Raw genomic sequence first — 112233 nt, 5'->3', positions numbered from 1 at the left:
TCCTTTTGCACTATCGTTTGGGTGCCCTCGCCCGCCAGCACGCGCGCGACGTTCCCTTTCTCTCGGATTGAGAACACCACTATCGGAATGTCGTTCTCCCGGCAAAGCGCAACAGCTGTTGCATCCATCACTTTGAGGTTCTGGGCGAGCACGTGATCGTAAGCGATTGCCTCGAACCGGGTCGCATCCGGGTTGCCTTTGGGGTCCTTGTCATAGACCCCGTCAACGCTTGTGCCTTTAAGCAGCGCGTCGCAGTTCATCTCGGCGGCGCGCAGAGCGGCGCCTGTGTCAGTGGTGAAGAACGGATTGCCTGTGCCAGCAGCGAAGATGACGATGCGGCCCTTTTCCAGATGCCGTTCCGCGCGCCTGCGGATATAGGGTTCGCACACCGATGACATCGGGATCGCCGATTGCACCCGCGTTGCCACGCCCAATTGCTCCAGCGCGTTCTGCATCGCCAGCGCGTTCATCACGGTTGCGAGCATGCCCATATAGTCGCCCGTGGTCCGATCGAGCCCCTTGGCCGCGCCTGAGATACCGCGGAAGATGTTGCCCCCGCCGATCACCAGACACACCTCAATCCCGCTATCCTTGGCCGCTTTCACCTCTTCGGCGAGGCGCGTCACATAGGCTGGATCAATCCCGTATTCCTGTTCGCCCATCAGCACTTCGCCTGACAGTTTGAGAAGGACACGTTTGATCGGCGGGATGGACATGGGGTCGGTGGCTCCTTGATGCGGTGCGTGTTGATGCTTTGCGTTATGCTCGCAGTGGCTGTTCATGCCCTTATCGAGGCCGCGCCCCCTGCCAAGAGCCAGCGCCCATCCGCCCCCTTCCTTGCAGCAGACATGGACCGGTAAGGGCCCTTTTTGCAAAATATCGCCTCCTTACCTTTTTCAATCCTTTCAACATGATAGCACGGAATTCCCGCATAAATGTGTAACCTTCGTGTTGTCACCTTGATCCTGTGCGCAAAACGGCCTGCTCCAACGGTTCGCAATTCGCGTCCGATGGCGGCCAACAAACCGCACCGAGCACTCTAGCTTTTGCCGGCAAAGTAGGAAAATCGCATGCCCCGCCCGTATCGCTTAGCCGCGATCTGAGGCACACCTGCGTGCATGATTCGAAAAGCCATCATGTTCGCGTTCATCCTTGGCGTGCTGCTCTCGATCAAGGCGTGGTATGACACCGTGCGCGATCCAGAAATCGTGCGCTTTGTGCTTGAGACGGACCAAATGCCCGCAGGCGCTGAGCCATTCACTATCGCATTCCTCACCGATATTCATGTCGCAGGGCCAGACATGCCGCCATCGCGGCTTGAGGATATCGCCGCGCAGGTCAATGCGCTCAATGCAGACCTGATCGCGATTGGCGGAGATTTGGTCAGCGAAAAGCGCGTCGCGACGCATATCTATGAGGCAGAGGAAATCGTCACGCCGCTGGGCGGATTGCAAGCGAAAAACGGGGTCGTCTTTGTGCCGGGCAATCACGATCACTGGTATGATTGGCCCGCTTTATCGGCTGAGCTGGCCAAGTATCCGCACATCACCGTTCTTGAAAACGAAGCGGCGCAAATCGGCCCGCTCGCCATTGGCGGGGTGGATGATGATTTTGTCGGATACGCCGATATCTTCGCGACAACCGAGGCGATGCAGCCCCTCACCGGCCCGCGCATCATGCTTAGCCACACGCCCGATGTGTTCCCCAGCCTGCCCGTCAATATCGAGCTGACCCTCGCAGGCCACACCCATTGCGGCCAGATCGCCTATCCCTGGGGCGGATCGCCTGTCACCATGTCAAAGTTCGGCACGCTGTATTCATGCGGCGTGGCGCGCGAAAACGGCAAGACACTGATAACGAGCGCCGGATTGGGGACGAGCCTGCTGCCCGTGCGCTTGTTCACGCATCCGGAAGTGTGGCTGATTGAGGTGCGCGGGACCGGGAGGTGATGGCGGAATGGCTGCACAACCACGCTACGGGCGGAAAGCGGACTGACGGTTTACGACCCAGTTGCGGACATTTAATCGAGAAGCGTCAATTCTCAATCCGGTTTTGCCGTCTGATTGACGCGATTCTTGCACATTTGGATAAGCTCGTGCGACATAGATTCAATTTGATCGATCGAGATATCCGCACGGGTGAGCGACCACAATCCTTGGGTGGAGATAGCTATGAAAGAGGCGAATACTTCAAATTGGGCGGACTGTTTGACCCCAGACGCCCTGCATAAAGCCAGTTGGAAGCCTGCTTTTAGCCGCTCCTGATGAGCCATTACGATCGCTTGGACCTCCATATCATGAGGAGCAATCTCGGTCATACTGTTCGCGAAGAGGCAGCCATTGCCTGGCAATCCAGTCTCCTTCAACCGTTTGATTTGAAAATTGAAATATCCTTGGATTGCGTCAAGGCCAGCATCGGGCGCCTCTAGAATCTCAAGTGCAGGCGAAACAATCTGATCAGAATATTCTCCCAGACAAGCTCGGAACAGATCCCGCTTCCCTCCAAAATCAGAATAGATGCTGCTGCGGCTAACGCCTGTCGCCTTGACCAGATCATCCATTGATACAGCGGCAAAGCCGTAGGTCCAGAAACGATGCATGGCGTTCTCCACGAGCATTTTGCGCGACTGTGATTTTTCTCTTGGCATACGCTCTTTATAATGGAATGATCGTTCCAATACAAGTTGATTCGACAAGGACCTCGTTATGAAATCAGACCGAAGCGCCACTCGTTACGATAAGAAATTCAAGACCGTACACGGCAAAAAAATGGCATATATCGAGCATGGTAGCGGGGATCCGATTGTTTTCTTGCACGGCAATCCGACATCTTCGTACCTATGGCGCAACGTTATGCCGCATCTTGAGGGCAAAGGCCGCCTGATCGCACCCGACCTTATCGGTATGGGCGATTCACAAAAACTCGATGAGAGCGGGCCTGACAGCTATACTTTTGCCGAGCACTGCAAGTATCTCTTTGCCCTGCTTGAAAAGATAGGGGTAACCCAGAACGTGACTTTGGTGATCCACGATTGGGGTTCTGCGCTCGGCTTTCATTGGGCGCACTCCAATCCGGAGGCAGTCCGCGGCATCGCCTTTATGGAAGGAATTGTTGCACCGGTTCCAAGCTGGGAAGATTTCCCAGCTGGAGTGAAGGACGTCTTCCAAGGACTTCGTTCTCCGGCTGGCGAAGAGATGGTTCTTCAAGACAACGTATTTGTGGAAGCCATTCTTCCAGGCGCGATCTTGCGTGATTTGAGCGAGACCGAAATGGCTGAATATCGACGGCCCTTCCTGACCCCGGGCGAAGATCGTCGTCCTACGCTTACATGGCCGCGCCAAATCCCGATCGAAGGTTCGCCAACGAACACCGCTCAGATTGTCTCAGACTATGCCGCATGGATGGCTGGGAATGATCTTCCAAAGCTCTTTGTCAATGCCGAACCGGGCGCATTACTTGTCGGCGGCGCACGAGAATTTGTGAGAACATGGGCGAACCTGACAGAAGTCACTGTAACGGGCAGCCACTTCATCCAAGAAGATTCCCCGGATGACATTGGCAAGGCGGTGGCGAGTTGGACAAGCCAGATATGACAATAGGAACTCAGGCTTCTCCGTTAGCAATATCGCGTCAAAAGGCCGAGGAGCATTCAGAACTTAACGCATTTATCAGCCTTGCTGATGGCAGTCTTAGCTCAAAGGTCTCAGCCGGACGATTGTCCGGAATGGTTCTTGCGGTAAAAGACAATGTTCATGTCGCTGGGCTCCGCAATACGAATGGGACTCCCGCGCTCAAAGAATTCGTTCCTACTGAGGACGCACTTTTGATCACTCGCCTTAAGGCGGAAGGTGCACAGGTCCTCGGCAAGACCAACATGCATGAAAACGCGCTCGGCATTACCACCTATAATCCGCATTTTGGGATCGCCAAAAACCCCTACGATCTCAGTCGGTCGCCCGGCGGTAGCAGCGGCGGATCGGCGGCTGCGGTCGCAGCGCGCATTGTACCTGCTGCCATTGGCGGGGATACGGCTGGTTCTATCCGCATTCCATCCGCACTTAATGGAATCATCGGTTTTCGGCCGAGCCTTGGGCGGTATCCCGGTGAAGGAATCGCACCGCTTTCCCACACCCGCGATGTGCCAGGGCCAATGGCGCTAACGATGGAGCACATTACGTTGCTCGACAGCGTGATGGCCGCGCGACCACAAGTGACCAAAGCGCGTGAACTATCCACACTGCTCCTTGGTGTTGTGCGGGATCCGTTCTTCGAGGACCTTGACCCTGAGGTCGTAGCGGCAATGGACGCGGCACTCGAGGCACTACGGATACACGGGGTAACCTTGGTCGAGGCCAGTAATCCAGAGATCTCAAGTCTAATTGAGCAGACCAGCAGTCAAATTATCGGTTACGAGGCGGTCGTCCATCTCAGCGATTATCTCGAGCATTATGAAACCGGGATCGACTTTTTTGATGTCGCTCGCGATATTTCAAGCTCGGAATTGAAGTCGCTTTATGAGGCGATGGCGCAGGACCAGAATGGGGATGGTAAACCAGACGGCTTTGTTCCTAAGACAGTCTATGATGCTGCGATCAATGTGCATCGTCCGGCACTAATCGACAGCTACAAGGCCTGCTTCGCCAAGCACCGATTAGATGCAGTCATTTTTCCGACCACCATCCTTCCTGCAGCTCCCGTCGAAGGAAGTATCGAGACCGTCATGCACAATGGCCGAGAGGCGCCAACCACTGCGACTTATATCCGCAACACTGACCCTGGCAGTGTCGCTGGCCTCCCCGGGATTAGCATTCCGATGGGCGTCACTCAAACCGGTCTTCCAATGGGCTTGGAGTTAGATGGATTGCCCGGTGACGACGAGGGTCTCTTGTCTGTTGCGATTGCGGTTGAACGGTTGCTTGGTCCAATTGCCCCGCCGCAAATGCGTTGACTTTCCGAGCAATTCTGTAGGTCCGCTTTCACCCCCAAATTGAGACATCGGATAACGGCTAGATGTGAGCCGATTGCAGACTGGCAGCAATTGAACGACTTCGAACTAAGAACGGACAATCAGCTCACGGCTCAGGTTCGGACATCCAAACATATCAACAGTGTGTCATGGGCATGAGGCTTGCACCAAGCATGAAGAGAAACGATCCGGTTTTTGAATTCTCGTTGGACCTTGCATACCAATGCCGCATCGCGGCACATGATAGCGGCGCTGCCTGTTGCTGGGCGGAATGCAATGTCCGCCCGTGATTTATTCGACGGTCGTGCGCATCAACACCAGATTGTCCAACACCAAATTTGAAGACCAGATAAACTGCGCGTCTGCATCGGCGGCATCAAACGTCGATGCAAAATTTGTGTAGCCGGGCTTGTTATCAACGCCGACTGTCTCATTGGTGTACGTGACCGCATCTGGCCAGTCACTGTCGTCAAAATCGGCATTCATCCATGTTGCTGGCACGTCCCAGAATGCGGCGGACATTCTTGGTCCTTCGTCGCTTGCCTTTGCTGCACAGGCGGAGCTGTCACGGACATTGCCTTTGTCCACCAAACAGGCGCGATCGTTCAACGGCGAAACATAGAAGGTCTGAGCTTTCCAGCTTGCATCCGTAATACCGGCCGTATTTCCGTCTGCGTCCTGTAATAGTCCAACAAATCCGGCATCGCCGGGGTGATACGAACTGTTCCTATTCGCCTCAGAGCCGATCCCGAGATTTTCTTCCCAATCGACACCCATAACGCCAATGGTCAGCGGGCGCGACGCTTTGAACCGAACCACTGACGAATTGAACGGGGTGAAGGGCACAGCATCGACCGCGAGCAATTGTCCGTTGACGTAAAGCTCAAAGTAGTTGTCGGCAAAGATGAAAAAGGTGAATTCCTCATCACCGCCCGCATCAATGACCGGCACCGTATCAAGATCAACCTCGTCAAGGCCTGCAGGCGTAACTCCGCTGCATTCATTGTAGAGGTCGCTCGCCTTTGTCGCCGTTTCGAAATTTGTGCTGGCGGGCACGGTCCAAGTCTTACCGTCATCGCTGGAGATTTCTCCAACGGCGCTAATGCGTGATCCTTCGCCGCAATCGATCAAACCCGACTGGATTTCTGTCGCAAGGCCAGTCGAATAGCTTGCTCCAGCAGCTGTTCCCTCGCCATCGCCAATGATGACGTTTTCCTCGGTGGCTTGGCAGGCAGCCAATGAAATCAAGGCGATCAGTGCTATTGAGTTTCCAGGCTTCATAGAGATTCCGTATTTCGAGGCGCAGGCCCTAGGCGTACTGTCATAGAGATTGGGGCGCAAGGTCACACTTTCTTCGGCCAGGTGGTGCCGGCAGTCTGCCTTCACTCCAGTTTCAGCTGTTAGAGGCAATAGGCAACATGGCTGAAAGCGGACGCTTGCAAACCGCAAAACAAACGCCGCCGCAGCATAATCGCTGCGGCGGCGTGTTCAAATTTGCAGATCCCAGCGAAGGCTGGGACCTTTCTCAAAATCGCACAAGGTCCCAGCATTCGCTGGGACTCAAGCGTTGCCTTTACCCGCCAACAGCGGCGGCAACCTCTGCGGCGAAATCGCTTTCTTCGACTTCGATGCCTTCGCCCAGCTGATAGCGGACATAATCGACAAGTTTGATCGACGCGCCCGCTTCTTTTGCGGTGCGTGCGACATATTCCTCGACCGTGGCTTTGCCGTCTTTCACGAAAATCTGGCTGAGCAGCGCGTTTTCTTTCGCATATTTGCGGATCGCGCCTTCGACCATTTTTTCCTGCACGTTTTCGGGCTTGCCGCTTTCCGAGGCTTTTTCCTGTGCAATCGCGCGCTCACGCTCAATCACGGCAGCATCGAGGCCATCGGCATCAAGCGCTTGCGGGAACATGGCTGCTGCGTGCTGGGCCACATCTTTGCCAAGCGCCGCCAGCACATCCGCGCTCGCATCGCCTTCAAGCGCGACCAGAACACCGATCTTGCCAAGGCCTTCTGCAGCGGCATTGTGGACATAGGAGACCACCGCGCCTTGCGAGACAGAGACGGTTTTCATCCGGCGGATCTGCTGATTTTCGCCAATGGTTGCGACATTGTCGGTGAGCTTGTCTGAAACACTGCCGCCATCGGGGTAATCGGCCGCTTTCAATGCATCAACATCGTCATTCTCAAGCGTCAGGGCAACGGCGGTTACCTTGGTAACAAAGTCCTGGAATTTGTCGTTCTTGGCAACAAAGTCGGTTTCCGAGTTAACCTCAACAGCAACGCCGCGCGTCCCTTCGACAGAGACGCCGACAAGACCTTCGGCTGCGGTGCGGCTGGATTTCTTCTGAGCAGTCGCAAGACCTTTGGCGCGCAGCGCGTCAACCGCTGCTTCGATATCGCCGCCAGCTGCGCTCAGCGCTTTTTTCGCATCCATCATGCCTGCGCCGGTTTTTTCGCGCAGTTTCTTCACATCGGCGACGGTAAAATCGGCCATGGGAATATTCCTTTTTGTGTGTTTGTAAGACGCCGGGCACTCCGGTTGGTAAGGAGTGCCCAGCGCGCTAGATTGCTTGTGTTACGCCCTGATTATGAGGACGCTTACCCGTTCAGGCCGTTTCCGCCGGAGCTTCTGGTGCTGCTTCCGGCGCTGCTTCGGCAGGTGCCTCGGCTGGCGGTTCTGCCATGGCGCCGACATCCGCGCCGCTGTCATGCGCCGCGCCGCCTTTGCCTGCCATCGCCGCATCGCCAATGGCCTGGCAATACATGCGCACCGCACGGCTCGCATCGTCATTGCCGGGAACGGGGAAAGCGATGTTGCTGGGATCGACGTTGGAATCGAGCACCGCAATCACCGGAATGCCAAGCACTGCGGCTTCCTTGATGGCGAGGTCTTCCTTGTTCGCATCGATCACGAACATCACGTCGGGAATGCCGCCCATATCGCGGATGCCGCCCAGCGAAAGCTCCAGCTTGTCACGCTCTCGCGTCAATTGCAGAACTTCTTTCTTGGTGAGCCCGCTGGTGTCGCCCGACAATTGCTCTTCGAGCGTTTTGAGGCGTTTGATCGACTGGCTGATCGTCTTCCAGTTGGTGAGCATGCCGCCCAGCCAGCGGTGATTCACAAAATGCTGACCCGAAGCGCGTGCGGCTTCTGCAATCGGCTCTTGCGCCTGACGCTTTGTGCCAACGAACAGCACTTTGCCCCCGGCCCGCACAGTTTGCTCAACAAAATCGAGCGCGCGTGCAAACAGCGGAACAGTTTGTGACAGGTCGATAATGTGGACCCCATTGCGCGCGCCGAAGATATACGGCTTCATACGGGGGTTCCAGCGGTGGGTCTGGTGGCCGAAATGGGCGCCAGCCTCGATCAATTGCTGCATTGTGACGGTAACTGCCGCCATAGATATTTCCTTTCCGGTTGTTCCTCTGGATGGCTGGAACTGCGTTTGCGGTTGTCCCGCATACAGCACCGGTGATGTGCGCCATCCATGTGAATTTCGCCGCGTTCTAGCCCGAAGTGATTCGGCCCGAGAATGGGACGAGGCCGGGCCATTACCCTTCCCTTGCCACAAAATCTAGTGCCAAAAGCCCCTTGCGGAACACAAGTGGAACATTTTGCTTGACGGAGTGGAACGTTTGAGGAACAAAGGCTGCAGAACAAACGCTGAACACGACACTCCGTATCACTACGGACCTGCTGGTAAGGAACCGACCCATGATCGTTTTAACCATCACCGCATTGCTCATCATTGTTGCTGTGGCAACGGGCCTTGCGCTGGCGGATAACTGGATCAGGGGCCGCGCTGTCTTCGCACAATTGGTGCACGAACGCGCTCTTGCCCGTGCGGGATTTGTCCCTGTCGTCGAAGCCACCGAATTGCGCCAGCGCACTGTCCCTGCATCTGATGCCTCCCCGGCTTACAGGACCCGCCTTCCCCGAGGCCGCGCTGGCGCATACCCGGCCTTCGCCAAGCGAGCACGTGAAAGGGCACCCCGGCCCGCTATTGCTCCGCTTGGCGAAGCGCTCGGCGCCGCTTGACGCTGCCATATTTAAACATCGCATAAGGCATCAGCGCGAGATACCCGGCGCTTAAAGTAATCAGCAGCCACCACGGCTCGATCAAGGCTGCCGCAAAAGCAACGCCCGCCATCGCAATCAGCGGCAGACGCACATCGCGCCGGGGACGGATCGCCGTCCAGCTGAGCGTTGCCATGTTCGAGATAACCAGCAGCGCAATCAGCCCCAGCCAAAGTGTATTGGCCAGCGGATCGCGGAACATTTCAAGGCCCGTTTCAAACCACAAGAAACACGGCAAGAACGCCAGCCCCGCCCCGACAGGCGCGGGCACTCCGGTTAAGAACCCTGCAAGCTTATGCGGCTGGTTTTCGACATCAATACGCGCGTTGAACCGCGCGAGGCGCAATGCCATGCAGATCGCAAATCCCAGGGCGGCAAACCAGCCAAAGCTGGGCAGATCCTGCAAGGCCCAAACAAACAAAATGAGCGCAGGCGCGATGCCAAAGGACACGCAATCCGCCAGGCTATCCAGCTCTGCGCCAAAGCGGGACTGCGCATTCAGCAGCCGCGCAATCCTGCCATCAAGCCCATCAAGGACAGCGGCCAAAATCACCGCAAGGACTGCGTATTGCCATTGCCCTTCGATCGCAAAGCTAATGCCGGTCAGCCCCGAACACAGCGCGCCGGCCGTGATCGCATTGGGCAGCATGCCTCTTAGGCTGAGGCCGCGCTTGTCGGTTTGCACGGCGAGATCTTCGTCTTCAGCCGCCTTGGGCCCTATCCGCGCAGGGATATCGGAAATGTCTTTATCAGGATCGTGCCGCGTCAACGCGCACCCGCGCTTTCAAAACCCGCAAGGGCGCGCCGGATCACTGCACAATCCCTTCGAGCAGAGCCTGCGAGCCGAGTTCGCCAAGCACCGTTTCGCCTGCCACAACGCGCTGGCCCAGTAACACTTTGGGATCGGTGCCAGCGGGCAGATAGACATCAACCCGGCTGCCAAACCGGATCAGCCCAACGCGCTGCCCTTTGGCCAAAGTGTCCCCCGGTTTCACAAATGGAACAATCCGCCGCGCGACAAGCCCCGCGATCTGGGTAAAGCCAACCATCAAGCCATCATTGCGTTCAATCAGGATATGCTGGCGCTCGTTTTCTTCGCTCGCTTTATCGAGGTCCGCCGCCATGAATTTGCCGGGAATATAGACCAGCCGCCGCACGGTGCCTGCAATGGGCGCGCGGTTGATATGAACATCGAACACGCTCATGAAAATCGACACCCGCGTGACCGGACCAGGCGGCAATCCGGGATTGCCCGAGCCATCATCCACGCGCAATTCTTCGGGCGGATCAACCTGCATGATAAGCGAGACCAGCCCATCGGCAGGCGCAATGATCGCATCGCTTGATTGCGGCACGACCCGTTCGGGATCGCGGAAAAACGCGAACACCCATGCCGAAATGCCCAGCATCACGGTAAAGCCGAACACCCAGCCGAAAAACAGCGGGATAAGGCTGATCGCCAGCGCGATGACGCCAAACTTGCGCCCTTCGGGATGGATATCGGGCCAGCTCCAACCTGCTTCGCCGCGCCCCTGATTGTCGAGAATTTCACCTGCCATGGCGCGCTATCTAGGGCGGGAACGGGTGGCTCGCAAGCAAGGATGATGCGAATGGCCGGGCAAAACCTGCGCGCGGGCCGTGGTTTAGCCCGCTTTGCGCACAAACACAGTGCCCGCAGAATAGCCCGCACCAAAGCTGCAAATCAGCCCGGTATCACCGCTCGCAAGGTCCGCCTGATTAAGGTGAAAGGCAATGATCGACCCCGCGCTTGACGTGTTGCCATAGGTATCGAGCACGGTGGGGCTTTCATCATCATTCGCCTCATGGCCCAGCACGCGCTGCGCAATCAGACGGTTCATCCCCGCATTGGCCTGATGCAGCCACAACCGGCGCAGGGCCTGCGGATCAAGGCCCAGCCGCTCTGCCTCTTCAAGGATCATTTGCGCGACCATGGGCACGACCTCTTTGAAAACCTTGCGTCCTTCCTGCACGAACAGCTTGTCAGGATCGCCCGCGCTTTCAGGATGCGCGCGGTTGAGGAAGCCGAAATTGTTGCGGATATTGTTGGAGAACACTGTCTTCAATTTTGTGCCAAGCACTTCCCAATGGTCATCAGGCGCGATGGCGGCATCTTCGACCAGCACGGCGGTGGCGACATCGCCAAAGATGAAATGGCTATCGCGGTCGCGCCAATTGAGATGGCCCGAAGTGATCTCTGGGCTGACCACCAGCACGCTTTTCGCATTGCCTGCGCGCACATAATCCGCCGCGGTTTGAATGCCAAAGGTGGCGGAAGAACACGCGACATTCATATCAAAGCCAAAACCATCAATCCCCAGCGCCTGCTGAATCTCAATCGCCATGGCGGGATAAGCGCGCTGCATATTGGAAGCCGCGCACAAAACCGCGTTCACATCCTGCGGTGAGCGCCCTGCCCGCTCCAACGCTTCACGCGCAGCGATCACGCCAATCTCGGCCATAATCGAGATTTCATCATTGGCGCGGTCTTCAAGGCGCGGCTCCATGATCTCTGGATCAATGATCGGCGCTTTGCTCATCACATGGCGCGCTTTGATCCCGCTCGCTTTCTCGATGAATTCGACAGAGGATGGGCTTAACGCTTCAACCTCGCCCGCCGCGATGGCGTCTGCGTTTTGGGTGTTGTGCAGGTCAACAAAGCGGTTGAAACTATCAACCAGCTCTTCATTGGTGATGTTGTCTGCGGGGGTGAACAGGCCGGTGGCGGAGATCACCGGGCGGCCTGTTAGAGCTTCGGTTAGAAGTGAGTTTTGCATGCCTGCGCACCTACTGCGCGCTGGAAAGGGCTGCAAGTGGCAATGGCAGGAAACGCCCGGTCTAAAAGCTTACCCCGGCGCGCAGGTTTACCTGAGGGCCTTCATCGCTGCGCTCACCCGATCCGCCTAGGGGAAAGCCGCCTTCCAGCTCCATATCAAACACGCCCCAGCGCGCGCGCATGCCGGGCCCTGCAGAAAACAGCGATCCCTCGCCAAAATCCTGCTCGATATCATTGACCACCCCGCCATCAACAAAGCCATACAGCTGCAAACGATCGAGCGGCAATTTGCCCGTGGGCACGCTGTAGCGCAGCTCTGCCAGACCATAGATCCCTTCATCGCCAAGCACTTCGCTGAAATTATAGCCGCGTGTGCGGTATGCCCCGCCCAGCGCCAGTTCTTCGCTGCCGAGCAGAGCGCGGTCGGCGATCTGCCCGCCCATGGCAAAGAACAGATCGATGCGGTCGTTCAGGGTAAACCGCGCGTCCGTCCAAAAGCTCAGCTTGGAAAACACACCGTCGCCATCGGCGCGCGATGCGAGCGGTGATCCCAGCCGGGTCGCGCCAAACAGGTCAAGCCCGCGCACATGCGAAATGCCGGCGCGCAAGCGGTTCCCCTTACCCAGCGCGATCTGCGTGCGCAGCCCGACCTCCACTGTGACAACAGTGTCATCGCGCAGCATCTGATCAATCGCGTCCTGCTCAATCGAGATGTAGCTAGCGCGCCCATCGGCCCATAGGCTTAGATTTTTGCCGCGCACAATCGGCACAGTGACTTGCGCACTGCCGCGCACGGATTCGCCGGTGATATCGGTATCGCCAAACGCGCCGCCGGGCGCGGTGGTGCCGACAGAGCCCGATGCGGAAAAAGTCACCCCGTCAGTGCCGATCTGGGTTTGATATGCGGCGCTTAGAAACAACAGCTCGCCAAGATCAACCGGATTGATCCGCACTGCGGCGCGCACCTGATCGCTGCCGGTCAAAACATCGCTGGCCGCGGCAGAACCGCGCACGCGCACCGGGCCAAATGCCGCTGATCCGTAATTGTCGCCCGATACTCTGAAACTGGCATCGCGGCGTGACAGCTTCACCACCAGCACCCCTGCCCCATCGACCCGTTTGAAATTCGCACTGCGCAACCGCACGGCGGGAATGTCCGAGACGAGCAGCAATGCGCGTTCAAGATCCGCTTTTTTGACCGGCGATCCGATTAGCTTTTCAAGCACGCTGCGGGCAGCGGTGTTGTCGTATCCATCGATCTCAACCGCCGCGATGACGCCTTCATCCAGTTTGACCTCAACAATACCCAAGCCGCCAGGATTGCTGATGATCTGGCTGCGGGCATATGCATAGCCTTCATCCTTGGCGAGCTGCGCAACTTCGTTGGAAAGTTCGGCCAGGCGTTCCTCGGTCACGTCCTCGCCAAAGAAATCGGTTAGTGCGGATTGGAAAACAGTATCATCAATTGCTTCATTGCCGCTGATGACGATGGCCGCGATCTGATCGGTGTCGCGGTCTCCGTCGCTTTGGGCATTGTTTCCGGCAGCGACGGGCTCGCCAGCCGTCTCAGGCGCAACCTTGAGCACAGGAGCAAAAGCGATCTGCGGCGCGCGCGTGTTTTGGGCAAGCGCAGGCACCGAGGCAACCATGCCCAACAACAATGCTCCAAATCCTGTCGCAACAAACCTGCGCACGCAAATCCTCCAAGTCAGAGGCAGCGCCGTAATGCGAGCTGGCTAAGAAAAGCTTACGCATGGATGCAAAGCAGAGGCACGAGGCACGAGGCATGGATACGAAGCAGGGGCACAAAGTAAGCAATCTTTCACTATCGCACTTAACGCCATTTTCAGCCGCCGGTGGCACAGGCAGATTCCATAAATTTCTCGAACACCGGAAAAACAATGATCAAAGTCGCCGTCAAATCAGCCGCCATTGCAGCGCTTCTTTCCAGCACCAGCGCTTTTGCCGCGCCATCGGGATGGATGATATCCGAAGCCAGCGGCAATGTGGTGATCGTGCGCGATGGAGCGCAGCTGAAAGGCCGCAAGGGTATCAAGCTGGACCAAGGCGATGTTGTGCAGACCGCCACCAAAAGCCGCGCGGTCATTGTGCGCGGTAAAGAATATGTCGTCGTCTCGCCCAAGGCCAAAATCAAAATTGCCGAACCGGAGAAAGCCGGTCCAGTGACCCAGATATTCCAATATCTCGGCAATGTACTGTTCAAAGTGGAGAAAAAGAGCACCAAGCATTTCGGCGTTGAAACACCCTATATGGCCGCTGTGGTGAAAGGCACGACTTTCAACGTGTCGGTGTCTGAAGAAGGCACCAGCGTGCAAGTCACCGAGGGCGCGGTTGAGGTTATCACCGCCGACGATCTGGAAGCGGCCTTGCTGACGCCGGGCAATATCGGGATTGTCGATGCCGATCAGATTGGCGACCTGATCGTTATTGTCAGCGACGATGAAAGCGCGAACCGGGAGCAGGTAATTGTGCGCGGGACGCCCAACGTGGTCTCGCGTCTGGATCGCGGAGCAAACCCATCCGACACCGCCGTCACGGTCTCACAGGAACAAAGCGATCGCAGTGGCGGCGCTTCAAGTGAAACAAGCGAGCAATCGCCTGCGGGTGCAGATCAGGGCACTGGCACAGATGACAGCGTTTCAAGTTCGGCTGATTTGACCACGCCAAACCTCGCTGCGGCTCTTACCACGCCGGAATTCAGCGCCGAGTTTAGCGATGATGCCGTAACTCAGGGCGGTGTTGTGACTGCAATTGGCGCCAGTGATGATCTGGCAAATCTCGACAATGATTTCGCAGCGGACCCCATCGCAGCACGAATAGACGAGCCTGATATCGCAGCAGTCGATCAGGATATCGCAACAGGCAGCGACGCGGCGATAGGGGACGACTCTGGCGACATCGAGGTGGATGAGACCGTTCCTGACATTGTAGCAGGCGATATTGCCGCACCAGACGATACCATCGCACCGAACATTGGCATGACACCTGACACCGGTGATGTTGGTGATGCTGGTGATGTTATCGATATGGGCATCGATGACGGCAACGATGGTTCAAATGAACTGGTCTATGCCGAAGATCAACCCGGCGGAACCTGCGCCGGCGTTGTCAATTGCTCGGGCGGTCCAAACCCGAACAATCAGGCAGATGACATCGTCGACGACGTGATCGGCGCACCTGTTGTTGGCGCAGTTGTGGATATGGGCGGATCAGGCGACCAGGACAATTCAGGCGATCCGATCATGCCGGACACTCCGGACGTAACAGACACGCCAGACACGCCCGATATTGGCGACATGGTGGATATGCCGGACACTCAAGACCTGCCCGATCAGCCGGACACACCGGACCTTCCTGAGACGCCGGACATGCCTGATCTTCCGGAGCCCGATATCGGCGATGGCGATATCGATCTGCTTGATGATCTCAATTCTGACGGCGGAGCAGGCGGTGATGGAGACGGGTCGGGAGTAGGCTCCGGAGATGGCCCCGGCGACGATAACATCACTGGGAACCAGGACAGTGGCGGCGCTCTGGGCACTGGCGACGGTGATGATGCCGAAACGCTCAATGATGGCGAAGGCGATGATGGGGGCGGTATCACCCTGGGTGATATTATCGTCGGAATCATTGGCGCAATTGCCGATAATCTCAACGGAGATGACGGCGGCGACGACAATGATGGTGACGACGACGACGATGATGATGACGACGATCAAGGCGAAGATGGCGATAATGAAGACGGTGACGGCGATTAACCCGCCACATCCAGGCACAGCGCAAAGAGGCACAGCATAAAGAGGCACGGCAACGCGATCTCAATCATTTGGCGATACCCTCACTCAGGCAAGCACAAGCTTGCTTTGTGAGGAAAGCCGAAGAACCGTGTTGCGCAAAAACCTTCCATCCTTCTCGCTCGAATTGCAGGCGTCGATTGCCGCGTTTGTAATCGCGTTGATCATCGCAATAGCCAGCTTCTCAACCGGGCTTTCTGACGCCATCGAAGCCGATATGCGTCATGGCCGCGACATCCTTCGCGCTGGGCCAACCGATAGCGATATCGTGATTGTCGAGGTCGATGGCCGCTCGCTTCAGGAAGTCGCCAAATGGCCATGGCCGCGCGAAAATTACGCGGTCGCAGTCGAGGAATTGGACCGGCTGGGCGCAAAGCAGATCGCGTTCGACATCGAATTTTCCGCCCGCTCTACGCCCGAACAGGACGCCCGCTTTGCCCAGGCGCTGCGCGATGCGAATGTTTCGGTCATCCTGCCGACATTCCGCCAGATCAATCAGGCAACGCAGGACAAATCGGTATCAGAAGCCCTGCCGCTGAATGACCTGCGCGAACACGTATTTCTCGCCTCTGTTAATGTTACGCCCGATGCCGATGGGCAGATCACTCACTACGGGTATGGCACTGTCACTGACAATGTGCCGCGCCCTTCGCTTGCAAGCATGGTTTCGGGAACGCCGGGCGATATCTCGCAAGAATTCCGCGTCGATGCGGCGATTGATCCGGCTTCGTTTGATCGCATTTCATTCGTCGATCTGTTGAACGGCAAAGTCAGCGCAGATCGAGATCGCAGACAAACGCATCATTATCGGTGCCACAGCGATTGAGCTGGGCGATCGTTACCCCACCAGCCTTTACGGGGTAAACCCCGGCGTGATCGTGCAAGCGCAAGCGGCCGAAACGCTAATTCAGGGCCGCGCTCGCACTGATGTGAACCAAGCCATTGTCCTCGCGCTCGCTGCCTTGATTGTGCTGCTGACCGTGATCAAGCCAGCCTTGCGCCGTTATTCGCTGCTCAGCATTTTCGCGAGCGCCGGGATTATTGGCACGCTGGCCCTCGCTGCTGATGCGGCGCACCTTGCCTATATTCAATTGGCAAGCGCCATGATCTTTGCCGCGACATTCGCCGTCGCTCAGCGCCTTATCCAATTGCTGCAAATGCTGACCGCAGCGCGGCTCACGGACCTGTCATCAGGCCTGCAAAACCGCCGCGCGCTCGAAGCGGCACACCGCAGCAATTCTCACCTTTCAATTGGTGCGGTGCGGATCGCAGATTATGATCAACTGGAAGCGGTCACGACCGATAAAGACGCAGGCCAGCTCGATCAGGCCATCGCCCACCGTCTGCAATTGATCGCCATGGGCAAACAGGTGTTCCGGATCGAAAATGGCGTTTTTGGCTGGCTGATCCCGGCAGAGCGCGAAGATGATCTGGAGGATTATTTTTCCTCCGCCCATGCCTTGTTCAACGCGCCGATTGATTTGCTTGGCCAACAATTGCGCGCCAAGCCTTCATTTGGGGTGTCCAAGGATAGCGTTGCGCAATCCGTGCTGGCCTGCGAATTTGCGCGCCGCCGTTCGCTGCGCTGGTCATCATCGGCCAGCACCATGACCGAACAATCGCAGTTTGAACAAACGATCCTCACCCAGCTTGATGAAGCGCTGGATACAGGCGCGATCTTCGTGGTGTTCCAGCCAAAGCTCAAATTGCCCGCTCGCACCATCACAAGCGCAGAATGTCTGGTGCGCTGGAACAGCCCGACCCTGGGGGCTATTTCTCCGGGCGAATTCATTCCCCTGCTGGAAGAAAAGCAGTCGATTGACAGGCTCACTTTGTTCGTTCTGGATGAGGCCATCGGCAAAGCCCGCCATGCCGCCACTTTGGGCCATGAATTGAACCTTGCGATCAATATCTCCGCGCAATTGCTGTCCGACGCGAACTTTGTGGATCAGGTCTCAAAAAGGCTTGCGTCAATTGCCGATCTGCCGGGCACGCCGATCACTTTGGAAGTCACCGAAAGCGCGCCTCTGGATGATCCGCAAATTGCCCAGCGCGCACTGGCGAGCCTGCGTGAAGCCGGTGCGCGGGTGTCGGTGGATGACTATGGCACCGGCCATGCAACACTCAATTACCTCAAAGATTTCCCCGCCAACGAGATCAAGCTCGACCAGAGCTTTGTCCGCGACCTTATCACCAATCAGGCAAACCGCGTCATGGTCAGCTCAACCGTAGAGCTTGCCCATGCGCTGTCTTTCGAAGTGGTCGCCGAAGGGGTGGAGGATGGCGAAACGCTCGAAGCGCTCGCCGCAATTGGCTGCGATTATCTGCAAGGCTGGCATATCGGAAAGCCAGTGCCATGGGATATATTCGAAACGCATCTAACAGGCGAAAGAGAACCACAGCGCCTGAGAGCGTAATCGCCAGTTTGGGAGAACCCGGAGGTGGGAGACCCGGTGGCGGGAGACCCGATGGTGGACAGGGCTGGATTCGAACCAGCGTACGCTTGCGCGGGCAGATTTACAGTCTGCTGCCTTTAACCACTCGGCCACCTGTCCACACAGGGCTTGCTCAAAATGCGGCCTTGCGGCCACCAAATGCATGCGCGACCCGATAAAGGTCTTGCTGCCGAGGGGATGCGCTTTGGCGAAGCGAGCCTTGCCTGTCAATGGGCCTGCTGGCAGGGGGCAGAAACATAACACTCCAATGAAAGACGCAAATGGCCAAAGGTGACAAAAAGAAAGCGCTGCGCGGGCGTGCAGGCCGGATGAAAGGCGGGCGCGGTTCGGGCAAGGGAACCGCCGGATATGTGCGCCTGTGGGGCCGGCATCCTGTCGAAGCAGCGCTCAAAAACCCCGCCCGCCAGCACCGCAAACTGTGGGCAACGCGCGATGGCATCGAAAGCCTGGATGGCGAATTGCCGCAGGATTTTCCCGTGGAATATGCCGACGTCACCGATCTGGCGCGGCTCGTTGCCAAAGATGCCCCGCATCAAGGACTGGTGCTCGAATGCGAACCGCTTGATGGCGTCTTCCTTGATGAGCTTGCCACTGGCGATCCCGCGCGCCCGGTTGTGCTGCTCGATCAGGTGACAGACCCGCACAATGTCGGCGCGATCCTGCGGTCCGCCGCTGCCTTCAATGCGGCCTGTATCGTCACGCAGGATCGCCACGCACCGCCTGAAAGCGGTGTTCTTGCAAAATCAGCCTCTGGGGCATTGGAGACGGTGCCATGGGTGCGGGTTGTCAATCTGGCGCGCGCGATGGATGATCTGGCGCAGGCGGGATATTGGCGCATCGGCCTTGCAGGCGAAGCGGAGGCGGCGCTGGAGGAAGCGTTACCCGCCGGCCCTGTTGCGCTGGTTATGGGCGCAGAGGGGCCCGGTATGCGCCACAATATCGCTCAGCACTGTGATGCTCTGGCAAAACTGCCGATATCGTCCGCAGTGGAAAGCCTGAATGTATCCAACGCGGCCGCGATTGCGCTATACGCTGCATCAACACGATCAAAGGGGTAGTGATAATGAAGATGTTTGCTTCCATGCGGGCGAAATCCGCCGCGGTTTTGGCGGGGTGTTCGCTGATGCTGACAGGCTGCCTGATCCAGCCCGGCACATTCACGTCTGAGCTGACGCTGATGGAGGATGATGCGTTCACTTTCACCTATGAAGGCGAAGTGCATTTTATCGGCCTTGCGAAGCTGGCTGAGGAGAGCAAGCGGTCTTCGATGGGGGAATTTCAGGCCTATTGTTATGGCGACGCTCCAGCCGAAGCTGTTGAAGGGGCTAGCGACGCAGCAGAGGCGGCTGCCAAGGCGGCAGAAGCGATGATTGAAGAGGCCGAAGACTATGCCGGAGACCGCGAATGCACGCCCGAAGAAGTGGCCGAGCAGCGCGCTCAGTGGGAAGAGGGCCAGCAGCGCCGCGCCGAAAACAAAAAGCGCGAAGCAGAGCAGATGTCAGAAATCTTCGGCGGGATCGACCTGTCCGCTCCCGGAGCCGAAGCGGAACTGGCAGCCCTGATGGTGCGGCAAAAAGGGTTCGACCGGGTCGAGGCCAAAGGCGATGGCATGTTCGATGTGAGCTATGCAATCAGCGGCACTTTGAGCCATGATTACATGTTCCCCGTGATCGAAGGATTTCCGACCAACAGCCCCTTCGTCCAGGTTCTAGTGCGTGATGGGGGGGCGGTTCGCGTGAATGCCCCCGGTTTTGCAGGGCAAGGCGCGGCCAATCCTTTATTGCCGATGATGATGGGCGGATCACCCTTTGGCGGTGGGGCCAGCTCTTCTGAAGAGCTTGACCTCCCCGAGATAAGCGGCACCTTTTCGATTGTCACGACCGGGGATATCCGGGCGAACAACACCGACGAAGGCCCAGTGACAGAGGCGAGCGGCCAGCGTCTGACATGGCAGATCAATTCGCGCACCGCGACAGCGCCCACCGCGCTGATCGCTTTGCCCCGCTGAGGATAAGCACGCAGCTGGGGCGCGTCGAAACAGGGCAAACAAAAACCCCGCCGGTCTTGCGATCGGCGGGGTTTTTTGTGTGATTGGCCGGGTTTCAATATGCGCTGATAAAAGCGCCCTCACCCATGCCCATCAGCGCAATCAGTTGACCGCGTCTTTCAAGCCTTTGCCCGCTTTGAACTTGGGCTGGTTTGATGCAGGAATATTCATCGGCTCGCCGGTGCGCGGGTTGCGGCCTGTGGACGCTTTACGCTTGGCGACAGAGAACGTGCCAAACCCGACAAGGCGCACTTCATCACCATTCGACAAAGCCTTGGTCACAGCATCGAACACACCTTCAACAGCGCTTGCGGCATCATTCTTTGAAAGGCCAGTGGTCTCGGCAACCGCACCGATCAGATCGTTCTTATTCATCCTGGGAACCCCCTTGTATTACCAAAAGTCTTTGAATCAATTTCGTATTCGAGGAATCATCTTCCCGAAAGAATCCAGATTGAGACTGTTTTGCAGTAGCTGTCAAAGACAAATACGGCGCAAAGCCGGGCTTTTTTCAGTTTTTTTCGTCATTTGCGGTAAAGCGAGCGCGATTGCCCTGTCTTAACATGCTTTTGATGCCGCCAATTAAGTTGCAATTTGGAACGCGATAAGTTCTCTCTTGTTGCTCATTCGCGCAGTTGGCGGCGCCATCAATGGGCCGTTGGCACATCCGATCCTGCCGTGGTTCCCGCAGCCGATGCGCCAGGCTGCGATGCCAGATCATCGGCCTCGCTCCATTCAATCGGAGTGGGCATTTCCACCAAGGCTTGTTCAAGCACCTGATCGACATGGCTCACTGGAATGATTTCAAGGCCCTCTTTCACATTGTCCGGAATTTCGGCGAGGTCTTTGACATTCTCTTCGGGGATAAGCACCGTTTTGATCCCCCCGCGAAGCGCGGCGAGCAATTTCTCTTTCAGCCCTCCAATCGGCAGCACGCGGCCGCGCAGAGTAACCTCGCCGGTCATCGCCACATCGGGGCGCACCGCGATCCCGCCAAGCGTTGAAACGATGGAGGTTACCATGCCGATCCCCGCGCTTGGCCCGTCTTTGGGCACTGCACCTTCGGGCAAGTGGATGTGGACATTGCGGCGCTGGAACAGGCTGGGCTTTATCCCATAAGTGGGCGCGCGTGATTTGACGAAGCTGAACGCGGCAGCGACGCTTTCATTCATCACTTCGCCAAGCTTGCCAGTCGTTTTGATCTCGCCCTTGCCCGGTGTCGTCACGCTTTCAATGGTCAGCAATTCGCCGCCTACACTGGTCCAGGCGAGGCCCGTGACAGTCCCGATCTGCGCTTCGTCTTCGGACATGCCGTGCTTGAATTTGCGTACCCCTGCAAATTCGCCAAGGTTGTCCGGCGTGATCGTCACGCTGGTGACATCACCTTCAAGGATTTTGCGCAAGCTCTTGCGCGCCAGCCGGGCAATCTCGCGCTCCAGTGTGCGCACCCCTGCCTCGCGGGTGTAATAGCGGATAAGATCGCGAAGGCCCTCTTCGGTCAGCTCAAATTCTTCGGGTTTCAGGCCATGATCGCTGACCTGTTTGGCCAGCAAATGCCGCGTGGCGATCTCGACCTTTTCATCCTCGGTATAGCCTTCGAGGCGGATGATCTCCATCCGATCGAGCAGCGGCTGCGGCAGATCAAGGCTGTTGGCGGTCGTCACAAACATGATGTCAGACAGGTTGAGATCGAGTTCGAGATAGTGATCCTGAAACTTGTCGTTCTGCTCAGGGTCCAAAACCTCGAGCAAGGCCGAAGCCGGATCGCCGCGGAAATCCTGACCCAGCTTGTCAATCTCATCGAGCAGAAACAGCGGATTGCTGGTGCCTGCTTTCTTCAGATTGTTGACGATTTTGCCGGGCATTGAGCCAATATAGGTCCGCCGGTGCCCGCGTATCTCCGCCTCATCGCGAACGCCGCCCAAAGATTGCCGCACAAATTCACGGCCCGTCGCTTTTGCTATGCTTTTGCCGAGAGAAGTTTTGCCGACACCGGGAGGTCCGACGAGGCACAGGATCGGGCCTTTCAGCTTGTTGGTGCGCGCCTGTACGGCAAGATATTCGATGATCCGGTCCTTGACCTTTTCGAGCCCGTAATGATCGGCGTCGAGTATTTCCTGCGCTTGTCCGATATCCTTTTTCAGGCGCGATTTCTTGCCCCATGGCAGCCCCAGCAGCACATCGAGGTAATTGCGCACCACTGTCGCCTCAGCGCTCATCGGCTGCATGCCTTTGAGCTTTTTCAGCTCGGCATTGGCCTTGGTCTTGGCCTCTTTGGAAAGCTTGGTTTTCTCGATTTTCTCGGCCAGCTCGGTCAGCTCATTGCCTTCCTCGCCATCGCCGCCGCCCAGTTCAGACTGGATCGCTTTCATCTGCTCGTTGAGGTAATATTCGCGCTGGGTCTTTTCCATCTGGCGTTTCACTCGCCCGCGAATTTTGCGCTCCACCTGAAGGACCGACAATTCGCCCTCCATAAACGCCATTACCAGTTCAAGGCGTTTGAGCGGACTGCTCTCTGTCAGCAGCGATTGCTTGTCAGAAACTTTCGCGCTGAGTGCAGCCGCAATCGTGTCAGCCAGTTCGCCCGCATCATCGACATCGGATAGGTCAATGTCGTTTTCTTCGCCCATTTTCTTGTTGAGCTTGGCATATTCGCCAAATTGCTGCGTGACCTGCCGCATCAAAGCGGTGACCTCGCTGCCGGCGACCGTTTCCGGCTCAATCAATTCCATTTCGGCCGTGATATAGCCATCATCGGGCACCAGTGTTTGCAGCCGCGCGCGCACTCCGCCTTCGACGAGAACGCGCACCGTGCCATCGGGCAATTTGAGCAATTGCAGAACCTGCGCGACAACGCCGGTATCATACAGATCATCTTGCCCCGGATCATCACAGGCCGGATCCAGCTGTGCGAGCAGGAAGATATCCTTTGACGCTTCCATCGCCGCTTCCAATGCCGCAACCGATTTATCGCGCCCCACAAACAGCGGCACAACCATGCCGGGAAAAACGACAATGTCGCGAAGGGGCAGAAGAGGAAAGGCTTGTGTCATGTTTAAATTATCCCGGTGCGCAGCCTGCGCTGCGTTGTTATCAAAGATATGGGTAATGGGCCGTAACTGCGCAATAGCAGACAAGGCGCAGGCAGGGGTAAGCCTGTGTAAACTGCCAGATAGCGCGCCTCTATGCCGCCAAACTACCGCGCCCACCCATCCAGATCGAGCGCGGCGAGGTCTTTCGCAAGATCGCCATGACGCTTGGCCAGATAGCGCGCAGCCTTGCGATGCGGGCCTTGCAGATAGGATTTAAGCGCCAGGTTCGCCTCTCCATCACAACCAAAACGCTGTTCAAAAATGGCAAGGGCCGTCGCAAGCGCGTTTTCTGACAGATATCCCGATGTGTCAGACCGCCAGCCTTGCATTGCTCCATCGGTGAACTGGCTGAAATTGCGCGCGCTGTTGGCCAGAAACACGCCAAAGCCAAGATACACCGCCGTGCAATCGGTGGCGTGCTCTTCCAGCGCTTCCCCGCCCGGCGGCATGCCGATAGAATGGACGACCAGATGCGCAAGCTCATGCGCAAATGTTGCCACCAGCGCATCAGGGTTTTTCGCCAGCGCCGGATCATAGCGGATGACCGGCGTGTTTCCCTCGACACTGAAAGTGCCAAGCGCCGAGCTTTGCGAAAAAGGCCCAGTATCAAGACCCGTCATCGGTATTTCAGGCCTGCTTTCGCCTTTTTCTAGGCGGCAGTGCCAATGGGAAAGGCCCGCCAGATGTTTGACCGCTTCAAACAGCTGGCTGGCGGTGGAAGCTGCCATGATCTGATCGTCAGAGGGCAACACCAATTGCGGAACAAAGCCATCGCTTTGATCCTGCTTACCCAAAGTCCGATCCAGCCATGCAAAGCAAGCCAGCAACCATTCAAATTCATCAGCCGCTATCGGAAGCGACGGCCCAAACAGACCCATCGCGCAAACTTCACCCCATACCCGGTAGATTAAAGCCCGGCGGCAAACCCATGCTGCCTTGCATCTCTTTCATCTGCTCTGCTGATACGCGGTCCGCTTTATCGCGGGCATCGTTGAAAGCGGCAGTGACGAGGTCTTCGACGATGTTCTTTTCTTCCAGCTTCATCAGGCTGTCATCAATGCTGACGCCCAGAATGCGGCCCTTGGCACTGGCGCGCACTTTCACCAGGCCGCCGCCTGCCGCGCCTTCAACCTCGATCGCGTCGAGTTTGACTTGCATATCGTTCATCTGGTTCTGAATGGTTTCCGCCGCCTGCTGTGCGGCCTGCATCATTTCTTCCATGCTTTTCATGGGGTTTATTCCTTCTTTTAAGAATTCAGCGCCGGTTCGCATTGCGCGCGAAAGCGGCGGTGTTGTCGTTCTGGATCAATTCGGCATCCGGGAAAGTTTCCAGCGCAGCCTTGACCAAGGGATGCGCGCGGGTGCGTTCATCGGCGGCCTTGGCATTGGCATCGGCCTGCTCGCGCAAAGATGGCTCGGCCTCGCCTTCACCGCGTTCAACCTGCCAGCGCTTGCCTGTCACCTTGAACAGAGCATCGCGGATATCGGGGATGGGATCGTCGGTGAACTGGTCGGCCTGTTCAAAGATCAAACGCTCAGGCGAAAGCTCAATCACTCGCACCCGGTCGCGCATCATCTGGGCAACGCGCAATTGGCCCGCGGCATCGATTTCCTCCACCAGATTGGCCCAATTGAGCGCGCCAGCGGCAACCGGCGCAGCAGGCGCGGCGTCTGGCGTGGCCCCGGCGACAGGAGCAGGCGGATTGCTTGCCAATTCCTCAATCCGTTTGGCCAATTTACCCGGATCGGGCATTTCAGCCGCGTGCAGCACCCGCAACAGCGCCATTTGCAGCGCGACCAATGGGTCAGGCGCAAGGCGCACCTCGTCATGGCCTTTCAGCAGCAATTGCCACAGCCGGTGCAATTGAGGAGCCGACAGGCGCGCGGCAAATTCCGCCAAAGCGGTGCGCTCCTCTTCGGAAGGCGCATCAGGCTCCCCGCCCGAAACCTGCGCCACAGTGATCCGGTGCACCAGATCCATCAGCGCTCGCATCAAAGCGAGCGGTTCAACGCCCAGCGCATATTGTTCGTCAATCCCGGCAAGCAGTCCGGGCGCATCGGCTTCCAGCACCGAACCCAGCAACGCACGCTGAGCGCCCTTATCGGCCAGACCCAGCATATCACGCACCCGCGCTGCGGTAACTTCGCCGCCCGCTTCAAGATCGGCATGAGCAATCGCCTGATCGAGTATCGAGAGGCCATCGCGCACGGACCCTTCAGCCGCAGCCGCGATAATCGCCAGCGCCTCGTCATCTGCAGCCACCCCCTCTTGCTCGCACACATGGCCGAAATGTTTGGCCAGCATATCCGCCGGGATACGCCGCAGATCGAACCGCTGTGTCCGGCTGAGCACGGTGACCGGGAGCTTTTCAACTTCGGTGGTGGCAAACAGAAACTTCACATGCGCGGGCGGTTCCTCAAGTGTCTTGAGCAAGGCATTGAAAGCATTGCGCGACAGCATGTGAACTTCGTCAATGATATAGATTTTATAGCGCGCCGAAACCGCTGCATAACGGACCTGTTCGATAATCTCGCGCACATCATCAACGCCGGTATGGCTGGCCGCATCCATTTCGATCACATCGATATGGCGGCCCTCTGCGATCGCTTGGCAATATTCGCACACGCCGCACGGATCGATGGTTGGGCCGCCCGTTCCATCTGGCCCGACGCAATTCAATGCCTTTGCAATCAGCCGCGCGGTGGAGGTTTTGCCAACCCCCTCACCCCGGTCATCAAGAACGCGTGCGCCAACCGATCCCGCTCGATCCCATTGGCAAGCGTGCGCACCATCGGTTCTTGCCCGATCAGCTGCGAAAAGGTTTGCGGACGGTATTTGCGCGCAAGCACACGGTAAGGTTGATCCGATGTGTCTGCCGCAGGCGGCAGGACATCCGGTGAAGATGTTGGCTCAGAAGAGGCCGGCGCGGAAGGTGCCGGTGTCTGAACCTTGGTTTGCGGCGGTTCATCGCCGCCCAATTCCCCGCCGCCAAACATCGTATCCTGCCCCGCCGCCTCCAATTCAGCAGCGCTGGGCGCAGTTTCTTCTTCGGTATCGGGAAGGTCAGGATCGGAATCGGTCATCGCATACCAAGCTAGGCGCTTGCGGCCCGTTTGTCATGGCGATGTTTGATGAAAAAGCAGCGGCGCTGAAGCCGCATAAATAAAGGAGCCGAGCGACCCGCCGCAATTCACCTGGGCTGCTTCCTTCCGGACCTGACCCGGTGAGCGAACGCAAACGTCCACCCGACTCCCGAGGGTGCATATGGCGAAAGCGGGTTAAAAATTCAACTCACTTAAAATTGTCGGCATAGGCCTGAATTTTGAGCGCCTTGGGAGGCGTTGAATGCACCCGCGCGGTGATGCCGTATTTTGCGGCATAGGCTTTCGCAGCGTCCTGATCGGGAAATGTCAGTTTGACCTGAGATTGGGTGTCGCCGCTGCCGGTCCAGCCCATCAGGGGATCGGGCTTGCGCGCTTCGGATTGCTCAAATTCGAGCACCCAATTGTCCGTTTTGGCTTTGCCCGATTGCATCGCGCTTTTGGGGGTTTGATAGATGATTGCGGTCATTTTTTCTTTTGATCCTCGCTCATGCGATCAAAGATCGCATCGCTGCGGGCGGCCCGTCGGCCTTGCGGTCGCTGTGCGCCCGTTCCTGCGGCTGTTCTTCGGTGCGCAATACCCAAAACTCTAGCCGCGTTCAAATCTGTTTTTGGTCTTAAGGCTAGGTTTTTCGGTCCACGGCTGCTCGGGCCAGCGATGTTTGGGATAGCGGCCTTTCATATCGCGCACCACATCGGCCCAGCTCCCGCGCCAGAAACCGGGCAGATCGCGCGTGGACTGGATCGGGCGGCCGGCGGGGCTGGTCATTTTCAGCAGCAATGGCGCGGTGCCAATCATCGGGTGGCTGTCGAGGCCAAACATCGCCTGCACTCGCACTTCGGCACAGGGCGCATCATCACCGCCATAATCGATGGCGTGGCGCGTATTGGCAGGCGAAGTGAAATGCGCAGGCGCGTCTTTTTCGAACCGCTGGCGCGTGTTCCAATCGAGCATACCAAGAGCAGCCTCGGCAAAATCGTTTGGCGGCAGGTTCAGATCGCGCCTGCCGCTGAGCAAAGGCTCCAGCCACAGGCTTGCATTTTCGCGCAAAGCGGCGGGCGACAGCGCGTCAATCTGCGCAAACTGAGCCCGCGCGAGGAAGCCTGGCGGAAACAATTCTCCCCCATCTGTGCCGGAGTTATCCAGCGGATTGTCCCCGGACTTACCCCCTATTCTATCCAGAGCCTTATCCACGAGGATATCCACACCCCCCTGCCCCTCAGGCACAGGGACAGCGGCGCGGTTGATGACTATCGCGCCCAACCGCTTTTCACGCGCGGCCTCGATCCGGCTTTTGCCTGCGTTCCAGCTTATCTTGGTGGTGTCTTCGAGCGACGCGGCAAAAATCGCTTCCAAATCGCTGAATTCTAGCGCGATCCCGCTGGTGATCCGCGCGCCTTTTGCAAGGCCCTGCGCATCGCCAATTACGATCCATTCCGCGTGCGCTAGCGGCGATGCAGGGTCCAGCCGGAAACCGCGCCCGCCTGCGCTCAGCCAATGTTCCGCCCCGTGGTCGCGCCGTTTCGCCACAAAATCCCGCCGCGCCAGCGCAAGGCATTGCACCGCGTCATAGTGCGCGCCCGATAGCTGCACGTCGCCCACCAAACTCTCCGCCTTGCGCGCCCACCCTTGCGCAATGCGCCGGGCGCTTTGCGCGCGATTGGACCGCTCCGTCTGCCAACGCGCGCGGCGCTGCGCCAAATCCTCTCCCCGCCCGCCAAGGCCGCGTTCCTGCATCAGCATCACCAGCATCGCGGTATCTTCTGCGCAGCCATTTTGCGCGCCATACAGCACCGCTGCCGCCTGATCGGGTGCCATGGGCATTGCAGCGATACTTTCGCCCCAAGGCGTAATTCGCCCGTCAGATGCCAGCGCTCCCAAAGGCTCGAGCAGCGCCTGCGCGGCGGCAATCGAAGCACCGGGCGGCGGATCAAGCCAGGCGAGGTTTGCCGGATCACTCTCACCCCATTTGGCCAGCGTCAAAAGCAGGCCTGCAAGATCAGCGGTTTCAATCTCAGGCGGCGCAAATTCCGGGCGGCCCAGATGCCCGCCTTCTTCCCACAAGCGATAGGCAATACCCGGCCCCTGCCGCGCGGCGCGCCCTGCCCTTTGCGTGGCGGCTGCCTGGCTTGCGCGTTTCGTCACCAGATGGGTGGTGCCCGCGGCCCGGTCAAATTCGGCCATCCGCGCAAGGCCGCTATCGACCACGATGGAAACTCCGTCCAAAGTCAGCGAAGTTTCAGCAATCGCGCTGGCGAGCACAATCCGGCGCCGGCCCTCGGCATCGCGGCGGATCGCGGCGCGTTGGCCTGCCGGATCAATCTGTCCGTGCAGCGGCAGGACAGGTGTACCTGGCAGGCGCGTCTCCAGCCGTTCGCGCACGCGCTCAATTTCGCGCACGCCGGGAAGAAAGGCGAGGATATCGCCGGCATCCTGTTCACGCCAAGCGGTCATCACGCCATTGGCAACCTGATCCTCCACCGCCAAAGCGGGATCGCTCCCCAGCCACCGGATTTCGAGCGGATATGCGCGGCCTTCGCTTGTCACCACCGCCGCCTCATCGCCCAGCAGTTTGGCAAAACGGGTGCCATCAATCGTTGCCGACATCACCAGCACGCGCAGATCATCGCGCAAAACCCCGCGCGTTTCCAAAGCAAGCGCCAGCCCCAGATCGCTATCGAGGTGCCGTTCATGCGCTTCATCAAACAGGATGGCGGAAACGCCGGGCAATTCCGGATCATCCACCAGCCGGTTCACCAAAATCGCCTCAGTCACCACCAGAATGCGGGTTTTGGCCGATGTTTTGCTGTCGAGCCGGGTCATATAGCCGACTGTCTCACCCGGTTTTTCGCCCAGCATTTCTGCCATGCGTTCCGCCGCTGCGCGCGCGGCAACCCGGCGCGGCGATGTGAGGATGATCTGACCGCTGCACCATTCGTCGCGGATGAGTTCGGGAGCTATTGCAGTGGTCTTGCCTGCCCCCGGCGGCGCGATCAGAACCGCCGCGCCGCGCAAAGCCATCGCCTCGCGGATCTCTGGCAAAACTGCGTGTATGGGAAGATCGGGTCTCACAGCCCGATGACTAGCGCGATCAATACCCCCGCGCGACTGCAAATTGCGCCGCTTCGCCCATGGCCGCGCGCGCTTTGCTGTCGGGGAAGATCGAGATCGCATCAATCGCGCGCTGGGCAAAATGCCGTGCCTTTTCGCGCGTATCTTCGACCGCGTTGTGCTTTTCTATAAGATCAATCGCATGCGCCAAATCATCATCGGATGATCGGTGACCAAGGATCGCCTGTTTCCAGAACTTGCGCTCTTCTTCGCTGCCGCGTGCATGGGCGAGGATGACGGGCAGCGTCATTTTGCCTTCACGAAAATCATCGCCCTGATCCTTGCCCATTTCAGCCGCATCTGAGGAATAATCAATCGCATCATCAACCAATTGGAACGCAACCCCCAGATTGCGCCCATAATCTTCGAGCGCGCGTTCCTGCTCTTCACTGCATTCGGCCACCACCGCGCTGATCTGGCTGGCAGCGGCAAACAAAGCGGCGGTTTTTGCGCCGATAATGTGGAGATAGCGCTCTTCGCTCGTTTCAATCTGGCGCTGCGCAGTCAATTGCGACACTTCGCCTTCTGCAATCACGGCGCTGGCATGGCTGAGTATTTTGAGAACTTTGAGGCTGCCATCCTCGGTCATCAGTTCAAATGCGCGGCTGAACAGGAAATCGCCCACCAAGACGGTTGCCGGATTGCCAAAAATGATATTCGCCGCCGCTTTGCCCCTGCGCAGTTCGCTGCCATCAACCACATCATCATGCAGCAAAGTTGCGGTGTGGATGAATTCAACCGCTGCGGCCAGCTTGTGATGGCGTGTGCCCTGATAGCCGACCAGTTCAGCGCCAGCCAATGTCAGCATAGGACGAAGCCGTTTGCCTCCGCCCGAAATCAAATGCCCTGCAAGGCGCGGAATAAGCGGGATTTCGCTCTGCATCCGGTCCAGAATAACCGAGTTTACACTGTTCATCCCCGTCGCCGTAAGAGACAGCATGGGTTCAAGCGTGGGGTTTTTGCGCGGCAAAGGAACGATATCTGCAGTCATCGTGAAGCATTTGGGGACAACGGCGAAGCTTGGCAAGCGCTCAATTGCTGCTAGCTTTGCAAGCTATGTCCGATCAAACGCACACGCCCGGCACCGTATCATCATTGGCGGCGCAAACCGCATTGGGGGATGATCCAGTGCTCGCCAGCTATCGCAAAAGCATCGACAATATCGATGCAGCGATCATTCACATGCTGGCAGAACGGTTTCGCATCACACAGGCGGTGGGCGAATATAAGGCGAAAGTGACGTTGCCGCCGGCTGATCCAGACCGCGAAAAGCGCCAGATCGAGCGGCTGCGCGGGTTATCCGAAGCGGCTGATTTGGACCCGGAGTTTTCGGAGAAATTCCTGCGTTTCATCATCGACGAAGTGATCCGTCACCACGAACGTGCGCGGGATAAATAGCAGAGCTAAAGCCCCCTCAAGCCCGCGGCAATTGCAGTTCCACCAGCAATCCGCCCAGATCCTCGCTTGATCCCAATACCACATCGCCGCCGTAAATTTGCACCACATCGCGCACAATTGCGAGGCCCAGGCCAGTGCCCGGCTTGTTGGTATCCAGCCGCGCGCCGCGATCGAAGATATCGGTGCGTGCCTCTTCGGGAATGCCGGTGCCGTCATCCTCTATATGGATCAGGCACACATCGTTATCGGGATGCACATCGAGCGTCACAAACACGCTGCCCCCGCCATATTTGGCCGCGTTTTCGATGAGGTTGCCGAGAATTTCGTCCAAGTCTTGCCGCTCAATCGCGACCACCGTTTCCTTGCCGCCTGCAATGTCCAGACGCCCTTCAGGATAAAGCCGCTCCACCGCGCGGCGGACCGCTTCGGCGCTGGGGCGAAGCTCTGTGCGCGATTGGCCCACTGCGCGGCGACCCACAGCGCGGGCGCGGGCAAGGTGGTGATCCACATGGCGCTGCATTGTGCGCGTTTCGCGGAACACGGCATCGGACAGATCGGGCGCGCGCGCGGTCGCAGCATTGGTCAGCACCGTCAGCGGCGTTTTCAATGCATGGGCCAGATTGCCCGCATGCATCCGCGCTTCCTCCGCCTGATTTTCGGTGTGTTCGAGCAGCGCATTCACTTCTTCGACCAAAGGCTGCACTTCGGCTGGCAGCGGATCGGTGATGCGGTTATCGCCCGTCGTGCGCAATTTCTGGATGGCCGCGCGAACCCGGCGCAGTGGCGAGAGGCCATAACGGATCTGGAACAGAGCCATCAGGAACAGGCCCAGCCCCAGCACCGCAAAGCTCCAGATCAGGATCAGCTGAACCCGCGATATCTGCGCGTCGACTTCCTGCGTCGCGCTGGCCACAGCAAAAGTCCAGCGGGTTTCATTGCCCGGCAGGATCACGGTGCGTTTGGCAATGCGCAAAGGCTCGCCGTCAAATTCATTGGAATCGTAAAACTGAACATCGCTGTCAAAGCTGTCGGCATCAGCGGGCACGCTTTCGATATCAAGCGTGCGGTCCCACAGGCTGCGCGATGGCCAGGGTTCATAACCATCGCCATTGATCTGGTAATAGAGGCCGCTATTGGGCTCGAGAAATTTCTGATCGCCCAGCCCCCGGTCAAAATAAATCTCGCCAAACGGATCAATTTCAGCCGACGCGATCATCGCAGTGAGGACGTAATCGAGCTGTTCGTCGGAATTGGAACGGACCTGTGCAGTAAGAGTGCGTTCCAGCGCGATGCCGCCGCCCAAAAGCAGGACGACAATCCACACCGCTGCGATCAAGCCCATCCGGCGTGCAAGGCTGGATCGCATGGTGGATTGCATGGCCTGTTCTTGACCAGCACCGTGCGGACCCGTGGCAGGCGCGGGAACCTGCGCGGATTGCTGGCTCGGCTTTACCCCGGCAGAAGCGGTGTCGGCTTCCTGCGCGGCAGCGCCAGCGTTGTTACGCTCTTGGCGCGTCTTTGGGGTCGTCGAGGCTGTAACCGAGGCCACGGATGGTTGTTATCACTTCTGCGCCAAGTTTTTTACGGATGCGAGTGACGAACACTTCGATTGTGTTCGAATCGCGGTCGAAATCCTGATCATAGATATGTTCGATTAACTCAGTCCGACTGACGACCTTGCCTTTGTGGTGCATCAGATAGCTGAGCAATTTGTATTCCTGCGCGGTCAGTTTGACCGGCTCACCATCCAAAGTGACCCGGCCAGAGCGCGTATCCAGCCGCACATTGCCAGCAGTGAGTTCCGATGATGTGTTCCCCGATGCACGCCGGATAAGCGCGCGCAGGCGAGCAATCAGCTCTTCGGTTTGGAAAGGTTTGGCGAGGTAATCATCCGCGCCTGCATCAAGGCCAGCGACTTTGTCAGACCAGCTGTCGCGCGCGGTCAGAACCAGCACAGGAAAATCGCGGCCTTCCTTGCGCCACATGCCGAGCACCGACAGGCCATCAATTTCCGGCAGACCCAGATCAAGGATCACCGCATCGTAATCTTCGGTGCTGCCCAGAAAGTGCCCGTCTTCCCCGTCCGTTGACAGATCGACGGCATAGCCTGTTTGTTCCAGCGTTGATTTCAATTGCTGGCCCAATGTGGGTTCATCTTCGACAATCAGGATCCGCATAGTCCACCATTTTGCTTTGAGATTTGTGAGAAGTGGTGAGCGTTTGCTGAACGCGCGTCAAGCAATCTGCCTGCGCGATCACCGCCTGTTTCGCTGTCACCTTTTATGAATTCTACCGCGAGCGCGAAATAATACGGCCCGTACGGGCATCGACATCGACATAGGTCACGCGGCCTTGCTTGATAAATTTCAGGCGATAGGCCCGCGCGGTCGAATCGTATGTGGGGCCCAGATATTCGCTGCCTTTCATCTGCGGCAGGATGCGCCGTTCAATCTGGCGCAGCGACAATTGATTGCCCGCTTTCATCTCCCGGCGCGCCTCACCCTGATCGCCGCGCTGCTGATCCTGCGCAATTTGCCGATCAAGCGCGGCAGCACCGGTGGCGATCATACCCGATCCAGCCAGCAAAACCGCAGCGCATAAGCCGAAGGCCAAAGAGAAGAAGCGTGTCATAATATTGTCATGCCTACTCGCGCAGCATTGAACAAGCAGTGAATATTGGCGTTGCTGCGCATTCAGGCTCGTTAAGAGGTGTCACTCAGCCCTAGCCTGCATCGCCGCCTGCATCACTCCTCGCCTGCATCGCCGCCGCCCATAAGCTCATATTTGATGGTCATCGAAACCCCGGTGCTGACCTGACCGGGCTGGACCGGCGCGGTCGGGGCTGCTGCAACATCAGCCGCCTCAACCCGCAAAGCCGCGCGCTGAACCGAACCTGTGGCGCGAATTGTCTCGTTGATCTCAAGCACTTTTGCGCCTTCATATCCCAGCATTTCGGCATAGGCATTGGCGCGGGCGCTGGCGCGTTCAATCGCGCGTTTGCGCGCTTCGTCTTTGGCAGCCTCGTCATCTTCGAGACCAAACGAGGGACCAGCCAGATCGGTTGCGCCTGCACTGACAAGCGCATCCAATGCCTCGCCTGTCTCTTCGATATTGCGCAGCTTTACGCTGACCCGGTTCGACACCTGATAGGCGCGAAAGATCTGGCGGCGATTTTCGCGGTTGTAATCATATTGCGCATTCAGATTGATGCCGGTGGTCTGAATATCTTTGTCAGCGACGCCCAGCGCTTTGATCCGGTCAATCACCGCGCGCATCTGAACCGAGTTTTCACGCAAAGCGGCCACCGCGCTCACCGCTTCGCTGGTGACGCCGGCGCTGATGGTGACGATATCGGGGTCCGCCGTCACGCTTTCATACACGCTCAGTTCGATCACCGGGCCTTCCGCCTCGATCTCAACCGTTGCAGCATGGGCGGCGTGCGGCGCGGATATCATGGGTGCGGCCACTATTCCGGCAGCCAACGCGATCATCAAAGTGCGGATCATATTCATCTCCTCCTGCGCGGGGCGCGATGCCGCTGTGCATGTGAGCAGATACTGAACCGACTTGTCGGCAGCCTTGCAAGCCCCTACCTGCGCTTTTCCATGGCACAACCACCGATCCTCAGCCTCGAAGGGCTTGGCCTGCAACAAGGCGGGCGCTGGCTGTTTGGCGGTCCGCAACCTGGCCAAGGCGCAGAACCGATTGATTTGCATATCGGCCCGCGTGATCGCCTTGCGCTGATCGGGCGCAATGGCGCGGGCAAAACGACTTTGCTGAAACTGATTGATGACCGCATCGAAATGGATCGCGGCACGCGCCGGGTCAAACCCAATATGCGGATTGTGTTTCTGGAGCAGGAACCCGACCTTTCCTCGTTCCCCACTCTGATGGATTTTGCGCTGTCGGGCGATAACGCTCCAGCCGCGCACGAAGTGGAAAGCATCGCCGGACAGCTTGGCATCGATATGGCGCGCGATGCGCTGTCAGCGAGCGGCGGCGAAAAACGCCGCGCTGCGATTGCGCGCGCATTGGCACAGGACCCCGATCTGCTGCTGCTGGATGAGCCGACCAACCACCTCGACCTTGGCGCGATTGACTGGCTGGAGGATTGGCTCAAACGATACAAAGGCGCGTTTATCACGATCAGTCATGACCGGACATTTCTGAAACGTCTGACCAGCGCAACCCTGTGGCTCGACCGGGGGACTTTGCGGCGCAAGGAAGTTGGCTTTGGCGGATATGAGGCGTGGGAAAACGCCGTCTATGCAGAAGAAGCGCGCGCGGCGGAAAAGCTTGATGCGAAACTGAAACTGGAAGCGCATTGGCTCGAACGCGGCGTCACCGCGCGGCGCAAGCGCAATCAGGGACGGCTGGAAAAACTGCACCAGATGCGCGCGGCGCGAGCAGCGATGATATCGGACAGCAGCTCTGCCAAACTGAAGCTGGCCAATGATGAGGATTTCAAATCGAAATCAGTCATCGTCGCCGAAGGAATTTCGAAATCCTATGATGGCCGCGCAATCATCAAACCGTTCACGCTGCGCATCCAGAAAGGTGACCGCATCGGGATTGTCGGTGCCAATGGAGCGGGCAAAACAACGCTGCTCAAAATGCTGACCGGCGAACTGGAGCCTGACAGCGGCAAAATCACTCATGCGCGCACGTTGTCAGGGGTGATGATTGACCAGCAGAGAAAGCTGCTCGAACCCGGCGCAAGCGTGCGCGATATTCTGGCAGAAGGCGGCGACTGGATTGATGTGCGCGGCGCGCGCAAACACGTGCAGGCTTATCTCAAGGATTTTCTGTTCGATCCCAAAATCGTCGACACCAAAGTCGGCATATTGTCAGGCGGGGAACGGTCTCGCCTACTGCTCGCTCGCGAATTTGCGCGAACGGCCAATCTGCTGGTGCTGGATGAACCGACCAATGACCTTGATCTGGAAACGCTTGATCTGCTTCAGGAAGTGATCGCGGATTTCGATGGCACGGTTCTGATTGTGAGCCATGATCGCGATTTTCTAGACCGCACAGTGACGGTGACTTTGGGTCTTGATGGCACGGGCCGGGTGGATATCGTCGCGGGCGGATATGAGGATTGGCAGGCGAAACGGCGCCAGCCGGTGGTCCAAAAGCAGCGCGCCGCAGCATCGCCCGCCACTGCTCAGCCCGAACCAAAAAACCCGCGTCCCCATCGGCAAAACTCTCCTTTAAGGACCAGCGCGATTACGAACAGCTCCCCACCCGGATAGAGGAACTGGAAGCCGCCATCGCCAAAGCGGAAACCATTCTGGCTGACCCTGATCTGTTTGCCTCAGACCCTCAGCGTTTTGCGACAATTTCCAAGGGGCTGGAGAACGCGCAAACGCAAAAGGATGCAGCCGAAGAACGCTGGCTGGATCTGGCTGAACAGGTCGAAGGGTGAGCGCGAGCAGCGCCGCCGCAAAGCTACACAGCGAGATTTCCGCATGCACTCTTTGCGCTGACAATCTGCCGCTTGGCCCCCGCCCGGTTGTGCAATTTTCAGCCCGCTCGCGCATTGTGATCATTGGGCAAGCGCCTGGAACCAAGGTTCATGCCAGCGGCATACCCTGGGATGATGACAGCGGTGACCGCCTGCGCGAATGGCTGGGGCTGGATAAACCGGCCTTTTACGATCCAGACAATGTGGCGCTGATCCCCATGGGGTTTTGCTATCCCGGTAAGGCGAAAGGCGGCGATGCGCCCCCTCGCCCGGAATGCGCACCCCAATGGCATGCGCGTGTTCTGGAGGTCCTGCCGCCGGGCCGGCTAACTCTGTTGGTCGGCTCTTATGCGCAGGCGCAGTACCTTCCCGAAACGCGCAAACTTTCGCTGACGCAGCGCGTCAAAAATGGCGCTGACTATGCGCCTGTCATCCCGCTGCCCCACCCATCATGGCGAGTGCGGATGTGGGCCGGCAAAAACCCGTGGTTCGAAACAGAAACCGTGCCGCGCCTGCGCAGAGCCGTTTCGAAAGCGCTCGTCTGACGCGCTGTTGCCACAATTACGCGGCACAAATGCAAAGACGCAAAAAAATCGGGAGGATCACCATGTCTATCGAACAACTTGCCAAAGATTTCACTCAAGCAGTCAAAGATGACGATGCTGAGGCGTATCAATCCTTTTGGTCAGACGACATTGTCAGCCTGGAACCTGCAGACGGAGAGATGTCCCGCGTGGAAGGACGCGAGGCTTTGCTCGCAAAACATCAATGGTGGTTTGACAACACCGAGGTGCACTCGACCACAACCGAAGGGCCCTATGTCTATGGGGACCAGTTTGCGGTCAATTTCGGTATGGACGTGACGATGTTCGGCGAACGCTCTCAGATGAAAGAAGTGGGCCTTTACACGGTCAAGGATGGCAAAATCGTGGAAGAGCGTTTTCTCTACGGCACTTCTGAGGAATGAAGATCACGTGATCCGGTAAAAATCGGCCACCCGGTCAAGCGCCAATTTGAGCACCAATTTGCCGCTGCGCACTGGCCAGCCGAGCGATTTTTCCGCCTCGGGCAATCCCTCGCCTGCGCACACGACGCGCCACAGGATATCTTCCAGCCCCTTGCCCGCTTCTGCCAAAGCCGCATCAAACCTTTGTTTGGCGACGATCTGCCGCTCGGTTTGGGTAAGCCCCTGATCGCCTGTGCTTTTGACCCGCACTGGATCCCAGCGCATCGTCACACTGGGTGACAATTGCGCATATTCGTAATCGCGCCTCAGCGCTTCGCCCGCATCGAACAACCGATCATCCAGATGCCCGCGCGAATGCAGCCAGGCAAGCGGGCTTTCGCCAAGATTGATAGTAACCGTGCGGCGTTTCCCCCGCGCGCTTGAACCGTGGCGCGGCCCCTCGCTTGTCAATTCGCGTTCGACCAGTTTGCGTGGCATTGCAAGACCCCTTATCACCGGAATGGTGAAACGGTGCCTTGCACTTTCACCACATCTGTAGGAAAGTGATTTCGTACAAATTTTGCAAAAGGAGCGCATTCGTGATCAATCGCATTCGCGATATTCGCAAAGCCAAAGGCATGACATTGGCCGAATTGGCCGAGGCATGCACCCCGCCCACCACCGCGCAAACCATTGGCCGGCTTGAAACAGGTATGCGCAATCTGTCGACCAAATGGATGGACCGAATAGGCGCGGCGCTGGATGTTGATCCGCAAAGCTTGGTCCGGTCGGAAACCGCGCCCGCCCCGCAAGTTGTGGCTGAGCTGGAAGCAGGCGGCCCTATCGCGCTTTCCGCCCCGCGCGAGGCAGTGCTCCCAACCGATTTCGGCGCAATCTCCGATACCGAAGCGCTGATGGCGATCAGCGTGACTGCCAGCATGGGCGAATACCGCCCCGGCGATACGATTTTCATGCGCCAATTGCGGCCCGAAGACGCTGGCGAGGCGATCAATCGCGATTGCCTGATCCCGCGTCCCGGTGGGCGGTTTGCCTTTGGCCGCCTGATTGACCGGCGCGGCACATTGGTAGGGGTTTTGCCGCCCGGTGCAGGCGAGAAACAGCAAGTGGTTGATAACCCGCCATGGATCGCGCTTGCCGCCATGCTGGTTCGGCCACTGTGAGGCAAAACGCAGCTGGCCAGTCAGACGCTCTTAACGTGCATCCGCTAGGCTGTCCCAACTCATTCAAGGCGCATGAAGAAGGCACACCGTGAAACACGTCCTGTCGCTCAGCACGCTTTATCCCAATCCGATTTATCCGCGATTTGGGACATTTGTTGCGCGTTCCTTGGAAGCGCTGGCAAAGCGGGGCGATTGGCGCGTGACCTGCATCAATCCCATTGGCTTGCCGCCGATTGCACTGGGCCGGTATCGCGGCCTTGCCGATCTGCCTGCCACCGCTGAGGAAAACGGCGTGGTGATCCACCGCCCGCGCTTTACTCTGATCCCCAAGATCGGCGCGCGCCGCAATGCCGCCGCCATTGCCAAGGCCGCTTTGCCGCTGATTGAAAGCATCCACAAAAACCGGCCCATTGACGTTGTCGATGCGCAGTTCTTCTTTCCCGATGGCCCTGCCGCTGCCGCCATCGCGCGCGAGCTTAGCCTGCCCTTTTCGATTAAGGCACGCGGAAGCGACATCACCTATTGGGGCGGTCAGGATTTCGCGCGTGAACAGATGGTCGAGGCAGCATCAGCGGCAAGCGGATTGCTGGCTGTCAGCGCAGATCTGGCGAAGCATATGGCGGCGATGGGCATGCCGGAAAACAAGATCACGCTGCATTACACCGGGCTGGACCGGGACCGGTTCCGCCCGCTCAATCACACGCAATTGCGCTCTCAGCTCAGCGCTCAGCTTGCATTCGACCTGCCCGACACTGCGCCTTTGCTAGTGGGCGTTGGCGCCCTGATTGATCGCAAAGGGCACCATATTACAATCGCCGCTTTGCCGCAGATATCGGGCGCGCATCTTGTGCTTGTCGGCAAAGGAGAGGACCGCGAAAAACTGGGCGATCTGGCGCGCGATCTGGGCGTTGATGACCGGGTGCATTTTGCCGGATCGCTCGATCATGACATGCTGCCGCTGATCCTGTCATCGGCGGATGCGATGGTCCTCCCCACCAGCAATGAAGGGCTCGCCAATGCCTGGGTCGAAGCGCTTGCCTGCGGCACGCCCGTTGTGACCTGCGATGTGGGCGGCGCGCGCGAACTTATCACGGGGGATGCCGCGGGCCGATTACTGGAGCAGCGCACTCCTGATGCCGTGGCAAAGGGGGTGAAAGCCGTGCTGAATGCCCCGCCGCGCAGGCAGGATGCCGCGCAATTTGCGCAAAGGTTCAGCTGGGAACAAAACGCCGCCGAACTCGCCGCGCATTTTGAGAAAGTCGCCAGCGCGCGGTAAATCCCTTTACGCTTTCCCGCGCGCGGCGGCTGCCCTTGCCTTGTTTTCCTGACGGTCCGCTTCGGTTTCCTGCGGCACGAAACTGTTCGAATCCACTCCCAACCAGATCAGGATCGGCGATGCGAGATAGACGCTTGAATAAGTGCCGAAGAACAGGCCAGCCGTGATCGCCGCCACCAGGCCGAACAAGCTGGCCGGGCCAAAGAACAGCAGCGGCAGCATCGCCACAAGCAACGTCAACGATGTCATCACCGTGCGCGCGAGCGTTTCATTCACCGACAGGTCGAGCAATTCGGGCAGCTGCATCTTGCGAAACTTCTTAAGGTTCTCGCGGATGCGGTCATAGACGACGATGGTATCGTTCAACGAATAGCCGATCAGCGCAAGGATCGCAGCGATAATCTGAAGGCTGAATTCAAGCTGGAACAGCGAGAACATCCCCAGCGTCAGCGAGACATCGTGGAACAGCGCAAACAATGCGCCCACGCCGAACTGCCATTCAAACCGCACCCAGATATACAGCGCAACCCCCAGCATTGCGAGGCCAAGCGCAAGGATCGCCTGCGTCTGAAATTCCTCAGCCACTTTGCCCGAAACCGTATCGTTGCCATCGGTGCGCACACCGGGGAATTCGGATGAGATGGTGCTGATAACCTCGTTGCCGATTTTGGTCGCGGCGCCGGCTTCATCCTCTGCTCCATCGGGCAAAGGTACGCGGATCGACACCGCATTGGGCGCGCCAAATTCCTGCACGATGGGAGAGCCATAGCCGAGGTCTGCAACCTTTGTGCGCAGGTCAGCGATAGGTGCTTCTTCCAGCTCTTCGAAAGTCAGTCGCACTTCCTGACCGCCGGCAAAATCCACGCCGTAATTGAGCCCTTGGGTGAACACCAAAGCCCAGCTTGCGATGATCAGCAGCATGCTAACCGCAAAGAACGGCACGCGCAGTTTGAGGAATTTGATATTCGTGTCAGCAGGGACGAGTTTAAGCAGTTTCATTGGTCTCCCCTCCCCTTAAATGTTGATATCTGTCGGACGGGTTTTGCGCAGCCAATCGGCCACCCACATCCGCGTCAGCATAAGGGCGGTGAACACCGATGTGACCAGCCCGATGATAAGCACAATCGCAAAGCCGCGCACGGGGCCAGAACCAAAGCTCAAGAGCAATACGCCTGCGATAAAGTTGGTGATGTTCGCATCGTAAATCGCGCGGCTGGCTTCTTTGTAACCGTTTTCGACCGCTGCGATAACCTTGCGTCCGCGCTTTCGTTCTTCGCGGATGCGTTCATTGATAAGGACGTTCGCATCCACTGCCGCGCCCACTGTTAGCACGAAACCCGCAATACCGGGCAAAGTCAGAGTGAAATTGCCAATCGCCATCAGGCCCAAAAGGCCAACCACGTTAAACACCAGCGCAATCGTCGCATAGATGCCGAACCGGCCATAGGTTGCGATCATCAAGGTGATAACCGCGAGGCTGCCGATCATCATCGCCAGCATCCCGCTGCGGATGGAATCGGCGCCCAACTCGGCAGACACGCTGCGTTCTTCGACCACGGTCAGCGGCACCGGCAGCGCGCCTGAGCGCAATTGGATCGCCAGCTCATTAGCGGTTTCTGAATTGAAACTGCCCGAAATTTGCGCCGATCCGCCAAGGATTGGTTCGTTGAACACGGGCGCTGAAATCACCTCGCCATCCAGAATGATGGCAAAGCGCTTGTTCACATTCTCGGTTGATAGCTTTGCGAATTTTTGCCCGCCCTGGCTGTCAAACTGGATCGAGACGACATCTTCGTTGTTGCGCTGGTCTACGCCTGCTCTCGCATCGGTCAGGCTATCCCCGCGAATACCGCCCAGCCTTTCAACCGCAATCAAGGTGCCTGCCTGATCAGTGTCAGCGGCAAACGGGAAAATCTGGCTTCCCGGAGGCGCGACACCTGCCTGCACCTGCGTTGGCAAAGCGCTGTCATCGACCAGTTTGAACTCGAGCTGTGCGGTCTTGCCCAGCAGATCTTTGAGTGCCTGCGGGTCTTCAAGGCCCGGCACCTGCACCACAATGCGCGTATCGCCCTGACGAATAATCGTCGGCTCGCGTGTGCCAAGCGCGTCAATGCGGCGGCGCACAACTTCGGTGGCGCTGTCCATCGCATCGTCAATCGCCTGACTGTTGCCGCCTGACGTTGGTGACAACACGACGCGCTGGGTATCAACAACACTCAATTCCCACTGGCGGGTGGCGTTGGCGGTCCCTTCCAGCATGGGCTCAAGCACGCCGCGTGCGCGGTCGATATCGGCGACATCGTTGAGCATGAAGCTGAGCCTGCCATTCGCGGTCGACACATCGCCAAACCGGATGCGCGGCTCTGCCCCGCGCAATTCGCGCCGGGCATTCTCTTCAAGGTTTTGCAGCCGCTGCGCTGCGATGTCGTCTTCTTTCGCTTCGAGCAAAAGGTGCGAACCACCGGCCAAATCCAGCCCCAGATTGATCGAAGGCGCGGACACATCATCGGGAATATTCACCCCGGCTGTGCTCAACAGCGAAGGCATCGCCGCAGCAAAAGCCGCAAGCGTAAGGCCCCACAAGGTCAGTCTTTTCCAAAGGGGAAATTCTAGCATGTCGGCTTAATCTTCTGTCTGTTTGCTGGCTGTATCAGGCTGGGTATGGGTTTGGGGCTTGGCATAGGGCCAATGCCCGTCAATCGTTGGCCGGTTTGCCGCCGGGTTCGATAATGTCGCCCAAGGTTGCCTTGACCGCTTTCACCCGGACATCCTTGGCCAGATCAATTTCGACATATTCATCAGAAACCTTGGCCACTTTGCCGACAAGCCCGCCAGCGGTCACAACCTGATCGCCTTTTTTGACACTGCCAATTTTGGTCTGATGCTCTTTCTGGCGCTTCATCTGGGGGCGGATAATCAGGAACCAGAAAATCGCGACCATCCCGATAATGGGAAGGAAGTTTATCCATGCTGGCGGTGCTTCTGCACCCGCTCCTGCTGCGGCCAAAATGTCGATAATCACGTGTGTCGCCCGTTTCTATGTAAATCTAAGCTGGGGTCAAGCGGGCGGCGAAAGCGTGATGCTCTGCCAAATCCCTCCCGTGTCCCATGGGATAAGTGGGCGCGCCTAGCAGCATTGCAAGAAGGCCGCAACGGACGCTGTTGGGCACGCCGTTGGACACGCTGTCAGGCAAGCTGGTAAGCAGCGTGCATCAAAGGTTCTTGCAAGCATCTCTCACCCGCTCTAAGGAGCGCGCCTCCACTGGAACGGGACGTAGCGCAGTCTGGTAGCGCATCACACTGGGGGTGTGGGGGTCGTAGGTTCGAATCCTATCGTCCCGACCAGTGGAGCATTCATCGATTAACACTGTTGAATTGTTTCGGGTAAGCGCAAGGAACTTTCATGCCCACCCGACCGTTCTTGTCGCCTATGCGCGCCGCTTTCCTCTCATATTCCGCCGTGATTGCAGCCCTTTGCACAGCGCCCGTTATGGCGCAGAATGCGGCTGGCGATGAAGCTTTGGCAGATGGCCCAATCGCAGACGAGGCGAATGGCCCAATCGCAGGCGAAGCCGATAGCTATGTGCAGGACAGAATCGACGCGCGCGGCGTTCACACCCGAAGATTTTGCGCGCTTTGCCCCGCGCAGCGCGCTCGATATGGCGCGGCAAGTGCCCGGCTTTTCCATTCAGGAAGGCGACGGCGCGCGCGGGCTTGGCCAGGCCGATACCAATGTCCTGATCAATGGGCGGCGCATTTCAGGCAAATCGAACGGTCCGGTTGCAGCCCTGGGCCGCATCCCTGCCGAAGAAGTTGTCCGGCTCGAACTGGTCGATGGCGCGAGCTTGGATATTGGCGGATTGTCGGGGCAGGTGCTCAATGTCATCACGGCTTCTACCGGCAAGATCACGGGCCAATGGCGGTATGCCCCGCAGTTTCGATCGCGCGGAACGCCAGCGCGTCTCTTGGAAGCCGAAGTTTCATTGGCGGGCGGCGGCAAAAAGACCGAATGGACGCTTGCGCTGGGAAACAATTCCAATCGCCGCGGCAATGACGGGCTGGAACGGGTGTTTGACGCCGCAGGCACTCTCATCGACACGCGCGAGGAGCAGGCCAATTTTTCGGGCGACCGCGTGCGCCTGTCGGGTTCCTTTGCCCGCACCGCCGATAGCGGCAATGTCCTTAATCTGACAGGCGAAGTGCAGGGCTTTTTCTTCCGCAGCAAAGAAGTCTCTGATCGCACCAGCCCCATTGATCCGGTTGACCGCACCCGGCTTTTCCAGCAGCGCGAGGATGAGTTTAACTTTGAGCTGGGCGCGGATTACGAATTTCGCTTTGGCCCCGGAAAGCTCAAACTGATCGGCTATCACCGATATGAAGACAGCCCCACCCGCGCCGATGTGTTGCTGAGTTTCGCCGATGGCAGCCCGGATGAAGGCACCGTGTTCGCGCGCGATGCCGATGAAGGCGAAACGATTGCGCGGGCAGAATACAATATCGGCGGTTTGGGTGGTGATTTGCTGTTCGCAGCTGAAGGCGCGCGCAATTTCCTCGATATTGTCTCGACCCTGGAAGAACGCGATGCGGCAGGCATTTTGCAGCCGGTAGACTTTGACGGGGCAAGCGCGCGGGTGGACGAAGACCGCGCCGATCTGGGTGTCACTTACAGCCGCCAATTGGCGAGCGGGCTGCAATTGCAGTTATCAGGCGGAGCAGAATTCTCGACCATCGCGCAAAGCGGCGAGTTTGCGCAAACCCGCGATTTCTGGCGTCCTAAGGGATTTGTCGCGATTGACTGGAACGCAGGCAGCGGCGTCAACATTTCTGGCAGGATCGAACGGCAAGTGGGTCAGCTCGATTTCTTCGACTTTATCGCCACGGTCGATCTCAATCAGGAACGCGAGGATGCGACCAATGCTGATCTTGTCCCCCCGCAAAGCTGGGTGTTCGAAGTGGAAGCGAATGTCAGCCTCGGCAAAATGGGCACGCTGAACCTGCGCCCGTTTTACGAGGATATCTCGGACATCGTCGATCAGGTCCCCACAGCCGATGGCGGGCAGGCGGTTGGCAATTTGCCAGCGGCTGAGTTTTACGGGATCGAAGGCGATCTTACGCTTTTGTCCGAAGGGTTTGGCTGGCGCGGCACGCGCTTGGATGTCGGCGTGCTGCTGACCGACAGTTCGGTGATCGATCCCCTGCTTGGCACGCCGCGCACATTATCGCGCAACACCACATTCGGGCTTGAGACCGATTTGCGCCACGATCTGCAAGGCACCAATTGGGCCTTTGGCGGCAGCCTCGAATATGAAGAACAGACACCGATTTTCCGTCTGGATGAGGTTGCGCTTGCTCTCGACAGTTTTGCTTTTGCCAGTGTTTTTGTCGAAAACAAGGATATTGCCGGGCTGACATTCCGCGCATCGGTCCGCAATGTCCTCAATCAGCAGGACAGGTTTGACCGCACCGTCTTTATCGACCGGGCCGCAGGGATTGTCGATTTTACCGAAGACCGCGACCGCAGCTTTGGCACCATTTTTAATCTCGCCATTGAAGGGTCGTTCTGACGCGCCTAATCGGGCCGTGTAATTTCTAAAGGGCGAGAGCGATGACGATCAAAATGCGCAGCTGGCTGTTTGCGCCCGGCGACAGTGACAAGAAAATGGGCAAAGCGATTGGCGGCGATGCTGATATTGCGCTGCTTGATCTGGAAGATTCGGTCAGCCCGCAAAACAAACCCACCGCGCGCAAACAGGTCGCCGCGCAATTGCAGCAGGCGGCGGACACAGCGCGGATTTGGGTGCGGATCAATCCTTTGACCACGCTCGATGCGGTGCAGGATTTGGCCGCAATCATACCCGCAGCGCCAGGTGGCGTCTTTCTGCCCAAAGCCGAAGGCAAAGCCGACATCACCCAATTGCACCACTACCTCACCGCGTTGGAAAGCGCACATGGATTGGCGCATGGCTCGACCAAAATCGCCGCTCTCATCACGGAAACCGCGGCCGCAATGTACACGACGCGCGAATATGCGGATGATTATCCGGGGCGTGAGCGGCTCGTGGGGCTAAGCTGGGGCGCAGAGGATTTGTCGAGCGCGCTGGGCGCAAGTCAGCAGCGCGGGCCCGGTGGCGAATATGCGCATGTCTATGAATTGGCGCGCAGCCTGTGCCTTTTGGCGGCGGTCAAGGCCGGCGTTACCCCGATTGAAACGGTGCAGCCCGAGTTTCGCGATTTAGAAGCGCTGGAAAAACGCGCGCGAACGGTTCGCGCATCGGGTTTTCGTGCGATGCTGGCAATCCACCCGGCGCAAATTGGCCCCATCAACACCGCTTTCACCCCCTCGGCTGAGGAAATCGAGCACGCCCGCGCAGTGGTTCAGGCCTTTGCGGAAAATCCGGGTGCAGGCGTGGTCGCGATGGATGGCGCGATGCTGGATCGCCCGCATCTGGCGCTGGCCGAACGGCTGCTGGCAGAGGCCGCTGAGATACCAACTTAAAGTTACCTCATTTTCCTACACGAACCATATTGGTTATCCGATGCGCGAATCCCACCCGCAACCGGAGCAACTCCCATGGCTATTCTCGAAACCCTAATCGGCCCGATCACATCGCTGCTCGACAAACTTATCCCTGACAAAGAGGCCCGCGCCAAGGCGCAATTGGAGCTGTTAAAGCTCGAAGGCAGTCAGGAAATGAACCTGATCGAAACCCGTCTGAAAGCCATTGTAGCCGAAGCGCAATCGCAAGACCCATGGACCAGCCGCGCCCGGCCCAGCTTTCTTTATGTGATGTATCTCATCATCCTGTGGGCGCTGCCGATGGGCATTCTGGCCGCGTTTGATCCGGCGGCTGCGCGCGATATTGGCGCGGGCATGAACGCCTATCTCAATGGCCTTCCCGAACCGCTTTATGCGCTGTTTGGCACCGGCTATCTCGGCTACACTGCAGCGCGCCAATGGGGCAAAGTCAAAGGCGTCGATAAATAAGAATTGCGATAGTCTAACCCGGCAGCTGGGGGCGTTTGCATTCAGGCGTCTCCAGCCGCTTATACTGCATCAACGCATAGACATCGGGCGAACTCGCTCGGTCGATTGAGACCAGCACAATCGGGCTTGCGCATTTTTGCGTGGGTGGCGGTTCATTCGGACAATCGAAATAGAGATGGTGCGTGATGAATGGTTCGCCGCGCGGATAGTCTGCGATCTTTTGGCACCCCTCTATCCGCTCAAGCAGATCGGTCACCGTAATCGGCATCAGATCAAACCCGGCCGCAGTAAATCGCATCGCTTTAAGCGTTCTGGCATCACCATCGGAAATCGCTCGCGCAGCCTGCGAGACGAGATCGGGTGGGCCTGCCGTCAGCTCCCCTTTATCCATTGGCGCGGTATCAATTAGCGGAGCATCAATTGGCGCACAGGCGCAAAGCCCGAATACCGCCCCAGCATAAGCGAAACCTGTAGCAATTTGGCGTTTCACAGCCTTCCTCTTCCTTCCTGGTGACCCTGACGCTATTGCGCGCTTATGGCTGATGCTTCCAAAACAATCTACGTCCTCAACGGCCCCAATCTCAACCTGCTTGGCCTGCGCGAGCCTGAGATTTACGGGCATACCACGCTCGATGAAATCGCAGGCATGCTTGAAGACCGCGCAGGCGAGCTGGGCTTCAACATCGATATGCGCCAGACCAATCACGAAGGCATGATGGTCGATTGGCTGCACGAAGCGCAGGCGGAAGGCGCGCGCGCGGTGTTGCTGAATGCGGCGGCCTATACGCACACATCCATCGCGCTGCTGGACGCGATCAAGGCGATCACGACGCCTGTCATCGAAGTGCATCTGTCCGATCCCAAACAGCGCGAGGATTTTCGCCGCACCTCCTATGTCGGCATGGCCGCCGCGCTGACCGTAGAAGGGCACGGGCCAGACAGCTACCGCCTCGCATTGGAAGCGGTGGCGGACGGCAAAGCTTAGCCCGGCGCGGCGCCTCAAAAGCCTCTCCGACAGTCACCCCTTTCACAGATTGCCCCTTGCCAGCCGCATTGCGGACGCATAATCCGCAACAGCATAACGGCCCCAAAGGCACAGGGGCGCATGAAACAAGGGGCACGCATGGCCAATGACAAGCCATCGGCTGGACGCAAAGCATCAAAATCTGCGTCTGGCATGAATGTCGATATTGAACTGGTTCGTGAGCTGGCACAGCTGCTCGCCGAAACCGGGCTGACCGAAATCGAAGTCGAAGACGATGATCGCAAGGTCCGCGTGGCGCGCGGCGCGGTTGCAGCGCCTGCCGCTGCTCCTGCCGCAATCGCGCCTGCACCTGTTGCCGCAGCGCCCAGCGCAGAAGCACCCGTCGCTGCCAGCACGGACGCGCCCGCAGCGGACCATTCCGATGCCTTGAAATCGCCAATGGTTGGCACAGCCTATCTGGCCGCCGAGCCGGGCAAGCCCAATTTCGTCAAAATTGGCGACAGCGTATCCGAAGGCGACACGCTGCTGATTGTCGAGGCGATGAAAGTGATGAACCCCATCACCGCCGACAAATCGGGCACTATCAAAGCGATCCTGATCGAAAACGCCCAGCCGGTGGAATTTGACCAGCCGCTGGTCGTTATCGGGTAATCGATCCCATGAGCATCACTCGCATCCTGATCGCCAATCGCGGCGAGATCGCCCTGCGCATTCACCGTGCAGCGCATGAAATGGGGATCGAAACGGTCGCGGTGCATTCCACTGCCGATGCCGATGCCATGCATGTGCGGCTGGCTGACCATGCCGTGTGCATCGGCCCGCCGGCAGCGGCAGAAAGTTATCTCAACCACGCGGCCATCATTTCGGCCGCTGAGGTTGCCGGATGCGACGCGATCCACCCCGGTTATGGCTTTCTGTCCGAAAACGCACAATTTGCCGAAATCGTCGAAGCGCATGAGCTGAAATGGATCGGGCCCAAACCCGAACACATCGTCACTATGGGCGACAAGGTTCAGGCCAAGAAAACCGCGGGCGATCTCGGTCTGCCGCTGGTTCCCGGTTCGGCTGGCGCGGTTTCTGATCCCGAAGAAGGCAAGAAAATCGCTGCCGAAATCGGCTATCCCGTCATCATCAAAGCGGCCAGCGGCGGCGGCGGGCGCGGCATGAAAGTGTGCGAGAGCGAAGACACGCTCGAAACCCTGATGAGCCAGGCCGGGTCAGAGGCAAAAGCCGCTTTTGGCGATGCGACCGTTTATATCGAGAAATATCTCGGCAATCCGCGCCATATCGAATTTCAGGTGTTCGGCGACGGCAATGGCAATGCAATCCATCTGGGCGAACGCGATTGCTCGCTCCAACGCCGCCACCAAAAAGTGCTCGAAGAAGCGCCCTCACCCGTCATCAGCGACGAAGAGCGCATGCGCATGGGCGAAGTGTGCTCAAAAGCGATGCGCGATATGGCCTATCGCGGAGCAGGAACGATTGAGTTTCTGTGGGAAGATGGCGAATTTTATTTCATCGAAATGAACACCCGCCTTCAGGTCGAACATCCCGTGACAGAAGCGATCACCGGGGTTGATCTGGTGCGCGAACAAATCCGCATTGCGGCAGGCAAACCCTTGTCCGTTTCGCAAGAGGATCTGGAATTCAAAGGCCATGCCATCGAATGCCGGATCAATGCCGAAGACCCGTTCAACTTCGCGCCCTCCCCCGGCAAGGTCACCTATTACCACCCGGCAGGCGGGATGCATGTGCGGGTCGATAGCGGGCTTTATGCAGGTTATTCCATCCCGCCTTATTACGACAGCATGATCGCCAAACTGATCGTCTATGGCCGCAACCGCGAAGGGTGCATTATGCGCCTGCGCCGCGCTTTGGAAGAAATGGTGGTCGAGGGGGTCAAAACAAACATCCCGCTGCATCAGGAATTGCTGCGCCAAAACGATGTGCTGCATGGCGATTATTCGATCAAATGGCTCGAAGAATGGCTTGAGGAACGCGAGGGATAGTCACCCTCATAAAGCCGTGCGGGCACTAAGATACGCGGGGTGCGTTGTCCTTTATCAGCACAAATCCCTGCGCTCCCTTGGCTCGCACCCTTTTCTGGCATAAGAGACGCGCACTTCCCAGGGATCGAAAAATGTGCTGCGCGCAAGGGCCGCTGGCTTTGGCGCATATTGTAACCGGCAGACCCGCTCTGCCAGACCCATGGATGGTGCCGATGCAAACTGCCGCTCCCAATCCTGCGCCCCAGCAAAACGCTGTGCTGCCCGATGCTGCCAATGATCCGGCAACCGACAATATCGACGGCGCGGTGGCGATGAACCCGCGCAAACGGCGCAAGACGCAGATCGTCGTTGTGGGCGGCGGTGCTGGCGGGCTGGAACTGGTGCGGCGGCTGGGTGCGCGGTTTGGCCGCAAAAACCACGACATCATCCTCGTCGATAAAAACCCCTCGCACATCTGGAAGCCCTTGCTGCACGAAGTGGCCGCCGGATCGCTCGATGCGAACCTTGATGAGGTTGGCTACCGCGGCCATTGCTATCGCTGGGGTTACCGGTTTTTTCAGGGCAGCCTTGATACGATTGACCGCGAAGCCAAGACGATCACGCTTGCATCTGTTGACGATGAGCATGGCGACGAACTGATCGGCAGCCACACCATCCGCTATGATTATCTCGCGCTTGCAGTGGGATCGGTCTCAAACGATTTTGGCGTGCCGGGCGTATCAGAGCACTGCATTTTCCTCGACAGCCGCCCCGAAGCGGACCGCTTCCGCACCAAGCTGCTCAATCACTGCCTGCGCGTCAGCCGCGCGATGAGCGCCAATCCCAAAGCCGATGCCCGCGTGAAAGTCGCGATTGTCGGCGGCGGGGCAACAGGCGTGGAACTGGGCGCAGAACTCTACAACGCGGCCAACGCCTTGGCGCATTATGGCCTCGAAGTGTTCGATGAAAGCCGGCTGGAAGTCACCTTGCTGGAGGCTGGCCCGCGCATCCTGCCCGCTTTGCCCGAAGAATTATCCGCCGCCGCCCGGTCGGAACTGACCAAGCTCGGCGTGGATGTGAAAGAAAACACGCAGGTCATTCAGGCTACGCGCGATGGCTTAACGACGCATACGGGCGAAGTGATCGAAGCGGATATGATGGTCTGGGCCGCCGGAGTAAAAGGCGATGATTTCCTCGCTGAACTGGGGCTGGAAACCAATCCGCGTAATCAAATTCTTGTGAACGACACACTGCAAACCACTGTTGATGAAGACATTTTCGCCTTTGGCGATTGCTGCTCCTTCATCCCGCCCGGCGGTCAGAACCCGATTCCCCCACGCGCGCAGGCCGCGCATCAGATGGCCGATGTGGTGTTCGATAATCTGGTGCGTAAAGTGAAAGCGCACAAGAAAGACAAACCGCCCAAGCTGAAACCGTTCGTCTATAAAGATAACGGCTCGCTGATCTCGCTCAGCCGCTTTTCAACCGTGGGCAGCCTGATGGGCAACCTTGTCGGCGGCGCGCTGGCGGTCGAAGGGCGCATGGCTCGGCTGATCTACACCTCGCTGTATCGCATGCACCTGCTGGCGATACACGGCTGGTTCAAAGGCTTTGGTCTGATGGTGATTGGCCGGGTAAACCGGATCGTTCGGCCGCGGTTGAAATTGCACTGATAGAGGCGGCGGCGGTGGCCGCAGCCTCCCCGCCTCTCAATCAAACGTAAATCCTGCCGCTTGCGCTTCGGCGATAATCTCTGCGCCGGTTTTCATCGGGCTTTGCTGCGCCAGATCGTACCAATCGGGTTTTTCATCTATAAAAATTTGCTGTTTGATCGGCAGGCCTTCGGGCAGATCAAACATCCCGGCAAGGAACGTGCGATTGCCTGTCGGCAGGAACCGGTACCACAGGCTGCTGCCGCATTTTGAGCAGAACGCGCGCTCTGCCCAATCGCTCGATTTATAGAGGGTGATGTGCGCCTCACCCGTCACGGCAGCGTCTTCGGTTTCCACCCCTGCATACATCGATCCGGTCCATTGCTGGCACATCGAACAATGGCACACGTCAATCTCGCGGTGCGCCCCTGAAAGCGTGATTGAGACCGAACCGCACAGGCAGGCGCCTGTCACTGGCTCTGCAATCCGCGCGCATTCGCTCATATCAACGTGTCCTTTTTACAGCGGTACGCCCGGTGAATATTTCGCCGTGCGGATCGTCAGCGAGGTCTTCACGCTTTCCACATTGGGTGCGGGCGTGAGTTTGCCGGTTAGGAATTCCTGAAAACTTTGAAGGTCTTGGCTCACGATCTTGAGAATAAAATCAATCTCGCCATTGAGCATGTGAACCTCGCGCACTTCGGGCAGTTCGCGCATCGCGGCTTCAAACTCGCGCAGCGAATCTTCCGCCTGGCTTTTCAAGCTGACCATCGCAAACACCGTGATGGCAAAGCCCAGCTTGGACGGGTCAAGATCAGCGTGATAGCCGCGGATCACCCCGTCTTCTTCCAATCCGCGCACCCGGCGCAAACAGGGCGGCGCGGTCAGGCCGACACGCTGGGCAAGCTCGACATTGGTCACGCGCCCTTCGGCCTGCAATTCGCTCAACAGGCGTTTGTCGATATCATCCAGATTTGCCATCGCGCTCCAGCTCCGCATCAGGCCTTGGCAGCGCGCTCAATATAGTGCGCCAGGGCAAGAAAGTGAAAGAACAGGTGCCGCATACCCTGCGGACACCTAATATTATTATGTCTGCCAGCAATTGTCCCGCTTTGCAACGCACTGTCAAACGCAACATGGGACAATGATGGCAATCGGGTAGGTAATTCGTGCGGTATTGCGTTACACGGGTGCCGCTGCCCTTTTGTTCGCCGTTTTCGGAGCCTGAATGTTCTTTGATGATCGCCTTGCGACAGTGCTGAGACAGCGCGGCGACAGCGAAGTCGGCAGGCGAACGCAGTTCCGCCAATTGCTCGATATTCTGGGCAATCGCAAATATGGCCGCGATCAAAGCTTGCTTGCGGCTGCGTGGCTGCGGCTGGAAGCTTTGGCCGATGATATTCCCTCTGCCGAACGCGCCAGCATGATCCGCGAGGCCGGCTGGCGGTTTCGCAATCCTGATCTTGCCGCGCATCTGGCGCAAAGCGAACCTGATGTGGCGTCTGCCGCGCTCAATCGGGCGGATTTGAGCGCGGAGGATTGGTCCGTTCTGATCCCGCGCCTGCCCGTGCGCGCGCGCGGGTTTTTGCGGCTGCGCGAAGATTTGCCGGTCGATATCGGGAAACTGCTCGACAAGCTGGGCGTGTATGATCGCGGTCTGCCTTCACCGGCTGCGCCTGAAACGGACGTGCCCGAAGCAGATACAGCCGAGCCGGACGTAACCGAGGCGGACGTAACCGAGCCGGAAGTGACCGAGCTTGACCAGCCCCTGCGGCTGATCCCGCCACCGATCCCCCCACCACCGCTCCCGCCGTCCCCGAGCCTATCGCGGGCGAACCCGACGAAACCGAGGTGGAGCGCAGCGAAATCTCCGCTCTGGTTGAACGCATCGCACAATTTAGGCGCACGCGCGAAGTGTCTGCGGCAGAAGCGGAGCTTTCCCCTCGCCTGCCTTTTGCCGAAGCGCGACTGTCCGACAATCGCAAACCGCGCAGTTTTGGCTTTGCTGCTGATCCATCGGGCCGGATCGGATGGGCCGAAGCAGACATTGCACCCATGGTGATCGGCATGCGGCTGGCCGGCCCCCGCCAGATGGGCGCGGTGGAGACAGAAACCGGGCTTGAGCGTGCCTTTGCCCGCCGCCAACCGCTGACAGGGGTGACCAAGACGCTGACAGGTGCCCCGCTGATCGCAGGTGACTGGATTGTTGATGCCCAGCCGCGCTTTACAGGTGATGGCGGGTTTGCAGGCTATACAGGCCGGTTTCGCAAAGTGCCTGAGCCGGGCAAAGACAATCCCACCCCTGCCCAGCGCGAGGCGGACCGTATCCGCCAATTGCTGCACGAATTGCGCACGCCTGTCACCGCGGTTCAGGGTTATGCCGAAGTGATCCAGCAGCAATTGTTCGGTCCCGCACCGCATGAATACCGCGCGCTTGCCGCTGTGATTGCCGCTGATGCCGCGCATATTCTGGCAGGTTTTGAAGAGCTTGATCGCCTGGCAAAGCTGGAAACCGGCGCCAGCGATGTCGAACAGGGCGAAACCGATATCGCTGCGATGGCGCGCGCGACAATGGATCAATTGGGCCAGGTGCTCGCGCCGCGCATGGCGGGATTTGAATGGGCCGATAAAGGCGTTTCAGGGGTTTCAGGCCCGCCGGATGAACCGCTTATTGTAACGCTCGATACCGATGATGCAGAGGCGCTATTGTGGCGTTTCCTCGCGACGTTTGCAGGGGCATGCGGCACGGGCGAAATGCTCAAAACGAGCCTTAAAATGCGCGGCCAAATGGTTGAACTTACCTGTGATTTACCAACTCAGATTGCGCGGGAAGAAGATATCTTTGCCGCTGAGGTCAAACCCATCGGCAGCGCGATCAATGCCGGGCTGTTTGGCGCTGGTTTTGCCCTGCGGCTGGCGCGGGCCGAGGCGCGCTCTGCAGGCGGAAATCTGACACGCGATAACGAGACCGTAACGCTATCTCTGCCAATGCTTAGCGATGATGAAACGGTGCACATTCAGGCATAGGCCCGATTGATGAGCCAATCGATGCCCAAATCATTGGTGAGGGGACAGCCCGATCGCAGCGCTTGCACCAAAAGCCTTTCCGGCGCATTCAGCACAGGGGCAATGAGCGATTTTTCGATGCTGGATCCGCCGGCACTTGCCGATGCGGCGCGGTTTGATGCCGGGTTTGGCCCGCGCGTCCTGCTCACGATTGACACCGAAGAAGAATTTGACTGGGACGCCCCTTTCAGCCGCGAAGGGCACGGGCTTAAGCATATCCCGCAGATTGCCCGGTTTCAGACTTTTTGCGAAGAGATCGGCGCGCATCCTGTTTATCTGGTCGATTGGCCGATTGCGAATAACCCGCAGGCGGTCGAAATTATCGGCGATGCAGTGCGGCGCGGCGCGGCTGATCTGGGGATGCAATTGCACCCATGGGTGAACCCACCCTTCGACGAGATCGGTCAATGCGTTCAATTCCTATGCGGGCAATCTTCCGCCCGAATTGGAGATCGCCAAGTTTGAAACACTGCGTGAGCAGGTGTGCGAGGCATTTGGCACGGCCCCGTTGATCTACCGCGCAGGCCGATACGGGCTGGGCAAAGGCACCGCTGCCATGCTGCGCCATGCGGGCATTCCCATCGACAGTTCGGTGCGTTCGCTGTTTGATTACAGCGCCCAACAAGGCCCCGATTACCGCAGGCACCCTGCCCACCCCTATTGGATCGGCGGGCAGCGCTCGCTCCTCGAATTGCCCGTGACGAGTGTGTATTGGGGCATGCTGCGCCAGCTTGGCCTGCCATTTCAGAAACTGGAGCGCACCACGCCATCGTTACTGGGCGCGCTGGCAAAGCTCGGCCTGCTGCAACGCATTGCGTTAACGCCCGAAGGGGTGACCGCAGCCGAAGCGATCAACGGCATTGATATTGCGCTTGATGACGGCCTTGATCTGCTGGTGCTGTCTTTCCACAGCCCAAGTCTGGAGCCGGGCTGCACCCCTTATGCCAAAACGCAGGCCCAGGTTGAGGGGATGTATGACTGGTTTCGCACCATCTACGCCTATTTCGGCCAACGCGGCGTCAAAAGCGCCAGCATCGGTGAAATTCTGGAGGCAGCGCAAACTAAATGACGAAAGCCGCCGCTGGGGCGCTTTGTTTGCTTGTTTCTGCTCACATCGTCTTGTAGGGGGCGAGCGCGATGGATGCGCCGCAACGCGCCATCGGGCCTGTAGCTCAGTTGGTTAGAGCTGGCCGCTCATAACGGCTAGGTCGCGGGTTCGAGTCCTGCCGGGCCCACCATTGCGGCAAATACCAGTGGAACATATGGGGCCAAATGCTCATATGGGACAAACAACCGATGTCGGGGAGTAGCGCAGCCTGGTAGCGCATCTGCTTTGGGAGCAGAGGGTCGCTGGTTCGAATCCAGTCTCCCCGACCATTCGGCCAGTGGCTGGATCATCCAACACCCGGTATTTAGTTTGATACGTTTTCGTTTGGCGTTTTTCGTTTGACGGTGGCCACAGCGCGCCATAGCGCATGTGCTATTGTATCATGGCGTTGTGCCCGTTTGTGCGAAAGCGTTGAAATTGCAGTCCAGCATCCGTTCCGACAAAGCCGCCATCGGTTTAAGCTTGGCCTGCATCGTCCATTGCCTCGCCTTGCCCTTGCTCGCGTTCGTTCTCCCTGTGGCGGGCACTATCGCTGAGATAGAGCCTGTGCACTGGGTGCTGGGCGTCACCGCAATCCTGATTTCCCTCAGCGTGCCTGTGCGGCATCCTGATGCCCGCGTCGCCCGCTTTCTGGTCCCGGCATTGCTGGGATGCGGCTTTATTGCCAGCGCCTTTTTTGCAGACAGTTTGGACGCGGATGAAACCTGGGTGACAGTCATCGGCGCCTGCCTGATGGCATTTGCGCATCTTGGCCGGCTCTCACAGCGCAGCGCCGTCGCCGCATAATCTCGCGCCCATTACAGCGGCAACCATGCTACAAATTACGACACAGCGTTACATGACATTCATGTCGGCGCGTTTATCCTCTATCTCATTGCAACCCTGCGGCAGGAGAACAGTATGGCCCGCCCATCATGGCAAAGGCACGCACAGTGAGCGCGGCGAGCATTGCGATCAATCGGTTTGGCTATGGCGCACACCTTTCAGCCGCCAACGCCGCGCGCACGGCGGCATCAATAGGCGATGACCCGGTCCAATATCTTCACCGCCAGATCGGCGCATTTGACCCTGCGCCGGCGCTGATCGCAGGTCGCCCCGTGACTTCGGGCAAAGCGGGCGCATTGTTTTCTGCCATTCGTGCCGCTCGCCGCGAACGCCGCAAAAGCGAGAGGGACGGCAATTCGGGCAATGAAAATGCTGCGCTGAAAGAAGCTTACCGCGAAACGATCCGTCAATCGAAAGCGCTGTACCGCGCCGATATCGCCATCCGGCTGAAAACCGCTGTGACAAGCGCAACGCCCCTGGCAGAACGGATGGTGCATTTCTGGGCCAATCATTTTGCCGTATCCGTGCGCAAACGCGGCACGCAATACGAAGCGGGCGATCTCGAATTTAACGCTGTTCGCGCCCATGTTTTTGGCAAGTTTGCCGACCTTTTAAAAGCCGCCAGCCTGCATCCCGGCATGCTGCTATACCTCGATCAGTATCAATCCATCGGTCCCAATTCGCCCTCGCAAACCCGGCGTAAGCGGCGCAAACAGCCGCGGGGCAAGGGGCTGAACGAAAACCTCGCGCGCGAAATTCTGGAACTGCACACTTTGGGAGCAGGCGGCGGGTATTCGCAGGCCGATGTCACCGAATTTGCCCGCGCACTAACGGGGTGGACCATTCCCGGCCTTCCCAATCAGGAACGCTTTGCCGCCCCGCAACCAAACGGAGCGGTGTTTGCCGCACCGGCGCATGAACCGGGCACGCGGCAGATCATGGGCCGCACCTATGACGAAGGCGGCGCGGATCAGGCGCTTTCCATCCTCGATGATCTGGCGCGGCATCCATCCACCGCGCGTTTTATCGCGGGCAAGCTTGCGCGCCATTTCGCAGGCGATAATCCGCCGGACACGCTGATAGACCGGTTGGCACAGGACTTTGAAACATCAGGCGGCGATCTTGCCAGCCTCACGCGCACGCTGATTGACGCGCCCGAAATGTGGGTGAGCGAGCCTGTCAAATACCGCCAGCCGTTTGAATGGCTCGTCGCCAGTTTTCGCATGACGGGTATGGGCAAGCTGAGCGATCGGCGTATTTTTGGATTGCTGCGCGAATTGGGCCAGATCCCGTGGCAGCCGCCCTCGCCCGCAGGATATGATGACCGCGATGGAAGCTGGGCTGGCCCCGATGCGCTTTTCCGCAGGATCGAACTGGCGGAACGGATCGCGCGCGGCGGGCCAACCGATGCCGTGCTGGCACGCGCCGATGCGGCGTTTCCGGGGGCTTTATCCGATACAACGCGCACCTGGCTTGCGCGCGCGGAAAGCGGGCAGCAGGCGCTGGGTCTGCTGCTTGTCTCGCCAGAAATGATGCGGAGGTAGATCGCGATGACGCTTCGAGAATTTGATCGCAGACATATGCTTTCGGCGCTGGGCACCGGCATGCTGGCGGGAACAGTGGCCGGCACACTCGCCAAGCCAAGCATGGCATTTGCCGCCATCCCAGCATCAAGCAAACTGCCGGGAAATGCCAAGCTGCTGTTTGTTATGCTGCGCGGCGCTGCCGATGGCCTCGCAATGCTGGCCCCGACAGGTGATCCCGGTTTTGAACGGCTGCGCGGCGCTTACGCGGGCGAATATGCCGACGCGCAAAAGGCCGATGGTCTGTTCACCATTCACCCCGCATTCGAGCAGATCGGCAAGGCCTATTCCGAGGGCCAAGCCGCCTTTATCCATGCGACCGCCACCAGCTACCGCGAACGATCCCATTTCGATGGACAGAACCTGTTAGAAACAGGCGCGGCCGTGCCTTATTCAACAACGCAGGGCTGGCTCAACCGGCTGACAGCGCTGGCAGGAGAAGAGCACGGAACGCCTCTGCCCAAAGCGCTCGCCATTGCGCCCGGCGTGCCGCTCGCGCTGCGCGGGCCTGCACCCGCTTCGAGCTATGCCCCCTCCACCCTGCCCCCTGCAAGCGAAGCGTTTCTGGACCGCGTCACCCGGCTTTATGCCGACGATGAACAGCTTGGCGGGCTGTGGGCACAAGCGCTGGCCACGCGCGAAATGGCAGGTGAGGATAATTTGCGAGATCTGCGCGATGCCGATGCGGCGGGCAATCTTGCCGCCCGGCTGATGCGCGATAAGGACGGCGCTGATATCGGCATGATCGAAATTGGCGGATGGGACAGCCACGCCAACCAACCGGGCCAGTTTCGCAGGCAAGCGCGTCAGCTTGATACGCTGATGGGTGCATACAGGTCTGGCATGGGCAGCGCATGGGGGCAGACCCTTGTGATTGTCGCAACCGAATTTGGCCGCACCGCTGCGCTGAACGGCACCAATGGCACCGATCACGGAACCGGGGGCGCTGCTATTGTGCTGGGCGGTAATCTGAAAGGCGGCAAAGTGATTGCAGATTGGCCCGGGCTTCGCGCGGGCGATCTGTACCAGGAACGCGATCTTAAACCCACGATTGCGCTGGAAAGTGTGCTGGCAGGCGCGGTTTCAGAGCATTTGCAGCTGGACCCGGCGCGCGCCATGGCTCAGCTGTTTCCGGGACGCAAAGCCGAGCCGCTTGGAGGGTGGATCAAAGGATAGCAATCCGATCAATTGCCTGCAGTTATCTTGCGATCCGCCAGATTGACGACTTTGTCGATTTGGCGTTCCCCATTCTCGGCGGGCGCGCCATCTGCTGGGGTCGAACCTGCAAAAACGCCGCCGGCATCGCTGAACACCCGATTTCGGCCAGCGCGCTTGGCTTTGTACAAAGCTGCATCGGCGCGGTCGAATGTCTGAGCATAAGTGCTGCCCGGCCGCACTTGCGCAACTCCGAAACTGGCACTGATCGTTTCGCTTTCCGGCAAAGCATCCAGAGGCGAATGCACAAAGTTTTCACGCAGCCGGTCCGCCAACGCGCTTGCTCCTGCCTCGTCACAATTCCACGCGACAACGCAAAATTCTTCGCCGCCGATGCGCCCGGCAACATCGCCGGGCCTGATCTTGTGCGATATGACATGGGCAAAAGTCTTGATAACGGCATCGCCAGCGCTGTGACCGAATGTATCGTTGACGCGTTTGAACAGGTCGATATCACCAACAATCAAACTGACCGGCACCCGCTCGCTCGCGGCGCGCTGAATCAAAACCCCCACCAAAGGTTCGAACGCTGCTCTGTTGGGTAGGCCGGTGAGCGGATCCTGCGTCGCTTTTGCCTGCGAAGCGGTCATCTGATCGGAAATAATTGTCCCGATCAATGCCAGCGATATCAGCAGCGACAATATCGCGGTCATCGCCATATTGACCGTAAGCACAACCGATGTCTGGTATTCGCTCATTGTCATAGAGCTTGCCATAACCATCGTGATTGACGGGCGAAAAATGCTGTAGGCTGTCAGTGTAACAAAGGCGACGAGCAGCGCCTTGTCCGCGATCTGCCGCCGCCCGGATTGCCAGCGCCCATACGCGCCCGCAGCAAACAGCAAACTCGCATTGTAATTTTGAGCCATGATGACGACCACCTGCACTTCGTAAGCGCGGGCAAACCACAAAACCACACCAGTGCCTGCAGATACCGCCACGAACGCCGCAAGCGGCACTCTTGCGCCATCTCGCTTGGCCACGCCCCAAACAAGCGCAATGAGACCACCAGACGAGATTGTATGAAACAGGACGACTTCGTTCGGGCCAAAATCCGTGAGAACCCAGGCCTGCATCGCGATCCCCAAGGCCACACAAGCGAACCAAAGTGAATAGGCCAAAATGTAATACCGGCTGCGATCCTGCCACCACAGCACCACAAAAACCCCCGCAAAAATGAGGGTCATGACGGGTATCATAAAGGTCAGAATTTCAACTTGCATGGTGGTCTATGGCCTCGGCACCCTACATAACCCGTCTGTATTACCCGCCCGTAAACAGCAATTTAGGTGAATGCGTAAAAGCATGTAAAATCGGCAAAAGCGTACATCGGTGCCGAATTGCGCTTGAAATGCCCTCAAATCGTGCGTGCGCAGTGCAATCGCGGCTTGTGGCTTGCCCCTGTCTGGCAGCGCGCCTATCTGCCCTTTTGAAATCACTCACACATGATCGACCCAAAAGGATTGTCCCCACATGGCCGCGCAATACGCCTTCGTAATGAAGAACATGACCAAAACTTTCCCCGGCGCGCCAAAGCCGGTGCTTTCCAACATCAATCTGCAATTCTACCAAGGCGCAAAGATCGGCATTGTCGGCCCCAATGGCGCAGGCAAATCCACGCTTATCAAGATCATGGCCGGGATCGACACTGACATCACCGGCGAAGCATGGCCGGGTGAGAATATCACTGTGGGTTACCTGCCGCAGGAACCGCAATTGGATGAAACCAAGACGGTGCTGGAAAATGTGCGCATGGGCGCAGGCGAAACCGCCGAAATGGTGGAGCGCTTTAACGCGATCTCAGCCGAAATGGGCGATCCGGGCGATGACACCGATTTCGATGCGCTGATGGAAGAGATGGGTGTCCTTCAGGAAAAGATCGACGCGGTTGACGGCTGGACGCTCGACAATCAGCTGGAGATCGCAATGGAGGCCTTGCGCTGCCCGCCTTCGGACGCACCGGTCACAAACCTGTCCGGCGGGGAAAAACGCCGCGTTGCCCTCACCCGGTTGCTGATCCAGAAACCATCGATCCTGCTGCTGGATGAGCCGACCAACCACCTCGATGCAGAATCCGTCGAATGGCTGGAAAATCACCTCAAGGAATATGCCGGCGCGGTTCTGATGATCACCCACGACCGCTATTTCCTCGACAATGTGGTGGAATGGATCCTCGAACTGGATCGCGGCACTTACTATCCATACGAAGGCAACTATTCGACCTATCTTGAGAAGAAGGCGAAGCGGCTTGAACAGGAAAGCCGCGAGGAAAGCGGCAAGCAAAAAGCGCTCGCCCGCGAGCTGGAATGGATCAGGCAAACGCCTGCTGCGCGCCAAACCAAATCCAAGGCGCGCGTGCGCAAATTTGAAGAATTGCAGGATGCGCAATCTGGCCGTGCGCCGGGAAAAGCGCAGATCGTTATCCAAGTGCCCGAACGCCTTGGCGGCAAAGTGATCGAGGCCAAAGGCATTTCAAAAGCTTACGGCGATAAGCTCTTGTTCGAAGACCTATCCTTCATGCTTCCCCCCGGCGGCATTGTCGGCGTGATCGGCCCCAATGGCGCGGGCAAATCCACACTGTTCAAGATGATCACAGGTCAGGAAACCCCCGATAGCGGCACCATCGAAATCGGCGACACCGTGCATCTGGGCTATGTCGATCAATCCCGCGATGATCTCACCCCCACCAACAATGTGTGGGAGGAAATCTCAGACGGGCTCGATTACATGCAAGTCAACGGCCACGATGCCTCAACGCGGGCCTATGTCGGCGCGTTCAATTTCAAAGGCTCCGACCAGCAGAAAAGCGTCGGCAAACTGTCCGGCGGCGAACGCAACCGGGTGCATATGGCCAAAATGCTCAAACAAGGCGGCAATGTGCTGCTGCTGGATGAGCCGACCAACGATCTCGATGTCGAAACGCTTGGCGCTTTGGAAGACGCGATTGAAAACTTCGCCGGATGCGCCGTGGTGATTTCGCACGACCGCTTTTTCCTAGACCGGCTCGCGACCCACATTCTGGCGTTTGAGGGCAATTCCCACGTGGAATGGTTCGAAGGGAACTTTGAGGCGTATGAGGAGGATAAGCGGCGGCGTTTGGGCGATGCAGCGGATCGGCCTACAAGGTTGGCTTACAAGAAGTTGACCAGGTGATGGATAAGTTCGAGCGAGCGGCGATTGAACGACTAGCATCGGATAATTCGCTCGCGGCTATCGAGCGCACAATGGCCAATGCGAAAGGCAAATCGAAAGCCGTATGGGAGGCTGCATTTCGGAGACTTGTCGAAGTTTCATCTAATGCGAACGGCGATCCCGTGTCAGTCGCTTGCTGGCAAATGGTTCATTCAATTGAGCAGATAAGAAAAGAAAGCGGACGCAAAGTCTGGCGAATGAACCGCCTCCGCCCAAAAATCGAAAGCGATGGTGCCAAAGCAGCACTGGAATATTGCGCACGCAATCGAACAGATGGTTTTGAGGAGGTCTTAGCTTACGGAATGCCTGAATACACAGCCGAGGCTATAGTTCTGAGCATGCCGGACCATTTTAATGATGTCGAACTGCGCGAGATTGCGAAGGCGCGCTTGACCGAAGCGGGAGTAGAACTTTCGAAAATCGGTCAATAATCAGATATCGTCAACATTCGAACCAAAGAAAGACCGATACCGAATAAACTCCAGAATGTCGGTTTGGCAAAACAGCCCCTCCCCGTCATTCCCGCGCAGGCGGGAATCCATCAGCACCTCGCTAGCATTAAAAGATGGATCCCCGCCTTCGCGGGGATGACGATGGACGAGGCGCGGGATACCATTTGCTATGCCCCGCGATATTCAGCCTTGCGTTTACATGCTTGCATCCAAGACAAACGGCACGCTTTACATTGGTGTCACATCAGACCTGCCTGCACGCATCCATCAGCACCGGACTGGGACCTTTGATGGCTTTTCAAAACGCTATCACACCAGACGTCTTGTCTGGTTTGAGACCCACGCCACGATGGATGCAGCCATCACTCATGAAAAGAGGCTCAAAAAATGGAACCGGGCGTGGAAAATCAGATTGATTCAGGAGCAAAATCCGCACTGGCGTGATCTTGCAGAGGAGCTTGGCTTTGAGGCGCTAAACTAGCCTCTTATGCACGGCCTCCAGCGTCCGAGTGCCAATACCGCCCCCACCAATCAAGGCGAAACCCAGCGCCCCTGCCAATCACCGCCTTCACCGCGCGAAAATTGCGCTCTGACATGGCCCGTGTGCGCCAGATACAGCCAGTCGATCTCCTGCAAAGTAACCAGCAAAACGGCAAAATTCGCGCGCGCCGGGTCAAGCTGGAAATCGGTGGGTTCTACCCCTTCCAATTCGGCAGGCAGGCCTGAAGTGGGCGTATCGCTTGGCGTGCCGGGGCCATCACCCATATAGCAGCGCCGCGCGAAGTTTGAGCCGTTCTCCCATGCCGTATCGGTCACCGCCGCATCGCGCAGAATAGCGCCCTCACCCTCGCCCTGATCTGGATTTTGGCGCTTTTGTCATAAAGCAGCACCGCCATGCGCGGGTCTGCGTCAATCGCGGCGACCTTGGGCGCGCGGGTGTCGGTGTGAAAGCGCAGGGTAAAGGCGCCCGTGTCAAATTCGCGCAGCACCATCACACGCGAATCCACATCGCTAGTGGTGACCACGGGCGTGTGCATCGGCGATTTGCGATCCTTGGCCGCACGCACCATGCGATTGGCGCAGTCCTGACGGATATTATCGAGAGTGTCGAACATGGTGCCCTTGTGACCCGAGAGTCGCGGGGGTCAAGCGGGAACTGGCTCATTGCGGGACGCCGTTAAGGTTAAGCGTTGCGAATATGAACGAACGCCTTACCAAGCGGTTAAGGCTGATGACAGCGAGACGCGTTTAACAAGCATGTATCACAACGTATCAACGAGCCGTAGCTGGTGGGGCGGCGCTCAAGGAGGCTCTTAATGGATATCACAGTTCTCTTAAAAGGCAGCGCGCTGTCCGCCATCGCATTGGCGCTGGCATTTGTGGCTCCGCCTTTAACCGAAGAAGCCCAGGCGGCAGAGGCTGAGGCGGAGGCGGCTGAACAAGCGCAAGACCGCGCTCAGCGCCGGGGCAATCGCCGTGAGGCGCGCCAACAACGCCGCGCCAACAATCGCGGCACTCGCAATCAAGCGCGGCAGGAACGCCGCCAGGAACGTAGAGCGCAGCGCCAGCCTGCCCGCTCAGAACGCCGCTCCGAACGCCGATCCGAGCGCCGATCGGAACGCCGCCCAGAACGGGCAGAGCGCCGGCAGGAACGCAGGGTTCAGCGCAATGCCAATGTGCCTGTGCGCGCTGAGCGGGTCGAGCGCCGCAGTCAGAACCGCGCAAATCGCGTCGAACGCCGGGGCGAGAATCGCGCCAATCGGGTCGAGCGCCGGGGTGAAAACCGCGCGAACAGGCTTGAACGCCAAGGCCGCACTGGTCAGGCCAACCGGGTCAATCGCCGCGCCGATCAACGTGCGGGTCAGATTGATCGCCGTTCAAATCGCCGAGCAGACCGGATCGAAAGGCGCGGTGAGAACCGTGCGAACCGGATTGAGCGCGGCGGTGAACGCCGTGCGAACAATCGCGGTGCGGAACGCGGGTTTGACAACCGCGGAGCACAGCGCCGGGGTGAGCGCAGGGCAGAACGCCGGTTTGAACGCCGCCGCGAGGCGCGCCGCAATAATGGCTATTCGTACAATCGCGGTTTCCGCAATGGCCGCCAATTTCAAAGAGGGCGCGATTTCCGCCGCTGGGATCGTCGCGGCTGGCGTTCGGATCGCCGCTTTGGCTGGCGCAATCATCGCCGGATCAACCGCTCGATCTTTCGCCTGGGCCGCTATTATGCGCCGTTCCGTGCGCACCGTTACAACCGGTTGAGAACAGGGTTCTTCCTCGACAGCCTGTTCTTCAGCTCGCGGTATTACATCAATGACCCATGGGCGTATCGTCTGCCGCCGGTCTATGGTCCTTACCAATGGGTACGGTATTATGACGATGTCGTCCTGGTGGATATCTACACCGGCGAAGTGGTTGACGTGATCCACGATTTCTTCTGGTGATCGTAGTACCCAAAGCAACAAACAGCCCCCGTCAGAGCAATCTGGCGGGGGTTTTTCTTTGCGGGTTCAAAAAGGCCCGCACCCTTGTCTGAAAACGGCTTGCACACACAATCCGTCTTGGTAGATCATCATACGATGGCAAAGACCCAAACCATTCCCGATCAGGCCGCTTTGGCGCGCATTGGCAAGTCCGTGCGCGAACGATTGATCGCTGATCCGGGGGCATACAGGATAGAAACCGACAAAGCCGATATGTTCGCCATCGGTGATTTTCTGACCGCTGCTGAATGCGAGCGGCTTTGCATAATGATTGATCTGGTCGCGCGGCCCTCTTCGCTGCACGAATTGGGCTATGATGCCGGTTTCCGCACCAGCTATTCCGGCGATCTTGATCCTGATGACAGCTTCGTCAGAGGCATATCACGCAGGATTGATGACCTGCTTGGCGTCAATCCGGTGATCGGAGAATCGGTGCAAGGGCAGCGCTATCTGCCTGGACAACAGTTCAAGCCGCACAATGACTGGTTCTACACCACCGAAAAATACTGGCAGCTTGAACGCAAACGCGGCGGGCAGCGCAGCTGGACTGCGATGGCTTACCTTAACACCGTAGAAGAAGGCGGCGGCACGCATTTCACCGAACTTGGCATGAATATGGAGCCCAAGGCAGGCGTGCTGCTGGTATGGAACAACGCTTTGCCCGATGGCTCACCCAACGAAGCGGTCATCCATGCGGGCACGCCCGTGATTGCGGGCTCCAAATATGTCATCACCAAATGGTACCGAACCCGCGCCTGGAAATGAGGTGCAGGCCGCCTGCCAGCAGCCAAAAAAAGACTCTCGGCGCGGTTTACGCTCTCGCCAGCGCTTCTGCGATCAGTTTGCGCGTGGGTTCGATCCCGTAAAGCGCGATAAAGCTGCCCATGCGCGGGCCTTGGTCGCTGCCCAGCAGGGTCTCGTACAAAGCCCGGAACCAGTCGCGCAAGTTTTCAAACCCGTATTCTTCGCGCTTGCCGATTTCATAGACCATCGTTTGCAGCACTTCGGCATCCGCCTCTGCTGGCGCCGCGGCGAGTTGGGTATCAAGCTCGGTTAAAGCCAGCACTTCGCCCCCTTCAGGCGCGCGTTTCGCCAAAGTCGGCGCGACAAAATCGCGGTTATAATTCACCGCGCTTTCAATCAGCACCATCAGCTTGGGATCGGTGACGGGCGCGCCTGTATAACTCGCGACATATTCCGCCAGATTTTCCGCTGTCGCCTCAAGGCCAAGCACACTCACCAGATTGAGCAGCAGGCTGTAAGGCACTTTCAAACTGTCGCCCGCCCCCGGCGCATCTGCACCGCCGTGACGATCATTCGCGCGCGCGAGATGCCACACCGCATTGCCCAATTGCTTGTCGAGCGGTTGATCTGCCAGCCGTTCGCGGAACTGCCAGTAATCATCGATCGCTTTGGGGATCACGCCTTCGTGCAATTGCTTGGCGCTTTTGGGATTGGCGAAGATGTAAAAGCCCAGGCTCTCCTCGCTGCCATAATGCAACCATTCCTCAATCGAGAGGCCGTTGCCTTTTGATTTGGAGATTTTCTCGCCATTGGCATCAAGGAACATCTCATAGATCAGCCCCTCTGGCTTGTTCCCGCCCAAAACGCGCGCGATCTTGCCCGATTGCACGCCGCTTTCGGTTAAGTCCTTGCCATACATTTCATAGTCAACGCCCAGCGCGACCCAGCGCATCGCCCAATCCACTTTCCATTGGCATTTGGCCATGCCGCCCAGCGCGGATTGTTCGACCACGCTGCCATCTTCATCGGTAAATCGGATCGTGCCAGCCTCTGCATCAACCACTTCGATCGGCACTTGCAAAACGGCGCCCGTGGTGGGCGATATTGGCATGATGGGGGAATAGGTTTTGCGCCGCTCCTCGCCCAGAGTTGGCAGCATGATATCAAGGATCGCGTCAAACCCGCGCAAAACGCCGCGCAATCCATCATCGAATGCGCCCGAATTGTAGCGGTCAGACGAGCTTACAAATTCATAGTCGAACCCGAACCGGTCCAGAAATTCGCGCAGCATCGCATTGTTGTGATGCGCGAAACTTTCATATTTCTCGAACGGATCGGGAATGCGCGACAAGGGCTTGCCCAAATGCTCGGTCAGCATTTCGTGATTGGGCACGTTGTCGGGCACTTTGCGCAGGCCGTCCAGATCGTCGGAAAAAGCGACCAGCCGCGTGGGCGCGCCGCCTGTCAGCGCTTCGTAAGCGCGCCGCACAAGGGTGGTGCGCAAGACCTCTTGAAAAGTGCCAATATGCGGCAGGCCCGACGGGCCATATCCGGTTTCGAACAATACCGGCGCGCTTTCATCGCGCACTGCCCCGTCTTTTTGTGCTCCCTTACCATGCAACCGTTTATACAGGCGCTGAGCCTCCTGAAAGGGCCAGGCTTTGGATGTTTGGGCGGCTTGGATAAGGGCTGTATCGGTCATAGACCTCGCGCATTTGCAGATGGGCGAGGCATCTTCAAGCGCGAATGCAGTGCGCGATGCCGGGATTGGCCGCAAATCCGTGCGGCATTAATCGCGGCCCTTCGCCGATTACCATGCGTTCATCGCGGCGCAGATACCGCGCATGTGTCGTGATAGTCCAATCCAGCCACCACCCGATGCGTCATACCAACTGGACAAACTACACCCTAAGGTTGCTCCCAAATCCCCCTGGGGGCCTTAGGGTCGCAGGAGAGAGGCGCTGCTCGGCTGAGCTCTGCACGGCTCGTAAGCGGCGTCTCTCTTTCCTGGCTTTTCGCCGATATTCTATGTGGTTACGCGCAAATAGACCGGTGTTAGCTGCTTGCCGATAAGTACGTAATCTTGCCGTCGATCACTTCATATTCGGAATACCCGCAGCACAATTCTTCGCCGCCTGCGATGATGTAAGCGGTCTCCAGATAGATGAACGCGCCGCTCACCCCGCTATCGATGATTTTCATGCGCGGTGCGCCGGGGGCAAAATTGAGCTTGTAAAGCGAGCGGATCTGGCTGTGACCGGTTGCGACCATGCCGTTGGCATAAACTTGCGCATCTTTGGAAAACGTCGCGACAAACCGATCAAGATCCCGGGCGCGGTAGGCATCGACATGGCGCTGAACCACGGCGGTTTTGGCCGCAAGCTCAGCCTCCTCGCTGGCGGCTGATCGGTCCTGCGGCTCGCTATTGGCCTCAGCATCCTGAGGGCTGTCCAAAGCAGTATCCTGAGCGCTTGCTGGCAGGCACAGCGCGGCGGCGATAAGACTGGCGGACAAGAGAGCAGGCATTTTCATCAAGATTCTCCCCGAAAGTGCACGGGAAAATGCGCGCCAATCGTTTACTTTACGTTTGCAATCGCGCATTTTTTCTGCCGTGAGCACTCCCGCCCCACCTCCATCAGTCCCGCCGCCTTCCGCCGCCCAACCCCTATGCCTGCCTGCGCTGCATTCCAGCCATTCGGGCAATTGGCTGCGCACGGCGAATGGTTCTACGCAAGCGGTGTCCAAAGGCGATGGAATCATGGCGGCGGCCGATACGCCTGTGCTGCTGATCAATGCGCCGCTGATCGCGAACCGGCTGGGCTATCCCGATCTGTCTGGGCTTGATCTGCTGGAATTGTTCGCATTTGTGCATCCCGCTCGGTTTTGCGTACCCACCCCGCGCGGGCTGGCTCAGGCTTTGGATCTGGATGCTCCGGCAAGCGATGATGAAGTGCCAGCATTCCTGCAACAGGCAGCAGGCGCGATGGCGGCCCTGTGCGAAGATGCTGAATGGTTCGAACGCGAAGGCGCGTGGACAGCGCTGCAATCCATGCAACGGCTGCGGTGGCCATGGGCCAATGTGATCAAGCCGCATATCAAACGCCCGGAACGCGCCGAGAGGTTCCTTTTTTCCGCCTTGCGCGAATGGGAAGAGGCAGGCGAGCGCCCTCCTCCAGCGCAGATAAACCTCGATCAAGATGCGGTGCTCGACCGGCTGCGCGCGCTTACAGGCGAAGGGGCCGAACAACGCGAAGGGCAGCGCGATTATGCGCGCCAGGCGGCGCAGATCTTTGGCCCAAGACCGCGCGATGAAACCCCGCATATTGCGCTGGCGCAAGCGGGAACGGGTATCGGCAAGACGCTGGGTTATCTTGCGCCTGCATCCCTTTGGGCTGAAGGGTCGGGCGGCACGGTCTGGGTTTCAACCTTCACCAAGAACCTGCAACGCCAATTGCGCAGCGAAAGCCGCCGGGCATGGCCTGCCAAACGCGATGATGGCACGCGCCCTGTCGTGGTGCGCAAGGGGCGCGAGAATTATCTGTGCCTGCTCAATCTGGAAGACGCGCTGCAAGGCGGGTTTGCCGGGCGGCCTGCGATCCTTGCGCATCTGGTGGCGCGCTGGGCCAGCTATACCCGCGATGGCGATATGATCGGCGGCGATCTGCCCGGATGGCTGGGAACATTGTTTCGCAAACGCGGCATTGCAGCCCTTACCGATCAGCGCGGCGAATGCGTTTATGCAGGCTGCCCGCATTACCGCAAATGCTTCATCGAACGCGCCGCCCGCGACAGCGCGCAGGCCGATCTGGTGATCGCCAATCACGCGCTGGTGATGATCAACGCAGCGCGCGGACGCGATCATGCTCAGCGGCCAAGCCGCGTTATCTTTGATGAGGGGCATCACGTTTTCGATGCCGCCGACAGCACTTTTGCAGCCACTTTGTCAGGTCAGGAAGCGATTGAGCTGCGCCGCTGGATTATGGGGCCAGAGCGCAAGAACAGGGGCCGCCGCCGCGGCTTTCCGCGCGCCTTGCCGATATCGCATCCTATGACGATGAAGGCGGCGAAGCGATTGAAGCCGCAAGCGAGGCAGGCAGCCTGCTGCCGGGCGAAGGATGGTTGCAGCGCATTGCCGAAAACGAGCCGGCAGGCCCTATCGAAGCGTTGTTGAGCTCAGTGCGCACCGCCGCCTATGCCCGCGACGAATCCGGCGGGCAAGATGCAGGCTACGGGATCGAAACCGAAGCGTCGGGCCTTCCCGGCGAAGTTATCGAGGCAGCAGGCCGCGCCGCCGAAGCGCTTGCCAATATCCGCACTCCGCTGATCAAGCTGGGCGGGCGGCTGGAGGCGATTATAGCTGACCCGCCCGATTGGCTGGATGGACCCGGAAATCAAGGAGGCCGCGCACGCATCGAAGGCGCGCGCCATTCGCTGACCTGGCGCATCGATCTGATCGCGGCATGGGAAGCGCTGCTGGCCCGGCTGGGCGGGCCTGGTGACGCAGAATTTGTCGATTGGCTGGCAGTCGACCGTTCTGATGCGCGCGAATTTGATGTCGCCATCCATCGCCGCTGGCTTGACCCGATGAAGCCCTTTGCCCGCACCGTTCTTGAACCCGCGCACGGCGTGATGCTTACCAGCGCGACTTTGACCGACCGGATCGATGATGAGGACCAAGCCTGGCAAAGCGCCATCGCCCGATCAGGCGCGGCCCATGTCGAAGTCAATCCGCTATTGTCCTCTGCGCAAAGCCCGTTTGATTACAGCGCCAATGCCGAAGTATTGATCGTTACCGACATCAAAAAGGGCGATTTGCCCGCTTTGGCCGGGGCCTATGCAAAATTGATCGAGGCATCAGGCGGGGGCGTGCTGGGCCTGTTCACCGCCATCCGCCGCCTGCGCGCTGTCCATGGCCGGATTGCAGATCGCCTCGCCCGTGACGCTTTGCCGCTTTACGCGCAGCATGTGGACCCGATTGATACAGGCACGCTGGTCGATATTTTTCGCGATGATCCGCGCGCCAGCCTGCTTGGCACCGATGCTTTGCGCGATGGAGTTGATGTGCCGGGCCAATCCTTGCGCTGCGTTGTGCTGGAGGCTGTGCCATGGCCGCGCCCTGATATTCTGCACAAGGCCCGCCGCCTTGCCGCCAAGGATAATGGCAGCACGGCGAGCGCCTATGATGACCGGATAATCCGCGCGCGGCTGGCGCAGGCATTTGGCCGGTTGATCCGCAATCGCGACGATAAGGGGCACTTTGTCGTGCTCTCCGCCGCTTTCCCCTCGCGGCTGCTCACCGCTTTTCCCGATGGCACCGCCATTCGCCGGGTGACATTGGACGAGGCCGTCCAGCGAATTGCGCAAGGTATCATCGGCCAAGACCCTATGCCGGCGGATGAAGGCTCTGGAATTTCCGGCGATGCCATCCCAGATACATTTCCGATGATGGGGCCGCGCAGCATATGATCGAAAACTGGGACTTTCTGGTTCGCATCCTTTCGCTGGGCGCTGCGCTGATGCTGTTTGCGCAAGTCGCATCGAACGATGTGCGTGCCAGTTTGCGCTGGCCGATGCTGGGGATGATCCTGGGCGTAATTGCGTATCTCGTAAATTCAACACCCCTGATCGCGCCGCAGGGAATTCTTGACCCATGGGTCGATCTGGTGTCGATTTTCACGACCTTTTTCATCTGGCTTTTTTCGCGCAACCTGTTTGAACGACCGGTAGAGCGGCGCGTGATCCTTGCTACGGTGGCCGTGTTTGTCAGCAGCTGGTTTGCGGGCAATTTTCTGCCCTTCACCCGGCCTTTGGGTTTCTTTGTGCTGCATATCGTCTCGCTGATCCTGATCGCCGATATCGTGCGCGTGGGCGTGTTTGAACGCGCCGATGATCTGGTTGAGGACCGCCGCACCATCCGGCTTTGGCTCCCGCTGCTTGTCGCAGCGCAAGCCGCCGCCATTTTGTCTTTTGAGATCGTGGAGGTTGTGGCCGGCCTCGATGGCCGTCCGCCGGCGGCGCAATTGATCAACTCGCTTTTGATCGCAGTGCTGATCCTGTTTTCAGGCATTGCCCTGATGCGCAGCGACCGTGAATTGCTGGTCCATTCGCAGCGCCAGGCTGGCACCGAAAAGCAGCCAAAGCCGCTCGATCTTTCGCCGAGTGAAACGGTGCTGAATGACAAATTGCAGGCCGCGTTGAACGAAGGGGTACACCGCAGGCCGGGCCTTTCCATTGCAGGACTTGCCGATCAGCTGGGCACGCCGGAACACCGCCTGCGCGCGCTTATCAATGGGCAGCTTGGCTATCGCAATTTCAGCGCCTTTTTGAACAAGCACCGTATTGACGATGCAAAGGAAAGGCTGGCCAATCGCGATGATGTGGACTTGCCCGTGCTGACCATTGCAATGGATCTGGGGTATAACTCACTGCCCACATTCAACCGCGCCTTTCGCAGCGAAGCAGGCACAACGCCGAGTGAATTCAGGCGCTTGGCCATCGCCCAAGGCGAAAACGAGCCCCACAAAGACACTGGTCAAAACTGAAAAAAGCAGCGCATTTTCGCAAATGATCTGATCTTTTCGGCATTGCGAGGATTTAGCGGACTGTCTCGCGCAGTTTGAGTTCATCAGCTCAAACACGAAAGACCAAACCATGTCCCTACAGCCTGCTCAATCGCTCACTCTCGCCGACCCATCGGCGGTCACCTATATTACTGATCTGGTCGCTGAGCATTTTATCAACGTGCTCTATTTCGATCTTGGCAGGTATCTGATCGCCGCAGGGGCATTGACGGCCATCCTGTTCGTGTTCCGCAGTTTTGCCAAAGCGCGGCGGATCCAAAAGCGCGCGGCAAAGCGGGCCGATTATATCCGCGAGATTACCTCGTCCCTGCGCACTGTGTTCGTGTTCGGATTTACGACACTTGCGACAATCATCGGGCTTGAAACGGGCGTCATCAAACTTGGCCTTGATAGCGCGCCGCTTTTCACAATCATCTGGCAATTTGCGCTGATCGTGCTGGCGCATGATGCCTATTTCTATTGGGCGCACCGCGCGATGCACACCAAGCGGTTGTTCAAAGCCACGCATTTGCATCACCACAAATCACGCACCCCAACCCCGTGGACAGCTTACAGCTTTTCCATGGGCGAAGCCGCGATTGAGGCTGCGTTTGTGCCGATCTTTCTTCTCATCACCAGCACTGCGGGGATCGCATATGCGGGAATGGCGATGTTCCTGTTCTTGTGGAACATGATTATCCGCAATGTGATGGGCCATGCGGGCCATGAACTGTTCCCTGCTGGCTGGCTTGATATCCCCGTCCTGCGCTGGATCAGCACCACGACCCATCACGATCTTCACCATTCATCGGGCTATAATTTCGGGTTCTATTTTACCTGGTGGGACAAAATGATGGGCACCGAACATCCCCGCTATGCCGAAGAATTCAACGCCAACGCGCAGCCTTTGAAGCTGCCAAATTTCAAAGCGCTGCTGCCAAGCAAACCCGCTGAACAGGCCAGCGTTCTTATCATGGCATTGTTTGCCGCATCGATGGCGCTTGGCGGGCCGATCGCGGTCATGGCGCAGGCTTAACCGGTTCTCGTCCGGGCAAAGCGGCCCCAGCTGCATTGCCCGATCTATGGCGAGGCGGCAGCTCTGGGCCATCCATCTTTGCTTCTCTTCGATGGATATCCGAGCGCAGGGCTGCCGCATTTGCTTTACACGAGCCGCACAGATAGGCAGATGGTCCCCGGTCTATCAGGAGATGTCGCGTTGAAAATTCTGGGTCTTCTGCGGCATGCGAAATCGGATTGGGATGATATGGCCCAGCGCGATTTTGATCGCGGGCTGAATGATCGCGGACGGCGCGGCGCAGAATTGATCGGCAATCACATCCGGGATCATGGGATCAAATGGGACGCAGTGCTGGCCAGTCCGGCTGTGCGGGTCAAATCCACATTGGAAGGCGCATTGCCCGATGCGCCCGTAGTCTTCGACAAGCGGCTCTATCTCGCCAGTTCTGAAACGATCATGGAAGTGATCGACGCGGTCACCTCGCAGGAGCAGGAAGACGGCGAAGACATCGATGCAATCCTGATCGCCGGACACAATCCGGGATTGCAGGAAGTGCTGCTCGACCTGGTATCTCCCGCGCATGAAAACGATTTGTTCCGCGAGGCAGCGGCCAAATTTCCCACTGCCACATTTGCGGTTCTGGAATGCGATGTCGAAAGCTGGGATGCGCTCAAGAAATTCTGCGCAAAGCTGGTGCATTTTGCACGCCCGCGCGATCTTGATCCGCAATTGGGACCAACCGATTAAGAACTAGGGCGCTGAGCTGGCCCTATCCAGCCGCCAAGATCTGGCGCGGTCCCGGCCCTTCCCCGGCCAGCCGATCATCCGGGTTGTAGATCGCGCATTTCTGCAAGCTTAAACACCCGCAGCCAATGCACCCATCCAGCCTGTCGCGCGTGCGCTGCATTTCGGCAATCCGCCGGTCCAGCACATCGCGAATGGACGCGCTGATGCGGCGCCAGTCTTTGGCCGTGGGCGTGCGGCCATGGGGCAGGCTGGCAAATTGCGCCTCAATCTCCCCCAACGAAAGGCCAAGCTGCTGCGCAATCAGGATAAAGCTGACCCGGCGGATATCAGAGCGCAGAAAACGCCGCTGATTTCCCGATGTGCGCACCGGTTCGATCAAACCCTTCGCCTCATAAAAACGGATGGCAGAAACCGACATCCCCGTTCGCCGCGCCATCTCTCCGATTGGGATAAGGTCATTTTTTGTAAGGCGATTTGGCATAATAAAATCGTATCGCATTTTTTGCTTGACCTCAAGTTAGGTTGAGATTGCACGGTTACGGCATCCGGTGGATCAAAGGGCAAATCTGGCCCCTGATGATCCGCAAAACGAAAAAGGAGCCTGACCCATGCCGCACGGCACACTCGAACATGCAAATCTATCCGTCACCGATCCCGAACGCAGCGCAGACCTGTTCAAAACCTTATGCAATTGGCAAGAACGCTGGCGCGGTCCGAGCCAGAAATATGGGCGAACGATCCATGTCGGCGCAAGCGAAAATGGCGCGGCCTATTTGGCGCTTTACACCGGCGATCACGTCACGGGAGAATATTCCAAAGGCCAGCCGCTCAACCATATCGGGCTTGTCGTTGACGATCTGGCAGCGGCGGAAAAAACCATTGAAGAAGCCGGCCTCACCCCGTTTGGCCATGACACTTACGATCCCGGCCAGCGGTTCTATTTCTTCGACTGGGACGGAATTGAGTTTGAAGTCGTCAGCTATTCAGGCGGTGCGGCATGAACGAGATCATCCCGCAAGAACCGCTGTTCGGCCCGCCTCGCCCGCCGGATGGCGGCGGCGGTCACAGTAGATCTTTCTGGACGGGTTTCCCGCGCACCCAGGGCTGGCCCGTTGCATCAATAGTGATGTCGCCGCTCCATGCGCTGCACAAGGCCTTTGCTTCCTCCGGCGATCCTGACAGCCATGCGTCATAATCGCCAGCCTGCAACAGCACCGGCATTCGGCTGTGGACATCGGCGCAGGCCGCGCCTTCGCTGTCTGTCATGACCATGGAATAGCAATGGCCAAACTCATCGCTGGTTCGCCACACGCCTGCCGCAGCGAACAGATCTGTGCCGGGCAGGCTCATCCAGGTGCGCGTTTTTGAACCCTTTGCGCCTTGCGCTTCGGCCCAGGCGCTGATCGGGATGAGGCAGCGGCGCTGTTCAAAGGAATGCCGCCAGAAAAAGCTACCCAGTTTATCCGTTCGCGCATTGTTGACGGGTTTGGGTTTGAGCGGCTGGCCCTGCTTTCCCTTCATCACCAGCGGAAAACCCCAGACCATCTGGCGCAATTTCCCCTCTGCAACGACCAGTCCGGGATAGCCGGGATAAATCTCCTCGGCATAATTTGCGCCGCCCAAACTCTCGATCGCGCTGAACCAGCGGGCAACCTCATCCTTGTTTTGCGTCATGCGATAAAGGTTGCACATTGCCGTTTAAGCCCCTGCATTTCCGACAATAAAGCACGCCGCCGCCATTAGCGCCCCGGCCCACCGATTGGACCGAAACCGCTCCAGCGGATTGTTCGGATCTGCAGGATCAAGCGTTGACACCTGCCACAGCAGATGCAGCGCGGCAGGCAGTAATGTCAGCAATGCCGCAATATCAGGCCGGTAAAGCCAGATGCCCAGCCCCCACAGCGCAATCGTGCCCGCGTAAAACGCGCCCACCCCCGCATGCACGCGCGCGCCCATTCGCAGGGCCGATGATTTTATGCCGACCAGCGCATCATCCTCGCGGTCTTGCAAAGCATAGATCGTATCAAACCCGATCACCCAGCAAATGCACCCGGCATAGACCGCCGCCAAGGCATCCCAATTGTCAAAGCGCAAATGCGTCCACCCGACCAGCAGCCCCCAATTGAACACCATGCCAAGCCATGCCTGCGGCCACCATGTGATGCGCTTCATAAACGGATAGGCCGCGACAAGAGCAAGGCTGGCAAGCGCAACAATCTGTGCCTCCGCCCTAAGCTGCAACAGGACGATCAGCCCGATAAGGCAAAGGGCAATCAGCCATCCCCATGCTTGCCTTTTCGAAACCCGCCCGCTTGCCACGGGCCGCGCCGCAGTGCGCGCGACCTGGCTGTCGAGATCAGCATCGACGATATCGTTGTAAACGCAGCCCGCCCCGCGCATTACAATCGCGCCAAGAAGCAGCCAACCGAGCAGCGCCAATTGCAGCCCCGCCCCTGCCAGCCACACGCCAAAAACGCACGGCCAGAATAGCAGCCACCAGCCAATAGGCCGGTCAAAGCGCGCCAATTGCGCCAGATCACGCGGCAATTGCGGCAGCCGCTCTATCAGGCCGCGATGTTCGCTGTCCGGGACGATATCGGGATTGGCTGGCGTCTGGGTCATCGCAGCGTCCCTAACCCACTCAATCTCATTCGTCATCCCAGCGAAAGCTGGGATCGCTCGCCACATGCGAAATGCCTCACGCAGCAGATCCCAGCTTTCGCTGGGATGACGTTTGTGTTTATGAGAGGAAATATGCCCGCAACCCCCGCCTGGCCGCCGAAATCCGCACCTCGCCTGTTTGTGAGCGATGAACTGGCAAAGGGTAAAACCGTGGGATTGGACGGCGGCCAAGCGCATTACCTCGCCAAAGTCATGCGGGTGCGCGAAGGCGATGCGGTTATCCTTTGCGACAATATAACGGGCGAATGGGCCGCGCGCGTGGTCGAGGCAGGCAGGCGCGCGGTCACGCTGGAGGCGGTGCAAATGCTGCGGGCGCGCGAAGATGTGCCTGATGTGTGGCTGTGCCCTGCCCTTTTGAAAAAAGACCGCTTTGACATGGTGCTTGAAAAAGCGACCGAGCTTGGCGCGGCGCGCATTCAGCCCGTGATCACCCGGCGATGCGTCGCGGATAAGCTGAATAACGCCCGCGCATCAGCGCTGACAATGGAAGCGGCAGAACAATGCGCGCGCACGGCGCTGCCCGAATTGAAAGAACCGCTCAAACTCGGCGTCCTGCTTCGCGATTGGCCGCAGGATCGCGCGCTGTTTTTCGCCGATGAGGAAGGCGGCGAGCCTGCAAGGTCCGCCTTTGCGCACGCTTCTTTGCCTGCCGCGATCCTGATCGGCCCCGAAGGCGGCTTTGACGATGACGAGCGCGCTGCAATCCGCGCGCATCCGCAAGCTACCGCCATCTCGCTTGGCCCGCGCATATTGCGCGGAGAGACAGCTGCGATTGCAGCGCTCTCTGTTTGGATGTCGCAATCAGGCGATTGGTCGGGACAAGAATGACTTGCATCGACAAAACCCAGATTACGCTTCCCACCGGCATTTGCGTTTTCTAAAGCAACCCGCATGAGCACGCGAGAAACCTCAGCCGCCGACGAGCCCGTGATCGAAAGCATCGATCAACTGATTGCTCCGATGAAAGGCGGCGAAAAGCCCAAAAGCGAATGGCGCATCGGGACAGAGCACGAAAAGCTCGTCTACAAACGCGCTGATCGGCGTGCGCCATCCTATGATGAAGGGTGCGGTATTCGCGATCTGCTTATGGGACTGACCCAGTTTGGGTGGGAACCGATTGAGGAAATCGGCCCCGATGGCAAAGCAAACGTCATCGCGCTGAAAGGCGCAGATGGCGCGGTCAGCCTGGAACCTGCCGGACAGCTTGAATTGTCAGGCGCGCCGCTTGAGAATCTGCACGAAACCTGCGCGGAAACCGGGCGGCACTTGGCGCAGGTCAAGGAAATCGGAGAAAAATGCGGCGTCAGCTATCTCGGGCTTGGCATGTGGCCGGACAAAACCCGCGATGATCTGCCGGTTATGCCCAAGGGACGCTATGGCATCATGATGCGCCATATGCCCAAAGTTGGCGATCTGGGTCTTGATATGATGCTGCGCACTTGCACCATTCAGGTCAATCTCGATTATTCATCCGAAGCCGACATGGTGCAAAAATTCCGCGCCGGCCTCGCTTTGCAGCCGCTTGCCACCGCTTTGTTTGCCAATTCGCCTTTCACCGAAGGCAAGCCCAATGGCTATCTGTCCTATCGCAGCCACATATGGTCAGACACCGATGCTGCGCGCACAGGGATGCTGCCATTCGTATTCGAAGACGGGTTCGGATATGAACGATGGGCTGAATATATGCTCGATGTGCCGATGTATTTTGTGTTTCGCGATGGCAAATATATCGATGCCGCAGGGCTGTCCTTCCGCGACTTTATGGAAGGCAAGCTGTCAGTGCTGCCAGGCCAGCGTCCCACGGCCAGCGATTGGTGGGATCACCTGTCCACCGCCTTTCCCGAAGTGCGCCTTAAAAGCTTTCTCGAAATGCGCGGCGCAGATGGCGGACCGTGGAGCCGTATTTGCGCTCTGCCCGCCTTTTGGGTGGGCTTGATGTACGATCAGGGCGCGCTTGATGCGGCGTGGGATCTGGCCAAAGGCTGGTCGATGGATGAACGCGAAGCTTTGCGCAATGATGCGCCCAAACTTGGCCTTGATACCCCGCTGCCCGGAGGCGCTGGCACGATGCGCGATCTGGGCCGCGATGTGCTGGGCATTGCGCATTCAGGACTGGCGGCGCGCGGCCGGTTGAACGGCAGCGGCGACAATGAAACGGGCTATCTCGAAACGCTCGATGAAATCATCCAAAGCGGAAAAACCCCAGCGGAGCGCCTGCTTGATGCCTATCACGGCGATTGGGGCGGCGATGTCTCGCACGTTTATAAATATTCATTCTGAGCGGATGATAGCCGCGATGGCGCGGCCCTTTTGCAAAGGGAAGGAGCGCGCGCGTTGATCCTTGTGACCGGGACATTCCGCATCCCTGCAGGATCGCTTGACCGGGCGCGGGCCGCGATGGACACGATGATTGCCGCATCGCGCGCCGAAGATGGCTGCCTTGCTTACACATACGCGCTGGATATTCAGGATGATGGTCTGGTCTGGGTGCATGAACGCTGGCGAGACCGCGCCGCATTGGATGCGCATTTCGCATCAAGCCACCTGGCGCATTGGCGAGCGCGGTTTGATGAGCTTGGAATAACGGATCGCACCTTGATCGCGCTTGATGGGGATCAGGCGATAGCTGTGTGATGGATCACACGAACCACATTATTCCGCAGGATGCTGTCCGCCCGGCGTGGAGGATGGCGCCGATGACGGCGCCGATGATGGGGATGGCGCGGCCGCCCCGCCCCCTTTACCGCGACTGAGAACCCGCCGCTTTAACCGGGACAGGGGCGCGGTGATGACACCGTTTTCTTCCATCCAGTCGTAATATTCGCGGTATTTGGGATCCTCGCCCAGCAAATGCGCCTCTTCCGTGCGCGCGCGCCAATAATAAATCCCGTTCACCATCAGCAAAAAGAACGTGTTGCGGATCGCATCCACGGGTGATCCGCTGGTGACGAGGAACGGCAGGGCAGAAAACCACCAGAACAGGTTCTTCGACAGATAAGCGGGATGGCGCGTAAAACGGAACGGGCCGTGGGTGATTACGCCGCGATAGGTGAGGTTTGAAAACCGGATGCCAAAAGCCACCGTCGCCCAGGCATAGATGCCGGTCAAAAATACGAGCCACGCCGCCCACATCCACAAGGCAGCGTCATTTCCGGCCAGCCAGTAATCCCATTTGGCGATATTGCTTTCATAGCTCAGCACTTGATTGTTGTTGCCGATCAGGCCCCAGACAAACGGCGGATAACACAGCAATGCCGCCAGCCACCCGCCCAAAAACGGATTGCCGGATCGGATATGCGCATCCAGCGGGCGCAGAGTGAACAGATAGCCAACCGTCCCGATCTGCACATCGATCACAAACAGCAAAGTGATCAGCAAACTGCCGATAACGACCGGATTGGTGAGAAAATCAGCCGGACGCGCTTCGACAATTTCGGCAAAACCCGGCGGCAGTATGGAGATCATGAACGCGCCAAAGAACCCTTTGATGATCCATGCTCGCCAGTGCTTTTTCACTTGGCCCGCGTCCCATTCCTCGCGCCCGATTAGCATTGCACCGAAATGCCATGTGCCATCGCGCGGATTAGTCATGAACCGATCAAGCCAGATGATGTAAGGCACGCTGATGATGATCAGCGGGACCAGAGCAAAGCCCAGAACCTTCATCGAAAACAGATAATTGCCGTCCCAATACCACCGGCACAGGCAATACAGGCACGCCAGAACCGCCCACGTCGCCCAAAGGCCAGCGATTTTGACCATCGCAGTGGGCATCACCTCTGCGCTGGTGCGCTTAAGGCTCCAATCCATGCCGGTCGAAGGATTGCGGTGAACCTTGTCGATGAAAACAGACCATGCCGCCATTGGCCCAGCGGTGAATACCATTGCCGTAAGCGCGGCATAGGGGCCGGACAGCACGCCCATGCCTTCCATGCCAAAACCCGCAGCGATTGCGGGGAAATTGCGGCAAAACACAATCCACGCAGCCAACCCTGCCAGCCCGACAAGCCCGACGGCTGCCGAAACATCGCTTTGCGGGATCGCAGAGGGAGCCTTTGCGGCCATATGATCGTGCCCAGACATGACAACGCCGCCATAGCAGCAAAGGGTTAATGCTGCGATTAATCGGTTTCAGGCAGGCTTTTCGGCAGAGTTTCGCCTCCGCGCTTTACTGAAACGCGCGGATCGTCCCGCTGTCATCGAGCACATACAGCATACCGCCTGCCACCACCGGAGGAAGGCTGACGGGTTGATCGAGATCAGCAAACAGCGCCGCTGCCCCCTCGCCCGTGCTCACTCGCCACAATTCCCCGCGCGAGCTTGCGACCCACAAATGGTTGCCCGCCAGAACCGGGCCCGTCCAGAAAATCGGCTGTTCGCGTTTCTTTTCTTTGCGGAATTCCTGCAATTGCGTGATCCAGCGCACGCGCCCGGTTGACCGCGCAATCGCCAGCAATCGGGCATCATCGGTCAGCGTGAAAATCCATTCGCCCGCAATTGCAGGTGTGGAAATACCGGCCAGGCTGAGTTCCCAAACCCGCTGTCCTGTTACCAATTCATAAGCCGCCATCCGGCCGCCCTGCCCCAGCGCATAGACGCGGCCCGCATCAATAATGGGATCGGCGTCAATATCGGTCAGCGAGCTAACCTGCGTTGAGATATTCGTGCGCGCCAAGGCATCGGCCCACAAAGCACGGCCATTTTCATAGCGGTAAGCGGATAGCTCCCCGCTCGAATAGCCGGCGATGATCGTGCCATTGCCCGCAGCAGGCGCGGCCACACCAAACACGCCCGATTGCGCGCTCGATCCCGATTCGCTCCACAGCTGTTCGCCATCAGCAGCGTTCAGCGCCAAGACCTGATTGTCCTGTGTCATCACATAAATCTGACCGAAAGCGATGGTCGGTGATCCGCGCAAGGGACCGGCTGGCTGAACCCGCCAGATCATCTCGCCGGTTTCCGCATTCAGCGCCTTTACCTCGCCCGCGCCATTGGTTGCGTACAGCTTGCCATCGTCATAGCTGACCCCGCCGCCAAAGGCTGATGGACGCATATCATCATCCATGGCCGCATCGGAATCCCAGATTTTGGCTCCGGTCTTTTTGTCAAAAGCGTGGATGGTGCCATCAGCGCCCACCGCAAACAGTTTGTTGCCGCCGATCACGGGGGATGCTGCAAGCCGGGCACGCGTGGTCGAACCTTCGATCCGTGCGCTCCAAACGCGCACCGGGTTTTCGCCCAAGGCAAGGTGACCGTATGATTTGCTGGCCGATCCGCCCACTTGCGCCCATTCTTCATTAGCACGCTGCGGGGGCAGAACCACGCTGACACTGGCCAATGCGGGATCAACCGCAGCGCCGCTTTCAATGCGGGACAGGATTGGCATGCGTTCGCCAACCGTCGGGGTGGTCTTTTTATCGCCCGCGCACCCGGTCAGCAAAGCAGCAATGCCGCCTGCAATAAGCGCAGCTTTTCTAGCAGTAATTGTCGTCATATATTCGTCCAAATCCATCCCAAAGCTGGTGTGAGCAAAGATGCCCCGCAGCCCCTAATTCGCCGTGTCTGATCCAGCTGCATCCTCGTCAGGAATGACCCCTTCATCCTGCAACAGCTGCTCCACATCCTCAATCGCATCAACACCCAGCAGCCCCGCCATCTGGCGCGCGCGGGATCTTAGCGTTTCAGGCAGTTCTTCATCTTTCGAAATCTGCGCAAACAATGCGCCGGCTTCTGCTTCATTGCCTGCTTCCAAATGAGCGATTGCGGTGAGTTCCGCAGCGCTGCCAAAAAACGGATTGCCGGGCTGCGCCAGATTGCTCAGTTTCGCGATCACATCGGCGGGTTCGCGCTCGTCAAATGTCGCGCTGATCTCGCGGATAAGGGCCAGATCGCGCAGCGCGCTTGGCGCTTCATCGTCCGCTGCAATAGCGCCGTAAAGCTCGGCTGCTTTCGCGGTGTCTTGCTGTGCCAGCGCATTTCCTGCCTGAAGGAACCGGGCCGTGGTGCGCACGCCGGCCTGCTCGCTTTCCAGCAAAGGCGCGATTTTTTCATCGGCCCCTGCAAAATCGCGCGCCTCTACCGCATCAAGCGCTTCGACCACCGCTTCGGATTGCTGTTCAAGCTTGCTTTCATTCTGGCTGTCCCAGAACAGATATCCGCCCAGCGCGAGCAGAAATACGCCGATGACCGATCCGATCAAAAGCCCGTATTTGCTGACAAACTCGGTCGCATCATCCTTGCGCACAGCTTCATCAATCTCGCGAATGATGACCTCATCCTCGGCAGAGGGCGCGGCGGGAGCGGGATCCGGAGTGTTCTCAGGTGAGTTAGGGTCGTTAGGCTTGAGCGCCACGGGGCTCTTTTCCTCAATCAGTTATATGCACTAGCGCGGGTCTTTAAGCACCTCGTGAGTGCGGCGCAATGGCAGCGCTCAAAGCGTTCACCATCATGTTTGCGCCATAGGGGATGAAATTGGCGGCCTCAGCTTGAACGCGCGATGAAGCGCGGCGGATTATATGCGCCTTAAAACGCCCTGCCCATCACATCGGCATAGAGGTTGCGATAGCTTTCGGCCATGTGCGCCTCGTCAAAATGCTTCACCGCCTTTGCGCGATTTTCCGCACCAATTTGCGCGCGCATTTCAGCGTTTTGCGACAATTCGAGCAGTTTTTTGCCCAGCAGATCAGCGCTGCCGGGAGGCGCGACAAACGGCGCGTTGGATGGGGCAAGCATCGCCGCGATATCGCCCACATCAGGCGCCGCCACAGGAAGGCCTGCGGCCATCGCTTCGACAACGGAAATGGGGAATTGCTCTGATTTGGATGACAGCGCGAAAATATCAAACAGGCCGGCAACACTGGCAGGGTCTTTGACCGCGCCGGGTAAATGGACGCGGTGCGCAATCTCAGCCTCGCGCGCGGTTTCAAGGATGGTCTCTTTTTCAGGCCCGTCGCCCACGATCACCAGATGCCAATTGTCCGGCAGCTGTTTCATCGCGCGCACCAGCAGCGGCAATTGCTTCACCGCTCTGAGGCCTGCCAGAGTGCCCACCCAATGCTCGCCCTCGCGTTTGACGACGCGGATCGCGCCCGGTTTGGGCTTTTTGGCAAAGGCAGCCGTATCAATGCCGTTATCGATCCGGCGAACCCTTTCGCGCGGCTGTTTCCAGGTACCAATCGCAATCGCTTCGAGCACCCGGCTCGGCACAATGAGGCGCTGCGTGCGCCACAGCGCCACCCGGCGATACCAATTGCGGCTGGATTTAAGCTGCACCGCCTCGTCTTCGTTAAAGCCGTCCTCATGATGGATCAGCGGAGGCAGGCCCAGGTTCTGCGCAAACACCGTATGCGCCATCACCACATCCATCGCGCCCCAATTATACGTGAGCACAAGGTCATAGCCCGCCAGCGCCTTGGCAATCGTGATAAGCCGCCCCGGAGTGGGCGATCCGGTGAGCGAGGGGAAATCGGCGGGAAATTCCGCTTTCACCCGCCTGTCAATCATCGCGCGCGCGCCCATCTGGTCGGGCTGGCCGGAAATGATGGTGTGATGGAGCGCTTTTCCAAACGCGTTCATCAGCTTGACCGTGCGCAATTCCTTGCCGCCGGGAGAGAATGTGGATTGGCAATGCAGAATGCGCGGCACCGGATTGGAGCGCGCGCTCATGCGATCCCCTCCAGCAAGGCATCAATCGCTGCGACGACTGGCGCCTCGTCCAGTGTCGGCGCATGGCCCACGCGCGGCACGACCAGCGTTTTCATCGCAGGATTGCGCGCCGCCATCTGCTTTGCCGTGTCTGCCGAGATCAAGTCCGACAATTCGCCCTGCACCAGCAGCATCGGCACACCGCGCAAAGCTTCGAAGGCAAGCCACAGATTGGGCGGCGCGCCATTATCGGCCTCGGCAAAAGGCTCCGCAATCGCCATGTCGTAATCATAGCTGATCCGCCCGTTCTGGCTGACCACCAGATACCTTTTGGCAAGGTTCAGCCATTGATCCAGATCGTAATCGGGAAAGGCCTCCCCATGCGTTTCGGCAAGCGAGCGCGCGGCGTGCACCCAGGTGGGATAGCTGCGCCCCTGGCCAACATAGTCGCCGATCCGGCTTAATCCTTCCGGCTCAATCACCGGACCAATATCATTCAGCACCGCGCCTGCGATCCGGTCAGGATCGTTGGCCGCAAGCAGCATCGTCATAATGCCGCCCATGGATGTTCCGATAGAGACAAACCGGCTGATGCCTGTCTCTGCCAACAGCAATTCGACATCCTCGGCATATTGTTTGGGTTTGTAGCTGTCTGATGTGGGCGCATAATCGCTCAAACCGCGCCCGCGCATTTCGGGCACTATCACGCGGCGAGTTTCGCTTATATGCTGCGCCAGCAGCTCAAAATCGCGCGCATTGCGGGTGAGGCCGTGCAAACACAGAGCCGGCAGTTTGCCCGTATCTGTGCGCGCGGGGTAATCCCTGTAATGCAGGTTCAGCCCGTCTTCGCTGGACCAGCTTTTGTCCTCATAATTCTCAGCCATTTTTGGCACGTGCTCCCGAACAATAGCGCGCGTGGCGGTTGCGCATACAGCTTTCCCCGGCCACTATCGCGCCATGCACAGCCAAGCGCAATTGAGCAAGTATCAAGCAGACCCCGCGATCAATGCTCTGGCCGATTGGCTGGGCGTAGAAGTGGCCCCTGCAGATTTCCCCGAAACCCGCCTGCGGTTCCGCCATGATGAAGCGGCCAAAAGCGTGGGGCTATCGCGCCTCAGCGATGACCAATGGACGCACCATTTTGGCCGGTTTGCCCCATTGAAAGACAATCTCGCAGTGCCGCTTGCGCTCAAATATCATGGCCACCAGTTTCGCGTCTACAATCCGGACATTGGCGATGGCCGCGGCTTTTTATACGCGCAGCTGCGCGATGATGCCGGGCGGCTGATGGATCTGGGGACAAAGGGTTCCGGCCCCACCCCGTTCAGCCGGGCCGGCGATGGCCGGTTGACGCTGAAAGGCGCGGTGCGAGAAATCCTTGCAACCGAAATGCTGGAGGCTTTGGGCGTCAACACATCCAAGACTTTTTCGGTTATCGAAACCGGCGAAAAACTCTGGCGCGAGGATGAACCCTCCCCTGCCCGCTCTGCCGTTATGGTGCGGCTGTCGCATTCGCATATCCGCATCGGCACGTTTCAGCGCCTGCTCGCATTGGAAGAGCGCGATCGGATGGAGCAGCTTACCCAATATTGCATCACCCATTTTCCCGGCCCGCTGCCGCCCGAAGATGCGCCAGACCGCGACAATCCCGCCATCATTCTGGCGCATCAGGTCGTGGAACGGATGGCCGATCTTTCCGCCAGTTACATGGTCGCAGGCTTTGTTCACGGTGTTCTCAACACTGACAATATGAACATCACCGGCGAAAGTTTTGATTATGGCCCATGGCGCTGGCTGCCGCGCTGGGATCCCGGTTTTACCGCAGCCTATTTCGATCACAGCGGCCTTTATGCTTTTGGCCGCCAACCCGAAGCGATCAATTGGAATTGCGGGCAATTGGCCGTTGCTTTGCGCTTATTGGCAGATAGCGAGCCGCTGATCGCTGCGCTTGGCCGGTTTCCCGAATTGTATATGGCGGCCATCGCGCGGCGGTGGTGCTGGCGATTGGGCGTGGTGCCGCAGGGGACTGAGGCTGATACGCAATTGGTCACAGCTTGCGAAAAAGCGATGAAGGAACGCGCGCTTGGCCCCGATGCCTTTTTCCATGCCCATCGCGGGGGCCGATCAGCCGATCAATTGCCAGCCGATTGCGCCGAGATTTTCGAAAAATACGAACCTGTCCCCTCTCATGAGGACTATTGGGACGCAGACACGCCGCAAAGCATGCTGATCGAAGAAGTGGAGGACATTTGGTCTGCCATCGAAGCGCGCGACGACTGGCAACCGCTTGAAACAAAAGTTGACAATTTGCGGCGCGTTAAAGCGGCGCATGGCAGCGCACCCACACCGCAAGGTCACCGTTAGCATACGTAAATGTGCGAATGTCAGTTTAGACCTTTATTTTCCATGTTTGCATGATTAACCCCGCCCTGTGACTAAAAATGCAACACAGGCGCCGTCAGAAACGACGCTGATATCTTTTGAACCGGCCACAGGTGATGAATTGTGGCGCGGGCAGCACAGCGATGTTGAAACCGCTGTTAGCCGCGCGCGCCGCGCATGGCCGGAATGGGCCGCAAGGCCAATTGCCAACCGGGTCGAATTGGTCCGCCGGTTTGCCAATGAAGTGCGCGCACAGGCCGATGAAATTGCCGATCTGATCGCCCGCGAAACGGGCAAACCCTTGTGGGAATCGCGCACCGAGGTTGACGCGGTTGTCGGCAAGGTTGAAATTTCGATCAACGCCTACACCGAACGCACGGGCAAGAAAAAACTCGACAGTGCGATGCAGGGTATTGCGGCTGTCCGGCATAAACCGCACGGCGTTATGGCGGTGTTGGGGCCGTATAATTTCCCCGCCCATCTGCCCAATGGCCATATCATCCCCGCTTTGATCGCGGGCAATGCAATTCTGTTCAAACCATCGGAAAAAACCCCTGCTGTTGGCGAAGCTTTGGTCAAATGCCTTGATAAGGCCGGTTTGCCCAAAGATGTGGTTCAATTGGTGATTGGCGGCCCTGAAGAAGGTAAAGCGCTGGTCGCGCATCCCGGTGTTGATGGCGTGCTCTTCACAGGCTCCGCTCAGGCAGGCATCGCGATCAATCGCAAGCTGGCGGCCAATCCGGGCAAGATTGTCGCTTTGGAAATGGGCGGCAACAATCCGATTGTCGTCACCAAAACGCCCAAGCTAAAAGATGCGGCCACTTTGATTGTGCAAAGCGCGTTCACCACCGCTGGCCAGCGCTGCACAGCGGCTCGCCGCCTGATTGTGATCGAAGACGTGTTCGATGATCTGATGGCGGAACTGATCCCGCTAACGCGCAAATTGCTGGTGGGCAGTCCGATGGATGAACCCCAGCCATTTATGGGGCCGGTGATCGATCTGAAAACGGCTGAATTGCTCGAAGAGAGCTTTTTGGCGCTGGTGAAAGAAGGCGGCAAACCCTTGTCGCATATGCGCCTTGTCGAAGAGGGAAAGCCGTTTCTGACCCCCGGCATTATCGACACAACCGCGATTGAAGATCGCCCGGACATGGAATTGTTCGGGCCGATTTTGCAAGTCATCAAAGTGCCCGATCTCGACAGTGCCATATCAGAAGCGAACAACACACGGTTTGGCCTCTCGGCTTCTTTGATTGGCGGCACGCCAGAAGATTACGCCTTGTTCTGGGGCAATATCCGCGCAGGCATCATCAATTGGAACAAGCCCACCAATGGCGCATCGTCAGCCGCGCCATTTGGCGGCATCGGGCTTTCGGGCAATCACCGCCCCGCCGCGTTCTACGCCGCCGATTATTGCGCCTATCCTGTCGCCAGCAGCGAATTGGAACAGCCGCGCGCCAATATCGGCGTGGGCTTGAAAGAATAGCGTATTTTCCGGCGCATATGCCGCTTTACTTGGTCCAGTGAACCAGCGTCACAATCCGCAGGCCACCGGGCGCATCGGCGACATCGGCGAACATTTTTTCCCCTGCCCGCTCCCCTTTGATAAGATCAGATTTTCCTGACTTATAAACGGTTTCCAGCTTACCTCTTACACCGCGCGTGAAGTGGTATTGCAGCGCATCCTTAGCATCTGTCTGGGTTGTGTACCGGATCACTCTGAACGCGCAGTCCGCATCATCGGAACCCGCCGCCTGCTGCACCATGCCATGCGGCATTAACGATGCGGTCTCTGGCATCTTTGCCGCCCAGGCAAGATCATCGCTCGCGCCCTTCCCGCAGGGCTGCGGCGCGCCCGCGGCGGTTAAAATTTCGCGCAGAGTGGAAAGCCCTGTCAGCGATTCGTTATCAAACAAGGCCCCTGCTGCGGGCAATTCTTCTATCGCCCCATCCTCGCGCAATTCCAGCCGCGCAGCATCGCGCGCTTTATCAGCGGCCTGGGGATCGGCATTAAACGCAGGCAGCGCGTGGTTGTCCTGAAACCCGATCGCCGCATTCGCCTCGTTCACCCATGCAAGATCAGGGTCAATCATCAGCGGATCGGCCAAAGCGCGCGAGATGACCGGGTCTTTGCCCATGACATCGCCTTCAATGTCTTGCGGTGCGCTATCCTCGCACCCGGCGAGCAAAGCGAGGGCCGAGATAACGCCTGCCAGAGTGGTGGAGGAGCGGGTGGTCATGATGCTGGCTTTGCCAGAACTGGGTTAATTTTCCCAGACTGCTTTTTTGCGCCGGGTTTTGCCTGCCGCAAAAGCGAAAACGCTCCCATACCCCTCAAGGGACATAGGAGCGCTTTCCGCGACTGGTGGTTGCCGCGCCTAGGCCATTGGTGGGATTGGCCCAAGTTGATGGAGCAGACCAAGGTTGCGAGATTTTAATGGTTAACGCTTGGCCCCCTCAAACTGTGCGTTAATCTATAGGGGTCTGAAGCTGAACACGCTGCAATCGGCAAAGACAGCAAGCGTTCACAATCCTTACCAAACGTTGCGCCCAGCGAATGTACTTTGCCAAGCAAAACCGCTTCACCCTTGGCAAGCGGCCGGTGCCCCACTAACGGCGGACAATGCGCAGCCAAGCAACCCAGCCCGATATTGCCGGGCAATCCTCAGGACAATCCCCGGGCCAACCCTCAGGCCAACCCTCTGGCCTACCCGCCGCGTTAGGGGCCTATTTGATTTGGGGCTTTCTACCGCTCTACATAATGCTGGCCGCCGCTGTCCCGCCGTTTGAATTTGTCGGCTGGCGGATCATTTTCACTTTGCCATTCTGCCTCATCATCATTGCAGTCCGCCAGCAGATGCCCGAACTAAAGGCGGCGCTTTCCAGCGGGAAAACGATGATCGCCCTCCTGGCCAGTGCGCTCCTGATCGGCGCGAACTGGTTTATCTATATCTGGGCGATCACCAATAAGCAGGTCTATGCGACCAGCCTTGGATACTACCTCAATCCGCTCCTCAACGTGGTTTTGGGCACGCTTTTGCTCTCTGAGAAGCTGTCGAAATGGCAATGGATTGCAGTCGCGATCGCCGCGAGCGGAGTGGGATTGCTCGCCGCAGGCGCGCTCACTTCGCTATGGATCAGCCTAAGCCTCGCGCTTTCATTTGGGCTTTACGGCGTTGTCCGCAAGCAAGTTAATGTGGGCGCGCTGCCTGGCCTCACAATTGAAACCGCGATTTTGCTGGCCCCGGCTTCCGCCATCGCGTTCTGGTATGCAGTCCAGCCACAAGGCTCCGCTTTACTGGTGAGCTTTGAACAAAGCGCAATCCTGGCTTTTGCAGGCGTAGTGACAGCGGTTCCCCTGCTGCTGTTTGCAGTTGCGGCCCGGCGCATGCCCTATTCAACGCTCGGCTTTATCCAATACCTCGCGCCCACAATTGTATTTTTGCTTGGACTGACTGTTTTCGGCGAGGAGTTAAGACCCGCACAGCTCGGCTGTTTTGTGCTGATCTGGATTGCTGTGGCGATCTTCGTCGGCGACCTGCTCGTCAAATCCAAGCGAGCCAGAACCTAACCCACGAACCGCCAGCCGATTGTCTGCCCGCCATGCCAAGGAACAATCTTTGAGCCTGCTATCTCCAATTCGTCCGGCACAATGACGTCGCTGCGTTCGAGAGTGACGGTGTCTTCATTTACAGGAAGCCCGTAAAATGCTGGACCATTGAGCGAGGCAAAGCTTTCAAACCGGTCAATTGCATTCTCTTCGTCGAACACAGTAAGATAGCTTTCAAGAGCATAGGGCGCGCCAAAAATTCCAGCGCATCCACAAGCGCTCTCCTTGTCCTTGCGAAAATGAGGCGCGCTGTCAGTGCCGAGGAAGAATTTGGGCGAACCTGACGTAGCAGCCGCTCGTAAAGCCAATCGGTGGCTCTCCCGTTTGGCCACCGGCAAACAGTAATTGTGCGGCTGGATGCCGCCGACAAGCATGGCGTTGCGGTTTATATGAAGATGCTGTGGCGTGATAGTCGCGGCCACCTTTGGGCCAGCCGCTTTCACAAACTCCACCGCATCTGATGTCGTGATATGCTCAAAGACCACTTTCAGCCTGGGGAAATTGGTGATCACCCCGCGCAAATGTCGCGCAATAAATTCAGCTTCGCGGTCAAACACGTCAATGTCGTGATCGGTTACCTCGCCATGGATACACAGCACGATGCCTTCGGCCTCCATCCGCTCAAGCACTGGATAGATCGTGCGAACATCGGTCACACCGCTGGCAGAATTTGTGGTGGCGTTCGCTGGGTAAAGCTTGGCTGCGGTGAAGATGCCTTCATTGGCACCGCGCACCAGATCTTCTGCGTCTGTGCCATCGGTAAGATAACAGGTCATCAGGGGCGTAAACGAACTGCCCTGCGGCACCGCCGCCAATATCCGATCTCGATATTCGCTTGCCAAAGCGGCAGTTGTAACCGGCGGCGTGAGGTTTGGCATCACGATGGCTCTACCAAACTGGCGCGCTGTGTGCGGGACAACGCCGCGCATAATATCGCCATCACGAAAATGCAGGTGCCAGTCATCGGGACGGCGGATCGTCAAGCTATCAATCATCGCCCAAAGGCCTAACGAGGCATAACGCCTCTTTCCAGAGCTTGTGCAAAGCAATAGACGGCGAATATGACAAAGACTGTGGGTTTCCTTGCATGCGATGCCACTTTGCCGGGCGACAGCACGCGGCGCGAAGACGCATTCGAGCACGATTTGATGATCGAAGCGCTGGCTCCCGCTCTTAAGGCCAGCAATTTGCATTTGCGCGTCATTGATTGGGAAGCGCCGATCGAAGAATTCGCCGATATCGATCTTGTGCTGCTGGGTACAGCATGGAATTATCAGGATAAATCGGATGCCTTTCTGGCAAAGCTGGAGGAACTGGCATCACGCGGGATCAATGTGTGCAACCCTCCTGAAACAGTGCGGTGGAACATTTCCAAGACATATCTGCGCGAACTTGCAGAAAGAGGGGCTCGCACCATTCCGACAATTTGGCTCGGCAAAGTAGACCATAAAGAAGCGGCAGCGGCGATGGATCAATTCGGCTGTGAAAAGCTGGTCGTAAAGCGTCAGATCGGGGCAGGAGCCGAGGGGCAGGAATTGCTCGAAAAAGGCCAAATCCACGCTGATTGGAATTACGATAATCCCGCCATGCTTCAACCCTACCTGCCCGCAATTACCACCGAAGGTGAATTGAGCTTCGTTTTTGTTGACGGTGCTTTCTGCCACGCACTGCGCAAATGCGCTGCGGGCGGGGATTATCGCATTCAATCGCTATATGGAGGAACCGAACGGAACCACCAACCAAGCGATGCAGAGATCGCGGCAGCACAGGCGATTATGGATGCCTTACCCCTCGCACCGCCTCTATATGCCCGCATTGATATGCTGGCCCAGCCCGATGGCGACCTTGCGCTGATGGAGGCGGAACTGATTGAACCCTATCTCTACCCTGTTCAAGGGCCGCAATTGGGCGACAGGCTGGCGCGCGCGATTATGACGAGATTGGATAAATCATGACAGGAACACTGCTCAAATCCCGCGCTGTTGTGCGATTGCAAGCATTAGAGGGCAACGAAGATGTTCGAAGCTTTTTGCAAGGTCTAGTCACCAATGATGTGAGCGGCAATCTACCTGTCTACACCGCGCTTTTGAGCGCGCAGGGCAAGACAATGTTTGACTTTTTCGTGTGGGACGGGGGCGATGGCGCGCTGCTGCTCGATTGCGAGGCGTGTGTTGCAGACGACTTGTCGAAACGGTTGTCGCTTTACCGATTGCGGCGAAAAATCGAAATTGTGCGTGACGATGCAACGTGCATTCATTGGTCGATTGAGGCGGGCGTTGATGCGGCTTTGGACCCTCGCTTGCCCGCGCTTGGATATCGCTGGCTTGCACCCGCGAAAGATGACGTCTCCGCTGATAGCGCCTATCTCTCGCATCGCCTTTCGCTTGGCGTAACCGAGGGCGTAGCAGAGCTAGGCGATATCTTGTGGCTTGAAACCAATGCGGCCGAACTCAATGGCGTCAGCTTCGAAAAGGGCTGCTATATCGGGCAGGAGAACACTGCACGGATGAATTGGCGGCAAAAGGTAAATCGACGGCTTGTGGTGGTGCCATTAGACCAATCCCAAGAAAAACGCCGCAAAGCCTCATACCCTGAGAATGGCGTCGCGATTGATCACTTGCGCGTAGCTGACCTTGACCCGGCCAGCCTGCCTGATTGGCAACGCGCCGCGATCAGCTAAGCGGGCTGGCTTCATCGAGAGAGACTTCCAGCATCCTTTGCGCAACATCGCGCGCGGCGGTTGCGGGCAGGTTCAGCGACCGGGCAAGCGCCGAACCGATAAGCGCATCGCCCATCGCCATCAGCACGAGAACGAGAGTGTCTTCATGGAGATGATCGACGCTTTGATGCGCGGCAGCCTCATCGACTGCAATATCATGGACAAGTTCATGGATCGCGCCAACGATCGGCTCAAGCGCATCTTCATTGCCGGTCAAGATCATCCAACTGGCAAGCGCGCCTGCCCCTTCCTTATCAAAGGCATCAAATGCAAGATCCACCACTTCGCGCGCTGAACCGAGGCCTGCGCGATTGGCATCCACGGCTTGCTTTATCGTCTCGCAAACAGTTTCGGTCAGGTATCTGGCCAATTCTTTTTGCAGGCCTGCAGCAGACCCGAAATGGTGAAGCAGGTTTGCATGCGTGCGCCCGATCCGGCCCGAAACTGCTTTCAAGGTAACCGCCTGCGGCCCCGATTCGATCAGCAATGCACGTGCCGCTTCCAAGGCGGAATTGCGCGATTCTTCAGGCGATAATCTTTTACGACTTGTCATCGCAGCCCGGTTACGAAATTCCCCCTTCTGCGGCAAGCGGTTAGCCAATGGCTTGCGCTAAGCAGCGTGCATCAGGCTGCCATGATCGGCTTCGATTTCCAGTTCGTATTCTGCCGCAACCACCGCCTCGCCGCGCCCCAACGAATACTGCTCTCGCGTGGTGCCCGTTCCAGTGAAACCAATTTTTCGCAGCACTTTGCCGGATGCGGGATTGTCGAGATAATGCGCAGCTACAATGCGTTTGTGCCCCAGCGATTTGGCGACGGCAATTGCACCGCGCCCGGCTTCGGTCGCGAAACCTTGCCCCCAATGGGCCTGCGCGATCCAATATCCCAATTCAGGCTCGCCCGAAGCGGTGGCATCAAGGCCAATTGTGCCCAACACAGCAGCATCACCAGCGCGCGTCACCAAGAAGCGAGGATATAATGGCGGTACAGGTGAACGCGCAAACTTCTGCGCGTCCTCATCGCCATATGGGTGAGGCGCGCTTGAGAGATTGCGCAGCACAGCCAGATCGGCGATGCCTGCCTTTATGGCTGGCCAATCTTCTGGCCAGATGGGTCTAAGCAACAGTCGTTCGCTGCGGTAAAACACTCAGCCGTCCTCTCCTGCCCCCCGCCCGAATTTCCTATCCGGCCAAAGTGACAAATTCATTGCCGCTGCCTCAATTGGTCGGCGAAATGGTTTGAGGAAGAGATACGAAAAGGGAGATGGCCTCCCCGGTTTTGGGGTGGCCCTTCTCCCTCTTGATGACCGGCTTTCGCCAGGTCGGGACCGCCCCAGTGGACGGTCCTATTTTTGGAACGTCCGGTTATTCGGCTGCTTGCGCCATCATGTCTACAGAGACATATTTGCGGCCAAGTTTGCCCTTATGGAATCGCACCACGCCTTCTTCGAGCGCGAACAGAGTGTGATCCTTACCCATGCCGACATTGGTGCCGGGGTAGAATTTGGTGCCGCGCTGGCGCACGATAATGTTTCCGCCGATCACGTCCTGACCGCCAAACTTTTTCACTCCAAGGCGGCGACCTGCTGAATCGCGACCATTGCGTGACGAACCGCCTGCTTTCTTATGTGCCATGGTTCAATTGCCTCTTATTTGTCTTTGCCGGATGCAGCTTCGGCCTGATCGACCTTCGCACGCGGCGGCTTTCCGTCGAGCAATTCCTGAGCCTGCACAGCCCATTCATCCTTGATCGGACGATTGCCCAGTTTCAATTCGTCATTCCACTTATTCGCGGTCGCTTCGTCCCACGATGCAATGTCGTTCCAGCTTTCGATGCCGGCCTTGCGCAGTTTTTTCTCAATTGTCGGGCCAATGCCCGAAATGAGCGAGAGATTGCTGGCATCAAGATCAGTCTTGGGCTGGCTCTCTGCCTTCGGCGCTGCTTCCTTTTTCGGAGCGGCTTTGGGCGCATCGTCCTTTTTGGGAGCAGCAGCTTTTTTCGCCGGAGCTTTCTTGCCGCCCGTGCCCACATCCGTGATGCGCAGCAACGTCATTTGCTGACGGTGCCCGGCTTTGCGGCGATAGTTATGACGGCGACGTTTCTTGAAAACGACGACCTTTTCGCTTTTCGCCTGCGCGATGATCTCTGCTGAAACGGTCACTTTTGACGCGTCAGCGATGGTATCGCCCTCGCCCGCCAAAAGGATGTCGTCCAGCGTGACCGTTTCACCGGCTTCCCCGCTGAGCTTTTCAACGGCAATTTTGTCTCCAGCGGCAACCCGATATTGTTTGCCGCCTGTGCGCACTATCGCGAACATGGCTTATACACTCTCAGTCTTGTGCGATGCTTGGTACACACACATATCGGCCTGCACCCAGCAATATTGCGGCGCTGACCTACAGCGCTCGAAAGAAGCGTGCCGTTAAGGGAAAGCTCTGGCCAAGTCAACGCCCGTAACACACCAGCGGGCACCGAATTTGCAGTTTTGTTCGCTCTAAGCGACTTTGCGCACGCCTGTCTCCATGGTAGCAGCTTTAAACGATGAGGCCAAAGTCACCTTTCTCCGCATATTTCATCGCAGCGACAGTCTGCCTAACCTCCGCCTGCGCTGGTGACCCCGGTCGCTATCCATCGCTTGCGGTACGCGATATTGAACGGACGAGCGGTCAATCCGCAGCGGCGAGAGCGATATCGGCCCAAAGCCCAGCGCCTGCTGTAGCGACCTCTGCTGAGATCGCAGCGCTGGTTGGTGAAGCCAAATCCGTATCCAGTAGATTTCAGACTGCGCAGAATAGTACCCGAATCGCGGTAAATGCGGGTCGCGGGAAAGCGAGCGATAGTCTTGCGTACACCGGTGCATTGCTAGCTTTGGCCGAACTATCATCTTTGCGAAGCGACACGGCGTTGGTGCTGGGCGAGTTTGATATGCTCGCGAGCCAAGCGAAGACAAGCTTTGCCCCTGAAAAAGAAATCAGCGATGCTCAAGCAATAGTGGTGGCACTTGTTGAAGAACAGGATGAGGTGCTTGCCCGATTGTGGCGTGACCTTAATCGTTAGACCGCATTACTGCTCCCAACGCGCAAGATCATCATGATCGGCATCGCGCGGCTGAATCCAATGCCATTCGCCCGCTCGTTTCTCGCGCTTCCAAAACCATGCCGCGCTTTTCAAATGATCCATGCAGAAATCCACGGCTTGAATGGCGTCGCGGCGGTGGGTTGCAGCAGCGGCAACACAAACGATCGGATCACCGGGGCGCATGCATCCCACGCGATGGCTCATGACAAGGCCTTCAAGTTCGAAACGATCAAAAGCGCGGTCGGCTAGGGCTTCCATCCCTAATAAAGTAAGCGGCTCGTAATGCGAAAGCTCCAGCGCCTCCACATCACCAGAAGCGCGCACTATACCAACAAAGCTGGCAATCCCCCCTGCATTCGGGCTCGCCTGCGATAGCTTATCCACCGAAGCATGAGGATCGAGCGCGTGCTCTTCAATCCGAATCTCGCGCAAAGGTTACCCTCCCGATACTGGCGGGAGCATCGCGACTTCATCACCATCTTTCGCTGATAAAGTAGTCTTGTCGGCTAAGACCCGCCCCGCGCAGGCAATATTGACGCGGTCGGACTTCAATTGCTCGGCAATTTCAGCACTCACAGCTTCTAGCAGGCCCGCCCAATTGAGTGGGGCTGATACCTCGCGAGTGCTTGCACCTGCAAGATCACGCAGAGGGCCAAGAAAAACTAGTGTGACAGCCACGTCAGTCTCTTTAACCACCCGTTGTCGACATATGCCGGTCCAAAGCAGGAGCCGCACCGCGTTCATCCATCCGGAAATGGTGCTGCTTAGGCTTGATTTGCATCGCTTCGGCCAAGCCTCTGGCCAAATTCACTTGCGGATTGTCCGAGCGGAGCGCAGCGCGCAAATCCACTCGCTCCGCCCCGCCCAAACAGGGATACAATTGCCCGGTTGCTGTAACCCGCAAGCGGTTGCAGCCTTCGCAAAAATTGCTGGTGTGCGGTGTAATCAATCCCAACCTGCCGCCGGTTTCTGCAATGTCGATATAGCGCGCGGGGCCGCCAGATGTTGCGTCTGTATCAGTCAGCGTCCAACGTTTTTCCAAACCTTCGCGCACATAGCTGAGCGGCAGATATTGGTCGATCCGATCCTCTTCAATATCGCCAAGCGGCATAACTTCGATAAGGGTCACATCGTGCCCTTCACCATGCCCCCAAGCGATCAGATCGGGCAATTCATCCTCATTCACACCTTTGAGCGCGACCGCATTCAATTTTACGTTCAATCCAGCATCGCGCGCAGCGGCGATCCCGTCCAATACTTGCGGCAAAGCGTCGCGCCGTGTGAGCTGAGCAAAGCGCGTCCTGTCCAGCGTATCAAGCGAGACATTGACCCGCTTCACACCGGCCCTCGCCAAGCGATCCGCATGCAGCGCCAATTGGGTTGCATTGGTGGTAAGCGTCAATTCGTGAAGTCCGTGCCCAAGCCGCTGACCCAGTGCATCAAACAGATCACAAATATCGCGACGCACCAGCGGCTCCCCTCCTGTAATCCGGATTTTCGAGACGCCGCGATCGATAAAGCCGATTGCAAGCTCATACATTTCTTCGAGCGTCAACACTTCGCGCCGAGGCAGAAACTGCATCCGTTCGGGCATGCAATAGGTGCAGCGCAAATCGCAGCGATCTGTCACGGATAAGCGCAAATAGGAGATACGCCTTTGAAAGGTGTCAACCAGCTGGGTGGTTTGGTTATGGACCATGATGAGGTCGGGCTGGCGAACCGATCTGTTATTCATGCGACTGAAGATACTGCCCCGTGATACCGGGCGCATCCCTCAAATATGAGAGCATTTGGGCTGCGCTGTCCTGACTGCTAGCGCCGATAATGTTGACGCGCTTGGGCGCATACGCCCGCGCCAGATCCAGAGCTAGCGCACGGCGCCAATCATCGTGTTCAGCGTCAGCGGCTGGAAAGATAATGGCAAGGACGTCCACATCCTGCTTGGTCGCAGCAGATTGCACGGCCCTAAAGTGATGGTCCATAAACGCAGCATGAGCTGCAAGAGCGCCATCGGGCAATGCATCAACAAAAAGGCTATGGTCCGGCACGGGCGGACCCTAACAGTCTGGCCGCTCGCGGTGAAGTGTTATGCCGATTTCTTCGTCGGCATCGGCAATTGCCAGCTTGACGATCTTTACCGTTACCGCCTGAACGCGCGAGTCCTGCCCAAACAGGGTGCTACAGATATGATCTGCGACAGCTTCGATCAGCTTGAAGTGAATACCCTCAGGCAGTCCTTCAGCAGCTTCCTTCAAATCCATATAATTTTTGCTCGCCTCAAGCGGCGTATCTGGATCGTACCGGGATGCGATATCATACCGCACTGCCATCGAAATTCGAAGGGGTTGCGGCTTGCCCGTTTCCTCTGAATAGATCCCAGTGAGAACATCGACGAGCAGATCGTTGACTTCAAGAATAAGCGAATCGGTGTTTTTCATCGCGCGCCTTTAACCCGGATTGCTCCACCGTGCGAAGATTGCTGTGGGTAGCAGGCGAGCATTTTCACCCGTCTCGGCCACACATAATTCTCCATGTTCGATCCTGCCCGGCAGATCACGCAGCGTTTCTTCCAACAGGCCAGCAATAGAAAGGCTGCTCATTCGCACAGCATACACTGTGAGAAAGAGAAACCGGCTGTCGCCATCAAGCAGCTGCGCACAATCGCCGATCAGGCCCGGCAAGCCTTCTTCAAGGCGCCACGTTTCGTTCTTTGGTCCGCGCCCAAATTTCGGCGGATCGAGGATAATGCCATCATACCGGCGCTGCCTGCGCACTTCGCGTCCGGTAAATTTGGCCGCATCATCGACCAACCAACGGATCGGGCGATCCTGCATTGCAGACAGTTCCGAGTTCACACGCGCCTGTGCGACAGATTTCTTCGATGCATCAACGTGAGTAACGCGGCCATAATCGGACAATGCCAGCGATCCAACACCGGTATAGCCAAACAGGTTCAGCGTTTCGGCATCTTTGCAATCTGCAAGCCGTTCACCCATCCAATCCCACACCGGCGCCATATCGGGAAAAAACTGCAGATGCCGAAACGGTGTTGGTTGCGCAGTAAAGCGCACATTATTCCATTCCAATTCCCAGCCATCTTCCGGCAAATCCGGTGCATCTGACCAACGTCCGCCGCCATCTTCATCAGATCCCGGAACAAATTCGCTTTCCGCGGCCCAATCATTAATGCGGGGCGACCACATCGCTTGGGGTTCCGGGCGAATAAAACGGTGCGGGCCGAATGCCTCCCATTTGCGGCCAAAGCCGCTATCCAGCAGGCGATAGGCGTCCCAGCCCTCGCCAACCATCAATTGGGGTTCACGCGAAAGTTTAGCCATCAGGCGTCGGCGGCAGCCGGTTTGTGCGCGGTGTTCGAAAGCACAAAATCGCGCGCCGCCTCATACGATCCGCTAAGCTCGCTGTAACTTTCCTCGCGGCCAAACAAATCGCCAACGCGTGCAGGCAGCGATGGACGAACGCCAGTTGCGCGCTCAACCGCATCACGAAATTTGGCCGGATGCGCCGTTGCCAAGGTCACCACCGGTACGCCGTCAAATTGGTCTTCTTCATCCGATTGCAAAGCAGCGCTGAGGCCAACGGCAGTGTGAGGATCAATGATTTGTCCCGATGACTGATATGCCCATTGCAAGGCTCTTGCGGTCTGATCCTGATCAGCGCGGAAACTGAGGAACATATCTTTCGCCCCCTCGCGCTGCGCATTGGTCAACTGCATGGCACGTGATGCGTCAAAGCCGCGCATCTGCTCACCCAAAGCAGCGCCATCGCGCCCTCCCACATCAAACAACAGCCGCTCAAAGTTGGAGCTGACTTGGATATCCATCGAGGGGGTGAGCGTGGGAGTCACTTCACCAGCAGAGTAATCGCCGAACATCAGTGCCCGGTGGAGAATATCATTCACATTGGTAGCGACAATCAGTTTCGCGATGGGCAAACCCATCTGCGCCGCGACATAGCCTGCAAAGACATCGCCGAAATTCCCGGTCGGCACGCTGAAGGCAACCGGACGATCAGGTCCGCCCAATTGCAGCGCAGCGTAGAAATAATACACAACCTGCGCCATCAAGCGCGACCAGTTGATCGAATTCACCGCCCCCAATTGCAGCGGTCCGCCATGCGGCGTGTTCACCGCAGCATCGCCAAACATCCGTTTTACATGGCGCTGGGCATCATCAAAGCTGCCATCAATCGCAATGTTATGAACATTCGGTGCGCGCACTGTTGTCATTTGACGACGCTGGACTTCGCTCACCTTCCCCTGGGGATGGAGCATAAATATCTCCACCCGATCAAGACCCGCCACTGCACGAATCGCAGCCGAGCCCGTATCCCCGCTGGTCGCTCCCACAATAGTGAGGCGTTCATTGCGGCGTTCGAGGAAGGTTTCAAACAACCGCCCCAGCATCTGAAGCGCGATGTCTTTGAACGCCAGAGTTGGACCGTGAAAAAGCTCAAGCAGAAAATGGCGATGGTTAAGCTGGACGAGCGGGGTCACGGCATCGTGGCTAAACTCACCGTAAACCTCTTCACACAAACGCGTCAGCTCGTCTTCGCTCAAGCAATTGCCTACAAACCGCCTCATCACCGCGACGGCGACGCTGGCATAGTCTGCACCGCGCAAGGCGCGAATTTCGTCATCAGAAAAGCGCGGCCATTCACACGGAAGATAAAGCCCACCATCATTGGCAAGGCCAGCTAGCGTCACGCCCTCAAAATCGAGAACAGGCGCGTTTCCTCTGGTTGATACGTATTCCATCTCGCCTTGGCGCTTAGCGAGGGAGACGGTGCGGGGCAATGTTTGGTTGTGCGTGCAAGCAATTGCCTAGGGCTTTGCGCGCAGCCGTGAACGAAGGGCGAAACCATAAACCAGCAAAGCCGTCAGCGCGAAAAAGAACCACTGGCCTGCATAGGCAAGGTGATTGTTGGGCAAATCGTTGGGGTCGGGTTTGGCCAAGGGCTGAAGACCAGCCGCAGGTTTGCTGGCAACCACTTTGAACCCGTCTCCAAGCCGCACCAGCGTGCCCTCCACAACACCACCGTCAAAGTCGGGCTGTTTGGCAGATCGAGACCAGCCAATATCGCCATATGTGATTACAGCCGGTGCCGGCTCATCAAGATAGGCGAAGCTCGATAGCACATGGCAAGTGTAACGATGCGCGAACCCGGCCTGCCCTTTGTCATTGCGTCCAGCAACCGCTTGCCAATCTTTTGGCTCCGGGCATTCCAATCGAACACTGCGGTAGACCAGGTCTGGCTCCCCGGCATTGATCGCGACAATTTGAGACAATTGTTGCTTCTGCTCAAATTCAGCAATCAAGGCTGCCTTTTCATCAGCCCTGCCCAATTGCCAAATGCCAAGCGCAACCATAACGCCCGCTGCCGCCACGACGAGAATGGTGGGGATGATCGGAATACGGGTCATGGGGTTGTATCCTCGGCGGCCTCACGCTCTCTTTCATAGCCCGCATACAGGAACAGCGTCTTGTAAAAGCGAAGGGCGTACAAAACGGCCCCAATCGTCAGGGGCGCAAAAAACGCCATTAGCAAGGCAATAGGTGGCCGCATAAACGCATCTACGCCCGCAGCAAGCGCGAACAGCACAATGGCGACTAATATCGTGACCAGCCCCGCTAACCGCCCGCCCCTCTCAACGCTGGCAAAATCATACCCGCAAGCGCGGCAGTGATCAGCGATCTGGGCGGGCGCTGCGAACAGGGCCTTTGCCCCGCAATGGGGACAGATACCGAAAAGGGCAGCCGAGAATAAACCCGGCTGCCCTTTTGATTGACGGGAATTATCAGGCGGCGCGATCAATGAACAGGCGCGCCCCAACCGCCCCAGATGTAGACTGCGATGAACAGGAACAACCAAACGACATCGACAAAGTGCCAATACCAAGCGGCCGCTTCAAAGCCGAAATGTTGGCGCGGGGTAAAGTGGCCTTTATAGGCGCGGAACAAACACACAGCGAGGAAGATAGTCCCGACCAACACGTGGAAGCCGTGAAAGCCCGTCGCCATATAAAACGCACTTGAATAAGTGTTGGTGCCAAAGGCGAAAGGCGCCACAGCATATTCATATGCCTGAATAGCGCTGAACACTGCACCAAGCGCAATGGTTGCCCAAAGCCCCTGCTTCAGCCCCTCACGATCGCCATGGATGAGAGCATGGTGAGCCCAGGTAACCGTAGTCCCCGAACACAGCAGGATAAGCGTGTTCAGCAGAGGCAAAGCGAAGGGATTGATAACCTCAAGACCTTGCGCTGGGAAAGCCGCAACGGCCGAGGCACCTTCTTGCTGGAACAGGCTTGTCACTTCCCCATCTGGGGCCACAACAATTGGCTCAGGGAACAACGCGAAATCGAAAAATGCCCAGAACCACCCGACGAAAAACATAACTTCGGATGCGATGAACAAAATCATCCCGTAACGCATATGCAGCTGAACAACCGGAGTGTGATCACCCCGCTCTGCCTCAACCACGATATTCTTGAACCACATAAAGAAAGTGGCGATCAGTCCTGCAAGGCCAAGATACATAACGATCGGGCCGGTTGTGCCGAACATTTCGTGCATATTGAACACCAGCCCAGTGGTGAAAGTCACGGCCGAGATCGACCCAACCAAAGGCCAGATATCTGGTTCAAGGATGTGATAATCGTGGTTTACTTGGCCGCCCATATTTTCATTCCCATGGCTGCGATTGTGCAATCAGTTAGATGGCGCGCGAGCTGATTTCACAGTCTCTTTTGCGCGGTGAAAGGTATAACTCAAGGTGATCTGCTCGACATCCGCCATAAACTCATCTTCGAGAATGGCAGGATCAATGTAGTACAACACCGGCATGGTCACTTCTTCACCCGATTCGAGAGTCTGCTCAGTAAAGCAGAAGCACTGGATCTTGTGAAAATATTGGCCTGCTTGGCTCGGCTCGACATTGAATGTCGCGGTCCCGGTCACAGCCTTCGCTTCGAGATTTTTGGCCACATATGTGGCGATATCACGTTGCCCAATGCGCACGGTGTCAGTCGATTGCTCTGGCCGGAAAGACCATGCAACGTCGCCCGCAGTCGATGCGTCGAACCGGATCGAGATTTCTTTATCGATCCCCGCCGCTGCCGCGCTGGAGGCATCGGCCTCACTTGCGACCTGTGTCGTCCCGCCAAATCCTGTGACCCGGCAAAACAAATCATACAGCGGCGCAGATGCAAAGCCGAGGCCGACCATTGCCGCAGCGAAAAGCAAGGCAAAAAAGCCTGTGCGCGCGTTCTTGCGTTGAACTTGCGTGTCGAAGACAGTTGCGGCCGTATTCACTGCGCACCAAGCCTGGCAATCGTGATCGCATAGAACAGGACAACGAAAAACAGCAGCGTACCGCCAACCACCAGATTGCGGCTTTTCTGGCGGCGTTTCACTTCGGCTTCTTCTTCGGGCGTCATGCGAGAATGCCCCCACCTATCAAACCGTTATTCTCAAGCATACGGTCTGCGACCAAGGCAGCGAAAAGCACGAAGAGGTAATAGATGCTGAATTTAAACAATCGCTTTTCAGGAGCCAGCGGATCGGAACCCGAACGCTTTTCTGCCATCACAGGAACCGCCAATGCAAGGAACAAAGCGGACAAGACCACCGCAATGCTGCCATAAACCCAGCTTGTTCCGCCAATAGCCCAAGGGGCAATCGCAATAGGCGCAAGCAGTACGGTATAGATCATAATCTGCTGCCGCGTGACTTTCTCGCCCGCGACCACAGGAAGCATAGGAATGCCAACTTTCGCGTAATCTGATTTCACAAAAAGAGCGAGCGCCCAAAAATGCGGCGGGGTCCACATAAAAATAATCGCGAACAGCAAAATCGGCATGGCCGTGATTTCGCCGGTAACCGCAATCCACCCTATAAACGGCGGAAAGGCCCCTGCCCCGCCACCGATTACAATGTTCTGGGGAGTGCGCGGTTTTAGCCACATTGTGTAGATAACGGCGTAATAAATAATCGCTGCAAACAGGCAGGCAGCCGCCAACCAACCTACGGCGACACCCAACATAAAGACCGAAGCAGCTGAGAGGAAAATGCCGAAATCACGCGCATCTTCGCGGCGCATCCGGCCATCAGGCAATGGCCGATTGGCAGTGCGCTTCATGCCTTTGTCCAGGTCAGCTTCCCACCAATGATTGAGCGCAGCAGAACCGCCAGCCCCCATGGCAATCGCCAAGATAGCCGTAAAACCGAGCACAGGGTGGATACTGCCCGGCGCTGCCAGCACGCCGCAAATGCCAGTGAAGATCACAAGCGTCATCACGCGCGGCTTTGTCAGCGTGAAGAAATCACGCCAATCGGCCGGCATTTGAGTGGTTGTGACTGCGGTGTTCATAGGGTCGGTCTTACATAATCGGGAAGAGCACTCCTTATCGAAGCGCCCTTCCCTCCTCTCTCACTCGTGATCTCTATGGCGGGCCAGCTTAAGCCGGCTTTGCTTCGCGCGGCATATGATCGTGATAATCATGATGATCTTCGATCACGGGCAGCGTTTCAAACTGGTGATATGGCGGCGGGCTGGTGAGCGTCCATTCCAGCGTAGTTGCACCCTCGCCCCACGGGTTTTTACCCGGTGCCCGACCTGCGGCAAGCGACCACCCGACGTTCACGAAGAACACGAGCATGGAAGCCGCCATCACGACATAACCATAGGAGCTGATCTCGTTCCAATAGGCAAATGCCTCAGGATAATCCGGGATCCGGCGTGGCATGCCGTTCATGCCCAAGAAGTGCTGCGGGAAAAACACGATGTTAACACCGATGAAGAAGCCCCAGAAATGCACATGGCTGAGCAGTTCGGAATGCATCTTACCACTGATTTTCGGGAACCAGTAATAGAAGCCAGCAAACAGTGAGAAGACAGCGCCCATCGACAGCACATAGTGGAAGTGCGCGACCACATAATACGTGTCGTGCAGGTTATCATCGATACCGCCATTGGCGAGGATCACACCCGTCACGCCGCCAACAGTGAACAAGAAGATGAAGCCGAGCGCCCAGACCATGGGTGACTTAAACTCCATGCTGCCGCCCCACATGGTAGCAATCCAGCTGAAGATTTTCACGCCTGTCGGAACGGCGATAACCATGGTGGCCGCGGTGAAATACATCTTCGTATTCACATCGAGGCCCACGGTATACATGTGGTGCGCCCACACAACAAAGCCGACAACGCCAATGGCAACCATCGCGTAAGCCATGCCGAGATAGCCGAACACTGGTTTCCGGCTGAAGGTCGCTACAATCTGAGAGACCATGCCAAAGCCCGGCAGGATCATTATGTATACCTCGGGGTGACCGAAGAACCAAAACAGGTGCTGATACAGCACTGGATCGCCGCCGCCTGCAGGATCAAAGAAGGTCGTGCCGAAGTTACGGTCTGTCAGAAGCATAGTGATCGCCGCAGCAAGCACCGGAAGCGCGAGCAGCAGAAGGAACGCTGTGACGAGCACCGACCACACAAACAGCGGCATCTTATGCAGGGTCATACCCGGCGCGCGCATGTTAAAAATGGTCGTGATAAAGTTGGTTGCACCAAGGATCGAACCAGCGCCGGCCAAGTGCAGCGAGAAGATCGCAAAGTCGACAGCAGGCCCGGTGTTGCCCGTGGTGGAAAGCGGCGCATAAACCGTCCAACCCACACCCGCGCCCAGGGCATCTGGCCCGGTGCCGGGCACAAACAGCGAGAAGCACAGGCTAACAAAGCCAGCCACGGTAAGCCAGAACGACACATTGTTCATGCGCGGGAACGCCATATCCGGCGCGCCAATCATAAGCGGCACAAACCAGTTGCCAAACCCGCCAATCATCGCGGGCATCACCATGAAGAAAACCATGATCAGACCGTGCGCGGTGATAAACACATTCCACATGTGCAGATTGGCCGTTTCGGATGCAGTGCCGCCGAAAAACTCAACCGCAGCGCCCAAGTGCTGAATGCCCGGCTCGGCCAATTCCAGCCGCATAACGCCCGACATGGCCCCACCTATGATCCCTGCAAAAATCGCAAAGATCAAATACAGCGTGCCGATATCCTTGTGGTTGGTCGACATAAACCACCGAGCAAAAAAGCCCGGCTTATGATCCGCGTCATGCGCATGATCATCGGTATGGATGTCAAAACCTTCTGCGGTGGTGGCCATCGTTCAGCGTCTCTCTAGTTCGTATTCGTTCAGTTAAGTCTTATTCAGCAAGCGCGACTTCAGTCGTCGCTTCTTCGGTAGCGGCATCGACCGGCACTTCTTCGGCAACCTGTTCAGCGCCAGGCATCGTACCGCCCTGCTCCGCTACCCATTCGGCAAATTTTTCCGGCGGAAGAGCTTCGACAGTGATTGGCATAAATCCGTGCTTTGCCCCGCACAGCTCAGAACATTGGCCGTAGTAAACGCCTTCAGGGATCGGACCCATCATCTTTTCATTCAGACGCCCAGGCACCGCGTCATGCTTGAACCAGAGCGAAGGCACGGAAAAAGCGTGGATCACGTCCGCTGCCGTCGTTTGGATACGCAGCGGCGTATCAGCGGGCACAACCATCCGGTTGTCTACAGCAAGCAGATATTGCTCGCCCTCTCCGCGCGCTGCGGCCTCTTCTTCGGACAGCATGTTAGAGACGATCTCGATCTCACCATGGTCGGGATAGGTGTAGGTCCAATACCACTGATAGCCGGTCGCCTTAATGGTCACAGCATCTTCAGGCGGCGTTTCATACTGCTCAGCCAGAAGAGTGATCGAAGGCACAGCGATTACCACAAGGATAAGCGCTGGAACAATTGTCCAGATAACTTCAATCGCGGTGTTGTGGGTGGTTTTCGATGCGACAGGGTTAGCCCTGCGATTGTACCGAACCATAACGTAAATCATCAGCGCAAGGACAAACAGGCTGATCAGCGTAATCACGGGGAGCAGGATGTAATCATGCATCCACAGCGCATATTGGCCCGTTTCGGTGTACTGATCCTGGAATGTCATGCTTTTGAGCATGTCATCATCAGTGGAAGTGGGCATCCCCTTGCCCGGCGTGGGCGCCATGGGCGAATATGCACGTTCGGCTGTAGCAGCTTCTACAGCCGCCTCCGTGGCGGGCGCCTCTGGGGTAAGCGCCTCTTGCGCCGCGACAACACCCGGCATCATCAATGCAAAAACGGCTGCAATCGCAACCAACCCAAGTTTCAAACGGGCAAAAGCCTGACCCATAATCACGTGCCTAAACATTCCAGATTGTAATCCCATACTCGCAAAACCCGCTCTTCACACGGCACATTCCACAAGCGCTGCCCCGGCATTTCTGCCAGATTCCACCGCTCCATAGACGCGCTTGCCGATAGCCTCAAGCGCTTCTAGGGAGAAAATTATGCAAGCATCCATGTTGATCACGCAAGTTCCCACATCCTCAAAGCCTTTTTGGATAATCTTCTATGCATTCTAATAACGATCCGAGAATGGATTTGGACGCAATACTCGACGAATTTCGAAACTGCGGAGCTTTGCTCGAAGGGCACTTCAAACTATCTTCAGGCAAGCATAGCGGACATTACCTGCAATGCGCCCGGGTTCTGATGCGGCCCGAGCGCGCGGCGCGCCTCGCAAAGGCTGTCGCTTTGGGAATACCGCCGGAAATTCTTGCCGAGGTCGATCTTGTGGTTTCCCCAGCTATGGGAGGCATTATTATCGGCCAAGAAGTCGCGCGGGTGCTCGATAAAGACGCAATGTTTCTTGAACGGCCCGATGGCGTTTTCCATTTGCGGCGTGGATTCGCGCTTGAGCAGGGCGCCAAAGTTCTGATGGTAGAAGATGTCGTCACCACGGGCCTTTCCAGCCGCGAGGCGATTGCAGCAATTGCGCGCGAAGGCGGCAAAGTTATTGCCGAATGCGCGCTAATCGATCGCTCCATGGGCAGTGTCGAATTGGGCGTACCTTTCTATCCACTCGCAGCCTTTGATTTTCCCACCTACAATGAAGCTGACATCCCGGCAGAACTGGCCGCCGTAGCTGTGACGAAACCCGGTAGCCGCAAGGAATAACAATATGGCCACGCCTTTACGTCTTGGCGTAAACATCGATCACGTAGCGACCATCCGCAATGCGCGCGGCGGCGATCACCCTGATCCGGTCCGCGCGGCTGAGATAGTGGCGAGTGTCGGCGGCGATGGCATTACAGCACATCTTCGCGAAGACCGCCGGCATATTCGTGACGAAGATCTGGCGCGCATTCAGGATGCGACCGATCTTCCGCTCAATCTCGAAATGGCCGCGACTCCTGAAATGCTTGAAATCGCACTGCGTCACAGGCCTCATGCCGCATGCATTGTCCCTGAAAAACGTGAAGAACGCACCACCGAAGGCGGCTTGGATGCGGCTGGCCTCCACAATACGCTTGTTCCGATTGTGGACGCTTTGCGCGGCGAAAACATTCGCGTCTCTTTGTTTATCGAGGCCGATGAACGCCAGCTTGACACCGCCCTGCGCCTAGGCGTGCCAGTCGTTGAATTTCACACGGGCGAATATGCCCATGCGATCCTTGATGGGGACAATGAAAAGGTGGCCAGCGAATTGAAACGCATCAGCGACATGGCCGCGCTTGCTGCGAAAAACGGGATTGAGCCTCACGCAGGCCACGGTCTCACGTTTGAAAACGTCCAACCCATCGCCGCAATTCCGCAAATCGCCGAATTGAACATCGGCCATTATCTGATTGGTGAGGCGGTGTTTACCGGGCTTGAAAATGCAATCAGGCACATGCGTGAATTGATGGATGAGGCGCGCGGGTGATGGCTCAGCAAGAATTGCCTGAACTGACATCTGCCCAAAAATTCTGGGCTGGCATTGCAGCTATCCTGTTTTTGTTGGCCATCGGATTTTTGGGCTTCTCTTTAGCCCAGCAAGTCCTCGTGCCGTTTGCGATTGGATGGGTCGCCTTGCAAATCTTTGGCTATGTCGGTGCGCTCAAATTTGCGAACGGTGATTTTGCGCATCCTTTATTCAAAAGTCAGATCATGCTGCATGTTATTGCTCTCGCTTTGCTTGCAATGGCATTTGCCAGGGCATTTGGTTAAGCCTGTTGAATTCTCCCCCGCCTATGATCGATAAAGCATCCTTCAATATCCCTCTCGTGTTGATGCTGGTTTGGTACGCCATCTTGCTTTTGGGAAGTGGAGGCCTGTTTCTTTTGGGTCTGATGTTCGCCTCGGAATCTTATCGCGGGCGGCCCATGCCGATCACGGAATGGTTGATTATCGGCGGACCGTTTTTGATTAGCGCATCGCTGCTTGGTGTCACCATCTGGCTGTGGAGCGCTGGCCGCAGATCAATCGCCATCGCGCTTTGCCTCACAAGCGTCATCTTCGTTATCGGCGGAGCTCTGTATTCTTCAGGATTATTCATATGATTATCGGCACCGGATCAGATCTGTGCAATATCGAACGCATCGCCAATTCGCTTGACCGTTTTGGTGAACGGTTTGAGAACCGCGTCTTCACCGATACTGAGCGCGCAAAAGCCCGCAAACGGCCTTTCACTATCGCTGGCACCTATGCCAAACGCTTTGCCGCGAAAGAGGCCTTTAGCAAGGCCGTGGGCACAGGTTTTCGGCGCGGCGTTTTCATGAAAGATATTGGCGTAATCAACGCCTCATCTGGTGCGCCAACACTTGGATTAACAGGCGGCGCGGCCAAGCGACTTGAAGAATTGACGCCGCAGGGGCATGAGGTGGTCGTTCATCTCACTCTAACCGACGATCATCCATGGGCTCAGGCTTTCGTTATTCTTGAAGCGCGGCCCCTTTGAGCACTCTGACAGGCACCGACAACGTGACAAACACTGAAAATGCGGCTGATCCCGTGACCAAGGACGGCGGCAAACAGGGCAATGACGCCCCGCAAACCGCGACAGAAGAAGGCAGCGAAGAGGGCAGCGTCAATTGGCTTGCCGAACTGCGCGGTCTCGCTTTGATGCTGCTTGCGGTGCTGATGTTTCACAGCTTTGTGGCAAAACCCTTCTACATCCCGTCCACTTCGATGATGCCGACCCTGTTCGTGGGCGACCGCCTGATTGTTAGCAAGTATCCGTATGGCTGGTCTTGGGCATCGGCCAGTTTTCACATTCTACCGCGAAGCGATTGGCGACTTTTTGGAGCCACGCCGGAATATGGCGACATCGTGATCCCGGTTCACCCCAAACGAGACGAGGATTACATTAAACGCGTTGTCGCCTTGCCTGGCGACACAATCGAAGTGCGCGACGGCCGGATAATTCTCAATGGCGACATGGTGCAGCGCGAAGTGGTGCCGCCGGTGCAAATCCCGTTTGAACCCGAACTCATGTGCGACAGCAGCGTGGGCCCCCAGGCATGTTTGCGCGATTTTGAAGAATATCGCGATGCAGACGGTGAATTTTTTGAACCGCCTACATACCGCGAAACACTGCCCAATGGTGCGACTTATCTTATCATTGATCACACCGACCAGAACCTTGACAATTTTGGCCCCTACACTGTGCCTGACGATAATGTGTTCGTGATGGGGGACAATCGCGATCATTCTGCCGACAGCCGGGCGCCGGTTGCCGAAAAAGGTCTGGGCGGGGGCATCCCGCTTGAAAATGTTGGCGGCAGGGCAGAATTTATCACCTTCTCGCTTGATGGATCGACCACTTGGAACCCGGTTAGCTGGTACACCAGCCTGCGCGGCGATAGAGCCTGGACAACCTTGCGCCCTGCTCTTGCAGAAACCGTAGCAGCCCAGCAAACGGACCGCGAATAACCCGGCGATTTTGCGTTCGGTTTTTGACAGGATAGCATCGGCTTTATGGCCAAGAAATTCCTTTACTTCATCGCGTTTTGCATTGTCGTCTTTCTGATCGGCCGGATCGGCTACGAAATGTTTCAAGACGACATCGCGCGCATCGCGCTTGTGCCTTCCGCTGAATTTGAGCCTCAAGAAGCGCTTGAGACAAACGCCTATGAAGACCCTGCCATGTGGTATTCGCGCCCCGGAATGGGCACAAGCGATCCCGCGCGCTGGCAGCCCGCCTTCGCTCAGACCGGCGACGGTCAGGAACAAGGGGAAAATGCGACTTCTGCAGCTCAGAGCGAGCCCCAAACAGCAGCCAACAATGCCGAAACGCCGGGCTTTGCCGTCTTCTTTATTCATCCAACCAGCTATCTCAATCGCGCGAGCTGGAATGCACCCATTGGCGAAAACGCAGATGCCGAAACAGAGCGTATCGCCCAACTGTTTGTGCGCGGTATGGCCAGTCCTTTTAACGCCGCTGATGAGATCTGGGCGCCGCGCTATCGCCAGGCGACGATGGGCGCGTTTCTAACCGATGCACCCGAAGGGCAACAAGCGATTGATGCTGCCTATGAGGATGTCAAAGACGCCTATCTCTACTTCCTCTCATCATTGGATGATGACACCCCCATTGTGCTCTCCGGACACAGCCAAGGATCGCTGCATCTGATCCGATTGCTGCGCGAAGAAGTGCAGGGATCGCCAATCGCTGATCGGCTGGTAGCGGCATATGCAGTCGGGTGGCCGATCTCTATCGAACACGACCTGCCAGAAATGGGCATCGGAGCCTGCTCTTCGCCTACCGAAACAGGTTGCCTGCTTTCCTGGTCAAGCTTTGCCGAACCAGCCGATCCCTCTTCGGTCATCGAAACCTATGCCAGTTCTGTAGGCTTTGATGGTAATCCTCGCGGCGATAGCGAGATCGTCTGCACCAATCCGCTGACCG

At 57.7% G+C, this 112233-nt stretch carries 113 protein-coding genes, 4 tRNA genes, 1 other RNA gene and 4 pseudogenes (2 of these 122 running past the window's edge); 58 read left to right on the top strand and 64 right to left on the bottom strand.

Translation table 11 applies throughout. The features are described from left to right. A protein-coding gene (pyrH, locus tag AC0V6L_RS11830) for a UMP kinase (RefSeq protein WP_486151025.1) crosses the window boundary here: on the bottom strand, positions 1-716 show its 5' portion. It extends 7 nt beyond the left edge of the window; the window shows 716 of its 723 coding nt (coding positions 1-716); the start codon lies at positions 714-716; the stop codon falls past the left edge of the window. A gap of 402 nt (positions 717-1118) precedes the next feature. On the opposite strand from pyrH, the gene AC0V6L_RS11825 reads away from it, so the two are divergent. Further along, positions 1119-1949, top strand: coding sequence for a metallophosphoesterase (locus tag AC0V6L_RS11825; protein ID WP_486154427.1), 831 nt, complete (start codon positions 1119-1121; stop codon positions 1947-1949). A 92-nt stretch (positions 1950-2041) separates the two neighbouring features. On the opposite strand, the gene AC0V6L_RS11820 is transcribed toward AC0V6L_RS11825, so the two are convergent. After that, the gene (locus AC0V6L_RS11820; protein ID WP_486154426.1) at positions 2042-2695 is read right to left on the bottom strand and encodes a TetR/AcrR family transcriptional regulator; all 654 of its coding nucleotides are present in this window, start codon (positions 2693-2695) and stop codon (positions 2042-2044) included. 10 nt (positions 2696-2705) lie between these two features. On the opposite strand from AC0V6L_RS11820, the gene AC0V6L_RS11815 reads away from it, so the two are divergent. Continuing rightward, on the top strand, positions 2706-3593 hold the full coding sequence (locus AC0V6L_RS11815; protein WP_486154425.1) for a haloalkane dehalogenase: 888 nt from the start codon (positions 2706-2708) through the stop codon (positions 3591-3593). Next, a complete protein-coding gene (locus AC0V6L_RS11810) occupies positions 3575-4948 on the top strand; it encodes an amidase family protein (protein ID WP_486154424.1) in 1374 nt (457 codons plus the stop codon). Before AC0V6L_RS11815 ends, AC0V6L_RS11810 begins: the two co-directional genes overlap by 19 nt. Positions 4949-5257: 309 nt before the next feature. On the opposite strand, the gene AC0V6L_RS11805 is transcribed toward AC0V6L_RS11810, so the two are convergent. The 3 genes from AC0V6L_RS11805 to rpsB form a co-directional block, all read right to left on the bottom strand. After that, complete coding sequence (locus tag AC0V6L_RS11805) at positions 5258-6247, bottom strand: hypothetical protein (protein ID WP_486154423.1); 990 nt, start codon at positions 6245-6247, stop codon at positions 5258-5260. Positions 6248-6539: 292 nt separating this feature from the next. Further along, positions 6540-7466 (bottom strand): translation elongation factor Ts, encoded by a 927-nt coding sequence (gene tsf / locus AC0V6L_RS11800; protein ID WP_486154422.1) that lies wholly within the window; start codon positions 7464-7466, stop codon positions 6540-6542. A 112-nt stretch (positions 7467-7578) separates the two neighbouring features. Next, positions 7579-8373: a 30S ribosomal protein S2 gene (gene rpsB / locus AC0V6L_RS11795; protein WP_486154421.1), complete on the bottom strand. Its 795-nt coding sequence runs from the start codon at positions 8371-8373 to the stop codon at positions 7579-7581. A 314-nt stretch (positions 8374-8687) separates the two neighbouring features. On the opposite strand from rpsB, the gene AC0V6L_RS11790 reads away from it, so the two are divergent. After that, positions 8688-9011 carry a hypothetical protein gene (locus AC0V6L_RS11790; protein ID WP_486154420.1) on the top strand — a complete coding sequence of 108 codons (324 nt, stop codon included), beginning with the start codon at positions 8688-8690 and terminating at the stop codon, positions 9009-9011. On the opposite strand, the gene AC0V6L_RS11785 is transcribed toward AC0V6L_RS11790, so the two are convergent. The 4 genes from AC0V6L_RS11785 to AC0V6L_RS11770 all read right to left on the bottom strand — a co-directional run bounded on the left by AC0V6L_RS11785 (position 8974) and on the right by AC0V6L_RS11770 (position 13538). Continuing rightward, positions 8974-9819 (bottom strand): CDP-alcohol phosphatidyltransferase family protein, encoded by an 846-nt coding sequence (locus AC0V6L_RS11785; RefSeq protein ID WP_486154419.1) that lies wholly within the window; start codon positions 9817-9819, stop codon positions 8974-8976. The genes AC0V6L_RS11790 and AC0V6L_RS11785 overlap by 38 nt on opposite strands. A 40-nt stretch (positions 9820-9859) precedes the next feature. After that, positions 9860-10609 carry a phosphatidylserine decarboxylase gene (locus AC0V6L_RS11780; protein ID WP_486154417.1) on the bottom strand — a complete coding sequence of 250 codons (750 nt, stop codon included), beginning with the start codon at positions 10607-10609 and terminating at the stop codon, positions 9860-9862. 84 nt (positions 10610-10693) lie between these two features. Further along, on the bottom strand, positions 10694-11845 hold the full coding sequence (locus AC0V6L_RS11775) for a beta-ketoacyl-ACP synthase III (protein WP_486154416.1): 1152 nt from the start codon (positions 11843-11845) through the stop codon (positions 10694-10696). A gap of 61 nt (positions 11846-11906) precedes the next feature. Beyond that, a complete protein-coding gene (locus tag AC0V6L_RS11770) occupies positions 11907-13538 on the bottom strand; it encodes a ShlB/FhaC/HecB family hemolysin secretion/activation protein (RefSeq protein WP_486154415.1) in 1632 nt (543 codons plus the stop codon). Positions 13539-13745: 207 nt separating this feature from the next. Here AC0V6L_RS11770 and AC0V6L_RS11765 point away from each other — a divergent pair, with 207 nt between their 5' ends. The 3 genes from AC0V6L_RS11765 (at position 13746) to AC0V6L_RS11755 (ending at position 18076) form a co-directional block, all read left to right on the top strand. After that, a complete protein-coding gene (locus AC0V6L_RS11765) occupies positions 13746-15623 on the top strand; it encodes a FecR domain-containing protein (protein ID WP_486154414.1) in 1878 nt (625 codons plus the stop codon). A 127-nt stretch (positions 15624-15750) separates the two neighbouring features. Next, complete coding sequence (locus tag AC0V6L_RS11760) at positions 15751-16485, top strand: CHASE2 domain-containing protein (RefSeq protein WP_486154413.1); 735 nt, start codon at positions 15751-15753, stop codon at positions 16483-16485. Continuing rightward, positions 16439-18076 carry an EAL domain-containing protein gene (locus AC0V6L_RS11755; RefSeq protein ID WP_486155127.1) on the top strand — a complete coding sequence of 546 codons (1638 nt, stop codon included), beginning with the start codon at positions 16439-16441 and terminating at the stop codon, positions 18074-18076. The genes AC0V6L_RS11760 and AC0V6L_RS11755 overlap by 47 nt, the downstream gene beginning before the upstream one ends. Positions 18077-18128: 52 nt before the next feature. Here the strand turns inward: AC0V6L_RS11755 and AC0V6L_RS11750 are convergent. After that, a tRNA-Tyr gene (locus AC0V6L_RS11750) sits at positions 18129-18214 on the bottom strand. Positions 18215-18375: 161 nt separating this feature from the next. On the opposite strand from AC0V6L_RS11750, the gene rlmB reads away from it, so the two are divergent. Next, positions 18376-19173, top strand: a complete 798-nt coding sequence (gene rlmB, locus AC0V6L_RS11745; protein WP_486154412.1) for a 23S rRNA (guanosine(2251)-2'-O)-methyltransferase RlmB — start codon at positions 18376-18378, stop codon at positions 19171-19173. 5 nt (positions 19174-19178) lie between these two features. Next, the gene (locus AC0V6L_RS11740) at positions 19179-20123 is read left to right on the top strand and encodes a hypothetical protein (protein ID WP_486154411.1); all 945 of its coding nucleotides are present in this window, start codon (positions 19179-19181) and stop codon (positions 20121-20123) included. Between the two features lie 141 nt (positions 20124-20264). On the opposite strand, the gene AC0V6L_RS11735 is transcribed toward AC0V6L_RS11740, so the two are convergent. The 9 genes and pseudogenes from AC0V6L_RS11735 to AC0V6L_RS11695 form a co-directional block, all read right to left on the bottom strand. Further along, complete coding sequence (locus tag AC0V6L_RS11735; protein ID WP_486150971.1) at positions 20265-20537, bottom strand: HU family DNA-binding protein; 273 nt, start codon at positions 20535-20537, stop codon at positions 20265-20267. Positions 20538-20809: 272 nt separating this feature from the next. Further along, positions 20810-23215 carry an endopeptidase La gene (lon, locus tag AC0V6L_RS11730; RefSeq protein WP_486154410.1) on the bottom strand — a complete coding sequence of 802 codons (2406 nt, stop codon included), beginning with the start codon at positions 23213-23215 and terminating at the stop codon, positions 20810-20812. A 143-nt stretch (positions 23216-23358) separates the two neighbouring features. Beyond that, positions 23359-24132: a hypothetical protein gene (locus AC0V6L_RS11725; RefSeq protein ID WP_486154409.1), complete on the bottom strand. Its 774-nt coding sequence runs from the start codon at positions 24130-24132 to the stop codon at positions 23359-23361. Positions 24133-24142: 10 nt separating this feature from the next. After that, positions 24143-24484: a YbaB/EbfC family nucleoid-associated protein gene (locus tag AC0V6L_RS11720; RefSeq protein WP_486150965.1), complete on the bottom strand. Its 342-nt coding sequence runs from the start codon at positions 24482-24484 to the stop codon at positions 24143-24145. A gap of 25 nt (positions 24485-24509) precedes the next feature. Continuing rightward, positions 24510-26338: pseudogene (locus AC0V6L_RS11715) on the bottom strand (DNA polymerase III subunit gamma/tau). Positions 26339-26416: 78 nt separating this feature from the next. Then, positions 26417-26511, bottom strand: an RNA gene (ffs, locus tag AC0V6L_RS11710) — signal recognition particle sRNA small type. A 35-nt stretch (positions 26512-26546) separates the two neighbouring features. Then, entirely contained in the window at positions 26547-26825 is a 279-nt protein-coding gene (locus AC0V6L_RS11705) for an NADH dehydrogenase ubiquinone Fe-S protein 4 (protein WP_486154408.1), read from the bottom strand. Between the two features lie 120 nt (positions 26826-26945). Next, positions 26946-29531: an ATP-dependent helicase HrpB gene (gene hrpB, locus AC0V6L_RS11700; protein WP_486154407.1), complete on the bottom strand. Its 2586-nt coding sequence runs from the start codon at positions 29529-29531 to the stop codon at positions 26946-26948. After that, positions 29449-30459, bottom strand: coding sequence for a polyprenyl synthetase family protein (locus AC0V6L_RS11695; protein WP_486154406.1), 1011 nt, complete (start codon positions 30457-30459; stop codon positions 29449-29451). Before AC0V6L_RS11695 ends, hrpB begins: the two co-directional genes overlap by 83 nt. Before the next feature lie 65 nt (positions 30460-30524). Between AC0V6L_RS11695 and AC0V6L_RS11690 the strand changes: the two genes are divergently transcribed. Next, complete coding sequence (locus AC0V6L_RS11690; protein ID WP_486150959.1) at positions 30525-30866, top strand: chorismate mutase; 342 nt, start codon at positions 30525-30527, stop codon at positions 30864-30866. A 16-nt stretch (positions 30867-30882) separates the two neighbouring features. On the opposite strand, the gene AC0V6L_RS11685 is transcribed toward AC0V6L_RS11690, so the two are convergent. The 4 genes from AC0V6L_RS11685 to AC0V6L_RS11670 all read right to left on the bottom strand — a co-directional run bounded on the left by AC0V6L_RS11685 (position 30883) and on the right by AC0V6L_RS11670 (position 34372). Continuing rightward, the gene (locus AC0V6L_RS11685; protein ID WP_486155126.1) at positions 30883-32244 is read right to left on the bottom strand and encodes a sensor histidine kinase; all 1362 of its coding nucleotides are present in this window, start codon (positions 32242-32244) and stop codon (positions 30883-30885) included. A 121-nt stretch (positions 32245-32365) separates the two neighbouring features. After that, on the bottom strand, positions 32366-33043 hold the full coding sequence (locus AC0V6L_RS11680) for a response regulator transcription factor (RefSeq protein ID WP_486150955.1): 678 nt from the start codon (positions 33041-33043) through the stop codon (positions 32366-32368). A 112-nt stretch (positions 33044-33155) separates the two neighbouring features. Continuing rightward, positions 33156-33434, bottom strand: coding sequence for a PepSY domain-containing protein (locus AC0V6L_RS11675; RefSeq protein WP_486155125.1), 279 nt, complete (start codon positions 33432-33434; stop codon positions 33156-33158). Positions 33435-33610: 176 nt separating this feature from the next. Then, on the bottom strand, positions 33611-34372 hold the full coding sequence (locus AC0V6L_RS11670) for an SIMPL domain-containing protein (RefSeq protein WP_486154405.1): 762 nt from the start codon (positions 34370-34372) through the stop codon (positions 33611-33613). Between the two features lie 99 nt (positions 34373-34471). Between AC0V6L_RS11670 and AC0V6L_RS11665 the strand changes: the two are divergent. The 3 genes and pseudogenes from AC0V6L_RS11665 to AC0V6L_RS11655 all read left to right on the top strand — a co-directional run bounded on the left by AC0V6L_RS11665 (position 34472) and on the right by AC0V6L_RS11655 (position 37297). Further along, positions 34472-36291: pseudogene (locus tag AC0V6L_RS11665) on the top strand (ABC-F family ATP-binding cassette domain-containing protein). Further along, positions 36288-36875 (top strand): uracil-DNA glycosylase family protein, encoded by a 588-nt coding sequence (locus AC0V6L_RS11660; protein ID WP_486154404.1) that lies wholly within the window; start codon positions 36288-36290, stop codon positions 36873-36875. Before AC0V6L_RS11665 ends, AC0V6L_RS11660 begins: the two are co-directional and overlap by 4 nt. Positions 36876-36937: 62 nt before the next feature. After that, on the top strand, positions 36938-37297 hold the full coding sequence (locus AC0V6L_RS11655; protein ID WP_486150945.1) for a SnoaL-like domain-containing protein: 360 nt from the start codon (positions 36938-36940) through the stop codon (positions 37295-37297). Positions 37298-37300: 3 nt separating this feature from the next. Here the strand turns inward: AC0V6L_RS11655 and AC0V6L_RS11650 are convergent, their stop codons facing one another. Continuing rightward, entirely contained in the window at positions 37301-37774 is a 474-nt protein-coding gene (locus AC0V6L_RS11650; RefSeq protein ID WP_486154403.1) for a DUF6456 domain-containing protein, read from the bottom strand. 101 nt (positions 37775-37875) lie between these two features. On the opposite strand from AC0V6L_RS11650, the gene AC0V6L_RS11645 reads away from it, so the two are divergent. Together AC0V6L_RS11645 and AC0V6L_RS11640 are read left to right on the top strand one after the other, a co-directional pair. Continuing rightward, a complete protein-coding gene (locus AC0V6L_RS11645) occupies positions 37876-38457 on the top strand; it encodes a helix-turn-helix domain-containing protein (RefSeq protein ID WP_486154402.1) in 582 nt (193 codons plus the stop codon). 88 nt (positions 38458-38545) lie between these two features. Continuing rightward, the gene (locus AC0V6L_RS11640; RefSeq protein ID WP_486154401.1) at positions 38546-39733 is read left to right on the top strand and encodes a glycosyltransferase; all 1188 of its coding nucleotides are present in this window, start codon (positions 38546-38548) and stop codon (positions 39731-39733) included. A 6-nt stretch (positions 39734-39739) separates the two neighbouring features. Here the strand turns inward: AC0V6L_RS11640 and secF are convergent, their stop codons facing one another. From secF to yajC, 3 genes are all read right to left on the bottom strand, one after another. Beyond that, the gene (secF, locus tag AC0V6L_RS11635) at positions 39740-40732 is read right to left on the bottom strand and encodes a protein translocase subunit SecF (RefSeq protein WP_486154400.1); all 993 of its coding nucleotides are present in this window, start codon (positions 40730-40732) and stop codon (positions 39740-39742) included. 15 nt (positions 40733-40747) lie between these two features. Further along, positions 40748-42349: a protein translocase subunit SecD gene (gene secD, locus AC0V6L_RS11630; RefSeq protein ID WP_486150935.1), complete on the bottom strand. Its 1602-nt coding sequence runs from the start codon at positions 42347-42349 to the stop codon at positions 40748-40750. A gap of 79 nt (positions 42350-42428) precedes the next feature. After that, positions 42429-42752: a preprotein translocase subunit YajC gene (yajC, locus tag AC0V6L_RS11625; protein WP_486151649.1), complete on the bottom strand. Its 324-nt coding sequence runs from the start codon at positions 42750-42752 to the stop codon at positions 42429-42431. 249 nt (positions 42753-43001) lie between these two features. Here yajC and AC0V6L_RS11620 point away from each other — a divergent pair. The 4 genes from AC0V6L_RS11620 to AC0V6L_RS11605 all read left to right on the top strand — a co-directional run bounded on the left by AC0V6L_RS11620 (position 43002) and on the right by AC0V6L_RS11605 (position 46718). Beyond that, positions 43002-43078 (top strand) — tRNA-Pro (locus tag AC0V6L_RS11620). A gap of 236 nt (positions 43079-43314) precedes the next feature. Beyond that, positions 43315-45297 (top strand): TonB-dependent receptor plug domain-containing protein, encoded by a 1983-nt coding sequence (locus AC0V6L_RS11615; RefSeq protein WP_486154399.1) that lies wholly within the window; start codon positions 43315-43317, stop codon positions 45295-45297. 41 nt (positions 45298-45338) lie between these two features. Further along, entirely contained in the window at positions 45339-46229 is an 891-nt protein-coding gene (locus AC0V6L_RS11610) for an HpcH/HpaI aldolase/citrate lyase family protein (protein ID WP_486154398.1), read from the top strand. 75 nt (positions 46230-46304) lie between these two features. Beyond that, positions 46305-46718: a holin family protein gene (locus AC0V6L_RS11605; protein ID WP_486150929.1), complete on the top strand. Its 414-nt coding sequence runs from the start codon at positions 46305-46307 to the stop codon at positions 46716-46718. A 13-nt stretch (positions 46719-46731) separates the two neighbouring features. Here the strand turns inward: AC0V6L_RS11605 and AC0V6L_RS11600 are convergent, their stop codons facing one another. Then, positions 46732-47109: a hypothetical protein gene (locus AC0V6L_RS11600; RefSeq protein WP_486154397.1), complete on the bottom strand. Its 378-nt coding sequence runs from the start codon at positions 47107-47109 to the stop codon at positions 46732-46734. Positions 47110-47253: 144 nt separating this feature from the next. Between AC0V6L_RS11600 and AC0V6L_RS11595 the strand changes: the two genes are divergently transcribed. The 4 genes from AC0V6L_RS11595 (at position 47254) to AC0V6L_RS11580 (ending at position 51364) form a co-directional block, all read left to right on the top strand. Beyond that, positions 47254-47703, top strand: coding sequence for a type II 3-dehydroquinate dehydratase (locus AC0V6L_RS11595; protein ID WP_486154396.1), 450 nt, complete (start codon positions 47254-47256; stop codon positions 47701-47703). Between the two features lie 192 nt (positions 47704-47895). After that, complete coding sequence (accB, locus tag AC0V6L_RS11590) at positions 47896-48354, top strand: acetyl-CoA carboxylase biotin carboxyl carrier protein (RefSeq protein WP_486155124.1); 459 nt, start codon at positions 47896-47898, stop codon at positions 48352-48354. 8 nt (positions 48355-48362) lie between these two features. Beyond that, positions 48363-49712 carry an acetyl-CoA carboxylase biotin carboxylase subunit gene (gene accC / locus AC0V6L_RS11585; RefSeq protein WP_486150923.1) on the top strand — a complete coding sequence of 450 codons (1350 nt, stop codon included), beginning with the start codon at positions 48363-48365 and terminating at the stop codon, positions 49710-49712. A gap of 311 nt (positions 49713-50023) precedes the next feature. Next, on the top strand, positions 50024-51364 hold the full coding sequence (locus AC0V6L_RS11580; RefSeq protein WP_486155123.1) for an NAD(P)/FAD-dependent oxidoreductase: 1341 nt from the start codon (positions 50024-50026) through the stop codon (positions 51362-51364). A 36-nt stretch (positions 51365-51400) separates the two neighbouring features. On the opposite strand, the gene AC0V6L_RS11575 is transcribed toward AC0V6L_RS11580, so the two are convergent. Together AC0V6L_RS11575 and AC0V6L_RS11570 are read right to left on the bottom strand one after the other, a co-directional pair. Continuing rightward, positions 51401-51847, bottom strand: a complete 447-nt coding sequence (locus AC0V6L_RS11575) for a GFA family protein (RefSeq protein WP_486154395.1) — start codon at positions 51845-51847, stop codon at positions 51401-51403. 15 nt (positions 51848-51862) lie between these two features. Next, positions 51863-52324 (bottom strand): Lrp/AsnC family transcriptional regulator, encoded by a 462-nt coding sequence (locus tag AC0V6L_RS11570; protein WP_486151643.1) that lies wholly within the window; start codon positions 52322-52324, stop codon positions 51863-51865. 247 nt (positions 52325-52571) lie between these two features. Between AC0V6L_RS11570 and AC0V6L_RS11565 the strand changes: the two genes are divergently transcribed. The 9 genes from AC0V6L_RS11565 (at position 52572) to AC0V6L_RS11525 (ending at position 59101) form a co-directional block, all read left to right on the top strand. Next, on the top strand, positions 52572-53405 hold the full coding sequence (locus AC0V6L_RS11565; protein WP_486154394.1) for a hypothetical protein: 834 nt from the start codon (positions 52572-52574) through the stop codon (positions 53403-53405). Further along, on the top strand, positions 53399-54370 hold the full coding sequence (locus AC0V6L_RS11560; RefSeq protein ID WP_486155122.1) for a histidine kinase dimerization/phospho-acceptor domain-containing protein: 972 nt from the start codon (positions 53399-53401) through the stop codon (positions 54368-54370). Before AC0V6L_RS11565 ends, AC0V6L_RS11560 begins: the two co-directional genes overlap by 7 nt. A 9-nt stretch (positions 54371-54379) precedes the next feature. After that, on the top strand, positions 54380-54874 hold the full coding sequence (locus AC0V6L_RS11555; protein ID WP_486154393.1) for a hypothetical protein: 495 nt from the start codon (positions 54380-54382) through the stop codon (positions 54872-54874). After that, positions 54855-55478, top strand: coding sequence for a polysaccharide deacetylase family protein (locus AC0V6L_RS11550; protein WP_486154392.1), 624 nt, complete (start codon positions 54855-54857; stop codon positions 55476-55478). The genes AC0V6L_RS11555 and AC0V6L_RS11550 overlap by 20 nt, the downstream gene beginning before the upstream one ends. Before the next feature lie 92 nt (positions 55479-55570). Beyond that, positions 55571-55647 (top strand) — tRNA-Ile (locus tag AC0V6L_RS11545). Positions 55648-55709: 62 nt separating this feature from the next. Next, positions 55710-55786 (top strand) — tRNA-Pro (locus tag AC0V6L_RS11540). Positions 55787-55934: 148 nt separating this feature from the next. After that, positions 55935-56303 carry a MerC domain-containing protein gene (locus tag AC0V6L_RS11535; protein ID WP_486154391.1) on the top strand — a complete coding sequence of 123 codons (369 nt, stop codon included), beginning with the start codon at positions 55935-55937 and terminating at the stop codon, positions 56301-56303. Positions 56304-56431: 128 nt separating this feature from the next. Beyond that, a complete protein-coding gene (locus AC0V6L_RS11530) occupies positions 56432-57886 on the top strand; it encodes a DUF1800 domain-containing protein (protein WP_486154390.1) in 1455 nt (484 codons plus the stop codon). A gap of 6 nt (positions 57887-57892) precedes the next feature. After that, entirely contained in the window at positions 57893-59101 is a 1209-nt protein-coding gene (locus AC0V6L_RS11525; protein WP_486154389.1) for a DUF1501 domain-containing protein, read from the top strand. An 8-nt stretch (positions 59102-59109) separates the two neighbouring features. Here AC0V6L_RS11525 and AC0V6L_RS11520 read toward each other — a convergent pair whose 3' ends face one another. Beyond that, positions 59110-60327: a GGDEF domain-containing protein gene (locus tag AC0V6L_RS11520; RefSeq protein ID WP_486154388.1), complete on the bottom strand. Its 1218-nt coding sequence runs from the start codon at positions 60325-60327 to the stop codon at positions 59110-59112. Positions 60328-60613: 286 nt separating this feature from the next. On the opposite strand from AC0V6L_RS11520, the gene ettA reads away from it, so the two are divergent. The 3 genes from ettA (at position 60614) to AC0V6L_RS11505 (ending at position 63265) form a co-directional block, all read left to right on the top strand. Continuing rightward, positions 60614-62293 carry an energy-dependent translational throttle protein EttA gene (gene ettA, locus AC0V6L_RS11515; RefSeq protein WP_486154387.1) on the top strand — a complete coding sequence of 560 codons (1680 nt, stop codon included), beginning with the start codon at positions 60614-60616 and terminating at the stop codon, positions 62291-62293. Next, positions 62293-62763, top strand: a complete 471-nt coding sequence (locus AC0V6L_RS11510) for a hypothetical protein (RefSeq protein ID WP_486154386.1) — start codon at positions 62293-62295, stop codon at positions 62761-62763. The genes ettA and AC0V6L_RS11510 overlap by 1 nt, the downstream gene beginning before the upstream one ends. Before the next feature lie 190 nt (positions 62764-62953). Next, entirely contained in the window at positions 62954-63265 is a 312-nt protein-coding gene (locus AC0V6L_RS11505) for a GIY-YIG nuclease family protein (RefSeq protein WP_486154385.1), read from the top strand. Positions 63266-63315: 50 nt separating this feature from the next. On the opposite strand, the gene AC0V6L_RS11500 is transcribed toward AC0V6L_RS11505, so the two are convergent. Beyond that, entirely contained in the window at positions 63316-63600 is a 285-nt protein-coding gene (locus AC0V6L_RS11500; protein ID WP_486154384.1) for a hypothetical protein, read from the bottom strand. Continuing rightward, the gene (locus AC0V6L_RS11495; protein WP_486154383.1) at positions 63597-63899 is read right to left on the bottom strand and encodes a hypothetical protein; all 303 of its coding nucleotides are present in this window, start codon (positions 63897-63899) and stop codon (positions 63597-63599) included. The genes AC0V6L_RS11500 and AC0V6L_RS11495 overlap by 4 nt, the downstream gene beginning before the upstream one ends. A 201-nt stretch (positions 63900-64100) precedes the next feature. Here AC0V6L_RS11495 and AC0V6L_RS11490 point away from each other — a divergent pair, with 201 nt between their 5' ends. Both AC0V6L_RS11490 and AC0V6L_RS11485 read left to right on the top strand, forming a co-directional pair. Next, positions 64101-65225 carry an RcnB family protein gene (locus tag AC0V6L_RS11490; protein ID WP_486154382.1) on the top strand — a complete coding sequence of 375 codons (1125 nt, stop codon included), beginning with the start codon at positions 64101-64103 and terminating at the stop codon, positions 65223-65225. 135 nt (positions 65226-65360) lie between these two features. Next, positions 65361-66029, top strand: coding sequence for a prolyl hydroxylase family protein (locus AC0V6L_RS11485; RefSeq protein WP_486154381.1), 669 nt, complete (start codon positions 65361-65363; stop codon positions 66027-66029). Between the two features lie 46 nt (positions 66030-66075). Here AC0V6L_RS11485 and AC0V6L_RS11480 read toward each other — a convergent pair whose 3' ends face one another. Continuing rightward, positions 66076-67710 (bottom strand): lysine--tRNA ligase, encoded by a 1635-nt coding sequence (locus AC0V6L_RS11480; protein ID WP_486154380.1) that lies wholly within the window; start codon positions 67708-67710, stop codon positions 66076-66078. A 353-nt stretch (positions 67711-68063) separates the two neighbouring features. Next, positions 68064-68540 (bottom strand): nuclear transport factor 2 family protein, encoded by a 477-nt coding sequence (locus AC0V6L_RS11475; protein WP_486154379.1) that lies wholly within the window; start codon positions 68538-68540, stop codon positions 68064-68066. A gap of 139 nt (positions 68541-68679) precedes the next feature. Between AC0V6L_RS11475 and AC0V6L_RS11470 the strand changes: the two are divergent. The 4 genes and pseudogenes from AC0V6L_RS11470 (at position 68680) to AC0V6L_RS11455 (ending at position 74333) form a co-directional block, all read left to right on the top strand. Beyond that, positions 68680-71474 (top strand): annotated as a pseudogene (locus AC0V6L_RS11470) (ATP-dependent DNA helicase). After that, the gene (locus tag AC0V6L_RS11465) at positions 71471-72550 is read left to right on the top strand and encodes an AraC family transcriptional regulator (RefSeq protein ID WP_486154378.1); all 1080 of its coding nucleotides are present in this window, start codon (positions 71471-71473) and stop codon (positions 72548-72550) included. Before AC0V6L_RS11470 ends, AC0V6L_RS11465 begins: the two are co-directional and overlap by 4 nt. A gap of 109 nt (positions 72551-72659) precedes the next feature. Continuing rightward, entirely contained in the window at positions 72660-73604 is a 945-nt protein-coding gene (locus AC0V6L_RS11460; RefSeq protein ID WP_486154377.1) for a sterol desaturase family protein, read from the top strand. Between the two features lie 180 nt (positions 73605-73784). After that, positions 73785-74333: a SixA phosphatase family protein gene (locus AC0V6L_RS11455; protein WP_486154376.1), complete on the top strand. Its 549-nt coding sequence runs from the start codon at positions 73785-73787 to the stop codon at positions 74331-74333. Positions 74334-74355: 22 nt separating this feature from the next. On the opposite strand, the gene soxR is transcribed toward AC0V6L_RS11455, so the two are convergent. Next, positions 74356-74814 carry a redox-sensitive transcriptional activator SoxR gene (gene soxR / locus AC0V6L_RS11450; protein ID WP_486154375.1) on the bottom strand — a complete coding sequence of 153 codons (459 nt, stop codon included), beginning with the start codon at positions 74812-74814 and terminating at the stop codon, positions 74356-74358. Between the two features lie 127 nt (positions 74815-74941). Between soxR and AC0V6L_RS11445 the strand changes: the two genes are divergently transcribed. Further along, positions 74942-75334, top strand: coding sequence for a VOC family protein (locus AC0V6L_RS11445; protein ID WP_486154374.1), 393 nt, complete (start codon positions 74942-74944; stop codon positions 75332-75334). Between the two features lie 61 nt (positions 75335-75395). On the opposite strand, the gene AC0V6L_RS11440 is transcribed toward AC0V6L_RS11445, so the two are convergent. Both AC0V6L_RS11440 and ubiA read right to left on the bottom strand, forming a co-directional pair. Beyond that, positions 75396-76025 (bottom strand): SOS response-associated peptidase, encoded by a 630-nt coding sequence (locus AC0V6L_RS11440; protein WP_486154373.1) that lies wholly within the window; start codon positions 76023-76025, stop codon positions 75396-75398. 6 nt (positions 76026-76031) lie between these two features. After that, positions 76032-76955 carry a 4-hydroxybenzoate octaprenyltransferase gene (gene ubiA / locus AC0V6L_RS11435; protein ID WP_486154372.1) on the bottom strand — a complete coding sequence of 308 codons (924 nt, stop codon included), beginning with the start codon at positions 76953-76955 and terminating at the stop codon, positions 76032-76034. Positions 76956-77087: 132 nt separating this feature from the next. On the opposite strand from ubiA, the gene AC0V6L_RS11430 reads away from it, so the two are divergent. The 3 genes from AC0V6L_RS11430 to AC0V6L_RS11420 all read left to right on the top strand — a co-directional run bounded on the left by AC0V6L_RS11430 (position 77088) and on the right by AC0V6L_RS11420 (position 79649). Then, the gene (locus AC0V6L_RS11430; protein ID WP_486154371.1) at positions 77088-77843 is read left to right on the top strand and encodes a 16S rRNA (uracil(1498)-N(3))-methyltransferase; all 756 of its coding nucleotides are present in this window, start codon (positions 77088-77090) and stop codon (positions 77841-77843) included. Positions 77844-77906: 63 nt separating this feature from the next. Next, a complete protein-coding gene (locus tag AC0V6L_RS11425; RefSeq protein ID WP_486154369.1) occupies positions 77907-79295 on the top strand; it encodes a glutamate--cysteine ligase in 1389 nt (462 codons plus the stop codon). 63 nt (positions 79296-79358) lie between these two features. Continuing rightward, the gene (locus AC0V6L_RS11420) at positions 79359-79649 is read left to right on the top strand and encodes a putative quinol monooxygenase (RefSeq protein WP_486155121.1); all 291 of its coding nucleotides are present in this window, start codon (positions 79359-79361) and stop codon (positions 79647-79649) included. 18 nt (positions 79650-79667) lie between these two features. Here the strand turns inward: AC0V6L_RS11420 and AC0V6L_RS11415 are convergent, their stop codons facing one another. The 5 genes from AC0V6L_RS11415 to AC0V6L_RS11395 form a co-directional block, all read right to left on the bottom strand. Beyond that, positions 79668-81098, bottom strand: a complete 1431-nt coding sequence (locus tag AC0V6L_RS11415; RefSeq protein WP_486154368.1) for a methyltransferase family protein — start codon at positions 81096-81098, stop codon at positions 79668-79670. Positions 81099-81183: 85 nt separating this feature from the next. After that, the gene (locus AC0V6L_RS11410) at positions 81184-82509 is read right to left on the bottom strand and encodes an outer membrane protein assembly factor BamB family protein (RefSeq protein WP_486154367.1); all 1326 of its coding nucleotides are present in this window, start codon (positions 82507-82509) and stop codon (positions 81184-81186) included. 54 nt (positions 82510-82563) lie between these two features. Further along, on the bottom strand, positions 82564-83367 hold the full coding sequence (locus AC0V6L_RS11405; protein WP_486154366.1) for a tetratricopeptide repeat protein: 804 nt from the start codon (positions 83365-83367) through the stop codon (positions 82564-82566). A 170-nt stretch (positions 83368-83537) separates the two neighbouring features. Continuing rightward, positions 83538-84680 (bottom strand): glycosyltransferase family 4 protein, encoded by a 1143-nt coding sequence (locus tag AC0V6L_RS11400; protein WP_486154365.1) that lies wholly within the window; start codon positions 84678-84680, stop codon positions 83538-83540. Then, a complete protein-coding gene (locus AC0V6L_RS11395; RefSeq protein WP_486154364.1) occupies positions 84677-85543 on the bottom strand; it encodes an alpha/beta fold hydrolase in 867 nt (288 codons plus the stop codon). The genes AC0V6L_RS11400 and AC0V6L_RS11395 overlap by 4 nt, the downstream gene beginning before the upstream one ends. A gap of 73 nt (positions 85544-85616) precedes the next feature. Between AC0V6L_RS11395 and AC0V6L_RS11390 the strand changes: the two genes are divergently transcribed. Next, the gene (locus AC0V6L_RS11390) at positions 85617-87023 is read left to right on the top strand and encodes a protein adenylyltransferase SelO family protein (protein WP_486155120.1); all 1407 of its coding nucleotides are present in this window, start codon (positions 85617-85619) and stop codon (positions 87021-87023) included. A 67-nt stretch (positions 87024-87090) separates the two neighbouring features. Next, the gene (gene astD / locus AC0V6L_RS11385) at positions 87091-88527 is read left to right on the top strand and encodes a succinylglutamate-semialdehyde dehydrogenase (RefSeq protein ID WP_486154363.1); all 1437 of its coding nucleotides are present in this window, start codon (positions 87091-87093) and stop codon (positions 88525-88527) included. Positions 88528-88552: 25 nt separating this feature from the next. On the opposite strand, the gene AC0V6L_RS11380 is transcribed toward astD, so the two are convergent. After that, a complete protein-coding gene (locus AC0V6L_RS11380; protein WP_486154362.1) occupies positions 88553-89281 on the bottom strand; it encodes a hypothetical protein in 729 nt (242 codons plus the stop codon). A 383-nt stretch (positions 89282-89664) separates the two neighbouring features. On the opposite strand from AC0V6L_RS11380, the gene rarD reads away from it, so the two are divergent. Further along, complete coding sequence (gene rarD / locus AC0V6L_RS11375; protein WP_486154361.1) at positions 89665-90612, top strand: EamA family transporter RarD; 948 nt, start codon at positions 89665-89667, stop codon at positions 90610-90612. On the opposite strand, the gene pyrC is transcribed toward rarD, so the two are convergent. Further along, complete coding sequence (gene pyrC / locus AC0V6L_RS11370; RefSeq protein ID WP_486154360.1) at positions 90609-91646, bottom strand: dihydroorotase; 1038 nt, start codon at positions 91644-91646, stop codon at positions 90609-90611. The genes rarD and pyrC overlap by 4 nt on opposite strands. Positions 91647-91712: 66 nt before the next feature. Between pyrC and AC0V6L_RS11365 the strand changes: the two genes are divergently transcribed. After that, the gene (locus AC0V6L_RS11365) at positions 91713-92606 is read left to right on the top strand and encodes an ATP-grasp domain-containing protein (protein ID WP_486154359.1); all 894 of its coding nucleotides are present in this window, start codon (positions 91713-91715) and stop codon (positions 92604-92606) included. After that, a complete protein-coding gene (gene ygfZ, locus AC0V6L_RS11360; RefSeq protein WP_486154358.1) occupies positions 92603-93331 on the top strand; it encodes a CAF17-like 4Fe-4S cluster assembly/insertion protein YgfZ in 729 nt (242 codons plus the stop codon). The genes AC0V6L_RS11365 and ygfZ overlap by 4 nt, the downstream gene beginning before the upstream one ends. On the opposite strand, the gene AC0V6L_RS11355 is transcribed toward ygfZ, so the two are convergent. From AC0V6L_RS11355 to rplU, 4 genes and pseudogenes are all read right to left on the bottom strand, one after another. Next, a complete protein-coding gene (locus AC0V6L_RS11355) occupies positions 93324-93923 on the bottom strand; it encodes a TetR/AcrR family transcriptional regulator (RefSeq protein ID WP_486150841.1) in 600 nt (199 codons plus the stop codon). The two genes, ygfZ and AC0V6L_RS11355, sit on opposite strands and share 8 nt — an antisense overlap. A gap of 57 nt (positions 93924-93980) precedes the next feature. Beyond that, complete coding sequence (locus AC0V6L_RS11350) at positions 93981-94493, bottom strand: GNAT family N-acetyltransferase (RefSeq protein ID WP_486154357.1); 513 nt, start codon at positions 94491-94493, stop codon at positions 93981-93983. 241 nt (positions 94494-94734) lie between these two features. Next, entirely contained in the window at positions 94735-95004 is a 270-nt protein-coding gene (rpmA, locus tag AC0V6L_RS11345) for a 50S ribosomal protein L27 (RefSeq protein WP_486150837.1), read from the bottom strand. A gap of 278 nt (positions 95005-95282) precedes the next feature. After that, a pseudogene (rplU, locus tag AC0V6L_RS11340) lies at positions 95283-95687 on the bottom strand (50S ribosomal protein L21); the annotation flags it as partial. 590 nt (positions 95688-96277) lie between these two features. On the opposite strand from rplU, the gene AC0V6L_RS11335 reads away from it, so the two are divergent. Beyond that, positions 96278-96427, top strand: coding sequence for a hypothetical protein (locus tag AC0V6L_RS11335; protein WP_486154356.1), 150 nt, complete (start codon positions 96278-96280; stop codon positions 96425-96427). 6 nt (positions 96428-96433) lie between these two features. Here AC0V6L_RS11335 and AC0V6L_RS11330 read toward each other — a convergent pair whose 3' ends face one another. From AC0V6L_RS11330 to coxB, 15 genes are all read right to left on the bottom strand, one after another. Then, on the bottom strand, positions 96434-96880 hold the full coding sequence (locus tag AC0V6L_RS11330; protein WP_486154355.1) for a molybdenum cofactor biosynthesis protein MoaE: 447 nt from the start codon (positions 96878-96880) through the stop codon (positions 96434-96436). Positions 96881-96883: 3 nt separating this feature from the next. Continuing rightward, entirely contained in the window at positions 96884-97126 is a 243-nt protein-coding gene (locus AC0V6L_RS11325) for a MoaD/ThiS family protein (protein WP_486154354.1), read from the bottom strand. 10 nt (positions 97127-97136) lie between these two features. After that, positions 97137-98147: a GTP 3',8-cyclase MoaA gene (gene moaA / locus AC0V6L_RS11320; protein WP_486155119.1), complete on the bottom strand. Its 1011-nt coding sequence runs from the start codon at positions 98145-98147 to the stop codon at positions 97137-97139. 28 nt (positions 98148-98175) lie between these two features. Continuing rightward, positions 98176-98496: a Rossmann fold domain-containing protein gene (locus AC0V6L_RS11315; protein WP_486150831.1), complete on the bottom strand. Its 321-nt coding sequence runs from the start codon at positions 98494-98496 to the stop codon at positions 98176-98178. A gap of 9 nt (positions 98497-98505) precedes the next feature. Beyond that, positions 98506-98886, bottom strand: coding sequence for a dihydroneopterin aldolase (locus AC0V6L_RS11310; protein WP_486154353.1), 381 nt, complete (start codon positions 98884-98886; stop codon positions 98506-98508). A 9-nt stretch (positions 98887-98895) separates the two neighbouring features. After that, positions 98896-99786, bottom strand: a complete 891-nt coding sequence (locus tag AC0V6L_RS11305) for a class I SAM-dependent rRNA methyltransferase (protein WP_486154352.1) — start codon at positions 99784-99786, stop codon at positions 98896-98898. Further along, positions 99786-101222: a threonine synthase gene (thrC, locus tag AC0V6L_RS11300; RefSeq protein WP_486154351.1), complete on the bottom strand. Its 1437-nt coding sequence runs from the start codon at positions 101220-101222 to the stop codon at positions 99786-99788. Before thrC ends, AC0V6L_RS11305 begins: the two co-directional genes overlap by 1 nt. Positions 101223-101288: 66 nt before the next feature. Continuing rightward, the gene (locus AC0V6L_RS11295; RefSeq protein WP_486154350.1) at positions 101289-101888 is read right to left on the bottom strand and encodes an SURF1 family cytochrome oxidase biogenesis protein; all 600 of its coding nucleotides are present in this window, start codon (positions 101886-101888) and stop codon (positions 101289-101291) included. Beyond that, on the bottom strand, positions 101885-102280 hold the full coding sequence (locus AC0V6L_RS11290; RefSeq protein WP_486154349.1) for a DUF983 domain-containing protein: 396 nt from the start codon (positions 102278-102280) through the stop codon (positions 101885-101887). Before AC0V6L_RS11290 ends, AC0V6L_RS11295 begins: the two co-directional genes overlap by 4 nt. After that, positions 102277-103146 (bottom strand): cytochrome c oxidase subunit 3, encoded by an 870-nt coding sequence (locus AC0V6L_RS11285; RefSeq protein ID WP_486154348.1) that lies wholly within the window; start codon positions 103144-103146, stop codon positions 102277-102279. The genes AC0V6L_RS11290 and AC0V6L_RS11285 overlap by 4 nt, the downstream gene beginning before the upstream one ends. Before the next feature lie 30 nt (positions 103147-103176). Beyond that, on the bottom strand, positions 103177-103779 hold the full coding sequence (locus AC0V6L_RS11280; protein WP_486154347.1) for a cytochrome c oxidase assembly protein: 603 nt from the start codon (positions 103777-103779) through the stop codon (positions 103177-103179). Next, complete coding sequence (locus AC0V6L_RS11275) at positions 103776-103904, bottom strand: hypothetical protein (protein WP_486150817.1); 129 nt, start codon at positions 103902-103904, stop codon at positions 103776-103778. The genes AC0V6L_RS11280 and AC0V6L_RS11275 overlap by 4 nt, the downstream gene beginning before the upstream one ends. Then, positions 103901-104836 (bottom strand): heme o synthase, encoded by a 936-nt coding sequence (locus tag AC0V6L_RS11270; RefSeq protein WP_486154346.1) that lies wholly within the window; start codon positions 104834-104836, stop codon positions 103901-103903. Before AC0V6L_RS11270 ends, AC0V6L_RS11275 begins: the two co-directional genes overlap by 4 nt. Positions 104837-104924: 88 nt before the next feature. Next, positions 104925-106643, bottom strand: coding sequence for a cytochrome c oxidase subunit I (ctaD, locus tag AC0V6L_RS11265; protein ID WP_486150813.1), 1719 nt, complete (start codon positions 106641-106643; stop codon positions 104925-104927). A 40-nt stretch (positions 106644-106683) separates the two neighbouring features. After that, positions 106684-107694: a cytochrome c oxidase subunit II gene (coxB, locus tag AC0V6L_RS11260; RefSeq protein ID WP_486154345.1), complete on the bottom strand. Its 1011-nt coding sequence runs from the start codon at positions 107692-107694 to the stop codon at positions 106684-106686. 245 nt (positions 107695-107939) lie between these two features. On the opposite strand from coxB, the gene pyrE reads away from it, so the two are divergent. The 7 genes in view from pyrE to AC0V6L_RS11225 are tightly spaced (at most 45 nt apart) and all read left to right on the top strand, a layout consistent with a single transcriptional unit that may run on beyond the window. Next, positions 107940-108521 (top strand): orotate phosphoribosyltransferase, encoded by a 582-nt coding sequence (gene pyrE, locus AC0V6L_RS11255; RefSeq protein ID WP_486154343.1) that lies wholly within the window; start codon positions 107940-107942, stop codon positions 108519-108521. 4 nt (positions 108522-108525) lie between these two features. Then, complete coding sequence (locus tag AC0V6L_RS11250) at positions 108526-109269, top strand: pyridoxine 5'-phosphate synthase (RefSeq protein ID WP_486154342.1); 744 nt, start codon at positions 108526-108528, stop codon at positions 109267-109269. Further along, positions 109269-109553: a pyridoxal phosphate biosynthetic protein gene (locus tag AC0V6L_RS11245; protein WP_486154341.1), complete on the top strand. Its 285-nt coding sequence runs from the start codon at positions 109269-109271 to the stop codon at positions 109551-109553. Before AC0V6L_RS11250 ends, AC0V6L_RS11245 begins: the two co-directional genes overlap by 1 nt. 23 nt (positions 109554-109576) lie before the next feature. Next, positions 109577-109885: a hypothetical protein gene (locus tag AC0V6L_RS11240; RefSeq protein WP_486154340.1), complete on the top strand. Its 309-nt coding sequence runs from the start codon at positions 109577-109579 to the stop codon at positions 109883-109885. Next, positions 109882-110283, top strand: a complete 402-nt coding sequence (gene acpS, locus AC0V6L_RS11235; RefSeq protein ID WP_486150803.1) for a holo-ACP synthase — start codon at positions 109882-109884, stop codon at positions 110281-110283. Before AC0V6L_RS11240 ends, acpS begins: the two co-directional genes overlap by 4 nt. A gap of 23 nt (positions 110284-110306) precedes the next feature. Further along, complete coding sequence (lepB, locus tag AC0V6L_RS11230) at positions 110307-111257, top strand: signal peptidase I (protein ID WP_486154339.1); 951 nt, start codon at positions 110307-110309, stop codon at positions 111255-111257. Positions 111258-111302: 45 nt separating this feature from the next. Next, on the top strand, positions 111303-112233 hold the 5' portion of the coding sequence (locus AC0V6L_RS11225) for a DUF3089 domain-containing protein (RefSeq protein ID WP_486154338.1). The gene runs 305 nt beyond the window's last position; only the first 931 of its 1236 coding nucleotides appear in the window; it begins with the start codon at positions 111303-111305; its stop codon lies off the right edge, out of view.

The organism is Erythrobacter sp. JB1-15 (assembly GCF_057365035.1).
Note: the sequence above shows the minus strand (reverse complement) of the source record. Positions and strands in the feature narration are given on the sequence as shown.

Excerpts from the sequence above, each read along its gene's own strand:
- rarD (WP_486154361.1), top strand. The coding sequence starts at position 89,665 with ATGCGCAGCCAAGCAACCCAGCCCGATATTGCCGGGCAATCCTCAGGA.
- AC0V6L_RS11510 (WP_486154386.1), top strand. The coding sequence starts at position 62,293 with ATGGATAAGTTCGAGCGAGCGGCGATTGAACGACTAGCATCGGATAAT.
- AC0V6L_RS11825 (WP_486154427.1), top strand. The coding sequence starts at position 1,119 with ATGATTCGAAAAGCCATCATGTTCGCGTTCATCCTTGGCGTGCTGCTC.
- rlmB (WP_486154412.1), top strand. The coding sequence starts at position 18,376 with ATGGCCAAAGGTGACAAAAAGAAAGCGCTGCGCGGGCGTGCAGGCCGG.
- AC0V6L_RS11245 (WP_486154341.1), top strand. The coding sequence starts at position 109,269 with ATGGCTCAGCAAGAATTGCCTGAACTGACATCTGCCCAAAAATTCTGG.
- AC0V6L_RS11595 (WP_486154396.1), top strand. The coding sequence starts at position 47,254 with ATGGCTGATGCTTCCAAAACAATCTACGTCCTCAACGGCCCCAATCTC.
- AC0V6L_RS11465 (WP_486154378.1), top strand. The coding sequence starts at position 71,471 with ATGATCGAAAACTGGGACTTTCTGGTTCGCATCCTTTCGCTGGGCGCT.
- AC0V6L_RS11685 (WP_486155126.1), bottom strand. The coding sequence starts at position 32,244 with ATGCAATCCACCATGCGATCCAGCCTTGCACGCCGGATGGGCTTGATC.
- AC0V6L_RS11250 (WP_486154342.1), top strand. The coding sequence starts at position 108,526 with ATGGCCACGCCTTTACGTCTTGGCGTAAACATCGATCACGTAGCGACC.
- AC0V6L_RS11460 (WP_486154377.1), top strand. The coding sequence starts at position 72,660 with ATGTCCCTACAGCCTGCTCAATCGCTCACTCTCGCCGACCCATCGGCG.
- AC0V6L_RS11380 (WP_486154362.1), bottom strand. The coding sequence starts at position 89,281 with ATGACCACCCGCTCCTCCACCACTCTGGCAGGCGTTATCTCGGCCCTC.
- AC0V6L_RS11575 (WP_486154395.1), bottom strand. The coding sequence starts at position 51,847 with ATGAGCGAATGCGCGCGGATTGCAGAGCCAGTGACAGGCGCCTGCCTG.
- AC0V6L_RS11690 (WP_486150959.1), top strand. The coding sequence starts at position 30,525 with ATGTCCGATCAAACGCACACGCCCGGCACCGTATCATCATTGGCGGCG.
- AC0V6L_RS11390 (WP_486155120.1), top strand. The coding sequence starts at position 85,617 with ATGCACAGCCAAGCGCAATTGAGCAAGTATCAAGCAGACCCCGCGATC.
- AC0V6L_RS11675 (WP_486155125.1), bottom strand. The coding sequence starts at position 33,434 with ATGATCGCCACCGGTGCTGCCGCGCTTGATCGGCAAATTGCGCAGGAT.
- AC0V6L_RS11780 (WP_486154417.1), bottom strand. The coding sequence starts at position 10,609 with ATGGCAGGTGAAATTCTCGACAATCAGGGGCGCGGCGAAGCAGGTTGG.
- AC0V6L_RS11365 (WP_486154359.1), top strand. The coding sequence starts at position 91,713 with ATGACAAAGACTGTGGGTTTCCTTGCATGCGATGCCACTTTGCCGGGC.
- AC0V6L_RS11670 (WP_486154405.1), bottom strand. The coding sequence starts at position 34,372 with ATGATCCGCACTTTGATGATCGCGTTGGCTGCCGGAATAGTGGCCGCA.
- AC0V6L_RS11295 (WP_486154350.1), bottom strand. The coding sequence starts at position 101,888 with ATGACCCGTATTCCGATCATCCCCACCATTCTCGTCGTGGCGGCAGCG.
- AC0V6L_RS11655 (WP_486150945.1), top strand. The coding sequence starts at position 36,938 with ATGTCTATCGAACAACTTGCCAAAGATTTCACTCAAGCAGTCAAAGAT.
- AC0V6L_RS11410 (WP_486154367.1), bottom strand. The coding sequence starts at position 82,509 with ATGACGACAATTACTGCTAGAAAAGCTGCGCTTATTGCAGGCGGCATT.
- AC0V6L_RS11285 (WP_486154348.1), bottom strand. The coding sequence starts at position 103,146 with ATGGGCGGCCAAGTAAACCACGATTATCACATCCTTGAACCAGATATC.
- AC0V6L_RS11705 (WP_486154408.1), bottom strand. The coding sequence starts at position 26,825 with ATGACCGCAATCATCTATCAAACCCCCAAAAGCGCGATGCAATCGGGC.
- AC0V6L_RS11525 (WP_486154389.1), top strand. The coding sequence starts at position 57,893 with ATGACGCTTCGAGAATTTGATCGCAGACATATGCTTTCGGCGCTGGGC.
- AC0V6L_RS11355 (WP_486150841.1), bottom strand. The coding sequence starts at position 93,923 with ATGACAAGTCGTAAAAGATTATCGCCTGAAGAATCGCGCAATTCCGCC.
- AC0V6L_RS11790 (WP_486154420.1), top strand. The coding sequence starts at position 8,688 with ATGATCGTTTTAACCATCACCGCATTGCTCATCATTGTTGCTGTGGCA.
- AC0V6L_RS11425 (WP_486154369.1), top strand. The coding sequence starts at position 77,907 with ATGAGCACGCGAGAAACCTCAGCCGCCGACGAGCCCGTGATCGAAAGC.
- hrpB (WP_486154407.1), bottom strand. The coding sequence starts at position 29,531 with ATGCGATCTCGATCTTCCCCGACAGCAAAGCGCGCGCGGCCATGGGCG.
- AC0V6L_RS11775 (WP_486154416.1), bottom strand. The coding sequence starts at position 11,845 with ATGCAAAACTCACTTCTAACCGAAGCTCTAACAGGCCGCCCGGTGATC.
- AC0V6L_RS11270 (WP_486154346.1), bottom strand. The coding sequence starts at position 104,836 with ATGAACACCGCAGTCACAACCACTCAAATGCCGGCCGATTGGCGTGAT.
- ctaD (WP_486150813.1), bottom strand. The coding sequence starts at position 106,643 with ATGGCCACCACCGCAGAAGGTTTTGACATCCATACCGATGATCATGCG.
- AC0V6L_RS11310 (WP_486154353.1), bottom strand. The coding sequence starts at position 98,886 with ATGAAAAACACCGATTCGCTTATTCTTGAAGTCAACGATCTGCTCGTC.
- AC0V6L_RS11570 (WP_486151643.1), bottom strand. The coding sequence starts at position 52,324 with ATGGCAAATCTGGATGATATCGACAAACGCCTGTTGAGCGAATTGCAG.
- AC0V6L_RS11430 (WP_486154371.1), top strand. The coding sequence starts at position 77,088 with ATGCCCGCAACCCCCGCCTGGCCGCCGAAATCCGCACCTCGCCTGTTT.
- pyrE (WP_486154343.1), top strand. The coding sequence starts at position 107,940 with ATGGATTTGGACGCAATACTCGACGAATTTCGAAACTGCGGAGCTTTG.
- AC0V6L_RS11720 (WP_486150965.1), bottom strand. The coding sequence starts at position 24,484 with ATGAAAAGCATGGAAGAAATGATGCAGGCCGCACAGCAGGCGGCGGAA.
- AC0V6L_RS11610 (WP_486154398.1), top strand. The coding sequence starts at position 45,339 with ATGACGATCAAAATGCGCAGCTGGCTGTTTGCGCCCGGCGACAGTGAC.
- AC0V6L_RS11805 (WP_486154423.1), bottom strand. The coding sequence starts at position 6,247 with ATGAAGCCTGGAAACTCAATAGCACTGATCGCCTTGATTTCATTGGCT.
- AC0V6L_RS11490 (WP_486154382.1), top strand. The coding sequence starts at position 64,101 with ATGGATATCACAGTTCTCTTAAAAGGCAGCGCGCTGTCCGCCATCGCA.
- ygfZ (WP_486154358.1), top strand. The coding sequence starts at position 92,603 with ATGACAGGAACACTGCTCAAATCCCGCGCTGTTGTGCGATTGCAAGCA.
- AC0V6L_RS11725 (WP_486154409.1), bottom strand. The coding sequence starts at position 24,132 with ATGGGTCTGTTTGGGCCGTCGCTTCCGATAGCGGCTGATGAATTTGAA.
- AC0V6L_RS11395 (WP_486154364.1), bottom strand. The coding sequence starts at position 85,543 with ATGGCTGAGAATTATGAGGACAAAAGCTGGTCCAGCGAAGACGGGCTG.
- acpS (WP_486150803.1), top strand. The coding sequence starts at position 109,882 with ATGATTATCGGCACCGGATCAGATCTGTGCAATATCGAACGCATCGCC.
- AC0V6L_RS11475 (WP_486154379.1), bottom strand. The coding sequence starts at position 68,540 with ATGAAAATGCCTGCTCTCTTGTCCGCCAGTCTTATCGCCGCCGCGCTG.
- AC0V6L_RS11480 (WP_486154380.1), bottom strand. The coding sequence starts at position 67,710 with ATGACCGATACAGCCCTTATCCAAGCCGCCCAAACATCCAAAGCCTGG.
- secF (WP_486154400.1), bottom strand. The coding sequence starts at position 40,732 with ATGAAACTGCTTAAACTCGTCCCTGCTGACACGAATATCAAATTCCTC.
- AC0V6L_RS11600 (WP_486154397.1), bottom strand. The coding sequence starts at position 47,109 with ATGGATAAAGGGGAGCTGACGGCAGGCCCACCCGATCTCGTCTCGCAG.
- AC0V6L_RS11505 (WP_486154385.1), top strand. The coding sequence starts at position 62,954 with ATGCCCCGCGATATTCAGCCTTGCGTTTACATGCTTGCATCCAAGACA.
- moaA (WP_486155119.1), bottom strand. The coding sequence starts at position 98,147 with ATGGTCCATAACCAAACCACCCAGCTGGTTGACACCTTTCAAAGGCGT.
- accC (WP_486150923.1), top strand. The coding sequence starts at position 48,363 with ATGAGCATCACTCGCATCCTGATCGCCAATCGCGGCGAGATCGCCCTG.
- AC0V6L_RS11445 (WP_486154374.1), top strand. The coding sequence starts at position 74,942 with ATGCCGCACGGCACACTCGAACATGCAAATCTATCCGTCACCGATCCC.
- AC0V6L_RS11735 (WP_486150971.1), bottom strand. The coding sequence starts at position 20,537 with ATGAATAAGAACGATCTGATCGGTGCGGTTGCCGAGACCACTGGCCTT.
- secD (WP_486150935.1), bottom strand. The coding sequence starts at position 42,349 with ATGCTAGAATTTCCCCTTTGGAAAAGACTGACCTTGTGGGGCCTTACG.
- AC0V6L_RS11400 (WP_486154365.1), bottom strand. The coding sequence starts at position 84,680 with ATGAGCGCGCGCTCCAATCCGGTGCCGCGCATTCTGCATTGCCAATCC.
- AC0V6L_RS11695 (WP_486154406.1), bottom strand. The coding sequence starts at position 30,459 with ATGACTGCAGATATCGTTCCTTTGCCGCGCAAAAACCCCACGCTTGAA.
- AC0V6L_RS11650 (WP_486154403.1), bottom strand. The coding sequence starts at position 37,774 with ATGCCACGCAAACTGGTCGAACGCGAATTGACAAGCGAGGGGCCGCGC.
- AC0V6L_RS11605 (WP_486150929.1), top strand. The coding sequence starts at position 46,305 with ATGGCTATTCTCGAAACCCTAATCGGCCCGATCACATCGCTGCTCGAC.
- AC0V6L_RS11275 (WP_486150817.1), bottom strand. The coding sequence starts at position 103,904 with ATGACGCCCGAAGAAGAAGCCGAAGTGAAACGCCGCCAGAAAAGCCGC.
- rpmA (WP_486150837.1), bottom strand. The coding sequence starts at position 95,004 with ATGGCACATAAGAAAGCAGGCGGTTCGTCACGCAATGGTCGCGATTCA.
- AC0V6L_RS11615 (WP_486154399.1), top strand. The coding sequence starts at position 43,315 with ATGTGCAGGACAGAATCGACGCGCGCGGCGTTCACACCCGAAGATTTT.
- accB (WP_486155124.1), top strand. The coding sequence starts at position 47,896 with ATGAATGTCGATATTGAACTGGTTCGTGAGCTGGCACAGCTGCTCGCC.
- soxR (WP_486154375.1), bottom strand. The coding sequence starts at position 74,814 with ATGCCAAATCGCCTTACAAAAAATGACCTTATCCCAATCGGAGAGATG.
- thrC (WP_486154351.1), bottom strand. The coding sequence starts at position 101,222 with ATGGAATACGTATCAACCAGAGGAAACGCGCCTGTTCTCGATTTTGAG.
- coxB (WP_486154345.1), bottom strand. The coding sequence starts at position 107,694 with ATGGGTCAGGCTTTTGCCCGTTTGAAACTTGGGTTGGTTGCGATTGCA.
- AC0V6L_RS11555 (WP_486154393.1), top strand. The coding sequence starts at position 54,380 with ATGAGCCAATCGATGCCCAAATCATTGGTGAGGGGACAGCCCGATCGC.
- AC0V6L_RS11520 (WP_486154388.1), bottom strand. The coding sequence starts at position 60,327 with ATGACCCTCATTTTTGCGGGGGTTTTTGTGGTGCTGTGGTGGCAGGAT.
- tsf (WP_486154422.1), bottom strand. The coding sequence starts at position 7,466 with ATGGCCGATTTTACCGTCGCCGATGTGAAGAAACTGCGCGAAAAAACC.
- AC0V6L_RS11740 (WP_486154411.1), top strand. The coding sequence starts at position 19,179 with ATGAAGATGTTTGCTTCCATGCGGGCGAAATCCGCCGCGGTTTTGGCG.
- AC0V6L_RS11680 (WP_486150955.1), bottom strand. The coding sequence starts at position 33,043 with ATGCGGATCCTGATTGTCGAAGATGAACCCACATTGGGCCAGCAATTG.
- AC0V6L_RS11495 (WP_486154383.1), bottom strand. The coding sequence starts at position 63,899 with ATGTTCGACACTCTCGATAATATCCGTCAGGACTGCGCCAATCGCATG.
- AC0V6L_RS11440 (WP_486154373.1), bottom strand. The coding sequence starts at position 76,025 with ATGTGCAACCTTTATCGCATGACGCAAAACAAGGATGAGGTTGCCCGC.
- AC0V6L_RS11485 (WP_486154381.1), top strand. The coding sequence starts at position 65,361 with ATGGCAAAGACCCAAACCATTCCCGATCAGGCCGCTTTGGCGCGCATT.
- rpsB (WP_486154421.1), bottom strand. The coding sequence starts at position 8,373 with ATGGCGGCAGTTACCGTCACAATGCAGCAATTGATCGAGGCTGGCGCC.
- AC0V6L_RS11560 (WP_486155122.1), top strand. The coding sequence starts at position 53,399 with ATGGTGATCGGCATGCGGCTGGCCGGCCCCCGCCAGATGGGCGCGGTG.
- AC0V6L_RS11305 (WP_486154352.1), bottom strand. The coding sequence starts at position 99,786 with ATGGCTAAACTTTCGCGTGAACCCCAATTGATGGTTGGCGAGGGCTGG.
- AC0V6L_RS11815 (WP_486154425.1), top strand. The coding sequence starts at position 2,706 with ATGAAATCAGACCGAAGCGCCACTCGTTACGATAAGAAATTCAAGACC.
- AC0V6L_RS11565 (WP_486154394.1), top strand. The coding sequence starts at position 52,572 with ATGTTCTTTGATGATCGCCTTGCGACAGTGCTGAGACAGCGCGGCGAC.
- AC0V6L_RS11415 (WP_486154368.1), bottom strand. The coding sequence starts at position 81,098 with ATGTCTGGGCACGATCATATGGCCGCAAAGGCTCCCTCTGCGATCCCG.
- AC0V6L_RS11765 (WP_486154414.1), top strand. The coding sequence starts at position 13,746 with ATGATCAAAGTCGCCGTCAAATCAGCCGCCATTGCAGCGCTTCTTTCC.
- pyrC (WP_486154360.1), bottom strand. The coding sequence starts at position 91,646 with ATGATTGATAGCTTGACGATCCGCCGTCCCGATGACTGGCACCTGCAT.
- lon (WP_486154410.1), bottom strand. The coding sequence starts at position 23,215 with ATGACACAAGCCTTTCCTCTTCTGCCCCTTCGCGACATTGTCGTTTTT.
- ettA (WP_486154387.1), top strand. The coding sequence starts at position 60,614 with ATGGCCGCGCAATACGCCTTCGTAATGAAGAACATGACCAAAACTTTC.
- ubiA (WP_486154372.1), bottom strand. The coding sequence starts at position 76,955 with ATGACCCAGACGCCAGCCAATCCCGATATCGTCCCGGACAGCGAACAT.
- AC0V6L_RS11580 (WP_486155123.1), top strand. The coding sequence starts at position 50,024 with ATGAACCCGCGCAAACGGCGCAAGACGCAGATCGTCGTTGTGGGCGGC.
- AC0V6L_RS11240 (WP_486154340.1), top strand. The coding sequence starts at position 109,577 with ATGATCGATAAAGCATCCTTCAATATCCCTCTCGTGTTGATGCTGGTT.
- AC0V6L_RS11530 (WP_486154390.1), top strand. The coding sequence starts at position 56,432 with ATGGCAAAGGCACGCACAGTGAGCGCGGCGAGCATTGCGATCAATCGG.